Source organism: Sphingomonas sp. 37zxx (genome assembly GCF_000786205.1).
Lineage (GTDB): Bacteria > Pseudomonadota > Alphaproteobacteria > Sphingomonadales > Sphingomonadaceae > Sphingomonas.
The window spans coordinates 54,437-166,824 of record NZ_JROH01000008.1; the positions used below are offsets into that span (position 1 = coordinate 54,437).

A 112,388-nucleotide genomic window follows, 5' to 3' on the forward strand; every position below is an offset into this window, starting at 1 on the left:
CGTTACCTTCATCCGCTCGGTGGGGGTGGTGGGGTTGATATACCAATCGGTAACGATCACGCCGCCGTTCGAATCGGTCTGCAACAGCGGCATGAAGCTCAGCGTGTCGAGGCTCGCACGCCACAAATAGCTGTTCACGCCGATCGTGGTGATCTGCGATGCGGCGAGCTCGCGCGGACGGTCGCCGCCGCCACCGCAGCCGGCCAGCGCTAGGGCGAGCGGAAAAACAAGAGCCAGACGGCGATACATCGGCGGATTCCTCAAGGGACAGGGACGCTACGAACTGCCTCTATAGATGCTGTGGCGAACCTCGCAAGCAGCGCCCGGCGCGCGCCGCTGTGTGCGATTAGCCACAGGTCAGACAAAATGCGCCTGGGGCATGGAACGGCAAGCCTGAGTCATGGTATTGCAATGGTCTTGATACAAAGGTTGGGCATGTCGGTTCGTCGTGGGATAAGTGGAGTTGCAGCGGTGGCGGTAATCGTCGCCGGCTTCGCGCTTGCGCCCGCGATCGGCGCTCCCGGTGAGCAGGAAGTTCGGCAGCTCCGCAAGGCACCGTCCTTTGCTCGTTCGGGCATCGGCTCCTTTACGCCTGCCTCGGCCGATCCCCGGCTCGCCGCCGCGCTTGCCCGCACCGGCCTGTCGGCCACCGGCTTCCGCTTCACCCCGTCCGAAGCGCATGCCAAGCGCAAGGAAGTCACCGTTGCGGTGCGCGCGCGTACTATCCGCGACGATGGCGGCATGGCACGCGGGATTGCGGTGCCTACCCGCACCTCGGTCAGTTTGCAGCCCATCGCTTATAATCTGGGCATGTCGGTCGGCTGGCGGCGGTTCGCGGTATCGGGCGATGTGTCGCGGCTCGACACCGCGGCGCTGCCCGGTGGTCGCGACTCGGTCGATGTCGGGGTAAGCTACACCGGACGTCGCCTCAGTGGCCGAGTTGCTGCCAACGCCGCCAAGCCGACGATCGACCAGCCAACCTTGGTCGCCGAAGCCCCCAGCTATTCGGTCGATGTCGGCACGTCCTATTCGTTGACGCGCAACCTCGATGTCACCGCCGGTGTCCGTTACCGCACTGAAAGCGATCGGTTGCGCCTGCAACAGCTTCCCGACAACCGCCGCGATAGCCAGGCGGTATATGTGGGTACCGCCTTCCGCTTTTGACGGTTGCGAAACGGTTCGCAATAGGCCAGCTTTGCTCGCAAAGTCGGCTGGGTCCGGCAGGACAGGGGGCTGGATAGGATGATGCGGTTATCGACGATTCTCGGGCTGGCGGTGTCGCTCATCTGGTCCATCCCATCACTTGCCGATCCCACCGCGCAAATTCCGCTTCGCATATCACCGCAGCGTGAAACTACCCTCACCACCTGGGTGCCCGAAAAAGTACAGGGCGTGGTGCTGCTGTCGACCGGCCACGGGTCATCGCCCGAAAAATATGACGCGCTTGCCTCGGCCTGGAAGACCGCAGGCTTTGCGGTCGTCGCGCCGCTCCATGTCGATTCATTGCGCTATCCGGGCCGGGAAAAATTCACGATGCAGGCCAGTTTCGGCGAGCGGATCGCCGATCTCAAGGCCGCCAGCGCCTATGCCGCCGCCACCTGGCCAACATTGCCGGTGATTGCCGCCGGCCACAGCTTTGGCACCTTGTCGGCTTTGTGCCTGGGCGGCGGGCTGTCCTATATCGGCGACTTCCGCGACCCGACGATCAAGGCGGTGATCGGCTTTTCCTCGCCCGGTCGCCTGCCCGGCCTGATTCAGCCGCATGCCTATGCCAGCGACGCGCTGCCAATCCTGCTCATCACCGGCGATCGCGACATGGTGCCGGGTGTCGTCACCGATTGGCAGGATCATCTCATGCCGGTGCAGACGTCGCCCGCCGGCGATAAATATGCCATCAGCTATGCCGGGGCCGGGCATGAGCTGGTCGGCACCCCTGCCGACCCCAATTTCGCCGCCGCCGTCACTGCAAGCACCCGCTTTTTGCAAGCCTATGCGCTCGGCGATGCGCCGGCAAAGGCCTGGCTGCGCGGTGGTGACAGCCCCGGCACCTGGATCAGGCGCTGACCGGGCGGCTCCACGCATCAATCCCGGCCCAGCCATAGACGCGCAAGCCCCGCAACCGCCGCATCGCCGCCGCGTCGATCCCGCCCATCACCACCGCCGCGCCGGCAACACTGCGTAGCAACAGCCCCAGCCGAACCACACCAAGCCCCCGCGCACCGGGATGCGATCGTGTCGCAAACACTGGCGACACGAATACCGCATCGGCCCCGGCGCGCCGTGCCGCCACTGCCTCGGCAAGGTTATGCACCGCGCATGTCTTCATGCCCCGCCTAGGTTGCCGACCGCGCGGGTTATGCACCCCCATCTCGCCGCGCATCGCCACCCCGCCGGCGCGTAGCAGCACCAGCCGCCGCCGCCGCGCCACCGTCAGCACCCGCGCGAACAACGCCCGCCTTTGGGTCAATGGCGTTGCGTAATGGCGAAACACGATGCCGCTGCCGCGTGGCAGCCGTTCGAGCGCAGTCCATAAGGCGTCGCCCATTCGCTCATCGGTCATCAGCCACGCCGTTGGAACAGCCAGGGTGCCGAAAGGCGGGTGGGGCAGGGGGTGGCGGCGCTGCATCCCCCCGCCTATAGCCGCGACCATGACCCCAGACGAAGCCCGTATCGCGCTAGCTGCCGTCCAGGCGCGCATCGCCAAGGCCGCAAGCACCGCCACCCGCGAGCCCGCCGACGTAACGCTGATCGCGGTATCGAAAACGCACGACGCCGACGCGATCCGCCCGCTGATCGCCGCCGGCCAGCGCGCCTTCGGCGAAAACCGCGTGCAGGAGGCGCAGGGCAAATGGCCGGCGCTCCAGGCCGAAACCCCCGGCATCGCACTGCATCTGGTCGGGCAGCTTCAGTCGAACAAGGCCGATGAAGCGGTCGCGCTGTTCGATGCGATCCATTCGGTCGACCGCCCCTCGCTGGTGACCGCGCTTGCCAAGGCGATGGACAAGTCCGATCGCCGCCCCGCCTGCTTCGTCCAGGTGAATATCGGGGGCGAGCCGCAAAAGGGCGGCGTCGCCATCGCCGATCTGCCAGCGTTGCTCAACGCCGCGCGCGCTGCCGATCTGCCGCTGGCCGGGCTGATGGCGGTGCCCCCCTTCGACATCGAAGCCGCGCCTTTCTTCGCGCTGCTGGCCAAGCTCGCGCGCGACCACGGTCTGGTCGGCCTAAGCATGGGGATGTCGGGCGATTATGAAACCGCCGTCACGCTGGGGGCAACGCATGTCCGCGTCGGCAGCGCGCTATTTGGCCAGCGCGGCTGAACTATCAGCCCTTACGCCTTTTCAACGAACGGAATTTCCATGCGTTTCGATGCGATCCTCTTCGATTTTGACGGCGTGCTGCTCGAAAGCGAATATGCCGGCAACCGCCACCTCGCCGACTATCTGACCAATCTCGGCCATCCCACCACCCCTGCCGATGCGATGGCGAACTTCATGGGGCTGTCGGGCAAGGACTTCCTCGCCAGGGTCGAGGATTATATCGGCCGCACCATCCCCGATGATTTCCATGCCGCCCGCGCCGAAGAGGACGCCCGCGTCCTGCGCGAAGGATTGGCCGAAGTCGCCGGTGCCCGCGCTTTCCTGCGCTCGCTCCCCGCCGCCCTGCCGCGCGCGGTCGCCTCGTCGAGCTCGACGCACTGGATCCGCACCCATCTCGATCATCTCGGCGTCGCCGACATCTTCGGCGACCACCTTTATTCGGGCCGCGAACACGTATCGCGCGGCAAACCCGCCCCCGATCTATACCTCTACGCCGCCGCGCAGTTGGGCGTGCCGATCGATCGCTGCGTGATCCTGGAGGACTCCCCCGTCGGCGCAACCGGCGCGGTAGCTTCGGGCGCACACGTCATCGGCCTGCACGCCGGCGCCCATTGTCCGCCCGATCACGCCGAAACGCTGCGCGCGATCGGCGTGCATGACGTCGCAGGCGATTTCGCTGAAGTCGCGCGGCTGGTGGGCTAGTGGATTGATTTTGACATTCGCATCCCGCCTGCGGCACGCTCTCGCTGCGAATGTCAAAATCATAAAATCCACTAGAATCAAATAATTGCTAGTGGTCCTGGAGATCCTGACATTTGCTCCTGACTGAGCCGAAGGGGGTAGCAAATGTCAGTATCGGACCACTAGGATGCCGGTCGCCCGAACGCGCATCAGCCCGGTTGCGCCGCCGATCCCGCCAGCAACCCGCCATCGATATGGATTTCGCTGCCGGTGATATAGCTGGCTTCGTCCGATGCCAGCGTAACCGCAATCGCCGCGACTTCTTCGGGCAAGCCGAATCGTTTCAGCGGCGTGTCGGCTACCAGCGCGGCGAGGCGTGTCGCTCGATCCGGCCCGGTGCCAAGCATCGGCTCCCAGATCGGCGTCAGGATCGCGGCGGGGTGGATTGAGTTGCAGCGTATCTGCCAGCCCTGTTGCGCGCAGTAGAGAGCGACCGATTTGCTGTGATTGCGGATGGCTGCCTTGGACGAGGCATAGGCCGCCGCCCCTGGAACGCCGACCAGCCCGGAACGCGACGAAATATTGATGATCGATCCGGTACCGTGCGCCTTCATCGCGCCGATCGCATAGCGACAGCCCATGAATGTGCCGTCCAGATTGACGCGATGCACCGCTTGCCAATCGGCCAGACCCGCATGCTCGGGGTCATGCGCCACCGCGCCATGCTCGAAGCCGGTAACCCCGGCATTGTTCACCATCACGTCCAGCGCCGGGATGATGTCCGCCATCCGCCGCCAATCGGCTTCCTCGCGCACATCGAGCTTTTCGAACCGGCAGCCGATCGCGGTGGCGGCAGCCATCCCTGCATCCACGTCGAGGTCGGTGACGATCACGATCGCGCCTTCGTCATGGAAGCGCGCGGCGATGGCACGGCCGATCCCCTGAGCCGCGCCAGTGATGACGCACGTCTTATGTAACAGTCTTTGCATGATATTATCGAACACGAGTTCAGTCGGCGGATTACGCCGCGGGCGATGATGTGCCGCTGTCAGCGGGGACGCTGGATCATCTTGCCTACTCCTCGATACCCATCGGTAATTCGCTATCGCGCACCGGGCAAGCAGGCGCGTGTCAGCCTGCCCCCCACCCCCTCACAATTGATGCCCGGTCCGATCGCGCTTGGTCGCGAGGTACCGCGCATTATGCGCGTTCGCCGGCAGCGCATGCGGCACCCGCTCGACCACCTCGACTCCCGCTGCCTCAAGCGCCGCTACCTTGGCCGGATTGTTGGTCAGCAGCCGGATCCGGTCCTGCTTGAGCAGTGTCAGCATCCGCGCTGCCACCCCGAAATCGCGCGCATCGACGGCAAAGCCCAACCGCGTATTGGCATCGACGGTGTCGAACCCCTGATCCTGCAGCGCATAGGCGCGCAACTTGTTGACCAGCCCGATCCCGCGCCCCTCCTGCCGCAAATACAGCAGGATTCCCCAGCCGTCCGCCACCATCGCGGCCAGCGCCGCATCCAGTTGCGGCCCACAATCGCATTTCAGGCTGCCCAGCACATCGCCGGTCAGGCATTCGCTGTGCAGCCGCACCAGCGGCGGGCGGCCATCGGGCGCACCGATCAGCAGCGCGACATGCTCGCCCGCTGCCTCGGGGGTGCGGAAGGCGACGATCTCGGCATCCTCGGCATGCGCGATCGGCAGCCGCGCGCGCGTGGCGATGGCCAGCCGCCCGGCATCCTCATGCGCGTCGATGTCGGCGATCGACAGCGCCGGCTCGCCGCCCTCGATCACGAAGAACGCGGGCAATATCCCCGCGATCCGCGCCAGCCGCAGCGCCGCCGCCGCCGCATCGGCAACCGGCACCGGGATCGCGCGGAACGGTCCCTTCATCGGTGTCGCCAGGTCGAATTGCGGATCGGCAAGCGCGGTCGCCGCCGCAAAATCGAGCCACGGTGCCCGCGCGACCAGGACCGGGGCGTCGGGCACGGCGGCATCGCGCTGGTTCGCCAGCTTCAGCGTCGCCGCACGCCCCGCCGACAGCAATACACCCGCCTGCGCCCCGGCATCGAACGTCGCCAGCCGCACCGGATCGGCGCTCTCGATCGCCAGCAGCGTCAGCGCGCCGCCGGTCCCGGCGATCGTCACGGGCCAGCCGCGCCGCATCGCGTCGATCGCGCGCGCCGTTGCTTGCGGATCGCTCAAAACGCGAACTCGGTGACGATCGGCACATGGTCCGACGGCTTCTCCCAGCCGCGGCAATCCTCGCCCACCGCATGCGCCACCGCGCGCGCGGCGACATCGCGCGATGCCCACATATGGTCCAGCCGCCGCCCGCGATCCGATGCCGCCCAATCCTTGGCGCGATAGCTCCACCAGGTGAACAGCCGCTCGGGGGCAGGAACGAAATGCCGCCCCAGATCGACCCAGTCATTCGCGGCCTGTAATCGCCCCAGCGCCTCGATCTCGATCGGGGTATGGCTCACCACGTCGAGCAATTGCTTGTGGCTCCACACATCGCTTTCGAGCGGCGCGATGTTGAAATCGCCCACCAGCAAGGTCGGCGTTCCCGCCAGTCCTTCGGACCAGCGGGTCATCCGTTCGAGAAAATCGAGCTTCTGGCCAAATTTGGGGTTCATCTCGCGATCGGGCACGTCGCCGCCCGCCGGCACATAGACATTCTCGATCCGCAGCCCGTTGGGCAGCCGCACGCCGATATGCCGCGCCTCGCCATTGGCCTGCCAATCGAAGCGGTCATCCTCGACCAGCGGGATTTTGCTCAGGATCGCGACACCGTGATGCATCCGCTGGCCGTGGACGACGATATGCTCATATCCCAGCGTGCGCAGCGGCGCGTGCGGGAAATCGCCGTCGATCACCTTGGTTTCCTGCAAGCACAGGATGTCGGGGGCGGCGTCGCGCAGATATTGCTCGACGATCGCCATGCGAAATCGCACCGAATTGATATTCCACGAAGCGATCTTGAGCGTGTCGGTCATGCGCAGCGATGTAGCGGCGCTGCGGCGCTACCGCCAGACATGTCCTGACCGATGAACAGCCGCCCGTCGCACGGCCCGGAAACCGAAAGGCCCCCGCTCCGGGGGCATGGAGCGAGGGCCAACCAGCGTTCGTCACGCAAGGCAAAGCTGGGTCCGATCCAGGCAACAGGGGGGAAAATCCCGGAAAGTCCCGTGCTTTGCCCTTGCAGCTTTAGGGTCAGCCGCCTTGCCCCAGGATGAACAAAGTGTCAGCTTCGCCGTGCGCCCTTGCGTGGATCGTTGAAACGGAACGTTCCATCGGAAACCGGCACGTTGAAGCGCTGGTTCGACAACCGGATCGTCGTGCGGTTGTTCTGCGAATCCAGCGCGACCCAGCCTTGCAGCATCAGCCCCGAGGGTGCCGATGGCTGGCGCGAGAAGATCAGCGTGATCCTGCCATATTCGGGGCGCTTGGGATCATAGGCCTCGACACTCAGCACCGATGGATCATTGCCCGGCACGACCTTGGCATATTTGGCGATGTCGCGGCTGGGGTCGATCAGCACGCCCAGCGGCGAATCGCCGATCGGCCAGCGCGATCGCTGCCCCACCGAATAATCGAGGAACCAGATCGCCTTGCCATCGCCGACGATCAGGATTGGCACGCCCTTTTCATATTGAAAGCGGATCTTGCCGGGCTTTTTCAGCGTCAGCGTGCCCGCCAGCACCTTGCCGTTGCGATCGGTCTGGGTGAAATCTGCGGTCATGCTTTCGGTGGCGCGCAGATGCGCCTGTACCGCGGCAAGATCGCGCGAAGGGGCCTGCTGCGCCACGACGGCGACAGGGGCGACGATCGCCGCGGCAAGCGCGGCATAGGGGGCGAGTGCGATCATGGGGCTCCAAAGCATGCAAACGGGGTAGAGGTTCCGCGATGAAGGCGGGGTGAACTGTTCAGGGCAGCGTGAGCGTGGCGGTTTCATCGCGGCGGATGTGCAGGTCGCACTGCCCGATTACGTCCATACCGATCAGCACATCGTGGTCGAAGCTTGCCAACAGCTCGAACGCCAGTAGCCCTTCTTCGAGCACATAGAGCCGCTGCGGATCGGACGATAGGCGCTGGTCGCCAGAATCGCCGGTCGGGAAGCCGATCCGCGCATTCACCTCGGCCGCCACGATGATGCCATTTGCGGTTCCCACACGACGCCGCCCCCGACGCTGCAACCCCAGCGTATCGATCACTCGCGGGTGAAAGGCCGAGCCGGTGGCTCCGGTGTCGAGCAGGCCGACGGTGTGCAACGTCAGAAACGGATTAGGATCATCGGGCGCGCTCAAGATCACCACCGGCAGCAGCAATTGTCGCCGACTATGCCGCCATTCAATGGATGGCATGGGCGTATATGCCGAACTCCACGGGTTCGTCGGTGACTTTCTGGATCGAATATATCCGGTCCTCAAAGCGAGCAGCACCCGCCAAGCCGGCTGCGCTGGCGGTGTCGAAGAACCCGATGACCTCGCCATCGCGCATCAGTGCGAAACGATCGCGTTGAGTGAGGAGATACTGCCCGAGCATCCGCTCGAACCGATCGAAATTAATCTCGATCTCACGCTGCTGACGTTCTTTGTCCAAGGCCGTTCTCCCAAGCGTGCGAATGCCTACCCGATCTTTGGTCGAAAGGGAATCGCTCACGCCAGCGGCCGTCCCTCCTCGTCCATCTGCACTTCGCGGCGGCCGACATGGTCGGGCTTCGATACCAGCCCGTCCTTTTCCATCCGCTCGATCAGCCGAGCCGCCGAATTATAGCCGACGCGCAACTGGCGTTGAAGCCACGAGGTCGATGCCTTCTGGCTCTGTGCGACCAGCGCGATCGCATTGCGATACATCTGGTCTTCGGGGCTGTCGCCGCCTTCGGGTGCGCCGTCCATGCTGAAGCCGGCATCGTCGTCGGGCTCATTGGTCACCGCGTCGATATAATCGGGCTCGCCCTGCGCGCGCCAGAAATCGGCGACCGCCTGCACCTCGTCGTCGCTCACGAACGGGCCATGCACGCGGCTGATCTGCTTGCCATAGGGCATGTACAGCATGTCGCCCTTGCCCAGCAGTTGCTCGGCACCCTGTTCGCCCAAAATGGTGCGCGAATCGATTTTTGACGTCACGTGGAAGCTGATCCGCGTCGGCAGGTTCGCCTTGATCACGCCGGTGATGACGTCGACCGAGGGGCGCTGCGTCGCCATGATCAGGTGGATGCCCGCCGCGCGCGCCTTTTGCGCCAGCCGCTGAATCAGGAATTCCACCTCCTTGCCGGCGGTCATCATCAGGTCGGCCAACTCGTCGACGATGATCACGATCTGCGGCAGCACCGACAGGTCGAGCGTTTCTTCCTCGTGCACCGGGCGACCATTATCGTCGTAGCCCACCTGCACCTTGCGGCCCAGTTTCTGCCCCTTGGCTTTGGCCGCGCGCACCTTTTCGTTGAAGCTCGCCAGGCTGCGGACGTTGATGCTCGCCATCATGCGATAGCGATCCTCCATCTGCTCGACCGCCCATTTGAGCGCGCGCACCGCCTTGGGCGGATCGGTGACGACGTCGGCGAGCAGATGCGGGATGCCCTTGTACATGCTCAATTCGAGCATCTTGGGATCGATCATGATCAGCCGGCACTGATCGGGGGTCAGCCGATACAGCAACGACAGGATCATGCAGTTGAGCCCCACCGACTTGCCCGAACCAGTGGTGCCCGCGACCAGCAGATGCGGCATCGGCGCGAGATCGGCGATCACCGCATCGCCCGAAATATTCTTGCCCAGCACGATCGGCAGCGTCGCCGATTGGTCGGCAAAGCCCTGGCTGCCCACCAGTTCGTGCAAATTCACCGGCTCGCGCCGCGCATTGGGCAGCTCGATGCCGATCACCGTCCGCCCCGGAATCGTCGCGACGCGCGCCGAAATCGCCGACATGTTGCGCGCGATGTCGTCGGCGAGCTGGATCACCCGGCTCGCCTTGATGCCGGCGGCAGGCTCTAGTTCGTACATCGTCACCACCGGCCCCGGCCGCACCCCGACGATCGCGCCCTTGACGTGGAAATCGTCGAGCACGCTTTCGAGCAGTCGCGCATTGCGCTCGAGCGATGCCTTGTCGATCGTGTTCTTGGCCCCCACCGGCGCTGGGGTAAGCAAGTCGAGCGGCGGCAGCTTGTAATGATCGCGCAGGTCCAGGCTGGTCTGCGGCTTGGGCTTGGCGGGCGGCGGGGCGAGGCTCGGCTCGGCGATCACCGGCGCTGGGCGGTTGTCGGGGGTCACCGGCTTGCGCGGTGCCGATGGCATCCGCTTTTCGATCAGCGCTTCGTGATCGGCCAGGACAAAGGGTGCCGAATCACGGTCGTCCTCGTCGATCGCGTCGCCCACCAGCTCGGTCCGCGCGCGGCGCGGCAGCCAGTTGCGGTCGACCCACTGGATCGTCAGCCCGCGCCCCCACAGCACCGCACCCGCAATTCCGGCGATCACGCCGGCGCCGCGCCCGGTCCATAGTTCGGCGACTGGATTGCCGATGAAGTCGATCGCCCAATTGGCCGCCGCCGCGATCCCCATCGCAAAAATGCCGCCATAGCCCGCAGGCAGCGCCAGCACCGAACCGCCCGCAACAAAGGCAAGCGCGGTGCCCATCAGCACGGTGCCGATCGTGCAATCGCGCAGCATCGCCTTCCAATCGCCCACCGGCCGGTCGCGCCACAGCCGTAGCGCGAGCACGACGCCCAGCGGCAACAGCATCACTGCAGGCACCCCAAACAGCGATAGCAACAAGTCGGCGGCATAGGCCCCCGGCGTCCCCAGCCAATTCTCTGCAGGCCCGCCTGCTGCGGTGTTGAACCCCGGGTCGCTCGGGCGATAGGTCGCCAGCGACACCGTCAGCGCGATCACCAGCAGCAGCAGCGCGGCGGCGGCCAGCATCGCGCCCGATCGCATCGCACCCGCCCGCATGGTGTCGCGCCAGAGCCTGGGCTGCGCACGGCTCGCCATCGAAACTTCCCCTGATTCGGTTGCGGCGTCGATCACAGCCGGAACGTACCGGGAATCATCGCGCGAAAGCCGGGTGGGCGTCAAGGTTGCTGGGCGGGGGTAAGTGGTTTCCCGCAGAGGCCGCAGAGGAGAAAGGTCATAAGCCGCAAAGCGGCTATAAGCATCCGCGTACAATGGCGTGCCCCCGCAACAGCGCGCACTCCACAACCTCAGCGCCCTCAGCGCCTCTGCGCGAAATTCAAACCTTCACGCCGCTCGCCCCAACGTGTACCGCGCCCGGCCCGCTCCCAACCCCGGACGAATCATGCCCCCTGCCTCCCCGTCCGCCATCGGCATCGATTTCGGCACCACCAACAGCGTCGTCGCGGTCGCGCGCGATACGCAAAACGCCGATCTGGTCGCGCTCGGATCGCCCACAGGCCAGGATGCGGTGTTCCGCTCGGCGCTATGCTTCTGGCAGGACGACGACGCCCCCGGCGGCATCGCGGCAGAGGCTGGCCCCTGGGCGATCGCCGAATATCTCGAATACCCGCAGGACAGCCGCTTCCTGCAATCGTTCAAATCGGTGGCCGCCAGCACCAGCTTCGAACATGCCAGCGTGTTCGACCGTCGCTATCGCTTCGAAGAACTGGGCCGCCTGTTCCTTGATCGCCTCGCCGCGCGCGCGAACGGCGCATTGGACGGCGGCAACCGCCGGATCGTCATTGGCCGCCCGGTCGAATATGCTGGCGCCCGCCCCGACGAGGCGCTCGCGCGCACCCGCTACGCGGCGATGTTCGCCGCGCTCGGCGCCGATTTGCACTATGTCTATGAACCCGTTGGCGCAGCGTTCAGCTATGCCGCGCGGATCGACGAGCCGGCCACGATCCTGGTCGCCGATTTCGGCGGCGGCACCAGCGACTTTTCGGTGGTGCGGATCGAGCGTCCCGGTGCCGCGCGCCGCTGCGTGCCGCTGGGCCATGCCGGCGTCGGCATTGCAGGCGATCGCTTCGACGCGCGGCTGATCGACCGGCTCGTGCTGCCGCTGCTGGGCAAGGGCGGCACCTATCGCTCGTTCGACAAGGTGCTCGACATCCCCGGCGGCTATTTCGCCGACTTCGCCGATTGGTCGCGGCTCGCACTGATGCGCAACCGCCGCACGCTCGCCGAACTCGAAAAGCTCCGGCGCAACTCCACCGATCCCGCCGCGATCGGGCGGATGATCGCGGTGATCGAGGCCGAACAGGGCTATCGCCTCTACGACGCGGTCGGCCGTGCCAAGCGCGACTTGTCGGCGGCGGACACCGCGCGCTTCGCGTTCGAAGGCGGCGGCGTCGCGATCGAGACCGAGGTCACCCGCGACCAGTTCGAAGCCTGGATCGCGCCCGACATCGCGCGGATCGACGACGCGGTCACCCGCGCGCTCACCGCTTCGGCCACCGAACCCGCCGCGATCGACCGGGTATTCCTCACCGGCGGCACCTCGCTCACCCCGCGCATCCGCCGCCTGTTCACCGACCGCTTCGGCGACGATCGGATCGCCACCGGCGGCGAACTCACCTCGATCGCGCACGGCCTGGCGCTGATCGGCGCGCAGGACGACGTCGCCGCCTGGGCCGCGTAATCCGCGCCCCGGTCACCCCGCCACCCGCCCTCCCCGCCCACCACGTCATCCCCGCGAAGGCGGGGATCCAGAGCCGCGTCTCCCAACGCCCCTGGATTCCCGCCTACGCGGGAATGACGAAGGAGTAGGCCCGCACGTTTCGAACTCCCGGCCCGTTCATTGCGAGCGAACTCAAGAAACCGTCCCGACCGCGCCGATACCCCCCAAGGTCCATTCCCAACCCGCCGCACACCGCCTACATCAGCGGCATGAGCGATGTCCTGATCCTCGGCGCCGGCCTTGTCGGCAGTGCGCTGGCTACCGCCCTCGGTTCGCATGGCGTCACCGCCACCGTGATCGACCCCGCCGACCCCGCAACCATCCTGGCCGCCGATTATGACGGCCGCGCCACCGCGATCGCCAGCGCCAGCCACCGGATGCTCGATGCGATCGGAGTCGGCGCGCGGCTGGCGGGCAAGGGCTGCCCGATCGCCTCGATCCGCGTCAGCGACGGCCTCGAACCCGGCGCGCTCGATTTCGTCCCCGACGCCGGTGATGGCGCGCTGGGCGTCATGTACGAAAACCGCCATTTGCGCGCCGCGCTCCACGGCACTGCCGCCGAAACCCCCGGCGTCGATGTCCGGATGAACACGCGCGCGGTGCATGTCGAACGCCACGATGCCGGCGTCACCGCCACGCTCGACGATGGCAGCACCGTCACCGCGCAATTGCTGATCGCCGCCGAAGGGCGCAACTCGCCGACGCGCGAGGCCGCGGGCATCCGCATGGCCAAATGGCGCTACCAGCATGTCGCGATGATCGCGACCTTCGGCCATGAGTACCCCAACGACAATTGCGCCTATGAAATCTTCTACCCTGCCGGTCCCTTTGCGATCCTGCCGCTGGGCGACGACGAGCATGGCCACCGCTCGGCCCTGGTGTGGACCGTCCACGAAAACGACGCCCCCGGCATGCTCAAGCTCTCCGACCGCGCCTGGCTGCACGAAGCTGAAAAGGCGATGGGCGGCTTCCTCGGCAAGCTCGGTCCGCTGTCGAAGCGCACCAGTTACCCGCTGGGCTTCCACCACGCCGCGACGATCACGTCGAACCGCCTCGCCCTGGTTGGCGACGCGGCGCACGGCATCCACCCGATCGCCGGTCAGGGCCTGAACCTTGGCTTTCGCGACGTCGCCACGCTGGTCGAGGTGCTGGTCGAGGGCAAGCGCCTGGGCCTCGACCTTGGCGACGCGCAGATCCTCGCCCGCTACGAACGCTGGCGCGGGCTCGACACCTTCCTCGTCGCGCTCGCCACCGACGGGCTGACCCGCCTGTTCGGCATCCCCGGCAAAAGCGCCTCCGCCGTCCGCCGCTTCGGCATCTCGGCGGTCAATGCGATCCCCCCGCTCAAAAACCGCTTCATGGCCGAAGCGCGCGGCGAAAGCGGCGATTTGCCGAAGCTGTTGCAGGGAATGTCGGTCTAGCCCAGCCAAGGGCGGGCAGCGGTCACACCGGCGCGACGTCTACCGACACGTCCATCGCCTGCGCGCCCGAACCCAGCACCACGCCGTCGATCGGCGCGATGTCACCATAATCGCGCCCGATCGCGACGATCACATGATCCTCGGCCATCCAGATGCCATTGGTCGGATCGACCCCGATCCAGCCATGATCGGGGCCGCACCACAGCAAAACCCAGGCATGGGTGGCATCGGCCCCCACCAACCGCTCCTCGCCCGGCGGCGGCAGCGTGCGCAGATAGCCCGATGCATAAGCGGCGGGCAGGCCGGCGGCGCGCAGGCCGCAAATCATGATCTGCGCGAAATCCTGGCACACCCCGTGCCGGTTGGCGAAGGCTTGCGCGGGCGGGGTATCGACCAACGTCGCTTCGGGATCAAAGGCGAATTCGCGCTGGATCCGCTGCGCCAGCGCAATCGCCGCGTCCAGCCCGCCCCGATCGGGATCAAGCTCCTGCGCGCACCAATTGGCGATGCCATCGTCGATCGGGATTCGCGGGCTGGGAAACAGATAGGCGGCGGGCGACAGCGCCGACAGATCGCGGCTGGCGCGCGCCATCGCCCCGATGTCGCGCAGGCTGGGATCGCCGGCACCGGGCACCGGGATCAGCCGTTCGACCACGACATTGGCGATGCTTTCGATCGTCAGCACCTCGACCGGGCTTTCGATTACCAGCCGCACGACATTGGCCAGCCCCGCCTGCGCCCGCGCCGGCTTGGTCCGCCCGCCCGGCAGGATCGTCAGCTTGTAACGTTCGATCCGCTGCCCCGGCCATTCGATCGGCTGCAGCCGCAGATTACATCGCGCGAACGCTACCGGCTCGTCATAGTCGAACCGGGTGACATGGCGGATGGCATAGCGCATCATCGGGCGGGGCGTCCGCACAGGTTCAGATCGCGTACCATTGCCTCGTTGGTGCTGAGAGACAGAATATTCACGCCAGCGTAAGCCCCGCGCCGCGCAACGGTTCCGCGCCTTGCAGGAAATATCGCCGCGCCACTGCTTCGGCCAGAATATACAGCTCGGCCTCGACCGTTTCCAACGTCGCCGAATCGAGCGTCGCCGCGCTTTGCGTCGATACCATCGCGCTCAGCCGCGTCGCCGCCAGTTGCTGCGGCTCGCCCAGGCCATCGTCGCTCAGCACCGGCAGCGCCGCCAGATGCGCGCCGATCGCCGCCACCTGAAACGCCAGCCCGCGCGGATTGCCCGGATCGAGCGCCACCAGGTCGATCGCCGGCACCCGCGCAATCCCGGTCAGATAGCGCTGGCGATAGCTGATCTGGCTGTCGGCCAGGTCGAGCAATGTCGACAGGTCATCGGCGGTCGACGCATCGATCCCGAAGGCCACCAGGTTCCGCACCGTCTTTATCGCGCGCTCGACCCGGCGGCCCAGATCGTGGAATCGCCACGCATCGGTTCGCCCCATATGCTCGGCCGAAAGCCCGGCCAGCGCGGCATAGCGGCGTTGCAGCGACCCTGCCCGGTCGAGGATGCCGCCGCGCGTCGGGTGCGGCGCATCGAGCAGCCGGATCATGTCGGCGGACAGCCGGTCGCGCGACACCCGGCCCAGGCCGCGCGCCTGGCGGTTGGTGGCGCGCACCGAATACCAGCCTTCCTCCACCCCCTCCATCGCCGCCAGCGCGAACGCGGTCAGCTCCTGCCGCTTCAGGCTGGGCGGCGCGGGCGCGGCCCCGCTTTCGACGATCAGCCGCACCAGCCGCTCGACCGTCGGCGCCGCCAGCGCCGCCCCGGTATCGGCGCTGATCGAATTGCCCAGCAACACGCGGATGACGCCAAGCAGCGCCTCGCCGCGCTCGAGATAGCGGCCCAGCCAAAAGAGATTGTCGGCCACCCGGCTGGGCAGCGTCCCCGGATTGCGCCGCAGATGCTGGGAATCGACCGCCGGCAGCAGCGACGTCGGCTTGACCGGTTGCGGGCCGTGCACCACCACATCGGCGGACCACAGCCCCTCGCCCATCGCGGTCGCGCGGACATCGCCCAGCCGCCCCAGCCGCGCAAAGCCGCCGGGCAACACCGTCCAGCCCCCCTGGCCGTTGCGCGCCGCGAACACCCGCAGCGCAAAGGGCCGCGCCGCCAGTGCATCGTCGATCACCACCGGCATCGTCGACAGATGCACCACTTCCTGCCCGACATAATCCTGCGGCCGCAGCGCCATGTCGGCCAGCAACGCCGCGCGCTCGGCGGGGTTGAGCTCGGCCCCCACCACCGCGTTGCAATCGGGCAGCACCCGCGTCGGCACGCCGAACGCCGATGCGATGATCATCTGGTCGATCGAGCCGGCAACCTGCGCCGCCTCGCGCGGCTGGCCGCACCACCAGGTCGCGATATTGGGCAGTTTGAGCGCATCGCCGGTCAATTGCGTGCAAAGCGCGGGCAGGAACGCCGCCAGCGCCGGGGCTTCGAGCACGCCTGCACCCGGCGCATTGGCGATCACGACATTGCCCGCCGCCATCGCGTCGATCAGCCCCGGTATCCCGATCGCCGAGGTCGAATCGAACGCCAGCGGATCGAGCAGGCGTGGATCGGTTCGCCGCCAGATCGCGTCGATCCGCTTCAGCCCGGCGATGGTGCGGACATATAATTTGTCCTCGAGCACCGTCAGATCGGCCCCTTCGACCAGCAGAAACCCAAGATAACGCGCCAGATGCGCCTGTTCGGCATAGCTTTGGTTCAACCGCCCCGGCGTCAGCAGCCCGATTCGCGGCTCGACGCGGTGGCATGCCTCGGCCAGCCCCTCGCGCAATTGCGCGAAAAACGGCGCATGCCGCTCGACATGCAGCCGCGATTGCAGCCCCCCCAAGGTGCGCGAAATCGCCAGCCGGTTTTCCAGCGCATAGCCAGCGCCCACCGGCGCACGAAGCTGGTCGCCCAGCACTCGCCATTCGCCGCATGGCCCCCGGCACAGATCGACCGCGACGAAATGCAGGTGATGGCCCCCCGGCGGATCGAGCGCCATCATCGGGCGCAGGAACCACGGGCTGCCGGTCACGACGCTGGCGGGCAAATGCCCCTCGGACACCAGCCGACCGGGGCCATAAATATCGCCGACGATCGTCTCGAACAATTCGGCGCGCTGGATCACCCCGGCCTCGATCCCGCGCCATTCCTCGGCCTCGATCATCAGTGGGATCGGCGACAGCGGCCAGGCGCGCTCCTCGCTTTCGCCGGCGATGCGAAAGCCGGTGCCGATGTCATCGGCCTGGCGCTGTGCCCGCTCGCGCGCATGTTCGAGCGAGTCGCCGGTCACCCCGGCCAATTCCTCGAACGCGGTGCGCCATGCATCGGCGGCAGCACCGGTCGCGCCGCACAGCATGTCGCCGCGCGGCTGGTCGCTGCAATAATCCTTGATCCAACGATCGGCGATCATGCCGGCGTCGAACAAGCTGGTCGCGCGCGTCGCCATCACCGAACTTCCCGTTACCCGCGGCAGCGAGACCACAAGTCCCGTGGCGACGCAACCAATTGCCTCAGCGCATCAGCAGCAGCGCGGCGTCGATCCCGGCCCGGTGCCGTATCGCCGCTCGATCCGGTTGCGGTGGAACTCGGCCAGCGTCATCACCGGCTCGCCCGGATGCAGCGCGGCGCGATGCGCGACATAGCCGTCATAATCGGGCACCCCCACCATCAACCGCGCGGTCTTGGCCGCGACCCGCCAGCCCTCAAGCAACCGCGACATCGCCGACCTCCAGCACCGTAGGCCGATCGCTCGCCAGCGCCTTGCGGCATGCAGCGATGCCATAGGCGACGATCGCCAGCACCGCAGTCATGAACAGCGCGCAAAGTCCGGCGTCGATCCGGTCGTTGAAGATGATCCGCCCCATCTCGGCCATCGACTTGGCCGGGGCCAGCACCTCGCCGCGCGCCGCCGCGTCGGAAAAGATCTGTGCATGCGCCAGGAATCCGATGCGCGGATCGGCGTCGAACATCTTCTGCCACCCGGCGGTCAGCGTGCAGATCAGCAGCCAGCTCGTCGGCACGATCGTCACCCAGGCAAAGCGCTGCCGCTTCATCTTGAACAGGATCACCGTTGCCAATGTCAGCGCGATCGCCGCGAGCATTTGGTTCGAAATCCCGAACAGCGGCCACAGCGTGTTGATCCCCCCCAGCGGATCGGTCACCCCCTGATAGAGAAAGTAACCCCAGGCGCTCACCGCCAGCGCGGTCGCCAGCAGATTGGGCACCAGCGCCTTGGTCTCCTTCATCACCGGCACCACCGACCCCAGCAGATCCTGGATCATGAACCGCGCCACCCGCGTTCCCGCGTCGACCGTGGTGAGGATGAACAGCGCCTCGAACAGGATCGCGAAATGATACCAGAACGCCATCAGCGCCTGGCCGCCGATCACCTGGCTCAATATCTGCGCCATCCCCACCGCCAGCGTCGGCGCACCGCCCGCACGTGACAGGATCGTCCCTTCGCCCACATCGCGCGCGATCCCGTCGAGTGCTTCCGGCGTCACGACGAAGCCCCATTCGGCGATCACGCGCGCCGCCTCGGCGCTGGTGGTGCCGATCAGCGCGGCGGGCGCGTTCATCGCGAAATACACCGCCGGGTCGAGCACGCACGCCGCGATCAGCGCCATCACCGCGACAAAGCTCTCGGTCAGCATCGCGCCGTATCCGATGAAGCGAAGGTCGCCCTCGCTCTCGATCATCTTCGGCGTCGTCCCGCTCGAAATCAGCGCGTGGAACCCCGATACCGCGCCGCATGCGATGGTGATGAACAGAAAGGGAAAGATCGTCCCCGCAAACGCCGGTCCGGTGCCGTCGACGAAGCGCGTCACCGCGGGCATCTGCAATTCGGGCCGGACGATCAATATGCCCAGCGCCAGCCCCGCGATCACCCCGATCTTCAGGAAGGTCGACAGATAATCGCGCGGCGCCAGCAACAGCCACACCGGCACCACCGACGCGATAAAGCCATAAGCCATCAGCAACAGCGCCAGCGTCGGCCCGCTAAAGGTGAACCACGGGGCCAGCGTCGCCGATCGCGCCACCGGCTCGCCCCCGACGATCGCCAGCATCAGCAGGACGAAGCCGATGGCCGACATCTCGCCGATCCGCCCCGGCCGCACGAACCGGCCGTAAATTCCCATCAACAGGGCGATCGGGATCGTCGCGAACACGGTGAAGGTGCCCCACGGGCTGCCCTCCAGCGCCTTGACCACCACCAGCGCCAGCACCGCGAGCAGGATCACCATGATCATCAGCACCGCGACCAGCGCGATCGTGCCCGGCACCCGCCCCATTTCGGATCGCACCATATCGCCAAGCGACCGCGCATCGCGCCGCGTCGAAAAGGTCAGGATCAGGAAATCCTGCACCGCGCCGGCAAACACCACCCCGGTGAGCAGCCACAAGGTGCCCGGCAAATACCCCATCTGCGCCGCCAGCACCGGCCCCACCAGCGGCCCCGCGCCGGCGATCGCCGCGAAATGATGGCCGAACAGCACGTTGCGGTTGGTCGGCACGTAATCGAGCCCGTCATTGCGCCGCACCGCCGGGGTCGATCGCGCCCGATCGATCCCCAGCACCCGCCGCTCGATGAACAGCCCATAAAATCGATATGCGATCGCATAGGTGCACAAAGCCGCGACCACCAGCCACAGCGCATTGATCGGCTCGCCGCGCATCAACGCGGTAAACCCCAGCGCTCCCGCGCCCGCCAGTGCCACCGCCACCCAACCGATCAACGCCGGACCGCGCGGCAGGAAGGGGGGCTGTGCGGCGGCAGCGGCCATGCGAAATCCTCCGGTTGCGCGGCGCAGCGCCGATCGCTTTCCCCGTTGATGCCACCACCCGAACCGCGACGCATCTCCTAAATCCTCCCCGGCACGGGGGGTCAGGAACGCCGCACCAACCCCGCTCGTCCCGGGGGCGAACTCAGCCCCGGCCGTCGGCGGTCTCCAGTTCGCTGTGGCTGGGGATGAAATCGATCAGATTGCCGATGTTGACGCGCTTTTCGCGCAGCCGTGGATCGCGCATCGAATCGAGGAAGTCGGCATGCTGCGGATGGCTGTTCTGGAACACCGCCTTTGCCTGATATTCCTCGGGGCTGAACGTGCCCCAATTGGTCACGCGGCCGAAATAGATGCCGGTCACGTCCAGCCGGTTCGCCAGGTCGACCGCATCGGGCATCTCGCGGTAATTTTCGGTCTGCACGGTGTAGCAAAGGTGGAATTGCTCGACCTGCCCATCGCGCAGCAGTTCGGCGGCGAAGTCGAGATTGTCGAGCATCACCTCCCACCGCGCGCCGCGCCGCAGCAGCTCGTGCGTCGGCTTGGTCGATGCATCGATGCTGATCTGCAGGCTCTGCACCCGGTTATGCAGCGCGGGAAAACGCTCCCATTCGCGGCGCGTCAACAGCATCCCGTTGGTCATCATGATGAAGCGCAGGTCGGGATATTCGTCGGCGGTCAATCGCTCCATCAGCCGGCGGAAGTTCTTCGATGCGAACGGATCGCCCGAACCGGTGATGAACACCGTCTTGGCATCCTTGAGCATCGGCAGAATACTGCGCTCCTGCAACCGATCGAAACGTTCGCGCAGCACCGAATCCGCCGCGAATTTCTCGACGCGGCAGCTTGGGCACGAAAGATTGCAGGTGCGATCATAGGCCAGATTGACCTTTTCGGGGCCGATCGCGAGCCGGGTGAGCTTTTCCTCGACCACCGCGCGCCATTGCGGCGACTTGTCGGCGACAGCCGCGCGCGTGGGCAACTGGTTGGTCTGGATCGCGGGGCAGGCGGTCTTGTTGCAATGGCGATAGCTGCCGTCATGGATACTCGCGCGGATCCGCTCGGCATTCTCCGAATTCCACACTTCCTGCCAATTATCGGCGGCGCTCATATTCCCCACCGACAGGCCCAGCCAACTCGCGCAACATAGATGCGTACCGCTCTCCAGCACGTCGATCTCGTGAAACGGGCGCATACAGAATTTGTCGGAGAGATCGAATTTCGGATTTTCAGGCGCGAGCAGCGACTGGAGGTGAAACACCAGCCCCTGCACCAGGGGCGATTCGCTGTTGGCGCTCGAGATATTGGTCAGCAGGTTCAATGCGCCGGCGGGGTCACCCTCGATCGCCTGTCGCATCGCCAGTAATGCCGCGAAGGCGACCCGAATGATCGGCTGCGGCGACTGGAGCAGGGCAAGATTGGCCTGCATCGCATCGGGCAGCGCGGTGATCTGGGCAAGGAACTGCGGAAACGCTTGCCAGATTTCGGGATGGTCTACCCCGTCGCACAAGTCCTTGATCAACAGACCGAGCATCTGTTCGGCGATGTCATAGCTGTCGTGGACGGCGGCGGGTGCCGAATCCGAATAGGTCGATTCGCTGCTTGATATATCCATTACCGCTTCCTGCTTGCCCGTTTTACCTTCTTTATAGGCCGTTCAACTACCCTTTGCGGATGCTGCCAGCAGAAGGCATCCGAATGCGAGGTCGGGCGCGGCGATCAGCGCCCGTTGTTCTGCAACAAGATTTAGCAGGGATCGCAGTCCGCCCCACACCCCCACCCAATCCCCTAGCGCCCGCCCCCCCGCTGCCCTACACCACCCCCATGTCGATCGGTCTCGCCATCCTCCTGTCGGCGCTCGCGATGACGGTTATCGTCGGCGTGCGCTATCTCCTTGCCAGCGGCATGTTCGCGCTGCTCACCCGTGCGACCCGGCCCGGCCTCTATGCCGGGCTCGATCAGCAGATCGGGCGTGAGATCAAATGGTCGATGATGTCGGCGGCGATCTATGGCGTTCCGGCCGGTGTCATCGCCTGGGGCTGGGACAATCACGGCTGGACGCAGATTTACAGCGATGTCGGCGCATACCCCTTATGGTATCTGCCGGTTTCGGTGTTCGCCTATCTCTTCCTGCACGATACATGGTTCTATTGGACGCATCGCTGGATGCACATTCCCAAATGGTTTCGCATCGCGCATGCCGTCCATCACGCCAGCCGCCCGCCCACCGCCTGGGCGGCAATGGCGTTCCACCCGGTCGAAGCGCTCACCGGCGCGGTCATCATTCCGCTGCTGGTCTTCGTGATTCCGATCCACACTGTCGCACTATGCATTGTTCTTACCGTGATGACCGTTATGGGGGTGACCAACCACATGGGGTGGGAAGTTTTTCCTAGGTTCATCGTGCAAGGGCCAATGGGACGATGGCTGATCACCGCCAGCCATCACCAGCGGCATCATGAACGATATGGGTGCAACTATGGACTATATTTCCGTTTCTGGGATCGGGTCTGCGGCACCGACAAGGGGCTTGGCGATTTCGCCGCGCTTTCGGCCTCGCGCGCTTCGCGTGCTGGCGCTGCCGCTGGCGGCGAGCATGCTGGGCGGCGCGATGCCGGTGTCGCAGCTGAAGGTTGACGTCGGCGAGCTTCGCAATGCGCGCGGCGTTCTGCAAATCTGCCTAACCGCCGATCCCGATAATTTCCCCAATTGCATCGACGATGCCCGCGCGGTTTCGCGCGTGGTGCCCGCCGCCGATCACGGGGCGGTGTTCGACGGGCTTCCGCACGGCAATTATGCGATTGCGGTGTTCCACGACGAAAACAGCAACCGCAAGCTCGATACCTTCGCCGGCATCCCGCGCGAAGGCTTCGGCTTTTCGCGCAATCCGCGCATCGGCTTTGGCCCGCCGCGCTTTTCGGCGGCGCGCTTCGCTTTTGCCAGTGATGCCGGGATACAACAAGTACGGCTTCGATACATGCTTTGACGCACTGCGGCGGAACCAATAACTGAACGGCTGCGTTTAGCCGTCTTATTCCCCCGGAGTGCTTTCCCTTGAAAACCAAGCTTTTGCTGCTTGCCGGTTTCGGCTTGTCGTTCGTTGCCGTTCCCGCGCTGGCGCAGGAGGCCGGCCCGCCGGCCCCGGCTCCCGTGCCCACGCAGCAGCCGGCAATGGGTGATCCGCGCGCCGATTTCGTCATCGCCGGTGCCGGCATCGGCATCCTGCCCAATTATGAAGGGTCGAACGATTATGGCGTGTCGCCGGTCCCCGCCGCGATCGGCCAGGTCGACGGCTTCCGCTTCGTCTTCCTCGGCAATCGCCTCAGCGTCGATCTGATCCGCGATGGCTTTGGCCCCACCGTCGACCTTCAGGCCGGCCCGATCGCGGTCATCGGCTTCAACCGCAACAGCGCCGATGCGATCGACGACCCGCAGGTGGCATTGCTCGACGAACGCAACACCGCGATCGAGCTTGGCGGCTATGTCGGCATCGGCAAGACCGGGGTGATCACCAGCGACTATGACCGGCTGTCGGCGACGATTTCCTATCGCTATGACGTTGCCGGCGCGCATGACAGCGGCATCCTCACCCCCACGCTCGCCTACACCACCCCGCTCAGCACCAAGGCGATTGCCGGGCTGTTCCTGTCGGCCGAGCGGGTGGAGCAAGGCTATGGCGACGCCTATTTCAGCGTGTCGGCCGCCGAATCGCTACGCAGTGGCTTGCCGGTGTACGACGCCGATGGCGGGTGGAAGAATTATACCATTGGCCTGGCGGGTGCCTATTCGCTCACCGGCGACCTCACCGGCGGGCTGCAACTGGTCGCGGGCGGCACTTATCGCCGGCTGCTCAATGATTTCAGCGCCAGCCCGGTCACCGCGATCGCGGGTTCGCCGCACCAATGGCTCGGCACCGTCGGGCTTGCCTATTCCTTCTGAACTGCTGCGCGCTTGTGGCCAGGGGTGATCGCGCCTAGATGTGTCTGGTCCCCGGGGGAGCGCCGATCCGCGCTTGAGAGGAAGGCTGGAGCCTTCGACCCGCTGAACCTGATCCGGTTAACACCGGCGTAGGGAGGGAGCGGCGCTTCTTCCCAAAGCCCCGTGCTCTCCCACAGATTTTGGAGAGCATCATGGCCGACGTCCCCGCGCGCACTGAACTGAAGGTTACCACCGGCCCGATCCGGGGCAGCCGCAAAATCCATGTCGGCCCGCTGGGCGTTGCGATGCGCGAGATCGTGCTCGATCCGAGCTGCGACGAACCGCCCTTGCGCGTCTATGACCCTTCCGGCCCCTATACCGACGTCAATGCCCGGATCGACATCATGGCGGGCCTGCCCGAACTCCGCCGCGACTGGATCGTCGCTCGCGGCGATGTCGAGCAGGTCACCCAGCGCGAAGTCCGCCCCGAAGATAATGGCCAGCTCGGCCCCGATCGCTCGGGCGGCGTCCAGCCCTTCCCCAATGTCCGCAAGCAAGTGCTGCGCGCAAAGCCCGGCGCTAACGTCAGCCAGATGCACTATGCCCGCCGCGGCATCATCACGCCCGAGATGGAATATGTCGCCACCCGCGAAAATCTGGGGCGCGAACAGGTCATCGGCCATATTCGCGACGGCTATGATTTCGGCGCGTCGATCCCCGATTACGTCACCCCCGAATTCGTTCGCGATGAAGTGGCGAGGGGCCGCGCGATCATCCCCAACAACATCAACCACCCCGAATCCGAACCGATGGCGATCGGCCGCAATTTCCTGGTCAAGATCAACGCCAATATCGGCAACAGCGCGGTGGCAAGCGACGTCGCCAAGGAAGTCGACAAGCTCGTCTGGTCGATCCGTTGGGGTGCCGACACCGTCATGGACCTGTCGACCGGCCGCAACATCCACGACACCCGCGAATGGATCCTGCGCAATTCGCCCGTGCCGATCGGCACCGTGCCGATCTACCAGGCGCTCGAGAAAGTCGGCGGCATCGCCGAGGATCTCAACTGGGACATTTTCCGCGACACGCTGATCGAACAGGCTGAACAGGGCGTCGATTATTTCACCATCCACGCCGGCGTCCGCCTGCCCTATATCCCGATGACTGCCAGGCGCGTTACCGGCATCGTCAGCCGCGGCGGATCGATCATGGCCAAATGGTGCCTCGCGCATCATCAGGAAAGCTTCCTCTACACCCGGTTCGAGGAAATCTGCGAGATCATGAAGGCGTATGACGTTGCCTTCTCATTGGGTGACGGCCTGCGCCCCGGCAGCATCGCCGACGCCAATGACGAAGCGCAGTTCGCCGAACTCCACACGCTTGGCGAACTCACCAAGATCGCGTGGAACCACGACATCCAGGTGATGATCGAGGGGCCGGGCCATGTGCCGATGCACAAGATCAAGGCCAATATGGACAAGCAGCTAGAGGCATGCGGCGAAGCCCCCTTCTACACATTGGGGCCGCTAACCACCGACATCGCGCCGGGCTATGACCATATCACCAGCGGCATCGGCGCGGCGATGATCGGCTGGTTCGGCTGCGCGATGCTGTGTTACGTCACCCCCAAGGAGCATCTGGGCCTGCCCGACCGCGACGACGTCAAGGTCGGCGTCGTCACCTACAAGCTCGCCGCCCACGCCGCCGATCTCGCCAAGGGCCACCCCGCCGCCAAGATGCGCGACGATGCGCTGAGCCGCGCCCGCTTCGAATTCCGCTGGCGCGACCAGTTCAACCTGTCGCTCGACCCCGACACGGCGGAGCAATATCACGACCAGACGCTGCCGGCCGAAGGGGCCAAGACCGCGCATTTCTGCTCGATGTGCGGCCCCAAATTCTGCAGCATGAAGATCACCGCAGAAGTCCGCGAATTCGCCGCCAAGCAAAACCAAAGCGCCGACAGCTTCCTGGCGGCATCCTCTTCTTCCCCCCTCCCGCTGGCGGGAGGGGCCGGGGGAGGGCCTGTAGCCACCCCCATCACGCCGTCAGAAGCCGAAGCCGGCATGGCCACGATGAGCGACATCTTCAAACAAACCGGCAGCGAACTCTACATCGGCGCAGCCGGGAGGGAGCGGGATTAGTCCGTCGCAGCAACGTGGCTATTCCGTAGGGCGAGAGGGTTGTCCGTCTGGCGGCAACCCGGCCGAAGTAAATAGGTTGTCGGTGCCTTCGGGCACTGGCAATTCCCAAGTACTCACGACGTCCATTCCAACGAGACGTGCGAACGCAGCCAGCCCTCGATCGTCCGAGTAGAGGCGCTTAGCGGCAGCCACCCTCGCTACCGCAATTATCTGGCGGTCGTATTTGACTTTCTGCCACGGCTGCCCTGACCCGCCGCGCTTGTCGCCGCTCTCCAATGCCTCCTGTGTCATCAGAGCAACCTCGATGGCAGCGCGCACATCGAACGGGCACAGCCGAACCCTTGCCTGCCCCTGCAATTGCTCTAGCACCGCCGGGCCTCCCTTGCCTGCGCGTACGAGCAATTCTGCAAGAACAGGTGTCGGCACAATCAGAGTATCAGCGGCAGACATTCCTGCTATCAAACCAACCACCCGTTCACGGGCATTGGTCACAGGTTCGCCGGTATCGGGGTCGTCTGGGGCGCGCGCGTCAGGATTGATCAGCAACGCAAGCGCTGAGCTATCCAAAGCGAGGATCATTGATCCTCACTTTCGTCATGGCGAAGTGCCATAATATCGCGCGGAGCGCTTTCTAGCATCAGGCCGTTGTCGGGGACCGAACGTACGCGCGATAACGTATCTGCGATCGAGCGCTCATCCAACAACTCGAACCGTTCAACTCGAAAGTCGAGCATTCGCCAAACGCCATCTGGCTGCCGCTCAAATCGCCCGTTGCCGTGTAATTTCACCAATGGGCCATAGAGTAGCTTCGCCAAGTCGCGAGCTATATCCCTCTTCATGCTCAGGTTTACGTGAAAGGTATCGCCGTCCTGCAAAGTGGCATGCGCGGTGCTGTCGCGACCACCGACGGCAACCACTTGGCCCTCCACCGTAGTATCTTCCCGGAAGGGCGGGAATGAAAGCGGCTTGGCGCGATCACGCCCCGCAAAAGGAATAATCACTCTACCCGATATGGTTTCTGTCAGAGATCCCACTGCATTGTCGTTCGCGAGCAGAGTCTCCAACGCCTGCTTGGCTGCCATCGCATCCTTTGGCGCAGACCCTATGCGAACGTTGTTAAGGCGGTTTTCAACTTTGGGCGCGTCTACTGCATCAACCTTGTGGACTAGCTTCGCACTTCCCTCATCGACCCGAACGAAATGGGTATGCTCGGGATGCCCCAGCATTTTAGCTAAGGCGGTTAGATATTCCGCAAGCCGCGCCATGGGCAATGTGTCGGGTGTAAATGCGTCGATCTGGAAGACATACTCAATCGAATTCACGGATGCCTCCCTCTCTTGCTGAAGCCGCAGGATACGGCCTGATGCAGAGTACACAGCCAGATTCTAAGCGAAAAGGATTAACTGAGGTATCGACGCAAATGCCCCCCACCTCCTCAATAATGATACCGGCACTGCGCCACTTCCAACGCCTGCCCGTCACCCTTACCCGTAACCCGATACACCAGCCGATCCTCGCGGGTGATCCGGCGCGACCACCAACCGGCTAGATTGCCGCCCAGCGGTTCGGGCTTGCCGGTCCCGCGAAAGGGATCGCGCATGCATTCCTTTAGCAATGCGTTGATCCGCTCCAACCCGCGCCGATCGTCGCCCTGCCATTCGAGATACTGGTCCCAGGCGCGCGACGAAAACACCAGCTTCACGGCGCGATCAGGTCGCGCTCGCTGCCCTTGCCCGCGTCGAGTTCGGCGATCGATTCGATCAGTGCGCGCGCGTTCGCGGGCGATTGCAGCAGGTACAATGTTTCCTCGATCGACGCCCATTCGCTCGCCGAGATCATCACCACGCCCTCACCGCGCTGGCGCGTGATCGCCACCGGGGCCTTGTCGGCGACGACGCGATCGACCACCGCCTTCATATTGGCGCGCGCTTCGGAGATGCTCAGGCTTTCCATACCAACAATGTACGCTGTCGCGTACAAAGCACAATCCCCCGCCGCCATGCCCGAGCGCCCCCCTCGTCACCCCGGACTTGATCCGGGGTCCACGCGATCCGCGCCCCTCGGGCAGGACGGCAGCGGTAACCGGCTTGGCCGGATGCCGGGTCGCGCCCGGCATGACGAAACCCGCGCACCCCCTTGATGGATGCCCCGCCGCCACACCCGCCGCCAATTCCATCCAACACGCGCCCGCCCGCGCTGTCCTACAGCCCCCGATTCATGCTTGCCTCGCGCCATGCCAAAAGCTCGCCGCCCCATTCCGCCCGCGCCGCCATCGCCGCCCGCCGCCGATGCCGCGAACGCCATGCCCGATTTCGATCCGGTCCCGTTGCGCGAACGAAGCGACGGCTGGTCCCCCGATCGCCAGATCGACTTCATCGAAGCGCTCGCCGCCACCGGCTGCGTCACCCAGGCCGCCGAATCGGTGGGGATGAACCGGGTCGCCGCCTATCGGCTGCGCGGCGATCCCAGGGCGGCCAGCTTTCGCGCGGCTTGGGGCTGGGCGCTCGAACACGCCGTCGCGCAGCTTTCGGACGCGGTGACGTCGCGCGCGATCCACGGCGTCGCGCGCCCGGTCTTTTATCAGGGGCAACAGGTCGGCGAGCGGCGTTATTATGACGAGCGGCTGGCGATGTTCCTGCTGCGCTATCGCGATCCGATGCGCTACGGCGCGTGGATCGACAAGGTGAAGTCCGTCAGTCGGCACCCCGAGGCGGCGACCCTGGGGTTCCTCGATTCGATGATCGCGCTCAGCGACGATGCGCATGCCGAGGCGTTCGGCGATCCGCCCGCGGGCCGGCGTCCGATGTCGCCGGGTGCCCGCTGCGTCATGCCCGACACTCCCGAAGAGGCGCATGAAAAGCTGGTCGCCGAAAACGACCGGATTCGCCAGGACCGGGGCAAGGAGGCGACGCGCGCCGACGACGCCGAATCCGACCTTGCCGAGCTGCGTGCGGCGGTCGCCACGGGCAGGGCGGCAACCGGCGAAACGGGCGGGGAAGGGGCGAATCCAGGGGGTACGTAGTGTAGCTTTTGTAGCTTTCCGCGCCGCCAACGCCGCCCCCGAGCCCTCAACCGCCAAGCCTTAGCCCCCGGAGCCTCAGCCCCCGAACCTCACCCCTTGGCGTCGAGCCCCACCGGCTTGCCCTTGGTCGACGGATTCGATGCGTTTTGCTTGGGTGGCTTTTCGGCCTTGGGCTTGCGCGTCTCGCGGCTGGTCTTTTTCTGGCCCTTGGCCATGATCGGTTCCTGAAGAGGCGGGAGGCCCCGGCGCGATATTACGCTGGTTCGCGACGCCCCGCCAGCTTAGCGTTTGCGGACGAATTCGGCACGCAGGACCAGCCCCTTGATCCCGTCGAACTTGCAGTCGATTTCCTGCGCGTCGCCGGTCAGCCGGATCGATTTGATCAGCGTCCCACGCTTCAATGTCTGGCCTGCACCCTTGACGGTCAGATCCTTGATCAGCGTCACCTGGTCGCCATCGGCAAGGATATTGCCCACCGAATCGCGCACCTCGACCGCGCCGTCATCGCCCGCCGCAGCAGAGGCAACCGCCCCCGCCGCAATCCATTCGCCGCTGACTTCGTCATAGACATAGTCGCCACTGTCGCTCACGCGCTCACCTCGACACCCTTCCAGAACGCCAGCCGCCCCTTGATCTCTGCCGCCTTCGCCTTTGGCTCGGGGTAATACCAAACCGCATCGCGATTCTCGGCCCCGTCGACCACCAGCGTGTGATACTGCGCGGTCCCCTTCCACGGGCAGTTGCTCGTCGTCGCGCTTGCTTTCAGCAGCGCGGGATCGACCGAATCGGCGGGGAAATAATGATTGCCCTCGACCACTACGGTATCGTCGCTCGACGCGATCACTTTGCCCCTCCAGCGTGCCTGTACCATCGTGTTGCTCCTCATTGGCCCCAGGGCGGCGGCGGTGCCGCGACGGGGCGGGTCAGGTCGAACGCCACCCGGAAATGCCGGTCGGCGCGCCGCAGCCCATAAGCGAAGATGGTGTCGCTCGCTTCGACTTCCCACACATTGGTGGTCGATGCCGTCCGCCCCGTCGCGGTGAACAGCGCGATTGAGGTGGCATCGACGGGGAAGGACTGAAAGGTGGCAGTGCCCGGCCCTGCGGTGTCGCCGCCATATTGGGTCACCGAATCCTCGCTGCCATCGGCATGGCGATGGTCATGTTTCAGCCGCAGCCCGCCCGGCGTCCGGCTGATCACCCAGGTCCGCGATCGGTCGTCACCGACATGGAAAGGAATGCGAATGGTATCCCCCGAACAATCGCGAACCTGCATCACCAGCGGCTTGTCGGCAAAGCCGGCATCGGCGGGATCATCGGTCGTCACCCGCCCGGCAAACGCCTTGCCACACAAAGCCTGCAACCGCCCGAAGAACGTCCCCTGCGCATCCTGCGCCGGCCGCGCCGCACATCCTGTCAGCAGCATCGTCGCTGCCATGCCGATCGCCAATCTGTTCATCGCCAACCCCTATCGTCTTCGCCCGTGCAGACAACCCGCCGCTGCGTTATGCTGCCTCGATGGACGCCACCCAAGTTCCGCCTGCGCCGACGATCGGCTTCGACCAGTTTCTAGCCGTCGACATCCGCGTCGGCACGATCCTGGCCGCCGAAGTATTTGCCAAGGCCCGCAAGCCAGCCTTCATCCTCACGATCGATTTCGGCCCGGCGATCGGCATCAAACGCTCGTCGGCGCAGATCACCGATCATTATACGCCAGAGGCATTGGTCGGCACCCAGGTCGCCGCAGTGGTCAATTTCTCGCCGCGCCAGATCGGCCCGATGATGTCCGAAGTGCTGACGCTTGGCTTTCCCGATGCCGACGGGCGGGTGGTGCTGGTCCGTCCCGATCAGCCGGTGCCCGACGGCAACCGGTTGTTCTGAAGCCAGCGGGGCGGCCCGCAGCGCCGCCGGGTTCAGGTGCCGGCCGCAGCCACCGGCAACGATGCGGGGCCGGTCGGCTCGGCGCGCACCGCCGTCACCAGATAGTCGAGCGACACGTCGTCGCTCAGCACAAAGCCGCGTGCCGCGCTGAACGACAGGCCGCGCGTATCGGTCACCATCAGCCCCGCCGCCGCCAGCAGCGCGGTCAGCTCTTCGGGGGTCAGGAACTTGTTCCAGTCATGCGTCCCGCGCGGGATCATGCCAAACCCCTCTGCCACCGATACCATCGCCACCCGCGACAAGGCGGTGCGGTTGGGCGTCGACAGCACCAGCAGCCCGTCATCGGCCAGCGCATCGGCCAAGCCGCGAACGAAGCCGGCGGGGTCGGCGACATGCTCGATCACTTCCATCGAACACACCAGGTCAAATCGCTCGCCCGCCAACAAATCGAGTTCGCCCGCCAGATAGCGTATGTCCAATCCGGCGCTGGCAGCATGCGCCGCCGCCGCGCCGATATTTTCGGGCGCTGCATCCACCCCGGTCACTGCCGCACCCAGCCGCGCCAGCGGTTCGGCCAACAGCCCCGCGCCACAGCCAACATCAAGCGCGCTTCGCCCCCGCAGCGGCTGATAGTCGTTGGGCTCACATCCCCAATGCGCGTCGATCGCCGTGCGGATATGCCGCAATCGTACCGGATTCAGCCGGTGCAACATCGCCGATGTGCCCTTGGGGTTCCACCAGTCGGCGGCGAGCGTGCCGAAATGCGCGGCTTCGGCGGGGTCGATCGTGATTGCCTTTGTCATTCGGCTTTCCTAACAGTCCGCGCCATTGCTCCCAAGAGGGTCTGAAGGCGGCATGGCGCGCATCGTAATGAAATTTGGCGGCACTTCGATGGCAGGCATCGAACGTATCCGCACGGTTGCCGCGCTGGTAAAGCGCGAATGGGATGCCGGGCACGAGGTCGCGGTGGTCGTTTCGGCAATGGCGGGCGACACCGATCGCCTGGTCGGCTTTTGCCGCGAGGCATCGGCGCTGTATGATCCGCGCGAATATGACGTGGTGGTGTCGAGCGGCGAACAGGTGACGTCGGGCTTGCTGGCGATCGCGTTGCAGGCGGCGGGGGTGCCGGCACGCAGCTGGCTCGGCTGGCAATTGCCGATCCACACGTCGGACGCCCACGCCTCGGCACGGATCGGCGAGATCGAAACCGATGCGCTCAACGCCAGCCTTGCCGCGCGGATCGTCGCGGTGGTGCCCGGATTTCAGGGTGTGTCCGATGCCAATCGGGTGACGACGCTGGGGCGCGGCGGGTCTGATACCTCGGCAGTGGCGATGGCGGCGGCGATGAAGGCCGATCGCTGCGACATCTACACCGACGTCGATGGCGTCTATACCACCGATCCGCGCATCGTGCCGCGCGCGCGCAAACTGCAAAAAGTGACGTATGAGGAAATGCTCGAACTCGCGAGCGTCGGGGCAAAGGTGCTCCAGACGCGCTCGGTCGGGCTGGCGATGAAGGAGGGGGTGCGGGTGCAGGTGCTTTCTTCCTTCGTCGGCGAAGACGGGGCACCCCGCCCCGGCACGATGATCGTGGGCGAAGAGGAGATCGACGATATGGAACGCCAGCTCATCACCGGAGTAGCGCACGACAAGAACGAAGCGAAGGTAACGCTGGCCGAAGTCCCCGACCGGCCGGGTGCGGTCGCGGCGATCTTTGGCCCACTGGCTGCTGCCGGCATCAATGTCGACATGATCGTCCAGAATGTCGCGCATTCGACCGGCTCGACCGATGTTACCTTCACGGTGCCCAAGGCCGACCTTGCCCGCGCGCTCGACACGCTCGACAAGGAGCGCGCGACGATCGGCTATGCCAAGCTGATCCACGATCCGCGCGTCGCCAAGATTTCGGTGGTCGGCGTCGGCATGCGAAGCCATGCCGGTGTCGCCGCGACGATGTTTGAAACGCTGGGAGCGCGCGGCATCAACATTCTCGCGATCGCCACCAGCGAGATCAAGGTGAGCGTGCTGGTCGAAGAGGATTATACCGAACTTGCGGTACGGGTACTGCACACCGCCTATGGCCTCGACGCGCCCGAAGTCGCGGCGGCGTAATTATCCCCCTCCCGCTTGCGGGAGGGGCCAGGGGAGGGCATGTCATAGGCCATGACAGACACCGTAATCGAACAGACCCTCCCCTCCGCAACCACCGGAACGACTACCGGTCAGGACCGCCTCACCCGCCGCATGGCGCGCGGCGTCGAATTTCTCGGCTCCGAAGTCGCGATCATGTGCGGCGCGATGTCGTGGGTGAGCGAGCGCAACCTTGTCGCCGCGATGTCGAACGCCGGCGGCTTCGGCGTGGTCGCTTGCGGCGCGATGACTCCCGAACTGCTCGACCGCGAGATCGCCGCCACCGGCAATCTCACCGACAAGCCGTTCGGCGTGAACCTCATCACGATGCACCCGCAATTGTTCGAGCTGATCGACGTCTGCGCGCGCCACGGCGTCACGCATATCGTGCTGGCTGGCGGCCTGCCGCCCAAGGGCAGCCTGGAGGCGATCAAGGCGACCGGCGCCAAGGTCATCGCGTTCGCGCCTGCGCTGAGCCTTGCCAAGAAGCTGATCAAATCGGGGGTCGATGCGCTGGTGATCGAGGGGATGGAGGCCGGCGGCCATATCGGTCCGGTCTCGACCAGCGTGCTGGCGCAGGAAATGCTGCCCGAGATCGCCGATCAGGTGCCGGTGTTCGTCGCCGGCGGCATCGGTCGCGGGGAGGCGATTGCGGGCTATCTCGACATGGGCGCGGCGGGCGTCCAGCTCGGCACCCGTTTCGTCTGCGCCACCGAATCGATCGCGCACCCCAATTTCAAGCAGGCGTTCCTGCGCGCATCGGCCCGCGACGCGGTCGCGACCGTCCAGGTCGATCCGCGCCTGCCGGTGATTCCGGTGCGTGCGCTCAAAAATGCCGGATCGGACCTGTTCATCGCCAAGCAGCGCGAAGTCGCCGCCACGCTGGATTCACTCACCGACAAGGTGGCGATGGCCGAGGCGCAGCTCCAAATCGAGCATTATTGGGCGGGCGCGCTTCGCCGCGCGGTGGTCGATGGCGATATCGAGCATGGTAGCCTGATGGCGGGCCAGTCGGTCGGCATGGTGACCAAGGAGGAGCCGGTTGCCGAGATTATCGCGTCGTTGATGGCGCAGGCAGCACAGGCGCTGGAAAAACGCGCCGCTTGACCCTCGATCCGCAGCGATTGGCGGCGGGGAGCGGCATTCTGGTGCGCGCCCGGCCATGGTTCGCCGCGCGCTAAGGCAACGCAATCATCCCGAACGGCTTGGCGCTGGCTGGCGCAATCTGATAGCGGTAGCCCATGTCCGTTTCGGCCGCCGCCTCCGCCCGCGAAATTCTTGTCCGTCTGCACGATGTGATGGCGGCGCGGAGCGCGGCTCAGGCTAAGCTCAACGCGGTGGTCAATATCATCGGCGAGGCGCTCGATAGCGAGGTCTGCTCGATCTATTTGCTGCGCGAAGGCGTGCTCGAACTCTTCGCCACGCGCGGCCTGGCGCAGGAAGCGGTGCATGTCACCAAGCTGGCGCTGGGCGAGGGCCTGGTGGGCACGATCGCGGGCAATGTCGAGACGCTGAACCTCGACGAGGCGGCCAGCCATCCCGATTTCGCCTATCGTCCCGAGACCGGCGAGGAGAAGTTCCACAGCTTTGCCGGCGTGCCGATCATCCGCCGCGAACGCGCGGTGGGGGTGCTGGCGGTGCAGCATGCCGATCCGCGCCGCTATGCCGATATCGAGATCGAGGCGCTGCAGACCGTCGCGATGGTGCTGTCCGAACTGATCGCCAATGCCGGGCTGATCGATCCCGCCGGCGGCACGACGCTTCGCCCGCAATCGACCGCGCCGGTGCGCGTGCCCGGCTTCAAGCTGGTCGACGGGATGGCGGCGGGTGCGGCGGTGTTTCACCAGCCACGGATCACGATCGAGCACACGGTGGCGGAGGATACCGAAGCCGAACGCCACCGCGTCTATGGCGCGTTCGACAAGATGCGCGACCAGATCGAGCGCATGTCCAACCAGGCCGATTTCGGCGTCGGCGGCGAGCATGACGAGGTGCTCGAGACCTATAAGATGTTCGCCTATGACGAGGGCTGGGCACGCCGGATCAACGAAGCGATCGACAGCGGCCTGACCGCCGAGGCGGCGATCGAACGGGTGCAGCAACGCACGCGGATGCGGATGCGCGAGATCGGCGACCCGCTGCTGCGCGATCGGATGCATGACCTTGAGGATCTGTCGAACCGATTGCTGCGAATCGTCTCGGGGCAATTGGGGACTGCGGCACAAATGGGGCTGCGGCAGGATTCGATCCTGATCGCGCGCAACCTCGGCCCTGCCGAACTGCTCGAATATGACCGTCGGCGGCTGAAGGGCGTGGTGCTCGAGGAAGGCTCGCTCACCGCGCATGTGACGATCGTCGCGCGCGCGATGGGAATTCCGGTGCTGGGGCGCGTCCGCGACGTCAAGCGGCTGATCGCCGAGGGCGACCGGCTGCTGCTCGATGTGCCTGCCGAAGCGCTGGTGGTGCGCCCGTCGCTGGCGATGGAAGAGGCGTTCGACGCCAAGCTGGCGATCAGCCAGAAGCGCCGCGCCGCCTTCACTGCGATGCGCGGCGAACCGCCGGTGACCAGGGACGGCCAGCGGATCACGCTGATGGTCAATGCCGGGTTGCGCGACGACGCCGCCGCGCTCGACCTGACCGGCGCCGACGGCATCGGCCTGTTCCGCACCGAATTCCAGTTCCTGGTATCGGCGACACTGCCGCAGCGTGAGCGCCAGCAGCGGCTGTATCGCGACGTGCTCGACGTCGCGGGTGATCGCCCGGTGGTGTTCCGCACGGTCGATATCGGTGGCGACAAGGCGCTGCCCTATCTCGATCACGGCGACGGCTATGTCGAGGAGAACCCGGCGATGGGCTGGCGTGCGCTACGCCTCGCGCTCGAACGCGACGGGCTGATGAAGGCGCAGGCGCGCGCGCTGCTCGAGGCGGGCGCGGGCAAGACGCTCAACGTGATGTTCCCGATGGTGTCCGAACCCTGGGAATTCGATGCCGCCAAGGCGATCTTCGAAAAGCAGCGCGATTGGCTGGTCGCGCGCGGGCGCAAGCTGCCGACCGATATCCGCTATGGCGCGATGCTCGAAGTGCCGGCGCTTGCCGAGGTGCTCGATCTGCTGCTGCCCAAGATCGATTTCCTGTCGATCGGCACCAACGACCTGACGCAGTTCCTGTTTGCCGCCGATCGCGCGCACCCCAAGCTGGCGCTGCGCTATGACTGGCTCAGTACGCCGATCCTGCGCTTTCTGCGCCGGGTGATCGAGCCATGCCGTGCCGCCGGGGTGCCGGTGGCGGTGTGCGGCGAAATGGGCGGGCGGCCACTGGAGGCGATGGCGCTGCTCGGCATCGGCATCGAGCGGCTGTCGATCACGCCGGCGGCGGTGGGGCCGGTCAAGGCGATGATCCGCTCGCTCGATCTGGCGGCGCTGCGACCGGTGCTGGCGAGCGCGCTTTCTGCACCGCCTGCCGATCTGCGCGCGATGCTGGAAGCCTGGGCGAACGCATCAGGCGTCGAACTGGCCTGAAAAACATACAAAAGATACGTCTCCCCCCTCGTTGACACCCTATGGCTCGTGCTAGAGACGCTGCATTGCGGGAGCCATCGGGGTCGCAACCCTTCCGCCGGAGAAATTGATGACTGACGAGGCCGAAGGCGCCATCCGCCCGCCAATCCCGACCACCGTCGGTGAGGGGCTGCGTCTCGCGCGTGAAGCCCAGGGGTTGGCGCTTTCAGACATCGCTCAGCGCACCCGAATCCCGCTGCGTCATCTCGAAGCGATCGAGGCATCCAATTATATTTCGCTGCCGTCGATCACCTATGCGATGGGCTTTACCCGCGCCTATGCCCGCATGATCGGCGCCGATGAAGTCGAGATCGCGCGCGATCTGCGCATCGAGATTGCCGACACCTGGGAAGCGGTGCCGCGGCACGAGCCCTATGATTTGACCGATCCAGCGCGCGTGCCGCCACGTGGCCTGGCGCTGGCCGGGGTGGCGGTGGCGGTGCTGCTGCTGATCGGTGTTGCACTGTGGTATGGCACCGGCTTGTTCCGAACCGAGGAAGCGCCGCCTGCGGAGATGGTCGTCGCAACCGCGCCGGTCCCGCCGCCGGCCTCTATCGAAACGGTGCAACCGACAGGCGCTGGGCAGGTGACGCTCACCGCCAGCGACGAAGTATGGGTGCGTGTCTATGACGCCAACGACAAGACGCTGCTGATGAAAACGCTTCAGCCTGGCGAGCGCTATGACGTGCCGATGGCGGCAGAAGGGCCGATGATCAATGTCGGTCGCCCCGACCAATTGACGGTGACGATTGATGGCAGTGCGGTGCCGCCGCTGGGCGATGGTCGTCGTGCGATTAAGGACGTGGCGCTTAGTGCAGAGGCGCTCCGCGCGCGTTCATCGGCCACGACGCCCGATGCTTAACGCTGGTGATAGGGTGCAGCGTGTAGCTACGCTGCTTTCGATCACGACACCGGGGGGTGAACGATGCGCCTGACGATTACGATGATGTTGGCAGCGACGATGTTGACCGTGGCACCGCCGGTGCTGGCGCAGACGACGGCTGGCGTCGAAGGGCGCATCGACCGGCTGGAGCGCGAAATGCGCGCGGTGCAGCGCAAGGTGTTTCCCGGCGGTGCCGGCCAGACGCTTGAACCGCAGATCGCCGCGCCGGTGACGCCGCAATCCTTGCCCGGCACGCCAGCCACCAGCGCGGTCGCCGATCTCAACGCGCGCGTGAACGCGCTCGAGGCGCAACTGGCGACCATGACCGGCCAGATCGAACAGGGCGAATACCGTCTTCGCCAGATGGAGCAGGCGGTAGAGGCGTATCGTAAGACCAATGATGCGCGGATCGCGGCGCTGGAGAGCGGCGGGGTGGTGACCCCGGCACCGGCATCTGCACCCGGTGCTGCTGCGGCTGGTGATACTCGTCCGGCGGCTTCGGGCAGCCGCCCTGCCGTGTCCGAAGCCGCGACCGCGCCGTCGCGCGATCCGGCCCGCGCGCAGTTGGTGAGTGCAGTGGCCCGCCCGGCTACCGGCGATGCCGCCGAGGATAGCTATACCTATGGCTTTCGCTTGTGGCAGGCCAAGCTGTATCCCGAAGCGCAGGCCGAACTGAAGAAATTCGTCGCTGCCCACCCCAATCATCGGCGCGCCAGCTTCGCGCAGAACCTGTTGGGGCGAGCCTATCTCGACGAAGGCAAGCCAAGCCTTGCCTCGATCGCCTTTTATGAAAACTACAAGAAGATGCCCGATGGCGAGCGGGCGCCCGATAGCCTGTTCTATCTGGGACAGGCGCTGGTGGCGCTGAAAAAGCCTGCCGATGCGTGCAAGGTCTATGGCGAACTGACCGATGTCTATAGCGATCGGATGGCGGCGAGCATGGTCGCCGACGTGGCAAGGGCGCGCACCGCTGCCAAATGCGGCTGACACGCTGACGCCCGATGCCGGGGCGGTCGCGCGGTTTCGCGGCGATCTGGCTCGGTTGGTAGAGATTGACGACGTGCGGTTGCTGGTGGCGGTGTCGGGCGGTCCCGACAGCGTGGCGCTGCTGTTGCTGGCCCATGCGGTGTTGGTCGATCGTTGCTACGCCGCGACGGTCGACCACGGAATCCGCAGCGCATCGGCGGACGAGGCTGCCTTTGTTGCGCGATTATGCGCCGATCGCGGCATCCGGCACGATATCCTGACCGGCCCGCTACCCGCGCGCGTCGGCCGCACCGCCAATCTATCAGCCCGCGCGCGAGCGCTGCGCTATGGGCTGCTCGAGCGGCACATGACCTGCATTGGTGCCGATCGGCTCGCGACCGGACATCACGCCGATGACCAGCGCGAAACCCTGGTGATGCGCCTTAACCGCGGGTCGGGGGTTGCCGGGCTGGCTGGGATTCGCGCAAGCGGCGGCAGGATCGTTCGGCCATTGTTGTCCTGGCGGCGTGACGACCTGGCGGCCATTGTCCATGGTTGCAGGATCGCCGCGGTCGACGATCCGAGTAATGTCGATCATCGCTATGACCGCGCGCGGCTGCGAAAGGCATTGCGCGACGATACGCTGCTCGATGTCGCCGGGCTGGTATCCAGCGCTGGCGCGCTCGCCGACGCCGATGACGCGCTCGGCTGGACCGCACGCCAATTGTTCGAAAGCGATTGCAGCCGCGACGGGCAGAGCATCGGTTTCGACATCGGCAACACCCCCTTTGAACTGCGTCGCCGAGTCGTCGAACGTTGCCTGCGCGCGATCGATTCGGGCATCGAAATTCGGGGCGAAGCACTGGTCCGGTTCGTGCGCCTGCTCGAATCGGGTCGCCCAGCGATGCTAGGTGTGGTCAAGGGCAGCGTGGTCGATCGCGGCAATGCCGGTATTCATTGGCTTTTTACCCTCGCTCCGGTGCGGCGCGGCGGTTGACCCTGTCCCTTGGTCCATTCGATGACACTGATCGGCGCTGTTCCATTGCCATTAACCCGCGTTCGCCTATCTTGATATCCAAGGAAAGGTATCTCGCCACATGAACGATAACGACAAGCAGCAAGGCCCGGAGAACGGCGGCGGCAATCCTTGGATGCGCAGCCTGATGGTCTGGGTCGGCATATTGCTGGCACTCGCGCTTTTCGTGACGCTGTTCGAAGGCCGCAGCAGCCAGTCGGCCGGCAACACGATCGCTTATTCGGCATTTCTGGACAAGGTCGAGGAAGGTTCGGTGCGCGAGGTCAATGTTGCGCCCAACGTCGTCACCGGTGTGCTGAGCAACGCAGAGCGGTTTCGCACGAATACGCCGAACGATCCGCAACTGATCGAGCGCCTGCGCACGCGCGGCGTGACGATCAATGCTCGGCCTGAAGAAGGGCCGAACATCTGGATGGTGCTATTGTATCAATCGCTGCCGTTCCTGCTGTTCCTTGGCATCGCCTTCTTCGTGCTTCGCCAGATGCAGAAGAATTCGGGTGCGGGTGGCGCAATGGGCTTCGGCAAGTCGAAGGCGAAGCTACTGACCCAGAAGGAAGGCAAGGTCACCTTTGCCGACGTGGCGGGCATCGACGAAGCGCGCGAGGAGCTTGAGGAGATCGTCGAGTTCCTGAAGGACCCGACCAAGTTCGCGCGTCTGGGCGGCAAGATCCCCAAGGGTGCGCTGCTGGTGGGTTCGCCGGGTACCGGCAAGACGCTGCTCGCTCGCGCGATTGCGGGCGAGGCGGGCGTGCCGTTCTTCACCATTTCGGGTTCGGATTTTGTCGAGATGTTCGTCGGCGTCGGCGCGAGCCGCGTGCGCGACATGTTCGAGCAGGCCAAGAAGTCGGCACCGTGCATCGTCTTCATCGACGAAATCGACGCCGTCGGTCGCCACCGTGGCGCGGGGCTGGGCAATGGCAATGACGAGCGCGAACAGACGCTCAACCAGCTGCTGGTCGAAATGGACGGCTTCGAGGCGAACGAAGGCATCATCATCATCGCCGCGACCAACCGTCCCGACGTGCTCGATCCCGCCTTGCTGCGGCCGGGTCGCTTCGATCGCCAGGTCGTGGTGCCGCGCCCCGACATCGATGGTCGGGTGAAGATCCTCGAAGTGCATATGAAGAAGGTGCCGCTGGCCCCCGATGTCGATGCACGGACGATCGCGCGTGGCACGCCGGGCTTTTCGGGTGCCGATCTTGCTAATCTGGTGAACGAGGCCGCGCTGACCGCCGCGCGCAAGGGCAAGCGGCTGGTGGCGATGCTCGAGTTCGAGGAAGCCAAGGACAAGGTAATGATGGGTGCCGAGCGGCGCTCGATGGTGATGACCGACGACGAAAAGCGGATGACCGCCTATCACGAGGCGGGCCACGCCGTGGTCGCGCTGCATGAGGCTGCATCGGATCCGATCCACAAGGCGACGATCATCCCGCGCGGTCGGGCGCTGGGCATGGTGATGCGCCTGCCCGAGCGCGATTCGTACAGCTATCACCGCGACAAGATGTACGCCAATTTGTCGGTCTCGATGGGCGGCCGCGTCGCCGAGGAAATCATCTTCGGCTATGACAAGGTTTCGTCGGGGGCGTCGGGCGACATTCAATATGCGACCAAGCTGGCGCGTGACATGGTCACGAAGTGGGGCATGTCCGACAAGATCGGCCCGCTGATGTATTCGGAGGGCGAGGAGGAAGTGTTCCTCGGCTATTCGCGCCAGAACAATGTGTCGATGTCGAACGAAACCGCGCAGCTGATCGACAAGGAGATCAAGTCGATCGTCGAGGGCGGCTATGACAAGGCTAAGCAGCTACTGACCGAGCATGTCGACCAGCTCCACCTCGTTGCCGGCGCGCTGCTCGAATACGAAACCCTGTCGGGTGACGAGATCAAGCGGATCATGGCGGGCGAGGATATTGATCGCGATGAACCGGGAGCGAAGAACAGCTCAGTCGCGGTCGCGGGAACGTCTATTCCCAAGACTCGGCGTCCAAAGGGGCCGTTCGGAACCCCGCAGCCAGCTTAATTCACTTGGCATTCAGCTGATAATTGACAATCCTCGTCGGGTAACCGGCGGGGATTTTCATATGCGCGCTTTCGGACTGATGTTGGCTCTGGCCCTGATGGCCGCTCCGGCGAATGTACACGCGATGACTGTCGAGGAGTTCCTCGCCAAGGTAAAGGCGCTCAAGGCCAAGGGGCTGTTTGCGATCGGGTCGCGCGATATCGGCATGCTCAAGACCGAAATGAAAGCCATCGGAACCGCCTATCGGGCCGATATCGACGGAGCCCGCAAGGCCGGTCGAACACCCGACAGTTGTCCGCCCCCGAGCAAGGGCGGCTCCGCGCCGACGCTGGGTGGCAAGGCGTTTTTCTCCGATCTCCAAGCGATCCCACCGGCGCAGGCGCGCACGACCAGCATGAAGGATGCCTTCTACGCGATCATGCGCAAACGCTTCCCCTGCTGAATCAGCCGACCAGCCCAAGCCCCAGGATCGACGAGCGGCGTTTCACTTGTATACAGCGCTTCGCGAGTGCCCAGATACCCGCAGCGGAGACGATGATGGCGACCGATCCCGACCAGACCGACTGGACCGCGCGCATGCGAACGCTTGGGCTGCGCGCGCGCCTAGCCGCGCGGATACTTGCTGCATCGCCCAGTGCGGCACGGTCCGCCGCGCTTCGATCCGCCGCCGCCGCAATCCGTGCGGCTGCGGGTGTGATCCTCGACGCCAATGCCACCGACATGGCGCGCGCCCAGGCCAATGGGCTGGCCCCGGCGCTGCTCGACCGGCTGCGGCTCGACCCTGCCCGGCTCGAAGCGACCGCCGCCGGGGTCGAAGCGGTGGCGGCGCTCGATGATCCGGTGGGCACGCTGGTCGATCGGCGGGAGCGGCCCAATGGACTGGTGCTCGAGCGGGTGCGGGTGCCGATCGGGGTGATCGGGATCATCTTTGAAAGCCGGCCCAATGTCACCGCCGATGCCGGGGCCTTGTGCGTGATGGCGGGCAATGCCGCGATCCTGCGCGGTGGGTCCGAAGCGATCGAGACCAACCGCGCGCTGCATGCGGCCTTTGTTGCAGGGCTGGGCGCTGCCGGGATCACGCCCGATGCGGTGCAGTTGATCGGCGACACCGATCGCGCCGCTGTGGGTGCGATGCTCGCCGCCGATGGCCAGATCGACCTGGTGGTGCCGCGCGGGGGCAAGAGCCTGGTCGCGCGCGTCCAGGCCGAGGCGCGCGTGCCAGTGCTCGCGCATCTCGACGGGATCAACCACAGCTATATCGACGCTGCCGCCGATCCGGCGATGGCCAAGGCGATCGCGCTCAACGCCAAGATGCGGCGCACCGGCATTTGCGGTGCGACCGAAACGCTATTGATCGACCGCGCCTTTGCTGCGCCCGGCCCGATATTGGCGGCGCTTGCCGATGTCGGCTGCGAGCTGCGCGGTGACGCCGAAGCGTGCGCGATCGAGCCTCGTGTCTTGTCCGCCGATGATGAGGATTGGGACACCGAATATCTCGATGCGATCCTCGCGGTGCGGATCGTCGACGGGGTTGACGCCGCGATCGCGCATATCGCGGCGCATGGATCGCACCATACCGACGCGATCGTCACCGCCGATGCCGCAGTCGCCGAGCGTTTCCTGGCGCAGGTCGATTCGGCGATCGTGATGTGGAACGCCTCGACCCAGTTCGCCGATGGCGGCGAATTCGGGCTGGGTGCCGAGATCGGCATCGCCACCGGCCGTCTGCACGCGCGCGGCCCGGTCGCACTGGAAGGGCTGACGACGTATAAATGGGTGGTGCGCGGCACCGGCCAGGTGCGTCCTTGATGCCGGGCGGTAGCAGGCGTAGGTTTAGGGAATGAACAAGCCGGTCACGATCACGACGCAGATCGATGCGGAAACGCACGCGATGGTGCGGCGGGTGTCCGAAGCACTGGGGCGAAGCGAGGCCGAGTTCATCGCGGGCGCCGTCGAGCGCGCGGCGCAGAGCCAGTCGGACTATCTGGCATTCATCCAGGTCGGCATCGACGCCGCCGACCGGGGCGACACGATCAGCCAGGACGATATGGAACACTGGTTCGAGGGACGGATAGCGCAACGCGCGGCGGGATGAAGGTTCGATGGACGTGCCCGGCGCAAGGCGATTTCGACCGGATCGACAGCTTCTATGCCGAAACCGCGCCCGACATGGCCGATCGCGTTGGTAGAGACGCGGTTCGCGCCGGCCGCTTTCTCGCGGATTATCCCAATGCCGGTGAAGTGGTGGAAAAAGACGTCCGCAAATGGTCGATCTCGGGGAGCCCGTATCTTTTGCTGTATCGCGTCACCGACGAGGCGGTTGAAGTCTTGCGGGTCCGGCACCGCCGGGAAGATTGGCGTACCCCATTCGAATGACCCGAATCGGTCTCATGGGCGGGTCGTTCAATCCGGCGCATCGCGGGCATCGGCGGATCGCGTTGCAGGCGATCCGGGCGCTCGCGCTCGACGAGGTCTGGTGGATCGTGTCGCCGGGCAATCCGCTCAAGGATGCGGCCACCGATATGGCCCCGTTCGCCGCCAGGGTCGCGTCGGCCCAGGCGATGGCGCGGCGGGCAACGATCCGCGTCAGCACGATCGAACGGCGGCTGAAGACGCGCTACACCGTCGATCTGATCGCGAAATTGCCGCAACTCTACCCCAAAAAGCGTTTCATCTGGATTATGGGCGGCGACAATCTGGCGGGATTCCACCAATGGAGGCGCTGGCGCGATATCGCGCGTGAGGTTCCGATTGCGGTAATCGCGCGTCCGGGATATGAAGGGGATGCCCGCGCCAGTCCAGCGATGGGCTGGCTGCGGCGCTCGGTGCGGCCCGCACGCCAGGCGAAGCAATGGGACGAGTGGAGATTGCCGGCCTTGGTGCTGCTGCGCTTCCGCCCCGATCAAACTTCGGCGACCCGCATTCGCGCCGCTGACCCCGCCTGGCATCGCCGTTTCAGCAACGAACGGCGACCCAGCCATTTCACTGCACGTCTCTAGGAGCTACATTGGCCACTTCCACCCCCGCGCTGCGATCATCGGACCCTAACGAAGCCGAAGCGCTGCACGCGATGATCCTTGCCTCGCTCGATGCCGATCAGGCCGAGGAGACGGTGTCGATCCCCCTGGCGGGCAAATCGAGCATCGCCGATTTCATGGTCATCGCCTCGGGCCGGTCGACCCGGCAGGTCGCGTCGATGGCGCAAAAGCTGGCCGAAAAGATCAAGGCCGAGTTCGGCTATCGCGCGCGTGTTGAGGGTCTTGCGACCGCCGATTGGGTGCTGATCGACGCAGGCGACGTCATCGTCCACCTGTTCCGCCCCGAAGTCCGCAGCTTCTACAATCTTGAGCGGATGTGGGCGTTCGGCGACGCGCCGCCGCTGCCGACGACCGACCAGGCCGCCTGAACCGCCGCCCGCGCGCCCGGTGCTGCTTCACATCGTCGCGCGCGGACGCATCGGCCGCGGTGCCGAGGCCGAGCTGGTCGATCGCTATCTGAAGCGTGTTGGCTGGCCGACGCGGATCACCGAATTGCCCGATCGCGGCGGCAAGCTGCCCGCGATCGAGCCCGGCACCCGGATCGTGATGCTCGACGAAAAGGGCGACCAGCCCGGATCGGTCGATTTCGCCAACCGGTTGTCGGGGTGGCGCGACACTGGGGTGCGCGAGACCCGGTTCCTGATCGGCGCTGCCGATGGCTTCGATGATTCGATGCGCTCGCAGGCCGACTGGCTGATCGCGTTCGGACGGATGACCTGGCCGCATCTGATGGCGCGCGGGATGCTGGCCGAGCAATTATGGCGTGCGACCAGCATCCTGGCCAACCACCCCTATCATCGCCAAGGCTGAAGCGATGCGCGCATTGGGCATTGCGATCTGCGCTGCGCTGTTGCTGTTGCCGACGACGATGGCGGCGCAGGAGGCGACGCTTGCCCAGCAGCGCGAGCGATTGCGCGCCGCCAGCGAGGCCTCACGCGCTGCCGAGCGGCGATCGGGCCAGCTGGATCGTCAGGCGGAGGCGGCGAATGACGCGGCGACGCGCGCCGCCGCCGATCGTGCGGCGGTCGCGGCCCGCGCCCAGGCAGCCGAGGCGGACATTGCCGCTGCGCGCGCGCGGATCGCGATCATCGACGGGCTGGTGGCAAGGCAGCAGCGCCGGCTCGATGCGCAGCGTGCGCCGATGACCCGATTGGTCGCGGCGGTGCAGTCCTTTGCCCGGCGGCCCCCCGCGCTAGGGTTGCTGCAGCCCGGATCGACTCGCGACGCGGTGCATGTGCGCGCGGTGCTTGCCACGATCGTGCCGGTGGTACGTGCTCGCAGCGCCGGGGTGCGCGCCGAGATCGCGCGCGCCGCCACGCTGCGCGACCGCGCCGCCGCTGCTGAAGCCGGGCTGCGCGACGGCCGCGTCCGGCTGGAGCGCGAACGGCTGGCGCTGCTCGAGCTCGAAGCCGCCAGCCGGATTCGATCGCGCGACCTGGGGCGAAGCGCGCTGGTCGAATCGGATCGCGCGCTGGCGATGGGCGAGGAAGCGCGCGACATCGTCGATCAGATGGCACGGATCGACGCCGCCGACGCGATCGAGGCGCGGCTGCTGGCGCTGCCGGGGCCATTGCCGCGCCCCGATGCGACCGAGCCGTCGCCGGCTGCCTCGGGGTTGCCGCCCTATCGCCTGCCGGTGTGGGGGCGGGTGGTGACCGGGCTTGGCGAAGTGTCGGCTTCGGGAGTTCGCTCGCGGGGGCTGACGTTGACGACCGCCAAGGGCGCGGCGGTGGTAGCGCCCGCGCCGGGGAGGGTCGCCTTTGCGCGGCCGTTTCCGGGCTATGGCAGCGTGGTGATCCTCGATCACGGCAATGGCTGGACCAGCCTGGTATCGAACCTCGGCGCGACCGCCGTGCGGCGCGGACAGGCGGTGCGGCAGGGCGCGGTGCTGGGCAAGGCCCCGGGCGGCGACCAGCCGGCGGTGACGGTCGAGTTGCGCCGACGCGGTCGCCCGGTCGACATGGTGCCGCTGCTCGATTGACCGCGCTTTCAGCGTTGGTTCATCGCGGCGCGCTTATCTGCGATCGCCTTTGCTTGGCACGTGACTTGCGGCTATCCTGTCATTCGAAGCAATCGTGCTTTCTAAAGGACAGCGTTTTTTATGTCCCGTCCGCTTCTTCAGGTTACCGCCGCGGTTTCGGCGCTGGCGCTCGTGCCGCTGGCCACCGGCGCGATGGCGCAGGTCGACACCAACAGCTATCGCGAGCTCGACGTCTTCATGGACGTCTATAACCAGGTGAAATCGCAATATGTCGACACCGTCGACAACAAGGTGCTGGTGAAGGGCGCGATCCAGGGGATGCTGGCGGCGCTCGATCCGCATAGCTCCTATGTCGACGCGCTCGATTTTGAAAATCTGCGGATCCAGACCGAGGGCAATTACGGCGGTCTCGGCCTGACGGTGACGCAGGAAGACGGCGCGGTGAAGGTGATCGCGCCGACCGAGGATACGCCGGCGTTTCGCGCGGGGATCAAGTCGGGTGATTACATCACCCATATCAACGGGCAACTGATCTTTGGCGAGGCGCTCGACAAGGCGATCGAGGGGATGCGCGGCGAGCCGGGCACCAAGGTGACGCTGACGATCGTGCGACCGGGCCGCGACAAGCCGCTCGAACTGACGATGGCGCGCGAAATCATCATTCAAAAGCCGGTGAAGTGGGAGGTGAAGGACGGGATCGGAATCGTCAACATCAACACCTTCTCGGCCTCGACCGGAGCCGACACTCGCGCGGCGATCGTGGCGATCGAAAAGTCGCTTGGACGCCGGCCCACCGGCTATATCGTCGATCTTCGATCGAACGGCGGCGGGCTGCTGAACCAGGCGATCGAGGTTTCGGATGCGTTCCTGGAACGCGGCGAGATCGTGTCGCAGCGCGGGCGTGCGCGCACCGATATCGAGCGTTATTATGCCCGGCCGGGTGATTTGACCAAGGGCGCGCCGATCATCGTGCTGGTCGATGCCGGCACCGCTTCGGCGTCGGAAATCGTCGCGGGCGCCTTGCAGGACCATCACCGTGCGATCGTCATGGGTGAGCGGACGTTCGGCAAGGGATCGGTGCAGACGCTGTTGCAGTTGGGCGAATCGAACGCGCTGCGGCTGACCACCGCGCGTTATTATACGCCTTCGGGCAAGTCGGTGCAGGAAGGCGGGATCGAGCCCGACCTGATCGTGCCGCAATTGAGCGACCCCGATTACAAGACCCGCCCGGTGTTTCGCGAGGCCGATCTTCGCCGCCATCTGATCAACGAGGCCAAGGTCGACAACAAGGCGCTGGAGGAGGACGACAAGACCGATCCGCGCTTTGCCGCCACTGCCGAGCAACTCGAGAAGCAGGGGGTCAAGGACTTCCAGTTGCAATATGCGCTCAAGACGATCGGCCGGCTGGCTCCCGCGCCGCAGGTGGCGCAGGCGCGGCCCGCGGGTAAGCGCTGACACCCACCGGGCAGGACCGACCGATGAACGCATTCCGCCTTGCCCGCGCGCTGGCGCTGGCGCTGCCCGCCGTGCTGATGGCGGGGGCGCTTGGATCGCAATATATCGGCGGGCTGTATCCGTGTGAGATGTGCCATTGGCAGCGTTGGCCGCATTATGCCGCGATTCTGTTGGCGGCATGTGCCTATGTCGCGCCCGGCATCGCTGCCAGGCGAATGCTGGTGGTGCTGGCGGCGCTGGGCATTGCAACCAGCGGCGCGATCGGGGTGTTTCACGCCGGCGTCGAATATGGCTGGTGGGAGGGGATCACCGCCTGCACCGCGCGCGTGGCCCCCGGCGACGGCGACTTTCTGAAAGCGTTGCTGAAAGCGCCGATCATCCGCTGTGACGTGGCGCAATGGACGCTTGGCGGTATCTCGCTCGCTGGCTTTAATGCCATCTTTTCGCTGGGGGGTGCCGTCGCCATCTTGGCGCTGTTGACCAGGAGACGATAGTGATGACCAAGCGGTGGCGGCCGGGTGACCGGCGCGAACAGGTGCAGACGATGATCCGCGTCGATCAGGCGGGCGAATATGGTGCCACCCGCATCTATGCCGGGCAATTGGCGATCATGGGCGACCATGTTCCCGCCGCGCGCGCGATTGCGGGCATGGCGGCGCAGGAGGACGAGCATTGCGCCTATTTCAACAAGCTGATCGTCGAGCGGGGGGTGCGTCCGACCCTCTTGCAGCCCTTTTGGGACAGCGCGGGCTATGCACTGGGCGTCGTGACCGCCGCGATCGGCCCAGAAGCGGCGATGGCATGCACCGTCGCGGTAGAGACCGAGATTGACGAACATTATCGCCAGCAGCTCGAAAAAATCGGCATCGACGACGCCGAACTGCGCGCCAAGGTCTCGCAGTTCCGTGACGAGGAGATCGAGCACAAGGAAGCCGCGCTCGCCGCAGGTGCCGAGCTCGCGCCCGCTTACCCGTTGATGACCGCCATTATCCGCGCGGGTTGTCGGGTAGCAATCGCCGCATCCAAGCGAATTTGAGGCGATTTCCAGGCGCTATGCGCTATGAGGGGCAAAAGGAGCGAGAGTGATGGCACAGTGGATGATCCTGGCAGCAGCGGCTGCTCTTCCCGCGATTTCCGCCCCGGCGATGGCGCAGGTGCAGAATGGTACGTTGGTGATTTTCGGCAATGACCGTTGCCCCACCAACGCCGATGGCGAGGAAATCGTCGTTTGCGTCCGCAAGGGCGAGGCCGAGCGCTTCCGCATCCCGCAGGAACTACGCGAGCTCGAAATCACGCCCGAAAACCGCGCCTGGGCCGTGCGATCCGAAGATACGCTGCGTGCCGGGGATTCGGGCATCGGCAGTTGTTCGGCGGTGGGCATCGGCGGGATGATCGGCTGTGCCGGGCAGGCGGCCGATACCAACCGTGCGGTCCGCCGCGAGCGCCGCCAGGCCGAACAGGCGATCCCCCTTCCCTAAAGCGGGTATCGCCGTTCGCGTACCGATCACGGTTACCGCTCGACAGTCGCAGTCGGCGAACATATAAAGAACGGATGGCGCAACTCGACACTCGCGAAAAGCTAGCCATTCTTGCCGATGCGGCAAAATATGATGCGTCCTGCTCATCCTCTGGCACCAGCAAGCGTAAATCTTCGGGCGGTAAGGGGCTGGGGTCGACCGAAGGTTCGGGCATCTGCCATGCCTATGCCCCAGATGGACGCTGCATCAGCCTGCTCAAGATTCTGCTGACCAATAGCTGTATCTTCGACTGCCATTATTGCATCAATCGCAAGAGTTCGAACGTCCGCCGCGCGCGTTTTACCGCGCAGGAAGTCGTTGCGCTGACCCTCAGCTTTTATCGCCGCAATTATATCGAGGGTCTGTTCCTGTCGTCGGGGATCATTCGATCGTCGAACTATACGATGGAGCAATTGGTCGAGGTCGCGCGATCGCTTCGCGAGGATCATGATTTCCGCGGCTATATCCACCTCAAGACGATCCCCGATGCCGATCCCGAACTGGTGCATCAGGCGGGGCTCCATGCCGATCGCGTGTCGATCAACGTCGAACTGCCAACCGTCGGCGGCCTCACCCGGCTTGCGCCCGAGAAGTCCGCCACGCGGATCGAGGATGCGATGGGCGAAATGAAGACCGCGATCATCGATACCGCCGATGCCAGGAAGCGCTATAAATCGGCGCCGCGCTTCGCGCCGGCAGGGCAATCGACTCAGATGATCGTCGGGGCCGATGCCGCGACCGATGGCGATATCGTCGGCAAGGCGGCGTCGCTCTATGGCCGCTTCGGCCTGCGCCGCGTTTATTATTCGGCGTTCAGCCCGATCCCCGATGCCAGCGCGGTACTGCCGCTGCAGCGCCCGCCTTTGATGCGCGAGCATCGGCTGTACCAGTCGGACTGGCTGATGCGATTTTATGACTATCGCCCCGATGAAGTGGCCGCCGCCGCCGATGATGCGACGGGGATGTTGCCGCTCGACATTGATCCCAAGCTTGCCTGGGCGCTGAAATTTCGCGATCGCTTCCCGGTCGACGTCAACCGTGCCCCGCGCGAGGATTTGCTGCGAGTGCCGGGGCTGGGGGTGAAGGCGGTGAACTCGATCCTGTCGGCGCGGCGCTGGCGGCGGCTCGCGCTTGAGGATGTCGCTCGGTTGACGGTGTCGATCGCCAAGATCCGCCCGTTCCTGATCGCCGATGGCTGGCGACCGGTGGCGCTGTCCGATCGCGCCGATTTGCGGCCGTTGGTGGCACCCAAGCGCGAGACCCAGCTCGAACTATTTGCCGCATGACCAAGGGCAACGCGCCAGATCGCCGGGCAAGCGCCCGCCGGTGATGCGGGTCGCCACCCTGGCCCAGCCCGATGATTTCGACGGCTGGCGCGACGCCGCGCGCGTGCTGGTGGCGGGGAACTTCCCGGCGTCGCAAGTGGTGTGGCAAGTAGGACCGCAGGCGACCGACCTGTTTGGCGGCACGGCGTTGCCTGCCCCCGACCAGGGCGCACCCGGTTTTCGCGTGTCGCGCGCCTTTGTCGATCTGGCGCACAGCGTGGTGCTGCACGCCGATCCCGAACGGTTCGCGCTGCTGTATACGATGCTCACCCGGCTGATCGAGCAGCCCGGACTGATCGACGATCGCGCCGATCGGCTGCGCCGCCGGCTCGACGAGATGGCCAAGGCGGTGCGCCGTGACATTCACAAGATGCGCGCCTTTGTCCGCTTCCGCGAATTGCCCGACGACGACGGCACAGCGCGCTTCGTCGCGCGGTTCGAACCCGAGCATCATATCGTTCGCCACAATGCCCGGTTCTTCGTCGATCGCTTCAACTCGATGCGGTGGTCGATCCTTACGCCTGAATTGTCGCTGCACTGGGATTGCGAAACGCTGACCGAGGGGCCGCCTGCGACCAGGGAAGATGCCCCCGATGGCGACCCGATCGAGGCTGTGTGGAAGACCTATTATGCGTCGATCTTCAATCCCGCGCGGCTCAAGGTGGGCGCGATGCTGCGCGAAATGCCGCGCAAATACTGGAAAAACATGCCCGAAACCGCGCTGGTGAGCGAACTGATCGCCGGGGCGCGGGCGCGGGAGAGTGGTATGATCGACACCGCACGCACCGCGACCGGCGGCAATATCGAGGGAGCCTGGGCGGCACTGCGCGACGAGGCGGCGGGCTGCACCCGCTGCCCGCTCTACAAGCCCGCGACACAGACGGTGTTCGGCGAAGGGCCGGTCGATGCCGAATTGATGTTCGTGGGCGAACAGCCGGGCGACCAGGAGGATCTGGCGGGTCGCCCGTTCGTCGGCCCGGCGGGGCAGGTGTTCGATCAGGCGCTGGCTGAGGCCGGGATCGACCGCGCGCGCGTGTACGTCACCAACGCGGTCAAGCATTTCAAGTTCGAGCCGCGCGGCAAGCGGCGCATCCATGCCAAGCCTGGGGTGGGCGAGATCGACGCCTGCCGCTGGTGGGTCGAGCAGGAACGGATGCTGGTGACGCCGCGGCTGACGGTGGCGCTGGGCGCGACCGCCGCACGCTCGCTGCTTGGGCGAACGGTGACGATCGAGCGCGAACGCGGGCGGCCGATCGAGCTCGCGGACGGCGGTGAGGGGTGGATCACCGTCCACCCCAGCTATTTGCTGCGTATCACTGATCCCGCGCAAGCGGCGGAGGAATCGGCCCGCTTTGTCGAAGACCTGAAGGCCGCCGCCGCCCGCCTCGGCTGGTAAGGGATTATCCCTGCGCCAGTGGATCAGGCCCCAACCACCCATCGGCGAGGTCCATCGAATCGATCGCGGCCATGTCGTCGGGATCGAGCATTCCCTCGGTGGCGCCGAAATTGTCGCGCATATGCGCTTCGTCCGAAGCCTTGGGGATCACCGCCAGCCCGTGCTGGATATGCCAGCGCAGGATCACCTGTGCGGGGCTGCGGCCGTGTTTCTGTGCAATCTTGGCGATTACAGGGCTGTTGATCGTCGTTCCCTGGCCGAGCGGGCTCCAGCTCTGCGTGACGATTCCGTGCTGCTGGTGGAACGCACGTGCCTCGCGCTGCTGAAAATCGGGGTGAAGCTCGATCTGGTTGACCGCGGGCATCACCCCGGTCGCGGCAACGATCGCCTCGATATGCTCGGGCAGGAAGTTCGACACGCCGATCGATTTGACCTTGCCCGCGTCGCGCAGCCGCACCAGCCCCTTCCAGGCCTCGACGAACTTGCCCTGGCCGGGTGCGGGCCAGTGGATAAGGTACAGATCGACACTGTCGCGGCCCAGCAGCGCAAGGCTCTGGTCGAGCGCGCCCTCGGCATCCTCGTGCATGTTCGCCCATAATTTCGTGGTGACGAACACATCGCCGATGCTCGCGAGGGCTTCGCCGACGCCGCGTTCGTTTTCATACAGCGCAGCGGTGTCGACCAGCTTATAGCCGATATCGATCGCCGATCGCACGACTTGTGCGGCGATCGCCTGCGGCACCTTGTAGGTGCCGAAGCCGAGTTGGGGAATGGCGCGGCCGTCGTTCAGCTCGAGCATGCAAAGCCTCATGATTTGCGAGTTGGCTGCTACAACCCGCGGCGTGCGGCTTGGTTTCGCGCGATGGCGGCGAAGCGTTCGGCGCGGTCGGGCGCACGCTGCGCCACCATCGTGCGATAACTCGCGACGGTTTCAGGCGAAGCGCGTTCGGGCGAACCCGAATCAAAGGGCGGGGCCGGGTCATATTCGAGCGAAAGCTGGACGAAGCGGGCATGCTCCTCGCCGCGGATCGCCGCCATCAGCGCCAGGGCGAAATCAATGCCTGCGGTCACCCCGCCGCCGGTCACGCGATTGCCGTCGAACACCACCCGCTCGGCCACCGGGATCGCACCGAACAGCGCCAGATGCTCGCGCGTCGCCCAGTGGCACGCGGCGCGGCGGCCATCGAGCAGCCCCGCTGCCGCCAGCAGCAGCGATCCGGTGCACACGCTGGTGACCCAGCTTGCTTCGGTACCGACGCTGGCGATCCAGTCGAGCGTTGCCGAATCCTCCATCGCCGCGGTGGTACCGAAGCCGCCGGGCACGCAGATGATGTCGGCGCGCGGCACATCAGCGAAGGTGGCGGTGGGGTGCAGCGAAAAGCCGCTGTCGGTGGCCACCGGACCGCGCGTCGCCGCGACCAAGTCGATCGTCGCATTGCCCAGCCGCGACAGCACTTGCGCCGGGCCGGTCAGGTCGAGCTGGGTGACGTCGTTATACAGCAGGAAGGCGATATGGATTGGGCTGAGCTGGTCCATGCGGTCCTTCGTCCGATTTCGGTTTAAAGTGTATCGTATAGGCGATACACTGTGCGTAACTAGCGAAAGGTTTGCGGTCATGGGCATTCTCGATTTCCTCAAGAAGCAGCTTGTCGACGTCATCGATTGGGTGGAGCAGCCCGGCGACCTGGCGATCCGCTATCCGATGCAGGATCGCGAGATCCAGAACGGTGCCGCGCTGACGGTGCGCGAGGGGCAGGTCGCGTTCTTCTATAACGAAGGGCAGATGGCCGATGCCTTTGGCCCTGGCATGCACACGATCGAAACGTCGAACCTGCCGCTGCTGACCGCGCTGCAGAATTGGGACAAGGGCTTCAAGTCGCCGTTCAAGGCCGATGTGCTGTTCTTCACGCAAAAGGAGCAGGCGGGGCATAAATGGGGAACGTCGCAACCGGTGACGGTACGTGACAAGGAGTTCGGCCCGCTGCGCATCCGCGCGTTTGGCGGCTATAGCTTCCGCATCGAACAGCCGCCGGTGTTCCAGGCCAAGCTGATGGGCACGCTCGAGCGGATGGGGGTCGAGGATGTCGAGCAGCAATTGCGCAGCGCGATCGCGACACAGCTTGCGACGTCGTTGGGGCGCAGCGAATTCGGTTTCGTCGACATGGCGGCCGATCAGGCGGCGATGTCTGATCGATTGAAGGAAATGGTGCAGCCGGCGTTCACCCAATGGGGGCTGTCGTGCCAGACCTTCTTTATCGAGAGCGTGTCGCTGCCCGAGGAAGTGCAGAAATATCTCGACAAGGCATCGTCGATGCGGGTGGTCGGTGACCTCGACCGTTTCGTGAAGTTCCAGAGCGGCGATGCGATCGAGAAGGCGGCGAATCAGGAAGGCGGGATCGCCGGCATGGGCGTCGGTGCGGGTGCGGGCATGGCGATGGGTCAGGCGATGGCGGGCGCGCTCGGCGGTGCCGGTGGCGGTGCTGCCCCAGCGGCAGCGAGCGAGGATGCCTATGGCCAGATCGAAAAGCTGCACAAGCTGCTGACGATCGGCGCGATCACCCAGGCCGATTTCGATGCCAAGAAGACCGAATTGCTGGGGCGGATCCGGTAGCCTGCTCCCCTCCCTGCAAGGGAGGGGTAGGGGGTGGGTTTGGTCCGGGCGGTACGGCCGCCCGGCACCCCGCCTATCCGTAGCGTGAGCAATCCACCCACCCCCGGCCCCTCCCTTGCAGGGAGGGGAGCGAGTTCGTCCATGCTGACCATCGATTGTCCCAATTGCGGTGCCCCGGTCACGTTCCGCTCGGCGGGGCTGCCCGATCGTGTGTGCGACCATTGCCGGTCGATGCTGGTGCGTAGTGATTCAGGCGTAGCGATTGCCGGGGTACAGGCGGCGTTGCCGTTCGATGTCAGCCCGTTGCAGATCGGCACGCGCGGCCGCTTCGATGGCAAGCCGTTCGAGATTGTTGGCCGCGTGCGCTGGTCGTGGACCGATGGATCGTGGAACGAATGGCTGTGCCTGTTCGGCGACACCGGCTTTGGCTGGCTGGGTGAGGCGATGGGGCAGTTCATGATGACCTTCGAACGCCCGGTGCCCCGGGTCCAGTCGCCGGTGCTGAGAGCGATCCAGCGCGGTGCCGATGCGCCGATCGGCGATCGGATCAAGCTCGACGACGACATGCTCACCATTGCCGATGCCCGCGAGGTGGAATGCATCGCAGCCGAGGGTGAGCTGCCCTTCACCGCGCCGCCGGGATGGCGGATTTACTCGGTCGATTTCCGCACCGTTTCGGGCCGCCTGGCGAATATGCAGCGCGATGGCGACACGGTGCATTTCTATGACGGGCGCTATGTGACGCTTGCCGAGTTGCAGCCGACAGGGTTGCGCGCGATTGATGGTTGGGCGATTCCGGCGAATGGCTGACGCCGCCCCGCCCGCCCGCGCCGCCAAGGCGCTGAGCTGTCCGTCGTGCGGCGGTACGCTCGCGGTGCGCGCCGCGGGCTATACCGTGACGATCGCGTGCCAATATTGTTCGAGCATCCTCGACGTGTCGCAGCCAGACGTGAAGCTGGTCACGCAATATCGCGAAGCAGTGGCGCGGCTGGAGATACCGCTGGGCACGCGCGGCACGCTGCGCGGCATTGAATGGGAAGCGATCGGCTATCTGGCGCGGAGCGAGCGCGGCCAATATGGCTGGGAGGAATATCTCCTCTTCAACCCCTATCACGGCTATCGCTGGCTGATCGCCAATCGCGGCGGCTGGAGCTTTGGCGAGCAATTGACGGTGGTGCCCGGCCATGACGGCGGCATCATGCTGGGGGGGCAGCGCTATCAGCCCTTCTTCGCCGATGGCACCGCACAAGTGGATTATGTCGTCGGCGAATTTTACTGGCGGGTGAAGCGCGGCGAGACGGTGCGCACCGATGATTGGGTCCGCCCGGGCTTCATGCTGTCGCGCGAGGCCGACGACCGCGAAGTGAGCTGGTCGCTGTCCGAATTGCTCGATCCACAGGAAATGAAGGCGTTCGGGGTCACCGCCAACCCCCATCCTTCACCGCCGCTGCCGCACCAGCCTTCGCCGCATATCGGCTTTCTGAAGCAGGGGCTGTTCGTCGCCTTGGCCGCGATCATGCTGTTGCTGGGGGTGGCGATCTTCAGCGGCGGCGGGGGAATCGTGTTCACCGGCGCCGCACCGATCGCCGCCGATGGCAGCGAGCAGGAAGCAACGCTTGGCCCCTTCACGCTGCCCAACGCGCGCCAGGGGGTGAAGATCGAGACCAGCGTGCCGGCGCTGTCGAACGGCTGGGTCGATATCAATTATGCGCTGGTCAATCGCTTCGACCAGAAAGCCTATACCGCGTCGAAGGCGGCCGAGGCCTATTCGGGGCGCGATAGCGACGGCAGTTGGAGCGAGGGATCGCGAAGCACCGGCGCGAGCTTTGCCGCAGTGCCGGCGGGCAAGTATGACCTGATCGTGTCGTATCGCGGCAATGTGTGGGTCGATCCCACGGCACCGTTGAACAGCGGATCGAACCCTGGCGATTTCTTCAGCGGCGGCGGGGCGACGGTTCAGCCCGATGCCCCCGACTGGCGACGCGGCGGCAATTTTCAGCCGCAACTCGACATCAGCGTGCGAACCACCCGGTTCCAGGGCGGGGTATTGCTGTTGGGGTTGATCCTGATCGCGATACCGCTGTTATTCGCCGCGCTGCGCCACGCCGCGTTCGAAACCGCGCGCAAGGGCGAAAGCGATTTCGCCCCCGTGCTGAGCGATGAGGAAGACTGATGCGGAGCGGCACCTTATTCTATGGCCTGTGGTGCGCCGGGATCGCGGCGGCATTCCTGTTCGCGACCAATTATGCCTGGTCGCCCTTTGCCGATGCCAGCCGCCCGGTGCAGGGCACGCGCACCGGCGGTGGTGGCGGCATCATCTTCATTCCCACGCATAAATAAGGGACACGACACATGGTCACGACAATCCCCGTCCTGCTCAACACGTTGCTCTATGCCGGCATTGGCATGCTGGTTTTCGGGGTTGGCTTCTGGGTGCTCGACAAGCTGACGCCGGGCCAATTGTGGAACGAGATTCACGACCAGCGCAATATCGGCGTCGCGATCGTGACGGCGGCGATGGCGCTCGGCCTGGCGCTGATCATCGCTGCGGCAATTCATGGCTGATGTGGACCCCGCCTCGCCGCGCACCAAGCTGACGGCACCGGCGGGGGCATTATTGGTCTCGGCCTTTGTCGTCGCGACTTGCGGGCTGATCTACGAACTGCTGGCATCGACGATCGCCAGCTATCTGCTGGGCGACAGCGTTACCCAATTTTCGACCGTCATCGGCAGCTATTTGTTCGCGATGGGAATCGGTAGCTGGTGCTCACGCTATGTGAAGCGCGGCGAGTTGCGGCTGTTCGTTCGCGTCGAATTGCTGATCGCGATCATCGGCGGCTGTTCGGCGGCGGCGTTGTTCCTGCTGTTCCCGCTGATCGATCATTTCCGCATCACCCTCTATGGCATCGTGCTGGCGATCGGATTTCTGGTCGGGCTAGAGATCCCGTTGCTGATCCGAATCCTCAAGGATTTCGACTTTCGCGAAGTCGTCTCCAGCGTCCTGACCTTCGATTATGTCGGCGCGCTGTTCGCGTCGTTGCTTTTCCCGCTGGTGCTGATGCCGCATCTGGGGATGATCCGCACCGGTTTCCTGTTCGGCTTCGCCAATGCAGCGGTCGCGCTTGCGGTGCTGTTCGCGCTGCCACGCGCGAGCGGGTTGCGCGGGGAAAAGATCGCGGCGGTGGTGATTCTGGCGGCGCTGGCGGCGGGGTTCTTCGCGTCTGACCGGTTGCAACGGATGGGCGAGGTTGCGGGCTATGGCGAACCGATCATCTACGCCAAGTCGAGCCGGTTCCAGCGAATCGTGCTCACCCGCCGCGACGACGATCTTCGGCTGTACCTCAACGGCAATCTGCAATTCTCGTCGCGCGACGAATATCGCTATCACGAGGCGCTGGTGCATCCCGCGCTCGGGCGTGTCAGCAATCCGCGCAACGTGCTGATCCTAGGCGGCGGCGATGGCCTCGCGGCGCGTGAGGTGTTTCGCTATCCCAGTGTCGAGAAGGTGACGTTGGTCGATCTCGACGGCGCGATGACCGGGCTGTTTCGCCAAACCGGCACGCTGGCGCGGATGAACCAGGGGTCACTGTCCGATCCGCGCATGACCGTGATCAACGACGACGGCTTTCGCTGGGTGCGGGAGGCGACCGATCGCTATGACGCGATCATCGTCGATTTCCCCGATCCGGTCGATTATTCGGTGGGCAAGCTCTATACTGAAAGCTTCTATAACCAGGTCCGCCGGCTGCTTGCTCCCGGCGCGATGATGGTGGTGCAAAGCACCTCGCCGCTGATCGCACCCGATGCTTATTGGACCGTAGCAACGACGCTAGAGGCGGCGGGTTTCGTGACGCGCGGCTATCACGCCTATGTGCCGAGCTTCGGCGAATGGGGTTTCCTGCTCGCCGCCAACCGTCCGATCCCGGTCGAGGCGAATTTTCCGAAGGGTCGCTTCCTGACCGCCGAGGTCGAGCGGCAGCTTTACCAATTTCCGCCCGACATGGCGCGCCGCCCTACGCAAGTGAACCGGCTCGACAACCAGGTGCTGGTGCGCGAGTTCGATCGCGCGTGGAGCCGCTATGAAGGCTGATCGGCGCACTTTTCTGGGGGTAGGCGCGGGTGCGGTCGCAGCGGCGGGGGCAGGCGCTGCCTATGCGTTTCGCGAGCCAGCATTGCCGCAGGGGGCGCTGCTGGGGGCCGATCTCGAACGCGGGCATCGGCTGCGTAAAGGCGGCTTTCCTGCGCCGACGATGTTCGACGATGCAGGCATCGTCATCGCCGGCGGCGGGGTTGCCGGGCTGGCGGCGGGATGGGTGCTCAACGAGGCAGGCTATCGCGATTTCCGGCTGCTCGAGCTGGAGGACGTCGCGGGCGGCAATGCGCGGTCGGGACGCAATGCGGTGTCGGCCTATCCGCTCGGCGCGCATTATCTGCCGATCGCCAATGTCGAGGCACGCGCGCTGCATAAGCTGTTGACCCGGCTGGGGATCATCACTGGCGAGCAGGACGGATTGCCGGTCTATGACCCGCAGCAGCTTTGCGCCGATCTGCAGGAGCGGTTGTTCTGGCGCGGGCGCTGGCATGAGGGGCTGGTGCCCACCACCGGGCTGACGGCTGAGGATCAACGCCAGCTTGTGGGCTTCGGTGCCGAAATGGCGGCGTTCTCGGCGGCGACGGGCAGCGACGGGCGCCCCGCTTTCGCAACGCCGATCGCGTATAGTTCGGGGGACGCGCAGTGGCGATCGCTCGACCGGATCGGCTTCGGGCAATGGCTCGACGAGCGCGGCTACACGTCGCCGGTGCTGCGCGCGCATGTCCGCTATGCGACGCGCGACGATTACGGGACTGAGCCCGAGGATGTGTCCGCCTGGGCGGGCATCCATTATTTCGCGGGACGGCGCGGCCATGCGGCGGGTGATGCCGGGGATAATGTGCTGACCTGGCCGGGGGGCAATGGGCGGCTGACCCAGGCGATGGCGGCGGCGTTCCCGGACAACATCGCGACCGGGCGGATCGTCCATGCGATCGAGCGGCAGGGCGACGGCGCGTTCCATGTCGATCATTTCGACGTCGGTGAGGGCGTCACCTACCGCACGCGGGCGGCAGCGGTGATCGCCGCGATGCCGTTGTTCGTCGCCAAACGAATTTGCGCCGAACTGCCCGATACGGCTGCGTGCAGCTATGCCCCGTGGCTGGTCGCCAACATCACCGTGTCGCGGCTGCCCGGCGGCGCGGGCGTGCCGCTCGCCTGGGACAATGTGTCGACCACCAGCGAATCGCTGGGCTATGTCGTCGCCACCCACCAGTCGCGCGCGCTGGGCGCCGAAAGCGTGCTGAGCTGGTATCTGCCGCTGTCGAACATGACGCCCGCCAATGGCCGCCGGCTGCTGCTCGAACGGCCAGCCGATGAATGGAAGCGGATCGTGCGCGACGATTTGCTGGCGATGCATCCCGACATGGCCGATGCGATCACCGGGATCGAATTATGGCGCTGGGGGCATGCGATGGCGCGTCCGGTGCCGGGCTATGTCTGGGGCGCGGCAAAGACGTTCGCGCCCGAGCCGCCGCTCTACCTTGCGCATAGCGACCTGTCGGGGCTGTCGATCTTCGAGGAAGCGCACTATCACGGCACCCGCGCTGCCGAGGCTGCGATGGCGCGGATTGGCCACGCGCATGAGGCGTTGACATGATCCCCCCCTATGACGGCCGCCACCTGATCGCCGACCTGCATGATTGCAGTCGGCTAGACGATCTGACGCTGGTCGAAGCGGCACTGCGGGATGGGGCGGCGGCGGCGGGAGCGACGGTGCTCGACGTGCGGCTGCATGCGTTCGGGCCGGGGCAGGGGGTGACCGGGGTGGCGCTGCTCGCCGAATCGCACATCTCGATCCATAGCTGGCCCGAGCATGGCTATGCCGCGATCGACATTTTCCTGTGCGGGCGGCGCTGCGATCCGCAGGCAGCGCTGGCGGTGATCGTCGCGGCGCTGCGTGGGCGGGTGGCGAGCGAGACGGTGATTGCGCGGGGCTTTGGGGTTGTACCTGCGCTGGATGGTGTTGCGTAGCCGCTGAGCTTGTCGAAGCGGCGTATCGAAGCAGCCGTCCGCTTGGGGCAATGTCCTTCGATACGGGTCTTCGCCTTCGCTCAGCCCCTACTCAGGACGAACGGTCATCCACGCCTCTCGCCCGCCAGCGCGGCATTCGCCTCGCGCAGCCGCGCGGCGGTGTAGGGCTTTTCGATGATCGCGACATAGCGGTCGTCGGCATAGCGCTCGACCAGTGCCGGGTCGGGGCCGTCGGAGGCGATCAGGATTGCCAGGCAACGATGCTGCGCGCGCAATTCAGCGACCAGCGCTTCGGCAAGCTCGGCATCGATGACGACAAAGGCATAGTCGCCGCGCGCCGCGCGCACCTTGCCCAGCGCCTCGCCGGCGGTCGCTGCGCCTTCGGACGGGACGCCTGAACTCGCCAGCGCCTCGACCGCAAGCCCGCGTACCTGATCGTCGCCCTCGACGACCAGCACGCGCTCGCTTCGCCCCCGATCCAGCACATCGCGAACGGTGCGCGCGAGCGTTTCGAAGCTGAACGGCTTGCCGATCATCTCGACACCGGGATCGAGCCGCCCGCCATGCACGATCGCGTTGCGGGTATAGCCCGAGGTGTAGAGCACGCGCAGGTCATGCTGGATCGCCTGCGCCGCCTCGGCGACTTCGCGCCCCGACATGCCGGGCATCACTACGTCGGTGAAGAGCAGGTCGACGGGCACGTCCTGGCGTTCGAGCAGTCGGATCGCCGAGGGGCCGTCATGCGCCTCGAGCACGCGATAGCCCAGTTCGCGCAGGCATTCGACGGTATAGGCGCGGACGTCGTCATCGTCCTCGCAAACCAGCACCGTCTCGCGCCGGACGCTGGGCTCCAGCCCGGTTGCAGGGGCAGGTTCGGGTTCGATCGTCACGTCGCGCAGCAGGCGGGGCAGATACAGCTTGATCGTCGTGCCTTCCCCCACCTCCGAATAAATCTTCACATGGCCGCCCGATTGCTTGACGAAGCCATAGACCATCGAAAGCCCGAGGCCGGTGCCCTTGCCGACTTCCTTGGTGGTGAAGAAGGGTTCGAACGCGCGCTGCACCTGGTCGGGCGCCATGCCGCAGCCGGTGTCGGTGACGCACACCATGACATAGCTGCCCGGCGCTACTTCGGCATGTTGCGCCGAATAGGGTTCGTCGAGATTGGCGTTGGCGGTTTCGATCGTCAGCTTGCCGCCATCAGGCATCGCATCGCGCGCGTTGACCGCCAGGTTGAGGATCGCGCTCTCAAGCTGGTGCGGGTCGGCCTCGGTACGCCACAGGCCAGGGGTAGTGACCGTTTCCAGCGCGACAGTCTCGCCAAGCGCGCGATTAAGCAGATCGGCCATCGACGTAATCAGCCGATCGACGTCGATCGGCTTTGGCACCAATGGCTGGCGGCGCGAGAAGGCGAGCAGGCGCTGGGTAAGCGCGGCGGCGCGCTCGGCCCCCTTCATCGCCCCGTCTAGCGCGCGGGTGGCGCGCGGATCGTTGATCCCGGCGGCGGCGATGGCACGCTGGGTGATCCCGATATTCCCGGTGACGATCGTCAGCAAATTGTTGAAATCATGTGCGATGCCGCCGGTGAGCTGGCCGACCGCCTCCATCTTTTGTGCCTGGCGAAGCGCCTCCTGCGCTAGCATCAGCTCCTCGGTGCGCGCCTGCACCCGTGCTTCTAGCGTTTCGTTGAAGTGGCGCAGCTGGTCGCGGGCGACCTTCAGCTCGTGGATGTCGGTGCAGGTGCCGAACCAGCGGGTGATCCGCCCGTCGCCGTCGCGCATGCACTGTGCCCGGCCCAATACCCAGCGATAGTCGCCGCTGTGATGGCGCAGGCGGTATTCGATCTCATAAGGTTCGCCGGTATCCAGGCTGTGCCGCCAGCGCTCACTGGCAATCGGCTGATCATCGGGGTGGAAGATCGCCTGCCAGCCATCGCCATCGGTCGATCCGCGTGGCACGCCGGTATATTCATACCAGCGGGCATTGTAATAATCGTGAAAGCCGTCGGGCTGGGTGGTCCAGATCATCTGGTCGATCGAATTGGCGATTGCCTCCATCCGTGTTTCGCTGGCTGCCAGGGCGGCCTCGATTCGGCGGCGATCGGTGAGCTCGCGCTGTGCGGCATGATAGAGCTGGGCATTGTCGATCGCGATTGCAGCCTGCCCGGCCAGGCTGACGATCAGCCGTTCCTCTTCGTCGCCGAATCGGGCAGGTTCGGGATGCCCGAGCAGGATGCCGCCCAACACCGCCCCCGATCGCCCGACCACCGGGACGGCAAGATAGCTTCGCACCGGCAGATGCCCGCTGGGCAATCCGTGGTGCGGCGAATTATGGCCATAGCGCGGATCGACCAGGACATCGTCAGACCGCACTACCTGATTGGCGAAGGTGGGCGCGAAAATCGCGGTCGCGCGCGGATGGCCCAGCCCCTCGAAATCCTCGCGGCGCGCGCCTGACAGCGTATAGAGCCCAAGGCTGCCGCTGCTTTCATCGATCAGATTGTGGAAATAGGCGGCATAGCAAGCGCCGGTCAGTGCCACGCTCGAATCGGTAACCTGCTGGACGATGCGTTCGCTGTCGAAATCGGCAAACAGCCCGGCCCCGGTCCGGCTAAGCACGTCGAGAATGGCCAGGTTGCCGGTCTTGGGCTGAGGCGGTTGAGGCAATAAAAATACTCTGCTCGCATTCGCCGGCGTGGGGCCGACGTTCATCGGGTTGGCGGAGCGGGTGGGATTCGAACCCACGATGGGCTTTTGACCCATACTCACTTTCCAGGCGAGCGCCTTCGACCACTCGGCCACCGCTCCGCATACCCTTGGTGCAGAGGAGGCCGACTACGCTAACATTGCGGTAGTCGCAAGGTTCCCGCAACCGCTATCCCATTGTGTATCCGCCGCGGGCCGTGCCACGCTGGCGCCATGTTGATCACCGCCCCCGTTTTGGCGCTGCTGCTCGCCTCGCTAGCGCCGCAGATCGCGCCTGTGTCACCCCCACCTCCGCCGATGCTGCCAAGCGATCCGCTGCCGACCGATTGGCGACCGATACCGGCGGATGAATTGCTGGTGATGACGCTGGCCGATGGCCGTGTGGTGGTGATCCGGCTGGCTTCGCGGCTTGCGCCGGCACATGTCGCCAATATCCGCACCCTGGCGAAGGCCGGGTGGTGGGATGGCGAAAGCATCTATCGCGTGCAGGAAAACTGGGTCGCGCAATGGGGCGATCCGACCGAGAAAAAGCCTTTGCCCGCAGGCATTGTCGAATCGCCCGCGCCTGAATTCGAAATCCCGGCGTTCGACGCAGCACAGCGGATGGCGCGGGCCGACGGCTATTCGACCGCATCGGGCTTCACCGCCGATGGCTGGCCGATCGCGACCGACGGCAAGGCGGCGTGGCTGACGCATTGCTATGGATCGGTCGGGGTCGCGCGCGACGCCCTGCCCAACACCGGCAGCGGCGCGGAATTATTTACCCCGATCGGCCAGTCGGCACGCCGGCTCGATCGCAATTATACGGCTGTCGGGCGGATCATCGAGGGGATGCAGCATCTGTCGTCGCTCAAGCGAAGCGATGCGCCGCTGGGGGTTTATGCCGATCCGGCAGAGCGGACGCCGATCCTGTCGGTGCGGCTGGCGAGCGATCTGCCGGAGGGCGAGCGGCCGAGCTTCGCTTATCGCGCGGCGGATAATGTAAGGTTCGCAGCGTATCTTCGGTTGCGCGAAGTCCCGGCGGCTCCAACCGTGGCGGTGGGGGCCGCGGTTTGCGATCTGCCGCCACAAGTGCGGCGGGTTCCCTGACCGCTGTTGGCGGCAGAGACCGGCGGCAAAACGAGCCTTAGCGGCCCACCCAATCAGCGACTTCGCCCGCGACCTGATTGGCTGCCTGGTTGAGCGCGACCCCGGCATTGGCCGCGTCGATCGCGGTCACCGGCACGCGCGCTTCGAAACGGCGCTTTTCGAATGCGCCGGCATCTTTGCGCAACAACGCGCCGTCAAAGGTGACGATCGCTTCGCTGGTGGCGGCATCGAAGCCGAAATTCCGCAACTCGCCCGACAATTGCGCGCCAGGGTCGATGTTCGACTGCCGGCCTGACAGCACGACATGGCCAGTGCGGCTGGTCAGCGTATCCGACAATAGTCGCGCGAACAGCCGGGCGGGCGGCTCGACCCATAGCGCGTCCTTCACATAGGTGATCGACGTGTCGGTCGACCGCACCGGCACCCGAGCGACCGCAAGCTCCTGCGGCGTCGAGGGTACCATGATCGTGATCGTGGGGGCGTTGCCCGACGAACGGTTTTGCCCGACCGGCACCGCCGCCGCGCTGGTGAGGGTGAGCAGCGAGGGTGGTGGCTCTGCCCCGAAGCGGATACAGGCCGATAGCGGCAGCGCGGCGAGCAGGATGATGAGCTTCTTCATGGCCGATGCCTCACGGAATGCGTCACTTGGGTTCATAATCGGGCAGCTTGGGCGAACCGACGAGTGAGCCGGCACCACCACGGTTCACCTTCTCGGCAACCTCGGACAGCGCCTCGGTCATCTGGCGAAGATCGGCGACCAACTGCCCGACTTCGGGAACGGTCTGCTTGGAGAAGGCCTGAAGCCCCGGGCGCGCATCGCCGATCGCCGCGTCGAGCGTTTCGGCGCTTTTCTGGGCGGCGAGGATCGTCTTGTTCAAGTTCGCCATGACCGGGCGAAGGTCATCGTCGAGCACCGTATTGGTGGTGGCGGCAAGCTGGCCGATCTGTTCGGCGGCAATGCCGGCACGGCGGATCGCCATCTGGGTCTCGGCAAGCGTCGCGGCAATCTCTGGGCCACGATCGGCCAGCGCGCCCGACAGGCGATTGGTGTTCTCGAGGATGCCCGCGATCGATTGCTGATTGCGGTCGGACAGCAATTCGGTCAGCCGCTCGGTAAGGGTCGAGATACGCTCGAGCAGCATCGGCGCGGTATTGAGCAGTGCGCCAAGTCCGCCCTGTTTGGTCGGGATCATCGGCACGCCGAACGGGCAATCGGCCGACGCATTTTTGTTGGGGCATACCAGCGGCGGCGCACCCTTGACCGCACCATCAAGCGCGATCTGGCTGACTCCGGTGAAGCCGACGCCCTGGATCGTCGCAGTGGTGCCTTCGAGCACCGGCACATCGGCGTTCACCCGGATGCGCACTCGCACGAATTGCGGATCGGGCTTGAACAGCGCGATCTCGGTTACCTGGCCCGAGGGCACGCCCGAAAAGGCGACCGGCGACCCTTTGTTCACGCCATCGACCGCTTGTTTGAAAAAGATGTCATATTCTTTTTCATTGCCGCCGCTCAGCCGCGCCAGCCAGACGGTGAAGAGCGCCAGCATCAGCAGCAGGATCAGCACGACGGCACCGACAAGAACGTGATTCGATCGGGTTTCCATGCCTTACCTCATGCTCGCTGGCGGCTTGGCCCGCTCGGCGCTGTCGACCGCGGCGCGCCCGCGCGGTCCATTGAAATATTCCTGAATCCACGGGTGGTCCAGCGCCAGCAATTCGGGGATGGTGCCGACGGCGATCACCTTCTTATCCGCAAGCACCGCCACCCGGTCGCAAATCGCGTATAACGTATCGAGATCGTGGGTGATCAGAAACACGGTAAGCCCCAGCGTCCGCTGAAGCGATTTGGTGAGTTCGTCGAATGCGGCGGCGCCGATCGGATCGAGTCCGGCGGTCGGCTCATCGAGGAACAGCAATTCGGGGTCCAGCGCCAGCGCGCGGGCAAGCCCGGCGCGTTTTTTCATGCCGCCCGACAATTCCGCCGGATATTTGGGACCGGCATCGGCGGACAATCCCGCCATCACCACCTTGTACGCGGCGATTTCGCTGACCAGCACCGGATCGAGCCGGGGATAAAATTCCTTGATCGGCACCTGGACATTTTCAGACACGGTCAGCGTCGAGAACAGCGCACCGCCCTGGAACAACACGCCCCAACGCTTGCGGATCTCTGTCGCTTCAGTCTCTTCGCGATCGAGCGTGGTTTCGCCGAACACCTCGATCGCGCCTTCGACCGGATGCTGAAGCCCGATGATCGAGCGCATCAGCACCGATTTGCCGGTGCCCGACCCGCCAACCACGCCGATGATTTCCCCCCGCCGAACGTCGAGGTCGAGATTTTCATGCACGACCTGGTCGCCGAACGCATTTTTCAGCCCGCGCACGCAGATGATGAAATCGTCGTCGCGTTCCTGCGCCAGCGGCTGGTCCTGCGCGATCATATCCAGCCGACCCAGGTGAAGAACACCGCGAAAAAGGCGTCGAGGACGATGACAAGGAAGATCGCCTGCACGACCGCGCTGGTGGTGCGAAGCCCGACCTGTTCGGCATCGCTTTCGACCAGCATGCCCTGATAACAGCCCGACATCGCGATGATCGCGCCAAACACCGGAGCCTTGACCAGTCCGACATAGAGATCGGTGATCGGCACGACTTCGCGGATACGCTGGATGAAGGTGATCGGCGGGATGTCGAGGGTGGCCCAGCTCAGCAGCCCGCCGCCGATGATCGCCACGACCGACGCATAGAAGCCGAGCAGCGGCATCAGCAGCACCGCGGCGAGCACGCGCGGCACCACCAATGCTTCCATCGGCGACACGCCGATTGTCCGCATCGCATCGATTTCCTCGGTCAGTTTCATCGTGCCGAGTTGCGCGGCAAATGCCGAACCCGACCGGCCAGCGACCATGATCGCGGTCATCAACACGCCGAGCTCGCGAAGCGTGAGGCGACCGATCAGGTTGATCGTGAACACCTCTGCTCCGAACTGGCGGAGCTGGACCGCTCCTTGCTGGGCGATCACGATGCCGATCAGGAAGCTCATCAAGCCGACAATGCCGAGCGCCGAGACGCCGACCACTTCGAATCGGTGGACGACGGCATTGAAGCGGAAACGGCGCGGATGGCGGATGACATTGCCAAAGGCGAGCACGGTCGCGCCCATGAAGCCGAGCAAGCCCCACATGCTGCGGCCCGCCTGAACGGTGGCATCGCCGATGTCGGCAAGCGCGCGCATCGCGACATTATCGGGCTTTGCCGAGCTGCTTAACGGCTGGTCGGCGGCAACGACCTGCTCCATCAGCTTGGTGCCGGCTTCGCTAAGCCCGACAATCTCAGCACCGCGATCACGGGCGAAGCGATGCACAATCCACGCACCGACGGTGTCGATCCGATCGACATCGGTGAGGTCAATCCGTTGGACGCCGCCATCGACCTGTTCGAGTCGGTCGGGCAAATCCCCCAGCCGCGCGAGCGACAAGTCGCCCTGCATGCGGATGGTGTCGCCATCGGCGCCGTCGCGGGCAAAGTCGGCCATGCGCTTCATCGCCTGTCTCCATCGTCGATTTGAGATGGAACGGCAAGGATATAGGGGGCATGGCCCGATACATGGAACGGCTGGCAATTTACGACATGGACAAAACGGTCACGCGGCGCGCGACCTGGACCCGGTTCCTGATCGCGGCGGCGGCGCGGCATGCGCCGTGGCGGTTGGTGTTGCTGCCCGTCGCCGGTTTGGCGGCGCTGGGCCATCCGCTGAAGCTGATCGACCGTGCCGGATTGAAGCGGGTGACCCAGCGGCTGATGCTGGGACGGCGCGTTACGGCGCGCGACATGGCCCGGCTGGTCGCTGCGTTTGGCGAGGCGACAGATCGCGATGATGTGCTGGTGGCGGCGCGCGCCCGGATCGCCGCCGATCGCGCCGCGGGGTATCGGCTGGTACTGGCGACCGCATCCTATCGTTATTATGCCGAGGTGATCGCCGCCCGGCTTGGCTTCGACGCGGTGATCGCGACCGAGGTTCGCCGCGATGATGCGGGCGATGTGCTGAGCGGGGTGGCGGGCGACAATTGCTATGGCCCCGCCAAGCTGGCTATGATCGAGGCGTGGATGGCGCGCGAGGGGATTGCGCGCGATCAGGCCCAAATCCGGTTCTACAGCGATCATGTTTCTGATGCGCCGGCGTTGCGCTGGGCCGATGAGGCCTTTGCGGTGAACGCGCACCCGCCACTGGCAGCGCTGGCGGCGCGCGAGGGCTGGGCAATTCTCGACTGGCGGTGAGGGCGTGTGGGGCGGCTCATAGCCAGCCATCGATCGCATGGATTGCCAGCCCGACGATCCCGCCGACCAACGTGCCGTTGATCCGAATATATTGCAGGTCGCGGCCAACCGCGTTTTCCAGTCGACCGGTGATCGTCGCTGCATCCCATCCGCGCACGGTATCGCTAACCAGCCGGACGATCGCGTCGCCATAGTCCGATGCGGCACCCACGGCAGCGCGGCGGGCGAAGCGGTTGATCGTTGCCGCGAGCGCCGGATCGGATTGCAACGTGGTGCCCAGCTGGCGCAGGCCATCGCCCAGCCGCCCGGCCATCATCGCATCGGGATCGCGCGCAAGCTGCAACAGCCCGGCGCGCATCGTTTCCCACACGCCCTGCCACCAACTGCCAAGCGCCGGGTTTGCGAGCATTTCATCCTTGAACCGCGCGACCTTTGCCTGGGTCTCGGGGTCGTGCTGCAAATCATGCGCGAGCTGCGCCAGTCCTTCCTCGGCTTTGGCACGCAAGGGGTGATCGGGGTCGTCGGCCATCGCATGGACCAGCGTTTCCAGCCCGTCGATGATCTTGTTCGCCAGCGTTTCGTCGAGGCCCGTCCAGCGAAGGACCGCGCCCGCACGCTCCTGCACCATCGCACGGATCAGATGCTCGTTTGATTCGAGGATTCGCGCGGCCCAGCGGATGCTGCCGTCCATCAGCGGGCCGTGGCGGCCATCGGCGATCGCTGCGGCCAGCGCCTGTCCGAGCAGCGGGGCGACGTCGAGCCGGCGAAGCTGTCCCGACAGCGCCCCGCGAACCATCCCGCCCAAGCGATCCTGATCGAGCGATTCGAGCATGTTGGCAGCCAACCGCGCCGCGCCATAGCGCATCCGCCCGCCTGCCGCGCCAGTGTTTCCTTGCGTCAGCCATCGCCCCGCCGCGCCCGCGACATCGATTCCGCGCATCCGCTGTGCGACGACCCGCGGGATGAGGAAATTGTCCTTGAGGAACACCGCGAGCGTGTCGCCGATCCGGTTCTTGTTGCGCGGGACGATCGCGGTATGCGGGATCGGCAGCCCGAGCGGATGGCGGAATAGCGCAGTAACCGCGAACCAATCCGCCAATCCGCCGACCATCGCCGCCTCGGCGAATGACTGAATATAGCCCCAGGCGGGATGGCCGCTGACATTATACCGGGCAACCAGGAAAAGCCCCGCCATCGCCACCAGCAAACCGGTGGCGACGCGCCGCATCCGCACCAGGGCGGGCGGCGGGGTGTCGCCCGATCGGATGCTGGATGCGCGCAGACTCATCAGGGCCTTAATCCCCCAGCCGGGGGAAGGTTCACTCGGCTGGCTGGGTGCCGACGTCACCCTGGCCCGGGCGATACGGGATCCGCCCGCCCGGCGTGTGATCTAGCATCGGCCCGACGGGGTCGCCGTCGCCCGGACGATAGGTCAGCAGCCGCTTCGACAGGCGCGGGCCGACCCAGCGTTCGATCCCCACCGCCAGGCTGAAGGTGGCGGGAACGATGACCAGCGTCAAAATTGTGGAGACGATAAGGCCGCCGATCACGGTGATGCCCATTGGGGCACGCCATGATCCATCGCCCGACAGCGACAGCGCGGTCGGCAACATGCCGAAGACCATGGCGACGGTGGTCATCACGATCGGCTGCGCGCGCTTATGCCCGGCGTCGACGATCGCGGTGAACTTGTCGACGCCCTGTTCCATTTCCTCGAGCGCGAAATCGATCAGCAGGATCGAATTCTTGGCGACGATCCCCAGCAGCATCAACAGCCCGATATAGACCGGCATCGAAATCGGGTTGCCCGTGATCCACAGCGCGAGCAAGCCGCCCAGCGGTGCCAGCAGCAGCGATCCCATGTTCACAAAGGGCGGCATGATCCGCTTGTAGAGCAACACCAGCACCGCAAAGACCAACAGGATTCCTGAAATGACGGCGATGATGAAGTTGTTGATCATCTCGCCCTGCCATTTGGCCTGGCCCAGCGTCAGACGGTTCACGCCGATCGGCAGGTTCTTCATGGTCGGCAAGGCATCGATGGCCTTCATCGCTTCACCCGAAACGACACCTGGGGCAAGATCGGCACCGATCATCAGGCGGCGCTGTTGGTTGATCCGATCGATACGGGTGGGGCCGGCCCCGAAGCCGATATCGGCGACGACGCGCAGCGGCACCGATCCGCCCGCGTTGGTGGGCACTGGCAGATTCTCGATCGTCGACAGCTTCTCGCGTGCGTCCTCGCTCAGCGCGACGCGGATCGGAATCTGCCGATCGTTGAGCGAGAATCGCGCACTGTTCTGGTCGATGTCGCCAAGTGTTGCGATCCGGATCGCGCTGGACAGCGCCTGTGTCGTCACCCCCAGGCTGGCGGCAAGGTCGAGGCGCGGGCGAATGGTTATTTCCGGCCGTTTCATGTCGCCTGATACGCGCGGCGCAACCACCATCGGCAGCGTCGTCATTTCAGCCATGATCTTGTTGGCGGTGTCGTTCAGCACCACCGGGTCTTCGCCGCCCAGCGTAATCGACAAGTCCCGCCCGCCCGATCCCCAGCCCATTTGCGAGCGGAAGGCGACCCGCGCGTCGGGAATCTTGTTGAATTCGGGGGCGAGGCTGCGTTCGAACTCGACGCTGGTCATCTTCTTGTCTTCGGCCAGCATCGCGGTGACGCGGCCATTGCCGACAAAGGCGCGGGCATAGGTGTCGGTCACCACCGGCTGCGCCGCCAATATGTCCTTCACGCGATCCACCACCGCCTGGGTTTGCGCCAGCGTGGTGCCAGGGACCATTTCGATCGTCGCGGTTGAGTTATCCTGGTCCTGGGTCGGCTGGAACGTCTGCGGCAGCACCATAAGTAGCGCAGCAGTCGCCACCATCGCCACCGCACCAAGCCCCATCACCCACAGGCGATGGTCGAGCAATGGAGCCACGACGAAGCGATTGAAGCGGCCCTTTGCCGCCACCTGCCCGGCCCGATCATGGTTCAGTGACCAGCGGAGCAAACCGACATAGCGGTCCATCGCCCAGCCTTCGCCATGTTCGGCGTGGCCCTTTGCCTTCAAGAAATAAGCGGCAAGCATTGGCGTGATGAGGCGTGCGACCGCGAGGCTGACGAGTACCGCTGCTACAACGGTAAGGCCGAAATTCTTGAAGAACTGACCCGAAATGCCGGGCATCATGCCCACCGGCAGGAATACCGCGACGATCGCCATCGTCGTCGCCAGCACCGCCATGCCGATTTCATCGGCGGCATCGATCGATGCCTGATAGGCCGATTTGCCCATCCGCATGTGCCGCACGATATTCTCGATCTCGACGATCGCATCGTCGACCAGCACGCCCGCGACCAGGCTGAGCGCCAGCAGCGTCATCTGGTTGAGGGTGAACCCCATCAGGTCCATGAACCAGAAGGCGGGAATTGCCGAGAGCGGGATCGCCAGCGACGAAATGATCGTTGCGCGCCAATCGCGCAGGAAGAAGAATACGACGATAACCGCCAGAACCGCGCCTTCAATCATCGCGGTAATCGCGGTTTCGTACTGCGCCTCGACATATTTGACGTTGTTGAACAGCAGTTCGAACTGTACCTTGGGGTTGCGTTCGTTGAGTGCCTTCAACTTTTCCTGCGCGCCGTGAAAGACCGCGACGTCGGATTCGCCCTTGGCGCGCTTGATGTCGAAGGCGACGACCTGCCCGCCATTATATTCCGCGTTCGAGCGGCGCTCGGCGATGCTGTCGCGCACTTGCGCGATGTCGGACAGGCGGACGCTGCGGCCAGCGACCGGGATTTGGGTCTGGCCCAGATCATAGGCGGTCTGAGCGTCGCCGATCACGCGGACCGACTGTTCGGAGCCAGCGATTTCGGCGCGGCCGCCGGCGGCGTTGAGGTTCACCTGGCGAAGCGCCTGGTTCACTTGGGAAGCGGTGAGCCCCATTGATTGCAGGCGGGTAGGATCAAGAACGACCCGAATTTCGCGATTGACGCCACCGATACGATCCACCGCCGACAGGCCGGGGACCGAGAGCAATTCCTTGGCGACGGTGTTGTCGACATACCAGCTTAGCTGTTCGATCGTCATGTCGGGCGCGATCGCGGTGAAGCTGGCCATATCATTGTCGGTGGTGTTGGCGCGGAACACCTGCGGCTCAAGAATACCTTCGGGCAAATCGCCGCGGATCTGGTTCACCGCCTCGCGCACATCCTGCACCGCGCGATCGATCGGGGTGCCGATATTGAGCTGGATGACCGTCTGCGACTGGCCTTCGGTGACACTCGATTCGATTTGGTCGATGCCCTGCAGGCTGCGTACCGCCGCCTCGACCCGCTGCGTCACCTGGGTTTCGAGCTCGGTCGGGGCTGCGCCCGGCTGGCTGATGACGACGATTGCGACCGGGAAGTCGATATCGGGGTCTTGATTCACGTCCATCCGCATGAAGCTGACGATCCCCGCCAGCGTCAGCGCTACGAACAGGACGAGCGATGGCACCGGGTTGCGAATCGACCAGGCCGAGATGTTGCGGAAGTTCATGACAGATTGTCGCCTATCGCTGGAGCGTGGTCAGTTCGGGGTTCACCTTCTGCCCCGGCGTCAGGAACCCGCCGGCCGACAATACCACCCGCTCATTGCCTTCTAGTCCCTGCATAATCGAAACGCCGCGATCCGAAACCTCGCCAATCGTCACCGACCGGCGCGTCGTTTCTTGCTTATCGTTCAGCACATAGACGTAATTGCCCTGGTTGTCGCTCATGACCGCCGATTCGGGCAGCAAGGGTGCCACCGATCCGCCGGCGGTAATGTTGGCGCTGGCAAAGCCGCCGGGCCGCAGTGCGCGGTTGAACGGCAGGGCGATGCGCGCGATACCTTGGCGGGTCTGCGGATCGATCACCGGCGACACCTGCCACACTTCACCCTTGATCGTCAGATCGGTGCCGACGGGGGTGACGTCGGCGGGAACGCCGATTCTAATGCGCGCCAGATCGTTCTCGCTCATCTGCGCGCGCATTTCCATCTCGCCGTTCATCGCGATGCGAAACAACACTGCCTGGCCGCCGCTGACGATCTGGCCAGGTTCGACCGCACGATCGAGGACCAGGCCGGCAGCCGGCGCCCGAATGTCGAGCCGCTGGTTCCGCGCCCGCGCCTCGGCCAACTGCGCTTCCGCGACACTGACGCGCGCGCGCGCGGCATCGCGCGTGGCGGTGCGGCGATCGACATCAGCCTTCGACACAAAACCGCGCTCGACCAACTGTGCTGCGCGATCGAGTTCGGTCTGCGCGATCCGCGCATCGGCGCGGGCAACCTCGACGCCTGCGGCAAGCGACTGCGCGGTCTGGGTCTGAACCGACCGATCGACCGTGGCCAGTATCTGGCCGGCGCGAACCATGTCGCCGGGTTCGACCAGCACGCGGGTGACCACTCCGCCCTCACCGACGACACCGATCGGCATTTCGCGCCGTGCCGCCAGTGTTCCGGTACCCGACAAGATCGTCTGGATCGTCTGCCGACCGGGAACCGCGACCGTCACCGTTGGAATCTGCCCACTGCCACCGGCGGGAGCGGCCTTGTCGGCGGCGGCATCGCCAGAGCGACCCACGAAAAACCAAGCCGCCGCCGCAATGGCGATCGCCAAAACGATGGCGGCGATAACCCAGCCCCGACGCCTGGGCCCGACGACCTCGCCGGGCAGCAATCGCCCGTCACTCTCGATCGTCGAACTTTCGTACTGCATGCATCCACCCCTTGGCACTCGTTGCCGACCGATTCCGTCGTGGAATCAGCTGGCCACCTTGCGCTGTATTACAGAAATAACTCACCGGTCTCAAGCTACCGATTTCGTTGCGGCGAATTGCCTGTTATCGAAAGATTTCGCAAGTGAATGCCGTGTGCGCCACGGCTTCGTGACCATCACCCGCTGTTCGATCGTTGTTTCGAGGCGGAACCTATTTGTTCAGCTAAGGTTGGCCAGCGATAGGGCATCAGCTTGTCGCAGACACCACCAGATTGGAGACGAAAGTTGCGAACCATGATCCTCAGCGCTGCACTTCTGGGCGCGGCGTACGTGCCCACCGCTGCGCAGGCGCAGCTTACTGCCCCTATGCCCGTCCATGCGGTCCCCGCCGACGTTACGCTGCTCGACGTGGTTGCCGAGGGGCGCACGATTCGCGTGCCCGATCTGGCGATGATCGGTGCTGGCGTGGTGACTCAGGCTCCGACCGCCAGTGAGGCGATGACTGCAAATGCGGCGGCGATGGCGCAGGTGCTCGCTGCGGTGAAGCGCGCGGGCGTGGCTGATCGCGATGTCCAGACCGCATCGATGACGCTGAGCCCGCAATATCGCTATGGCGAGAACCAGCCGCCGATCCTTACCGGCTATCAAGCATCCAACCGGGTCAACATCCGCTTTCGCGACATTGCCAAGAGCGGGGCGATCCTAGACGCGCTGGTGAAAGCGGGGGCCAATCAGATCGATGGCCCTAATTTGACGCTGGCCGAGCCCGACGCCGCGATGGACGAGGCGCGCACCGACGCGGTGAAGCGGGCGCGGGCGCGGGCCGAGCTATATGCAAGGGCAGCCGGACTGCGGGTGGATCGGATCGTATCGATCAGCGAAAGCGATCGGATGGCAGAGCCGATGCCGGTGATGATGCAGAGCGCGCGGATGGAATCAGATGCGCGGACCAAGATCGCGCCTGGCGAGCAGGCGGTGGAAATATCGCTGAACGTTCGTTTCGCGCTTCGCTGAGCGGGTAACGAAAAAGGGCCGCCCCGCCGGGGCGGCCCTTTCCTGCAACAGCACCGCCGAATTAGCGAACGCGGCCGCGGCGGACCAGGTTGACGATCGCCAGCAGAATGATCGCACCGACCAGCGACGTCAGGAACGTCGTCATAGTGATGCCTTCATTGATCGAACCGTTGTTGAAGATCAGGCCGGCGATGAACGCGCCGACGATGCCGACGACGATGTTCAACAGCACACCCTGCTGCGCGTCGGTGCGCATCACCAGGCTTGCAAGCCAGCCGACGACGCCGCCGACGATAAGCCATATGATAAAGCCGATCATCTCAAATTCCCTCCGTTATCGCCTGGAAATAAGCCAGACGGACCGGGGGTAGAGACGAGCGACATCAAATAATGTTCCGGCTACGTTTTGACAGCGTCAGCGGAACTTTTTCACGACTTGCATTTGGCCGCTGGGGCCATTGGTTTCGAGCTACACAGCGATCCGACGGCTCAGAATTTGGTCTGACGTTCGTACAGCGAGCGATAATGCTGAATCCGTGTCACCCGAAGCCCCGGCATCCCCGACCGATCGATCGCCCGTTGCCAGCTCGCAAATTCCTCGACCGTCAGGTTGTAGCGTTCGCAAACCTCATCGACCGTCAACAGGCCGCCGTTCACCGCAGCCACAACCTCGGCCTTGCGGCGCACGACCCAGCGCGTGGTGCTGGGCGGCGGCAGCGTATCGAGCGTCAGCGGCTCACCGAGCGGTCCAATAACCTTTGCCGGCCTGATTTTTTGGTTTTCAATCATACTCAACCTCGATCGGGGCGGGGAGCCGCCGTCAACATCGCCACTAGGTACATCAAGCTTTTGAAGATCGACTGAAATCCCAAGGTAAATTTTGTCTTCATCTCCTGAAATCATGCGCCAACGCCGTTGCCGTAGCGGTGTTGAACGCTCCTTCGACCGGCACCGAGGTGGTGCCCGTCTTAGGTTGCAGCACTAATCGGGCCTGCAATCTGGCCGTGACGCTGCCCGCCTGCCGCCCGGTCGCCGCCGCCAGCAGCACCGCCAGGCCGCTGGGCAAGGGTGTGGCGATGACGGCCCGGTCGAACCGCGTGAAGCTCAGATCCATGACGATAACCCGATCATGCGACTTGGCTAGCGGCTATTGTTGAAGTTCAGGTAAAGGCGCGTTTTGCATCGACGAACCGCACACCTTATGTGACGGACCGATGATCGAAGCCGATTTCCAGCTTGGCGATACGCCAAATCGCACGCCGCGCATCGTCGTTGCCATGTCAGGCGGCGTCGACAGCTCGGTGGTTGCCGCCCTTGCCGCGCGATCGGGGGCCGAAACGATCGGCGTCACGCTGCAGTTGTACGATCATGGCGAGGCGGTGGGGCGCGCGGGCAGTTGCTGCGCCGGGCGCGACATTCGTGATGCCCGCGCCGTGTGCGACCGGCTGGGGATCGCGCATTATGTGTTCGACCATGAATCGTCGTTTCGCGAACAGGTGATCGACGATTTCGCCGACAGCTATCTGGCCGGGCGCACCCCGATCCCCTGCGTAAAGTGCAACATGGGGCCGAAATTCACCGACCTGTTCAAGATGGCGCGCGACCTGGGGGCCGATGCGCTGGCGACCGGCCATTATGTCCAGCGGGTGATTGGCGAGGGCGGCCCCGAACTCCACCGCGCGGTCGATCCGGCGCGCGACCAGAGTTATTTCCTGTTCGCCACCACCAGCGCGCAGCTGGATTTCCTGCGCTTTCCGCTGGGCGGTCTGCCCAAGGCGGCGGTGCGCGAGATGGCCGCCGAAATGGGGCTGGGGGTGGCGGGCAAGCCCGACAGCCAGGACATCTGCTTCGTCCCCGATGGCGATTATGCGTCGCTGGTCCGCAAGCTGCGGCCGCAGGCGGCGGCGGTGGGCGAGATCGTCCATCTCGACGGGCGGGTGTTGGGTGAGCATCGCGGGCTGGTCAACTATACCGTCGGCCAGCGGCGCGGGCTCGAGATCGGCGGGCTCACCGAACCGCTGTATGTCGTCCGGCTCGACCCCGAGACCAAGCGCGTGCTGGTGGGGCCGCGCGCTGCGCTGGCGGTGGCGGCGGCGCGGATCGAGGGGATGAACTGGCTGGGCGGCGACCATCGCGGGCCGCTGACCGCAAAGGTGCGGTCGATGGCCAAGCCGGTTCCAGCACGGCTCGAAGGCGACCAGGTGGTGTTCGATGCCCCCGAATATGGCGTCGCGCCGGGGCAGGCGGCGGTGTTCTATGCCGGCGAGCGCGTCCTCGGTGGCGGATGGATCGCCGAGACCGAGGGGGCCGGCATCGCCGCTGCAGCGTGAAGCGCGGACACGTTTCGTTCTTTTTCCCGTAAAGACCGTGATATGCTTCGGCTGCCGATACATTCGTCGGCATTGCAAGGAGTAAGCCATGTCGTTGACAGACTTGTGCATCTTCCTTGGCGTGTTGTTCGCCTTTGCGACCCTCATCCTGAAGGTCGTCGAAGTGGCACGCGACAAGTAGCACGACGGGCGGGGGGCGTATGACAGTGCGTCCCCCAAACGAATGAACCCCGACCGTGACAGCGGCCGGGGTTCGTATGCAAGGCAAGCCTTGTCGTTGACCAGCAAAACTTAGGCAATATTGGCGAAAAAAGCAAGAACGCGCGTCATAGGAAGAAACTCCCCTCGATCACCGTGACGCAGGTGCCGCGCAGGATCACGCGCGCGCCGTCGACTTCGCAGTCGATCCGGCCGCCGCGCTGGCTGGCCTGGAGCGCGGTGAAACGGTTGCGCTTCAGGCGCTTGGCCCAATAGGGAGCGATCACCGCATGTGCGCCGCCGGTGACGGGGTCTTCGTCGATGCCGGCGGCAGGCGCGAAGACCCGGCTGACCACATCGGCCGTATCGCCGGGGGCGGTGACGATGTTGAGCGTGTCGCCGATCGCCGCGAGCGCTGTGAAATCGGGCTGAACCGCCAGCACCGCGGCTTCATCCGCCAGCACGATGACGCCATAGCCATTGGGGTGCCACAAGCTATCGACCGGGCGACTGACGCCGAGCGCCTTGACCATCGGCGTCATGTCGACGCTTTCGGGCGGATAGGCGGGCAGCGCCATGGCGAGGCCGTGATCATCCTCGCGCACTTCGAGCACACCCGCCTTGCGAGTCAAGAAGCGCACCCATTCGCGGTGGAAATCGGTGTGGTTCAGCACATAATGCCCCGACGCCAGCGTGGCGTGGCCGCACAGCGCGACCTCCACTGTCGGGGTGAACCAGCGCAGCAGATAATCGGCCTGTTCGTTGCGGTCGGGCACCAGGAAGGCGGTTTCGCTGAGATTATTCTCGGCGGCGATCGCCTGGAGCACCGGATCGTCGAGCCAGGCATCGAGCAAAATCACCGCCGCCTGGTTGCCGGCAAAGGGGCGGGTGGCAAAGGCGTCGATCTGGGCGAAAGGCAGTTTCACATGCGTTTCCCGAACCAATGGGGGGTGACGTCGGCCTCGACCAACGGATTGTCGGTATCGACATGCCCCTGCGGATCGAGATGGATCAACACCTCGACCTTGGGGTGGCTGTGCCGCAGCGCGCGCTCGACATTTTCGACGATGTTGTGCGCGGCGGCGACGGTGAGCGCGGGATCGACCTCCATGTGGAATTGCGCGAATTCATGCGCGCCCGATCGGCGGGTGCGGAAATCGTGAATCCCCATCAGCCCGGGCTGGCGCGCGGCGACTTCGATGAAAGCGGCGCGCTGGGCCTCTGGCCATTCCTTGTCCATCAACTGGTCGATCGCGTTCGACGATGCCTTGAACGCCCCCCAGCCGAGCCACAGCGCGATCGCGATGCCGAACACCGGATCGGCCCAGGTGACGCCGGCGAACTGATCGAGCGCGAGCGCCCCGATGACGGCGGCGTTGAGCAGCACGTCGGATTGATAATGCATGTTGTCGGCCATGATCGCGACCGATCCGGTGCGGTGGATCACGCGGCGCTGATACAGCAACAACAGCGCGGTGGCGGCGATCGCGATGACCGATACGCCGATGCCGAATTCGGCGTCGGCGGTGCGCTGCGGCGACTGTAGCGCCAGGATCGCGCGCCAGCCGATCGCCAGCGCCGATGCGGTGATGAGCGCCACCTGGAACAGTGCCGCCAGCGCCTCTGCCTTGCCATGGCCGAAGCGATGATCGTGGTCGGCGGGTTCGCCGGCGAGCTTGACGCCGTACAATGTTACCAGGCTGGCGAGCAGATCGAGCCCGGTATCGGCCAGGCTGCCGAGCATCGCGACCGAGCCGGTGTGCCAGGCGGCGAACGCTTTGAGCGCGAGGAGGAACATCGCCATGGCGACGCTCGCCAGTGCGGCGCGCATCGCCAGCGGAATGAAGCGGCGGCGCTCCTCGATCGTCATGGGTACAGCATGCCTTCGCTCCAGCCGTCGCCCGAGCGCTGGAACAGGTGGCGTTCGTGCAGCCGGTGGGCGCGATCGTTCCACAATTCGATCCGCGCAGGCACGACGCGATAGCCGCCCCAGAATGGCGGGCGCGGCACGTCGGTGCCGTCGAAGCGTGCCTTCACTTCCTCGAACCGTGCTTCGAAGGTGGCGCGATCGGCGAGCGGGCGCGACTGGTCGCTGGCCCAGGCACCGAGCTGTGAATCGCGACTGCGGCTGGCGAAATAGGCGTCCGATTCGGCATCGCTCACCCATTCGACATGCCCCTCGACCCGAACCTGGCGACGAAGGCTTTTCCAGTGAAAGAGCAAGGCGGCGGTGGCGTTTTCCTTGAGCTCGCCGGCCTTTCGGCTGCCGCGATTGGTGTAGAAGACGAAGCCGCGATCATCATGCCCCTTGAGCAGCACCATCCGCACCGAGGGGCGACCGGCGGCATCGGCGGTGGCGAGCGCCATCGCGGTCGGGTCGTTTGGTTCGCTGGCGCGTGCCTCGTCCAGCCAGGTGCTGAAGGTGGCGATCGGGGAGGCGGCGGTGGCCGTATTCATGGGTGATTCGCCCTCGGAAAGCTACAAAAGCTACAGTACGTACCCCCTGGGTTGCCCATTTCCGCGGTCGGCGCATGGCGGCGGCGCAAGCAAGGGCGGGCGGGAGCGCGTTGATGCGGCATATCACCCTTTAGCGCAACGAGCCCGCTGTAGGACAGCCCCGGCGATAGGGCGGTATCGCCCATGCAACAACGATCGAGCGGAGGGTTTGCGAATCCGCCATGCTTCGCCCATTTAAGGCAGCGACCAACAGACGGGAAAATACGTGGCCGATCCTTATGCAGCCCTGGGCGTTTCGCGCGGTGCGAGCGCCGATGAAATCAAGAAGGCGTATCGCACGCTAGCAAAGCAACTGCATCCCGACCGCAACAAGGACAATCCCGCCGCCACCGAACGCTTCGGCAAGGTGACGCAGGCCTATGACCTGCTGACCGACAAGGACAAGCGCGCGCGCTTCGATCGCGGCGAGATCGATGGTGACGGCAATCCGACGTCGCCGTTCGGCGCGGGGCCGTTCGGCCAGGGCAATGGCGGCGGCGGGTTTCGGCCCGATTTCGGCGGCGGCAGCGATGGCGATATCGGCGATATATTCGAAGGACTGTTCGGCGGGCGCACCGGCGGCGGCGGGGGCGGGGGCGGTTTTTCGGGCGGATTCGGTCGGCGGCCGCCGCCGGCCAAGGGGGCGAATGCGGCCTATCGGCTGGCGGTGCCCTTTGCCGATGCGGCGACGCTGGCACCGCAGCGCATCACGCTGGGCGACGGCAAGACGATCGACCTGAAGCTGCCCGCCGGGGTCGAAAACGGCACCCAGATGCGGCTGGCGGGCAAGGGCCAGCCGGGGGCGGGCAGTGCCGGCGATGCGATCGTGACGATCGAGGTGCAGCCGCACCGATTCTTTACCCGCGATGGCGACGACATACGGCTCGATCTGCCGGTGAGCCTGGCCGAGGCGGTGCTGGGCGGGCCGGTGCGCGTGCCCACCCCCGATGGCGCGGTGATGCTGACGGTGCCCAAGGGTTCGACATCGGGCAAGACGCTGCGGATCAAGGGGCGCGGATTCCACAAGAAGACCGGCGGGCGCGGCGACGAACTGGTGACGCTGATGATCGACCTGCCCGCCGACGATGCAGCGCTCGCCGCGTTCGTCGAGGAATGGGAGGGTCGCGACAAGGGCGATCCGCGCGCGCGGCTGGGGGTTTGAGATTTGGGGACAGGCCCTCACCCTGTCGCGCCTGCGCCGGAAGGGTGAGGGCCTGTCGCGGTGACTGAGGTTCCCCCGCCGCAATATACCCCCGAAGCCCGCGCCAAAAGCGGGGTGCGGCACCGGCTCGAATCGCTGGGCATCCATCAGCGTTTCATCGAAGTGACCAAGCGCGTCGCGATGGGCACGTTCGACGATGGTTTCATGCATGCGGGCAATCTTGCCTATCTGTCGCTGCTGACGCTGTTTCCTTTTTTCATCGTCGCGGCGTCGATCGCGCAGCTATTCGGCCGCACCGGCGATGGGGTGCAGGCGCTCGATGCCTTTTTGCGAACCGTGCCGCCCGATGTCGCGCGATTGCTGCAACAGCCGATCACCGATGTGCTCGCCGCGCGCGCGGGATCGCTGGTGTGGTTCGGTGTGATCGTCGGGCTGTGGACCACGGCGAGCTTTGTCGAAACGGTGCGGCTGATCCTGCGCCGCGCTTACGGCGTCACCATGTCGCGCCCCTTTTGGGAATATCGGCTGGGATCGGTGGGGCTGATCCTGGCATCGGTGATCCTGGTGATGCTGGCATTCAGCTCGCAGGTGATCCTGACGGGTGCCGAAACCTTTATCGCGCAGTTGCTGCCCTTTGCATCCGATGCCGCGCGGATCGTGTCGCTCAGCAAGATCGCGCCGGCGATCGCGCTGTTCGGGGCGCTGTACATGCTGTTCTATTCCCTGACGCCCGCGCAGTGGCGCTGGTCGAAATGTCCCAAATGGCCCGGCCCGTTGCTGGTGGCGATCTGGTGGAACGCCACCACCGCGCTGCTCCCGCCGACGCTGGGGTTGCTGGGCAATTACGACCGCACTTATGGCAGCCTGGCGGGGGTGATGATCGCGCTGATCTTCTTCTTCATCATCGGGCTTGGACTGGTGATCGGGGCCGAGCTGAATGCCGCACTGGCGGAAGTGCCCGAAACCGGGCTAGAGGACGCGCCAAACGACGAGGAGGCGGTCGCGCCGTGACTGGATTGATGCAGGGTAAACGCGGGCTCATCATGGGGCTCGCCAATGAACGGTCACTGGCTTGGGGCATTGCCAAGCAGCTTGCCGAAGCCGGGGCGGAGCTTGCCTTCAGCTATCAGGGCGAGGCGCTGGCCAAGCGGGTGAAGCCGCTGGCGGCGCAATTGGGATCGGATTTCCTGTTCGATTGCGACGTGTCGGACATGGCCGCGCTCGATCGCGCGTTCGAAACGCTCAAGGAACGCTGGGACACGATCGACTTCGTCGTCCACGCGATCGGCTTTTCGGACAAGAACGAGCTGCGCGGTGCCTATTACGACACCAGCCTCGACAATTTCCTGATGACGATGAACATCAGCGTCTATTCCTTCACCGCGATCGCGCAGCGCGCGCAGGCGATGATGCCCAATGGCGGATCGCTGGTGACATTGACCTATTACGGCTCGGAAAAGGTCGTGCCGCATTATAATGTCATGGGGGTGGCCAAGGCCGCGCTCGACATGTCGGTGAAGTACCTCGCGATGGACCTGGGGCCGCGCAACATCCGCGTAAACGCGATCTCGGCGGGGCCGATCCGCACGCTGGCGGCAAGCGGGATCGGCGATTTCCGCTATATCCTCAAATGGAACGAGCTGAACGCGCCGCTTCGCCGCAACGTGACGATCGAGGATGTCGGCGGCGCGGGGCTGTATCTGTGCAGCGACCTGGCGAGCGGCGTGACCGGCGAGATCCACCATGTCGATGCCGGTTACAACGTGATCGGGATGAAGGCCGAGGACGCACCGGATATCGCGTTGGCTTGAGCGGGGCACAGGCGATGCCAAGCTATGGCTTTATCCAGAGGTAGTGATCGCCTATACCAACGGCTTCGACGCTCGAACCCAGCGATGGCTCATCGCGCAGTGGCCGCGCGGCGAGAGGAGATCGTGAGCGCGTGGCATGAGCATTTCGGTACAGGCGACCAAAGTTGAGTTCGACGACGACCAGATGTGGGTGCATCTGAGCGACGGACGGACCCTGGGCGTACCGCTTGCCTGGTATCCGCGGCTGCTGAATGCGCTGCCTGCCGACCGCGCCAAGGCCTGGATCAGCCCCAGCGGGTTGCATTGGGACGAGATCGACGAGGATATTTCGATCGCCGGGTTGCTCGCCGGGCGGGGGGACATGGATCAGGCGCCGCGTTACGCCGCATGAGCTACAATAGTTTCGGCCGGGTATTCCGGTTCACCACCTGGGGCGAATCACACGGCCCCGCGATCGGCGCGGTCGTTGATGGCTGCCCGCCGGGGATCGCGCTCAGCGAAGCCGATCTCCAGCCCTTCCTCGACAAGCGCCGGCCGGGGACGTCGCGCTTCACGACGCAGCGGCAGGAGCCCGATGCGGTGCGTATCCTGTCGGGGGTGTTCGAAGGGCGCAGCACCGGCACGCCGATCAGCCTGATGATCGAGAATGTCGACCAGCGATCGAAGGATTATTCGGAGGTCGCCAAGGCGTATCGCCCCGGCCATGCCGATTATGCCTATGACGCCAAATACGGCTTTCGCGACCATCGCGGCGGCGGGCGATCTTCCGCGCGCGAGACCGCGATGCGGGTGGCGGCGGGCGCAGTGGCGCGGCTGGTGATCCCAGAGGTGACGATCACCGCCTGGGTCGAGGCGATCGGCGGCGACGCGATCGATCCGGCGCGGTTCGACGCCGGCGAGATCGGCCGCAACCCGTTCTTCTGCCCCGATCCCGAGGCGGCCAAGCGCTGGGAGCGGCTGGTCGACGAGGCGCGCAAGGCGGGATCGTCGCTGGGCGCGGTGATCGCGTGCGAGGCGACGGGGGTGCCCGCGGGCTGGGGCGCGCCGCTCTATGCCAAGCTCGACAGCGAATTGGCGAGCGGCATCATGTCGATCAACGCGGTGAAGGGCGTTGAGATCGGCGACGGTTTTGCCGCGGCGGCGCTGCGCGGCGAGGACAATGCCGATGCGATGCGCCCCGGCGCCGGTGCGCCGACCTTCCTTGCGAACCACGCGGGCGGGATTGCGGGGGGCATAGCGACCGGCCAGCCGATCCGCGTGCGTGCGGCGTTCAAGCCGACCAGTTCGATCCTCACCCCGGTCGAGACGATCGACCGCGAGGGCAACGCCGCCGAGATCGCGACGCGCGGGCGGCATGACCCGTGCGTCGGCATTCGCGGGGTGCCGGTAGTCGAGGCGATGGTCGCGTTAGTGCTCGCGGATCAAAAATTGTTGCATCGGGCTCAGTGCGGCTGAAGTGATGCCCTGGTCATCGCAAGACTGAGCTAAATCAAAGACGAACTGAATTTCGACGTGCGACCAAAGCCCGATCGCGCCGTTCTATGCTCACCGTTTTCAACCACGGAGAGCAACAATGCGTACCAAGATCCTAGCAAGCATGATGATCCTTTGCGGTTCGACCGCAGCAATTGCCCAAACCACGCCAATGCAGACTGCCCCAATGCAGACTGCGCCCGGCCAGACGATGGAAGGCAGTACGGTGGATCAGGCGATGGAGCGCCAGACCACCCCGACCGATCCGACGATGCCCGATTCGATGCCCGACACGACGACCGATTCGACGATGCCGACCGATCCTACGAGCCTCGACAATTCGCCATCGACCGATGCGGAAACCCCCGGCGAAACACCGACCACCACGCCGCCCCAGGGTTGAGCGTAATAACTATGGAAAGGCCCGGTGGTTCGCCGGGCCTTTTTTTTGGCTGATCGTCGGGCCTATGCTGTTGGTGCAGCGGCGATGGGCACAAAGCTGGCAAGAAGCGGAACTGTCATCTTTGCGCGCTACCTTTACATTCATGCACTTCGATCTGCTCCAGTCGATCGGCCTGGCCGGCGATGCCGCCACCCCCAATGACGACCGTGCCGGATGCGGCGACACCCTGGCCTGGATGATCGACGGGGCAACCGATCTGGGACCGCCGGGGCTACTTGGTGAGCGCGGCGGCGCGGCGTGGCTGGCGAGCGTGGCCGATGCGGCGTTTGCCGCGGTGGCACCGGGATCGGTTGCGCGGGTGTGTAGCGATGTGTTCGCGGTGATCGAGCGGCGCTATCGCAGCGAGCATCGCCGCGAACCCGAAGGCGCGTGGGAATTGCCGAGCGGATCGATGCTGGCGGCGTCGATCGTCGGCGATCAGCTCGATTGCGGCTGGATCGGCGATTGCGCGGGATTGCTTCGGCATGGCGACACGGTGCGCTGGATCGGCGCGGCCCCCGACCGATCGGGCGAGCGCGCGCAGGCGGCGGCGCTGGGCGTCGGTATCGGCGCGGCCAAGCAGCGCGCGCCGTTGGTCACCGCCGATCGCCGCGCGGCGCGGGGCCGGCCCGGTCGGCGGGTGCTGGGCGTCGATGCCGGGCGATCGCAGACGGTGCTGACCAGCGCGCGCCTGCCGCTGGCGCGCGGCGACATGGCGTTGCTGATGAGCGACGGGTTTTCGGCGCTGGTCGATGCTTATGGTGCTTATGACGGCGAGGGGCTGATGGCGGCGGTCGAGGCGCGCGGGCTGGCGGCGCTGGCGTGCGAATTGCGCGGGATCGAGGCCGAGGATGCTGCGTGCGTGCGCTTTCCGCGCTTCAAGCGATGTGACGATGCGACGGCGCTGTGGGTGCGGGTGGGGTGAGGCAGTGATTGCACGCAAAGGCGCGAAGCCACGAAGAAGATAGAGGGTCGCGCCGCGGCGCAGAGTGCGCGGAGGTAGGGAAGCGATCCTGGGCTATCGACGCTATGGTATGCTCGACAGCGGCTTCTCTCTCTCCGCGTTCTCTGCGCCTCTGCGCGAAAAATCTCTGCGCCTTCGCGTGAAAACCTTTTAGCAACGACCCATCTGCCGCAACGCTTGCAGCAAGAGCGACCGCTCTTATCACCACACCGGCAGGTTACTCCGCCGCAAGCAGCCCCTCGGCGCTGCCGAGATCGACCGATACCAGCCGCGATACCCCGCGTTCGACCATCGTGACGCCGAACAACCGGTGCATACGGCTCATCGTCGCGGCATTATGGGTGACGATCAGATAGCGGGTGTCGGTTTCGCGAGTCATCACCTCGAGCAAGTCGCAGAAGCGATCGATATTGGCATCGTCGAGCGGGGCGTCGACTTCGTCGAGGACGCAGATCGGCGCGGGATTGGTGAGGAACAGCCCGAAGATCAGCGCGACGGCGGTGAGCGCCTGTTCGCCGCCCGACAGCAGCGTGAGCGATTGCAGCTTCTTGCCCGGCGGCTGCGCCATGATCTCCAGCCCGGCTTCGAGCGGATCGTCCGAATCGATGAGTTCGAGATGCGCCTCGCCGCCGTCGAACAGCGTGGCGAACAGCCGGCGGAAATGGCCGTCGACCGCCTCGAACGCCGCGAGCAGCCGCTGCCGTCCCTCGCGGTTGAGCGTGCCGATCGAGCCGCGCAGCCGCGCGACGGCTTCGCCGAGTTCGGCGCGCTGGCGGGCGTTATTGGCGCTTTCGGTTTCGAGCTCGGCGAGTTCGCTGTCGGCGATCAGATTGACCGCGCCGATCCGCTCGCGTTCGGCGACCAGCCGGTCGTGCGCGGCGGCTTCGTCGGCGGGGGTGCCGACGCTGGCCGAGGCGAAGCCTGCGCGCTCGGGGAGCAAGGGCGGCGGGCATTCGAAGCGCTCGCCCGAGACGCGGCCGAGTTCGACGCGGCGCAATTGCTGGTTTTCGGCGCGGGCGGCAGCGCCGGCGCGGCGTTCGCGCGCTTCGCTCAGGGCTTCGGCGGCGTGGCGTGCGGTATCTTCGGTAAGGCGGAGCGCGGCTTCGGCGGCGCGTTCGGCGGTGGCGAGGGTTTCTGCCTGCGCGCGCGTGGTCACGGCGGCGATGGTGGCCTCGTCGATCGCCAGCGCGAGCGCGACGGGTTTGTCGGCGAGCGTTGCCGTTTCCTGTGCAAGGTCGGCGGCGCGCTTGTCGAGGTCGGCGATCCGGCGTGCGGCTTCGCCCGCGCGGGCGCGCCAGCCTTTGGCTTCGGCGGTAGCGACGGCTTGGCGTTCGCGGTCCTGCGTCAGCGCGCGGTCTAGCGTGGCGCGTTCGGCGCGAGCGTTCGCGGCGGCGGCGCGGCGTGATTCGGCTTCGCCCGATAGTTTCGCGACGGCTTCGCGGGTGGCGGTGCCATCGGGGAGCGCGGTGATCGCCTGGGCGGCATGGGTTGCCTCGCCCTGGGCCTCGTGGAGATCGGCTTCGACTCGCTGGCCGCGCGAATCGAGATCAGCGCGCTGTGCGTCGAGGCGTTCGAGCTGGCCCGCGGCGCGATCCTCGGCGCGCGCCATTTCGCGTTCGGTGCGGTCGGACTGGTCGAGCACGCGGCGAGCATCGGCGGCGGCGCGGCGCGATTCGGCGATGACCGCCTCGATCCGCGCGAGTTCGCTATCGGCGCTGTCGACCGCGCGGAGGGCGGCGGGGCGCAGCGCCGCGATCGCGCGCAGCCGGCTGATCCTCTCGAGCCGTTCGGCAGCCGCTGCACCGCCGCTTTTGGCGACATAGCCGTCCCAGCGGCGAAGTACGCCGCTCAAGGTCACCAGCCGCTGGCCGACCGCGAGCTGCTGGCCGCTGTCGGTGTCGGCGACGAGGATCTGCGCGAGGCGGCGCGAGAGGGCTGGGGGTGCTTCGACATGCGCGGCGAGCGGCGTCGTGCCCTGCGGGGGCGGCGGATCGGCGGCGTCGATGTCGGCCCCGGCCCACCAGCGTTCGGCGGTGGCGTCTAGCCCGGCTTCGAGATCGTCGCCGAGCGCGGCGGCGAGCGCGCGTTCATAGCCCGGTGCAGGAGCCACCGAATCTAGCAGGCGCACGCGCCCGGTGGGGCGGGTCGCCTTGGCGAGCGCGGCGGATTCGCTGTCGAGCGCGGCTAGTTCGGCATGCGCCGATGCCCGAGCCGATTGCGCGCGGCCGCGGGTGTCGATCGCGCCGCGTTCCTCTGCATCGGCCTGCGCCAGCGCGGCGCGCGCGGCTTCGGCGTGACGGGCGGCCTGGGCGCGGGCATCGGCGGCGCGGGTGCGCTCGGCATGGAGCGGGGCGGCGTCGCCGAGCGCCTGTGCCTCGGCGGCGATGCGCGCGCGGTCGCGGGTGGCGCGATCGAGGCGGGCGCGGGCGGCGGCGAGCGCGGCTTGGGCGACGCGAACCTCGGCTGCTTCTTGCGCCTGCGCCGAAAGTGCCTGGGCGAGCGCGACTTCGGCATCGCGCGCTTGGCGTTCGGCTTGCGCGAGCGTGGTGTCGAGCGTGGGGATTCGTTCCGCCGTCTCGGCAATCCGCGCATCGAGCGTTTCGCGTTCGGCGGCGAGGCGCGCGATCGCTTCGGCGGCGTCGCTGGCGAGCGTGCCTTCGCGGGTGCGGTCGCCGGTCAGCCGCTGCGCGCTGGCGCGCAATTCAGCCAGCCGCTGGGCGATCGTGGCCTGTTCGGTGCGCAGCGTGTCGAGCCGGTGGCCGGCCCCGGTGGCGGCATCGCGCGCGGTTTGTGCGGCGGTGCGCGCTTCGCCGAGCGTCGTGGTGGCGGCGGTCTGATAGGCGGCGGCGGCGCGCTGTGCCTCGGCGCGGTCGATGACCAGCGTTTCGGCCTCGGCAGCTTCGCGCTTGGCGAGATCGGCGGCGGCGGCGGCGTCGCGCCAGCGCGCGAAGATCATCCGCCCCTCGGCAGTACGGATTTGCTCCGACAGCGCGCGATAACGCTGCGCCTGGCGCGCCTGGCGTTTGAGTGCGGCGGCGCGCGCGTCCTGATCGGCGATCAGTTCGTCGAGGCGAAGCAGATTGGCCTCGGTCGCGCGCAGCCGTTGCTCGGCATCCTTGCGGCGGACGTGGAGTCCGGCAATCCCTGCGGCTTCCTCGAGCATCGCGCGCCGCTCGGCGGGGCGCGCGGCGATGATCGCGCCGATCCGCCCCTGGCTGACCAGAGCGGGCGAATGTGCGCCGGTCGCCGAATCGGCGAATAACAGGCCGACATCCCTGGCGCGGACGTCGCGGCCGTTGATCCGATAAGCCGAGCCTGCGCCGCGTTCGATCCGGCGGACGACTTCGACCTCGTCATCCTCGCCCACCCCTTGCGCATGCAGCGCGACTTCGGCGAAGTCGCGGGCGGGGCGGGTGGCGGTGCCCGCGAAGATGACGTCCTCCATTCCGGCACCGCGCAGCGACCGCGCCGAGCTTTCGCCCATCGCCCAGCGAAGCGCCTCAAGCAGGTTCGACTTGCCGCAGCCATTGGGGCCGACGATGCCGGTAAGGCCGGGTTCGATCCGCAGGTCGGAGGGATCGACGAAGCTTTTGAAGCCGGTCAGGCGGAGGCGGGTGATCCGCATTCAGGCTTGCTCACGCGGGCCATAGCGCACCGTCATTCCCGCCTGCACGGGAATGACGGAGCGAGGGGGGCTGAAGGAAGACCCACCCAATCGCGATTACGCCCCCGCGTTCTTCAGTGCCGCTTCGACCTGTTGCCAGCTTACGGCATTTTCGACCCGCTCGCCGTTGATGAAGAAGCTGGGGGTACCCTGAACTTCGGTGGCCGACTCGGTGGTCTTTACCAATTTGTCGACCAATGCGGTGTCGGCGAGGCAGGTCTTGGCCTGCGCTTCCGAAATGCCGCGCTGCTTGACGAAATCGACATAGCCAGCCGCTTGCGCGATCGCGCCGATCTGGTCCTGCGGCGGCAGCGACTGCATTTGCTGCTGCACGGCGGGCGAGATGTTCTGCAACCGGTCGAGCGTTGCCGACTGGTCAGCGTACATCTGTTCGAGCATCGGGAAGAAGGGCGCGGTGCCGCCGCAGCGGCCAAGCACCGCCGAGGCGAGATCGGGCGCGCCGTGGATCAGGAAGTCGCGGAATTCGAACGAAACCTTGCCGCTTTCGACGAGCTTGGTCAGCGGATCGAAGCCGTCGCGCGCGAAGGCGGCGCAGGCGGGGCAGGTGCGCGAGCCATATTCGACCAGCTTCACCGCCGCATCGGGATTGCCCATGCGATAGCCGCCCTCAGGGGTTTCGCTCACGGTTTCGGTCCAATTCTGGCCGGCAGGGGCGGGTGCGGCGGCAACCGGCGCGGCAGGCGCGCTGGTGTTCGATCCGCTGTCAGCGCCGTTGCACGCGGCGAGCAGGGCCAAGGAGGCGAGCGTGAGAATGGGGGTGAGGGTGTTACGCATGGAAAACGGGTCTCCTGAAAAGAATGTCAGCGGGCACCGGCGGCGAGCAGGCGCGGTTTGAGGCTTGCCCAATCGTTGCCGGGCACCAAAGTGCCGTTGACTTCGAAGCTGGGGGTGCCCTGAATCTTGGCGAACGCCGCCTCGGCCATCGCGATCAATTTGGTGCGATCGGCGGTGGCGGCAAGGCAGGCTTGCGGCTGGGTCTTTAGGCGCGGGCGGACCAGCGCGGTCAGCCCGGTCGCATCGGCTAGACCGAGCAGTTGCGTGGCCTCGGGCGTGTTGGGCGCGGGGCGATAGGCCTGGGCCTTGGCCAGCATCGCATCCTGCCCGGCGAAGACGGCGTTATGCGAGGCGACGAAATTGGCGGGGCCGGTGCAGCGCACCAGCATCGCCGCCGACAGATCGAGCCCGTCGCGCACCGCATGGCGCAGCTCGACGCTGACGCTGCCGCGCCGGACCATGCCGTCGAGCAATTCGGGCTTCGATTCGGCGACGAACGCCGCGCAATGCGGACAGGTGTAGCTGAGATATTCGACCAGCTTCACCTTCGCGGCGGGGTTGCCGATGACATAGGCCCCGTCGGTGGTCTGGCGGATGGCGGTGCGCCAGTCGCGCTGGCTCTGGGCCTGGCTCGAGCCGGTAAGCAGTGCGCCAAACAGCAGCGCAAGGACGATCAGATAGGGGCGCATCAGCTTATTTTTCCCAATATGGGGATCGAGCGGGGTTCAGCGAGGCCCGATGCCAGCGCCTCGAGCACCGCCTTTAACTCAGGATCGGCGATGTCGCGCAGCGAATCGCCGAGATCGGCTGGGACCGGGGCGCGCGGCGGGCGCGCGACGGGACGGGTGGGGCGGCGGATTTCGCCCTGGCGGAACACCAATTTGGCGACGGCGGCATAGCCGAAAAAGCGGTTTACGCGCTCGATGATCTCGGGCGCGATATGCTGCATCATCGTGGCGTGCGCCCCGCCGACGGTGAGCGTCAGCACCCCCTCGGCGCGCTTGCCGTGGGGAAAGCGGATCGATTCGGGGGCCGAAACGCGGGCATAGCGATCGCCGACGATTTCGTGCCAGCGGCTGACCACGGCGGACTGGACGAAACCGAATCGCTTGAACGCGGCACCGCCCACCTGTGGCAGCAGATCGGCGACCGGCCGCGCGCGGTTTGAGCGCGGCGGCGGCTGGATCGGTTGCCTCGTGCTCGAGGTGGTACGCGGTGTCTTCGCCATCGCGAATGTCCATGCCATAGGCCGGGCGTGTCCGCCAAGGTTCCTTTGTCCCCGCCGCAGCGCCTGCCCGCCGTCGCGCGCGATCTGCTCGATTGGTATGACGCCAATGCCCGGTCGCTGCCGTGGCGCGCCCCGCCGGGAACGCTCGCGCCCGATCCCTATCGGGTGTGGCTGTCCGAAGTGATGCTGCAACAGACGCAGGTCGCGACGGTGCGGCCCTATTTCGAACGCTGGACCGCGCGCTGGCCGACCTTTGCCGCGCTGGCGGCGGCGCAGGATGCCGAGGTGATGGCGGCATGGGCGGGGCTTGGCTATTATGCGCGGGCACGTAATCTGCTTGCCGGGGCGCGGGTGATCGCCGCCGAACATGGCGGCGAATTGCCCGATACCGAGGCGGTGTTGCGGACGATCCCCGGCATCGGCGACTATACCGCCGCCGCCATCGCGGCGATCGCGTTCGGGCGGCGGGCGGTGGTGGTCGATGCCAATGTCGAGCGCGTGGTCGCGCGATTGTTTGCGATCCAAACCCCGCTGCCCGCCGCCAAGCCGCTGATCCGCGCCGCCGCCGATCGCGTGACACCCGATGCGCGCGCGGGCGATTTCGCGCAGGCGATGATGGATTTGGGATCGGGGATTTGCACCACGCGAAGTCCGCGCTGTCTGCTATGCCCGATCCGCGCACATTGCGAGGGCTTTGACGAGGGCGCGCCCGAGCTATTGCCGGTGAAGGCGGCAAAGCGCGCGCGCCCGGTGCGGCATGGGACGATGTTCTGGCTGGAATGTGATGGGCAGGTGTTGCTGCGCCGCCGCCCCGCCAAGGGGTTGCTCGGCGGGATGCTGGCATTGCCCACCGGACCCTGGGCCGAATCGCCGCCGGGGCTGACCGATGCGCCCGCCGACATCGACTGGCGGCTGCATGACGATAGCGTCGCGCATGGCTTCACGCATTTCGAACTGATCTGCGCGCTTGCCAGCGGGACGTGGCGTCGTCATCCCGACACATTAGAGGGCGAATGGTGGCCGGTTGACGGTCTCGATTCGGCGGGACTGCCGACGGTTTTCAAAAAGGCGGCCGAGGCGATGCGGAGGATATGCGGATGACGAACGTGAAGCGCGCGATGTTGGTTTCGGTCGCGATGGCGCTGGTGGCGTGCAGCGCGGTCGACGGCGCGCCGCCGGTACAGGCACAGCGCCAGCCGGCCCCTGCACAAGCAGCGCCGCCCGCTGCACCGGCGATGCCGGCAACCAGCGCGCTTGCCGAGAATTATGTCAGCGAAAAGAAGGTGCCGGGCATCGTGCTGGCGATCGGTGCGGGCGACATGCCGACCAGCTTTATCTCGCGCGGCAGGATCGCGGTGGCTGCCGATGCGGCGGCGACCAATGCCGACACATTGTGGCGCGTCTATTCGATGACCAAGCCGATCACCGGCATGGCAGCGATGATGCTGATCGAGGACGGCAAGCTCAAGCTCGACCAGCCGATCAGCGATTTCTTCCCCGGTTTCAAGACGATGACGGTGCTGACCGATCCGGCCAACAGCCTGGCCAGCCGACCCGCGACGACGCCGATCACGGTGCGCCAGTTGCTGACGCACACCGCCGGGCTTGGCTATTCGATCAGCACCAAGGGGCCATTGCTGAAGGAATATGAGCGGCTGGGCCTGGTGCCCTTTGCCGCCAACCGCCAGCTCGAAGCGGCGGTGAAGCCGTTGCGGCCGACCAGCTTGCGCGAATTCGCCGAGCGCACCGCCACGCTGCCGCTGATCGCCGAACCGGGGACGGTGTGGAGCTATTCGATGAGCCTCGACGTGCTGGGCGCGGTGATCGAGGCGGCGTCGGGGGTGCCGTTCGATCGCTTCGTCGCGACGCGCATTTTCCAGCCGCTGGGGATGAATTCGAGCTATTTCACCGTCCCTGCCAGCCAAGTCGGGCGGCTGGCCGATAATTATATCTGGGCGGGCGACAATCTGATCCCGGGCGATCCGGCGACGGCTTCGGTGTTCCTCGACCAGCCATCGTTCGCCTATGGCGGCGCGGGGCTGGTGATGTCGGCGCGCGACTATGACCGTTTCCTGCACATGCTGCAGAATTACGGCGAGCTTGACGGCAAAAGGCTGATGCGGCGCGAAACCGCGATGCTGGCGATGTCGAACCTGCTGCCCAAGGGTGTGACCTATAAAGGCGGCGGCGGAGAGGCCAATGGCTATGGTGCGGGCGGTGTGGTGACACTGGCCGATACCCCCGGCGGTGGCCCGGCGGCGGGCACCTATGGCTGGAGCGGTGCTGCCGGCACCCATGGCTGGGTCGACCCCAAGAACGGCGTGCGCGGCACGGTGATGGTCAATTATTTTCCGTCGGAGCGCTGGCCGCTTCGGACCGACGCGGTGCGCGCGGTCTACACCGATCTGGCGGCCAGTCGCGCTCGCCCATGAACCCACCTGGTTTTACCGGCGCGACGATCGATCGCGCCGACCAGCTTCGGAACGATCGCGAGGGACTGGCAGCGGCGATGCGCGATTGGCGCGCGCGGCTGCTGGTGCTCGACGGGCTGAACCCGGTGGTTGCCGACGGGCGGCTGGTGTGGACCACGCTTGCCGATGCAGCGCCGGGGGCCGAGCTGGTGCTGTTGGGGCTGATCGAGGGCAAGCCGCATTTCGCGGCCGTTACGCCCGATGCGCCGCCCAGCGGCCAGCGCCCGCCACAGCTTTTCGGGCTGCTGGCGACGCTGCCGCGCGATGAGATGGCGCTGTATGCCGCCGCGCGCAGCCTGGTCGACTGGCATGTCCGCCATCGCTGCTGCGCGGTGTGCGGCACCGCTACTACGGCGATCAAGGGCGGCTGGGCGCGCGCGTGCGGCGAATGCGGGGCACAGCATTTCCCGCGCACCGACCCGGTGGTGATCATGCTCACCGAATGTCGCGGCCGCGTGTTGCTGGCGCGCGGGCCGGGCTGGCCACAGGGGCGCTATTCGGCGCTGGCAGGCTTTGTCGAGCCGGGCGAATCGATCGAGGAAGCGGTGGCGCGCGAAACGCTGGAGGAAGCCGGGGTCCGGGTGCGCGACGTGCGCTATGTCGCCAGCCAGCCCTGGCCGTTTCCGTCGTCGCTGATGATCGCCTGCACCGCGATGGCCGATGACGACACACTGGCGCTCGATCCGACCGAGCTTGAGGATGCGTTCTGGGCGACTCGCGACGAAGTGGTCGCGGCGATGGCGGGGGCGGGGGCGGGGGCGGGGGCGGAAGGCGCGCGGTTTCTGGCACCGCCGCGTTATGCGATCGCGCATACGTTGATGGAGGCTTGGCTGGAGGATGGTTCGCGCAGAGGCGCTGAGGGCGCTGAGGAGGGGGGAGCTTAGCCCTCAGCGAAGCTGGGGTCTCGCGAATGCGAGCGCAGGACTTGCGGCACTGGACCCCAGCTTTCGCTGGGGTGACGATATTAGGCGGATCGCTTGTCTAATCCTCGGCGTCCTCTGCGCCTCTGCGCGAACAACGCTTCATCGCGCCCCGCGCCCTACCCCCGCGCCCTTGCCTGCGGATACGAGCCCAGCACGCGCAGCCATTTCGAGTGGAAGCCCAGTTCCTCGAGCGCGCGATCGACATTGGCGTCGCCGGGTCGCCCTTCGATATCGGCATAGAATTCGGTCGCGGCGAAGCTGCCGCCGCGCTGATAGCTTTCGAGCTTGGTCATGTTGACGCCGTTGGTCGCGAAGCCGCCCATCGCTTTGTACAGCGCGGCGGGGACGTTCTTCACCTCGAAGATCAAGGTCGTCATGATCGGGCCGTCGGCGACGATCGGTTTCGATCCGCGCGCCAGCACGACGAAGCGGGTCATGTTGTGATCGGCATCGGCAATGTCTTCGGCCAGGATGTGCAGGCCATATAGCGCCGCCGCCGCCGCCGGGGCGAGCGCGGCGATGGCGGGATCGCCGAGTTCGGCGACCATCGCCGCCGCACCGGCAGTATCGGGATAGGCGGCCTGGGTGATGTCATGCGCGCGCAGCCAGTGGCGGCACTGGCCCAGTGCCTGTGGATGGCTCATCGCCTGGCGCACCTGATCGCGCGAGCCGACCCCCATCAGCGTGTGGCGAATCGCCAGGAAATGTTCGCCGGTGATCACCAGCCCCGATTCGGGCAGCAGGAAATGAATATCGGCGACTCGGCCATGCAGCGAATTTTCGATCGGGATGATCGCGCAATCGGCGCGCCCCTCGCGCACCGCATCGATCGCGTCGGCAAAGTCGAAACAAGGCAGCGGCAATCCATCGGGAAATGCTTCGCGTGCAGCGACATGGCTGTTGGCCCCCGGCGCGCCCTGAAACGCGACGGTGCGCATTGGGTCGGCGGCGGCGGCGGCGGTCATGGCATCGACCAGCGGGCGGGCGGGGGCGGCAAAGCTATCCATTGTGCGCCCGCGCCTATCGGTCGGCTCGCCGATGGGCAAGCGCGGCTTGCCGTGCAGGGAAAGCCAATCTAAAGGACAACCCTTCCTTCTCCTATGACGAGTTTTCGGTAGCGCAATGGACAATCGTACCAACACGATCGCCGGCTGGGCACTGGCCGGTTGTACCGCAGCACTTGGCCTGACGATCGCGAGCGGCATGGTCTTTCACGGCGGACGGCCCGACACGATGGGCTATCCGATCGAAGGCGTCGTCGAGGAAGGTGCCACCGCCGCTGCGGCGGTGCCGATCGCGACGCTGCTTGCCAGCGCCGATATTGCCGCGGGCGAAAAGTCGTTTTCGAAATGCGCGTCGTGCCATTCGATCAACCAGGGCGGCGCGGCCGGTATCGGCCCCAATCTATACGGCGTGGTCGGCCAGCCGCATGGCGGCAAGCCCGGTTTCGCTTATTCGGACGTGCTGAAGGGCATCGCGGGCAACTGGACCTTCGATGCGATGAACGAATGGCTGCTTTCCCCGCGCAAATACGCGCCCGGCACCAAGATGAGCTTTGCCGGCCTGTCGAACGACCAGGAGCGGGCGAACGTGATCGCGTATCTGAACGCGCAAGGGTCGAACCTGCCGCTGCCGGCGGCTCCTGCCGCCGGTGCCGAAGCTGGTACGGGTGAAGCAGCGACCGGCGATCAGGCCGATGCCGCCGCCAATGTTGCCGATTCGGCACCGACCGCGGACATGGCGAACCGCGCGACGCCGGCCCCTGGCGCGCCTTCGCAAGATCCAGCGGCGGCTGAAGAGGCTGCCAAGGTCAAGTAACTGGGTCCAGCCCTCTCCCCGGCGGGGAGAGGGTGACCGGGCGAACCAAAGGGCGGGACCGGCCACGGCGGGCGCTGCGTTACTGCCCCTCTCCCAACCCTCTCCCCGATGGGGGAGAGGGCTTTGCAGGATTAGCCTTCGGCGTCTTTCGCCGCCCAGAAATCCTGCACTACCTGCCAGCCTTCTTCAGCGGTTTCGACGAAGGTGATCAGGTCGAGGTCGCGTTCGGAAATCACGCCTTCCTCGCACAGCGCCTCGAAGCTGACGACCCGCTCCCAGAATTCGCGGCCATAGAACAGCACCGGCATCCGCTCGATCTTGCCGGTCTGGATCAATGTCAGCAGTTCGAACGATTCGTCGAACGTGCCGAAGCCGCCGGGGAACACCGCCACCGCGCGCGCGCGCAGCAGGAAGTGCATCTTGCGCAGCGCGAAATAGTGGAACTGCATCGACAATGACGGGGTGACATAGGCGTTGGGGGCCTGTTCGTGCGGCAGCACGATGTTCAGCCCGACCGATTCGGCCCCGACATCGGCAGCGCCGCGATTCGCCGCCTCCATGATCGATGGGCCGCCGCCCGAACATACGACGAAATGGCGATTGCCTTCTTCATCGCGGGGAAAGCCGCTGGCCAGCCGCGCCAGTTCGCGCGCGACGTCGTAATATTTCGATTTGTCGACCAGCCGCTGCGCGATCGCGCGCGCCTTGTCGTCCACCGCCGCCTCGAGCATCGCCCGCGCCTTTTCGGGCTCGGGGATACGCGCCGAGCCGTACATCACCAGCATCGAGGCGATTTTTGCCTCGTCGAGCAGCAAGGTCGGCTTGAGCAATTCGAGCTGGAAGCGGATCGGGCGCAAATCTTCGCGGAGCAGGAAATCCAGGTCCTGGAACGCGAGCTGATAGGCGGGATGCTCGGTCTGCGGGGTGTGGCTGCTGCCGGTACGGACGGTTTGCGCGTCTTCGTCCGCGCGGCGGAACATGCGCGATGGCACTCGTGTTTCTGTCATCGCGAGGCTTTAGGGTATCGGATGCGGGTGCCGCAACCGATACCGAACGCGATTACATCACCTCGAGCAGCGACTTGATCGGCACCGAGGCGAAGGCGACCGACGAATCGGCGACGCCATAGGGGATGAACAGATTGTCGCCATGCTTCAGCGCGCCGCACGAATAGACGACGTTGGGGACATAGCCTTCGCGATCCTGATCGGCCGCCGCCAGGATCGGGCGTGAGGTGCGGCCGATCACCATCGAGGGATCATCCTTGTCGAGCAGCACCGCGCCGATCGAATATTTGCGCATCGCGCCGACGCCGTGGGTGAGCAGCAGCCAGCCTTCATCGATTTCGATCGGTGGACCGCAATTGCCGATCTGGACGAACTCCCAGGGATATTGCGGCTTGAGCAGCAATTCGCCCTCACCCCAATTGGTGAGCGTATCCGATTTGATGAGGAACAGGTTTTCGCCGTCCTGCCGGCCGATCATCATATATTCGCCGCCGACCTTGCGCGGGAACAGCCCCATGCCCTTGTTGCGGGCGGCGCTGCCGGTCATCGGCACCAGATCGAAGCTGCGGAAATCGCGGGTACGAAGCAGCTCGGACTGAATCACCGAGCCGTTATAGGCGGTGTAGGTGCCGATCCATTCGACGCTGCCGTCGTCATGGGTGAAATTGACCAGCCGCATGTCTTCAAGGCCGTTCGACTGCGCCTTGGTGATCGGGAATATCACCGTGCCCGACAGCGTCGAATCGCGATGGCGGAACACCGTCACCTCGCCCTCGGGCATCGACTGTTCGTCGCCATGCGTGTCGGCGGCGGTGGCGAAGGGGGGTTCGGGAGCAAGGCTGAAGTCATTGTCGGCGGTGATGATCCCCTCGCGAAAGGCGACCGAGGAGATATGCCCCTCTCCCACCGCGCGCAGCGACATCAGGATTCGAATCGATCCCTCGGGCATGCCGGTCTGGTCGTAATGCGGCACCGCGCTTGGGTTCATCAGTGCGGCGGCGGCATAGCTATATTCGTGGCAGAAATAGGCACCGATCAGCTGGCGCTTTTCATCGGAGATGTTCGCGCCGTCTAGCCCGAGCAGCGCCTCGATCTCGTCATAGCGGGTCATGAAGACGCGGCGGGTCTGCCAATGGCGCGCCTCGAAATCCTTGAGCACCGCACGCAATTGTGCGCGCGCCTCGCCGGGCGACATGTCGAGCACTTCGCGCACCAGCCGTTCGGTCCGGCTGGGAGCCGATCCGTTCGACTGCCAGGCGATATGGAACGGACGTACCACCACGCGCGAGGGATCGGCATGGAGCCGAAGCTCGTGGTTAAACAAATCGAGCAATTCCCGCCCCCCCTGAAGGCCGAACGCCGCTTACATCATGCTACGGCGCGGGGCGGGTCTGCCATGAATGCGGCTGCATTTGAAAGGGAGGAAATCGCACAATTGGCCAATTGGAGTGCCAAAATCGACTCGGCGCCCTGATTTCGGTTGAGTCCGTTGGGCTGAAGCCCGTCGAAACAGCCGCCATCCTGGCTGGTGGCCAGCGGCAGATCGAGGTCGTTGGCCCCGAGATACCAGCGATATGCCTTCATCGCCTCGGTGATCCAGCGACGATCGCCGGTCGCGCGGAACGTTGCCGAACAGGCATCGACCGTCGCCTGCGCTTCGAGCGGCTGCTGATCGAAAGGCAGCGGATCGGCATAGGGACGACCGAAGCTTTCGGTGCCGATCGCGCGGAAGCGACCGCTGGGCGACGTCTGGCGCTCGACGATCCAGGCGAGGGTTGCGATGCCGCACTGGATGAATTCGGGACGACCAAGCGCATGACCCGCGCGGATCAGCGCTTCGGGCAGCCGGGCATTGTCATAGGCCAGCACGATTTCGAACCACTGCCATTCGGGGCGGCGCGCGACATTGCACAGCGCGATCAATTGCTCGCCGAAGCGATTGAGGATCGAGGTGGCAAGGCCATGTCCCGGATGCGCCTCGACCATTGCCGCTGCGCCCAGCATCGCGAACGCCTGCGCGCGCGGGCTGCCGAGGTCGAAGGCGATGCTTGCGGTCTGATCGAACAGCGCGCGTGCCCAGTCGCGATGCTTTTGCGCGCGCGCCTCGCTGGCGGTGACGCCGAGCGCCCAAAGCGCGCGACCGTTCGAATCCTCCGACCCCTGATCCTCGGACCAGGTGCGGTCGAAATTCATGAAGTTGCGGAAGCGGCGCGTGTCGGGATTCCAGGCGAATTGGACGAACGAGCCATAGACCGCCATCCATTTGTCGCGCTGTTCATCGGTTAGCGGATCGATCCGGCACATCAGGATCAGCGCGCGGGCATTATCGTCGATGCAATAGCCGTGACGGCGATCGGGCATCGAATAGATCGAATGCTGAAGCATGCCGGTGGCGTCGCTCATCCGCTCGACCGCCGACAGATCGGGGGCGAGGGTGACATATTCCGCCGCCATGCCTGGCAGCCGGCGCGGGCGAGCGGCGATGACGGCTTCGAGCTCGACCATCGCGGCTTCGGCCAGGCGCGGCCAGATCATCGTGCGGCCGCGCGCATAGGCCCGTGCCGATAGGCGATTGCGCTGCTCCTCGTCGGTCAGCAGACCGCCGATTTCGCGCGCAAAGGCTCCGGTATCGCGGAAATCGACCAGGATGCCGTGATGATCGGCCAGGATTTCGGTCGCGTGGACATAAGGGGTCGACACCACTGGTTTGCCGACGCCGACGGCGTAGGAAAGCGTGCCCGAGGTGATCTGCGCCGGATTGTGATAGGGCGTGGCATAGATGTCGGCGGCCTGGAGATAATCGAGCAATTCGTCCTGCTCGACAAAGGCGTCGATGAATTCGACATGGTCCTGCATGCCGAGCGCCGCGACCAGGGTGGCCAGGCTTTCGCGATACCGCTCACCCTCATGCGCCACCAGATTGGGATGAGTCGCGCCGAGCACGACATAATGCGCGTCGGGGCAGCGATCGACGATCGCGGGCATCGCCTCGATCACCGTTTCGATCCCCTTGTTGGGGGCGAGCAGGCCGAAGGTGAAGATCACCTCCCGCCCCTCCCAGCCGAAGCGCGCCTTCATGCTGTCTGGATCGACCAGCGGACGATCGGGAACGCCATGCGGGATCATCGCGATCGCGCGCGGCGCGGCACCATAGACCCGCAACAGGATTTCGCGGCCACGCTCGGCCATCACGATCACCTTGCTGCACCGGCGAAGAATCGCCTCCATCACCCGGCGCTCATCGGCGCTTGGGCGTTCGAGGATGGTGTGCAGCGTGACGATGACGGGCAGCGAGATACGGTCGAGCAGCGCGAGCAGGTGATCGCCCGCCGAACCGCCGTAAATGCCATATTCGTGCTGCACCCACACCGCCTTGGCACCGCTTGCCTCGATCGCGCGGGCGGTATCGACATAGGCACCCAGTTCGTGCTGCGGGATGCTGCGGGTTACTTCGGGGGGGTAGGCATAGCGTCCGGGATGATCGTCCATCGCATAGACATCGACGGTGATGTCGGGAAACTGATCGACCAACGCCTGATAGGTGTGCGTGGTATAGGTCGCCAGCCCGCATTTGCGCGGCAGGAAATTGCCGATCAGCGCGAGATGATCGACTCTGGCCGATGCGACGTCGCTAGAAGCCGACATCCGTTTCCCTTCCGTCAATGTTAAAGAGCGGCATTTCAGCCGTTTACGATCTCCTGAACGTCTTGACTGCCATATGGTTGCAATATTGCGGCGGCGCAGCATGGTTACTGTGCCGGTCGGTCACCTTAGCCGATCAGCCGCGACCGCGATAGCCGGGCACGTCCTGCGCCGGAATCCACACATCCTGCGGCGGCGTGCCCGATTGCCAGAACACATCGATCGGAATGCCGCCGCGCGGATACCAATAGCCGCCGATCCGCAGCCATTTCGGGTCCATCTCGCGGAACAGCCGGTCGCCGATGCCGACGGTGCAATCCTCGTGGAACGCGGCATGGTTGCGGAAGCTGCCCAGGAACAATTTCAGCGATTTGGATTCGACGATCGTGTTGCCGGGAACATAATCGATCACCAGATGCGCAAAGTCGGGCTGCGCGGTGACCGGGCAGAGCGAGGTGAATTCGGGCGATACGAACCGCACGCAATAGGCAAGGCCCGGGCGTGGGTTTGGAACATAGTCGAGCGTCGCCGTTTCGGGCGAGGTGGGAAGGGCGCTGGCCTGGCCAAGGAATTTCGGGGTCATGGCATGCGATGTAGGATGGGGCCGGCGCACATGGAAGCATTTGAATGACGATCCTGATTCCGGTGCTGGGCGATCAATTGTCGGACTCGCTGTCGTCGCTGCGCGATGTCGATCGCAGCCAGGCGGTGATCCTGATGATGGAGGTGATCGACGAGGCGACCTATGTCCGCCATCACCAGCGCAAGATCGCGCTGTTGTTTTCGGCGATGCGGCATCATGCGGAGCGGCTGCGCACAGCCGGCTGGACGGTCGAGTATATCCGCCTGGACGATCCGCAGAATGAGGGCGGCTTTTCCGCCGAGGTGGCGCGCGCGGTCGAGCGGCATTCGCCCGACCGGATCATCGTCACCGAAGCCGGCGAATGGCGGGTGCGCGCGATGTTCGAATCGTGGGAAGACCGATTCGACTGCGCGGTCGAGATCCGCGCCGACGACCGCTTCGTCGCGACTCATGCCGAGTTCGAGGAATGGGCGGCGGACAAGAAGCAGCTTCGCATGGAGTTTTTCTACCGCGTGATGCGGCGCAAGACCGGGCTGTTGCTCGACGCCGAGGGCAAGCCCGAGGGCGGGCAGTGGAATTACGACGCCGAAAACCGCAAGCCCGCCAAAAAGGGCGTCCGCCCGCCGCGCCCGCTGTCGTTCGCGCCCGACGCCATCACCCGCGAGGTGCTGGCGCTGGTGGCGGCGCGCTTTGGCGATCATATCGGCCATCTCGACGGGTTCGATTTCGCGGTGACGCCCGAGGACGCGCTGGCGCAGCGCGAGCAATTCCTCACCCACGCGCTGCCGAGTTTCGGCGACTATCAGGATGCGATGGTCACCGGCGAGCCGTTCCTGTGGCATGCGGTGCTGTCGCCCTATCTGAATTGCGGGTTGCTCGATCCGATCGATCTGTGCCGCCAGGTCGAGGCGCGGTATCATGCGGGGCAAGTGCCGCTGAACGCAGCCGAGGGTTTCATCCGCCAGGTGATCGGCTGGCGCGAATATGTTCGCGGCCTGTATTGGCGCGAGGGGCCGGCCTATACCGAGCGCAATTTCCTGAACGCGGTGCGCGACCTGCCGGCTTTCTATTGGACCGGGCAGACCGACATGCATTGCCTGGCCCAGGCGATCGGCGAGACGATCGACCATGCCTATGCCCATCATATTCAGCGGCTGATGATCACCGGCAATTTCGCGCTGCTGATCGGGGCCGATCCGGCGCAGGTGCAGCGCTGGTATCTCGAAGTCTATGCCGACGCTTATGAATGGGTCGAGGCACCCAATGTGCTGGGGATGAGCCAGTTCGGTGACGGCGGGCTGCTGGCGTCGAAGCCCTATGCTTCGTCAGGCGCGTATATCCAGCGCATGTCCGATTATTGCGGGCACTGCCGGTACGACGTGAAGCAACGGGTGGGCGAGGATGCGTGCCCGTTCAACGCGCTGTATTGGGATTTCCTGGCGCGCAATCGCGGCAAGCTGGGGGATAATCAGCGGCTGGGGATGCCGTATCGCAACTGGGACCGGATGGATGCCGAAACACAGGATGCGTTGCGGCAGCAGGCGGCGGGGTTTCTGGATCGGTTGTGAGCTTCCTGCCTTTCGGGAAGCTGGGCGGTAGCGGGTGTTGCCCCCGATCGGGGATGCTCTAGAGTTGGATGAGAGAACCCGCAGGAGAGACGTTATGGAATCGCTGGTGACCACCGAATGGCTTGCGAACGAACTGGGCGCGAGCGACTTGCGGGTGGTCGATGCCACCTGGCTCATGGCCGAGCCCGGCGCACGCGACGCGGCGGCCGATTATGAGCAGGGCCATATCCCCGGTGCGGTGTTCATGGACCTGGGCGAGCTTCGCGATACGTCGAGTAACCTGCCGATGATGATGCCGCCGGCGGAAAAATTCGCCAGCCGGATGCAGTCGCTGGGGTTGGGCGATGGCAGCCGGATCGTGCTGTACGACGATTCGCCGCTAAAGACCGCGGCGCGGGCATGGTTCATGCTCAAGGCGTTCGGCGCGCATGATGTCGCGATCCTCGATGGCGGGCTGGCCAAGTGGAAGGCCGAAGGGCGTGATTTGGTGAGCGGCAAGGAGAGCCTTCGCCATCGCCACTTCACCGTGTGGGAGGATCGCAAGGACATTCGCGACCTCGAACAGATGAAGGCCAATGTCGACAGCGGTGCCGAACAGGTGGTCGACGCCCGATCGGCGGCACGCTTCACCGGCGAAGAGCCCGATCCGCGCCCGGCAACGCATGCGGGGCATATTCCGGGCAGCCGCAACCTGCCGATCGGCACGATCCTGAACGAAGACGGCACCTATAAGAGCAAGGAAGCGATCCAATTGGCGTTCGAGGGCGCTGGCATTGATCCCGCCAAGCCGGTCGTTACCACTTGCGGATCGGGAGTTACCGCTTCGGTGCTGGCGTTCGGACTGCATCTGATCGGGGCCAAGGCGGCGCTGTATGACGGTAGCTGGTCCGAATGGGGTGCCGATCGCACCACGCCAAAGGCGATGGGCGCGGCGTGAATCGAGACGAACCCGGCGAAATCGAGCATGAAACCCGCGTCGTCCAGGCTGGCCGACGCGCCGAATGGACCCAGGGGATCGTCAATCCGCCGGTGTGGCGCGCATCGACGATCCTGTATGATTCGGTCGCCGATCTGCGTGCGGCGGGCAAGCGCAACGACCGGCACCAGTTATTCTATGGCCGGCGCGGCACGCCCACCCAGTGGAGCCTGGCCGATGCACTGACCGAGCTGGAGCCGGGGGCAGAGGGCACGTTGCTGTTCCCATCGGGCGTCGCGGCGATTGCCAGCGTGTTGCTGGCGGTGCTGTCGCCGGGCGATGAATTGTTGCTGCCCGACAGCAGCTATGACCCGACGCGCAGCCTGGGCGGCGGGCTGCTGGCGCGGATGGGGATCACCACGCGATTTTATGATCCGATGATCGGCGCAGGCATTGCCGAGATGATCGGCGAGCGCACCCGCGCGATCTTCATGGAAAGCCCCGGCAGCCTGACGTTCGAGGTGCAGGACGTGCCAGCGATCGTCGCCGCGGCGCGCGCGCGCGGGATCGTGACGTTGCTCGACAATACATGGGCGACGCCGTTGCTGTTTCCGGCGATTGCGCGCGGGGTGGATTACACGATCCTTGCCTGCACCAAATATATCGTCGGCCATTCGGACGTGATGCTGGGATCGGTGACCGCCGGCCCCGGTCGCTATGAGGCGCTTCGCGCCGCGACCTATCAATTGGGGCAATGCGTCAGCCCCGACGATGCCTGGCTCGGCAGCCGCGGCTTGCGGACGATGGCGCTGCGGCTGAAGGCGCAGGGCGCGGCGGCGCTGCAGATCGCGCAGTGGCTGAAGGCGCAGCCAGACGTCGCGCGGGTGCTGCACCCGGCCTTGCCCGATTGCCCCGGCCACGACGTGTTCGTGCGTGATTTCGCGGGTGGATCGGGGTTGTTCAGCTTCATGCTCGAGGGCGGCGACGAGGCTGCGCGTGCGGCGTTGATCGACGGCCTGGCGCATTTCGGCATCGGCTATAGCTGGGGCGGGTTCGAAAGCCTGGCGCTGCCGGTCGATCCGCAACATCATCGAAGCGCAACCCGGTGGCAGGCGCAAGGACCGCTGGTGCGGTTGCAGATCGGGCTGGAAGCCGCCGACGACCTGATCGCCGATCTCGATGCCGGGCTGGCGCGCTTTCGCGCCGCGCGATGAACGTCGTTACCGACTGGCTGGCGGCGAATGGTTTTGCCGTGCCGACCCAGCCGCAACTGATCGAAGCGGCGATTGCCGGCGCGTTGACGATCGCGGCATTGGCGCTGGGCTGGCTCGCCTCGCGCACGATCGGGCCACGGCTGGCGCAGATCGCCGCCGATCGTGCAGGGTTCAAGGACGGGCCGTTCCACCCGCGCATCTGTGAGGTTGTCCGGCATCTGACCGCCGCGCTGCTGCTGGCGATCATCCTGGGGGTGCGAAGCTGGCAGGCGCTGGCGACTCTGCCAATCGGTTTTGCGCTTAGCGTGGCGGCGGCGCTGGCGAGCGTGGCGCTGTTGCGGGGGGCCAATCTGTCGCGCTGGGTATCGTGGGGGATCGCGGTGTTCGTGTTTACGGCACTGTTCAGCCATGCGGTCGGCGGTTTCACCCCGATCACTACGGTGCTGGGGCGAATCGGGCTGGAGGTCGGCACCAAGCGGGTGACCTTGCTCTCGGTGGTGACGCTGGTGATCGGATCGGTCGCGATCTTTGCCATCGCGCGGCTGGCCAATCGCGTGATCGGCCATGCGATCGGGCAGGCGGGGGGCTTTGATCCGGCGCAAAAGCTGTTGTTCCAAAAGCTTTCGGGCATCGCCGTGATCGTCGTCGCCTTCTTCATCGGCGTCGACATGCTCGGCATCGACCTTACGACCTTTGCGGTGTTTGGCGGCGCGTTCGGCCTGGCGATCGGCTTTGGCCTGCAAAAGACGATCGGCAATCTGATCGCCGGGATCATCCTGCTGATGGACCGATCGATCAAGCCCGGCGATGTCATCGTCATCGGCGGCGCGGTGGGGCAGGTGAACAAGATCGGCGTGCGCGCGGTGAGCATCATCACCCGTGACGGCAAGGAGCATCTGATCCCCAACGAGAATCTGATGACTCAGGAGGTCGAGAACTGGTCGTTTTCCGATCGCAACGTGCGGGTGCGTATCTCGGTCGGCGTTTCGTACAACAGCGATCTGAAACTGGCGCAGGAACTGATGCTGCGCGCCGCCAATGAAAGCCCGCGCGTGCTGAAAAGCCCCAAGCCCAATGTCTGGCTGAAGGGGTTTGGCGACAGCGCGGTCGATCACGAGATCCTGGCCTGGGTCAGCGATCCCGAAAGCGGCATCGGCAATGTCCGGTCGGACGTGCTCAACCGCTTGTGGTGGCTGTTCAAGGAACATGGCATCGAAATCCCGTTCCCGCAGCGTGACGTGACGATCCGCAACTGGCCTGCTGCTGCCCTCGTCGAGGTGCCTGGCGCGTGAGGACCGCCCCGATGGCGGTGTTGCAGCCGCCGCCAACGGCTCTACATCCGGAATCGTGAGCGAACCCCCCGTCATCGCGCGTGTTGCCAAGGGTGTGTCGGCGTTGCCCGCCGCGCAATGGGATGCCTGTGCCGGCACCGGCAACCCCTTTGTCAGCCACGCATTCCTGTCGATCCTTGAGGAATCGGGGTCGGTCGGCGGGCGTTCGGGGTGGCAGGCGCTGCCGATCCTGATCGACGGTGCCGATGGCGCGCTGGCCGGCGCGGTGCCAGCTTATGCCAAGGCACATAGCCAGGGCGAATATGTGTTCGACCATAGCTGGGCCGATGCCTGGGAGCGGTCGGGCGGGCGCTATTATCCCAAGCTCCAGATCGCCGCCCCTTTCACCCCGGTGCCCGGCCCCCGGCTGTTGCTGCGCGATCCGGCGCAGGCCCCCGCGCTGATCGCGGCGGTCGAATCGGTGGTCGATCAGAACGGGCTGTCCTCGGCGCACGCAACCTTTATCGACCAGGCCGAAGTCGCACATTTCGCCGCGGCGGGATGGTTGATCCGCGAGGGGACGCAGTTTCACTGGTCGAACAATGGCTATGCCAGCTTCGACGATTTCCTGGGTGCGCTTGCCAGCCGCAAGCGCAAGGGTGTGCGCAAGGAACGCGCCGCCGCGGTCGAGGGGCTGACGATCCGGCACCTGACCGGGGCCGAGATCACCGAGGCTTATTGGGACGCCTTCTGGATATTCTATCAGGACACCGGCGCGCGCAAATGGGGCCAGCCCTATCTGACGCGGCGGTTCTTTTCGCTGATGGGCGAGCGTATGGCCGATCGGGTGCTGATGATCGTCGCCGAACGCGATGGCCAGCCGATCGCCGCGGCGCTCAACCTGATCGGCGACGATGCGCTATATGGCCGCTATTGGGGCTGCACGCAGGACGTGCCGTTCCTGCATTTCGAACTATGCTATTATCAGGCGATCGACGTCGCGATCGCGCGCGGGCTGGCGCGGGTCGAGGCCGGCGCGCAGGGCGAACATAAGCTGGTGCGCGGCTATAGCCCGGTCACCACCTGGTCGGCGCATTACCTGCCCGACCCCGGCTTCAGGCGGGCGGTGGCCGATTTCCTGGCGCGCGAGCGGCAGGCGGTGGCGCAGGAGCAGGCGTTCCTGGGGGAAATGACGCCTTTTCGAAAGAGCGACGGCGGCGGTTGATCCGCTCGAAAAATTCGGGTCCGAGCGGGCCTAGATCCTGCATCAGCAAGCGCGGCGGGCGGCGATCCTCGATCCGGAACAGCGCGCTGCTGCCATCGCGCCACAGCGGCACCAGCCCGGCTTCGAGCCGGCGGTCATAGGCGGGCGGCTCGACCATCCAGATATAGTCGAACGCGCCGCGCGGGAAGCGGGCCAGGGCGACCGCGATCGGGCGCCAGTATTCGCGCGGGCATCGAACGTCGGTGACGATTTGCGAGGGGTCATGGTTGAAGCCGCGCCCGGCGGCATAGTTGACGGTGAGCAATTGCGCCCCCGCCATCGACCATTGGTCGTTCGAAAAGGCGAATTTGCGCGTCAGCGCCATCGCCGGGATGTGCTCGAGCCGTGACATGGTCCATTCGTCGCGGCAGGTTTCGCCAACGAAGCTCACCAGCCGCGCACCGACCGGCAATTTGTCGAGTGCCGCCAATTGGCGGTCATAGCTTTGGTCATATTGCCAGAAGCTCAGCGTGGTCGCGGCAATCCGCCCGGCAAAAAAGGTCAGCCCGATCGCGGCGACGATCGATGCGCGCCGGATCGACAGCCCCGCCTTTGGCCGCAGCGCCAGTAGCGCGATGCCCAGCAGGAAGGGGGCAAGCCGCATATCGGCATAGGCCGATCCGAACACGATTCGGGGCAGCAACAGATACACCGCCAGCAGGCACAGCGCCGAGAGTGTCAGGTTGCGCGAATATTCGATGTTGGGATCATGCACGCCTTTGAGCAGCAGCAGGAAACATGCCGCCAGCGTGCCCATGTCGAGCAGGATCCAGCGGTCGCGAAAGATCATCAGCGCCCAGCGTGCTTTTACCCGCCAGTTGAACCAATCGGCAGTCTGGCCGGTGACATCGTCGCCGCTTCGCCATACCAGCATCAGGATCGCTGGCGGCACCAGCACGATGCAATGCAGTCCGGCAAAGACCGCCGCTGTGAACCAGTTGCGTCCGCGATCATGCTGGCGGATTAGCTCGGCCGAAAAGGCCAGCACGCCAAGCAGCCCCCAGCCAAAAGTATGCGTCACCCACAGGATCAGGCCGATCGGCACGAACAGGATCGCGCGCAGCCGGATATGCCCCAGCCGCGCCAGGCGAAGCCATAGCGCAAAGGCGTTGAGCGAAAGCGCCATCGCCAGCGCGAAATTTACGAAGCCGAAATGGAAGGGGAAGCTGTAGACGATCGGCAGCGCGAACAATGCCGTCGCCGGGACTCGCCCATGCACTTCGCGCGCGATCCATAGCAGGCCGATCGCGGTGAGCACCGGGATCGAGATCACGATCAGCTTCACCGCAAGCTCGAGGCCAAGCAGCGGTTCGAGCGGGACGATCAGCAGGTCGATGCCCAGATTGCCGATCAGCCGCCATTCGAAATTATACCAGTCGCCAAGCCAGGGAGCCTGATGCATCGACTGCTGCACCCGCCAGCGGCCCATATGGCCGGGCAGGTCGACCAACGGTGCGACATCGGGCAACAGCAGCGGGATCGCCGCGATGAATGCCATCGCCGCCACGAACCACCGCGTCTGCCACCAAAAAAGTCGCTGCTCGCCCCCCGACGGCATTACCGGTCGCGCCGGCCCAGCAGGCGCAGGCGTAGGGCCTGTAGTTTGATGAAGCCTGCCGCGTCGCGCTGGTCATAGGCGCCGGCGTCGTCTTCGAAGGTCACGACCTTTTCCGAATAGAGCGAATCGGGCGATTGGCGGCCGATGACATGGACGCCGCCCTTGTAGAGCTTCAGCCGGACCATGCCGTTCACCTTTTTCTGGCTGAGGTCGATCGCGGCCTGGAGCATTTCGCGCTCGGGGCTGAACCAGAAGCCGTTGTAGATCAGCTCGGCATAGCGCGGCATCAGCTCGTCCTTGAGGTGCGCCGCGCCGCGATCGAGCGTCAATTGCTCGATCGCGCGATGTGCGGCGTGCAGGATCGTGCCGCCCGGCGTCTCGTACATCCCGCGCGACTTCATGCCGACGAAGCGGTTTTCGACCAGGTCGAGCCGGCCGATGCCGTGGGTGCGGCCCAGATCGTTGAGCGCCGCCAGCAGCACCGCCGGGGTCATCGAACGACCGTCGATCGCGATCGGATCGCCATGTTCGAATTCGATTTCGATGACTTGGGGGCGGTCGGGCGCATCCTCGGGATCGACGGTGCGCGAAAAGACATAGCCTGGGACTTCGGCCCAGGGGTCTTCGAGGACCAGCCCCTCGGACGAGGTGTGGAGCAGATTGGCGTCGGTCGAGAAGGGGGCCTCGCCGCGCTTGTCCTTGGGCACCGGAATCTGATGCTGTTCGGCATAGGCGATCAGCGCGGTGCGGCTGGTCAAATCCCATTCGCGCCACGGCGCGATCACCTTGATGTCGGGCGCGAGCGCGTAATAGCCGAGTTCGAAGCGGACCTGGTCATTGCCCTTGCCGGTCGCGCCGTGGCTGACCGCATCGGCCTCGACCATCCGCGCGATCTCGATCTGGCGCTTGGCGATCAGCGGGCGCGCGATCGAGGTGCCGAGCAGGTATAGCCCCTCGTACAACGCATTGGCGCGCATCATCGGGAAGACATAGTCGCCGACGAATTCCTCGCGCAGATCGTCGATGAAGATATGCTCGGGCTTGACCCCCATCATCTCGGCCTTGGCGCGCGCCGGCTCTAGCTCTTCGCCCTGGCCAAGATCCGCGGTGAAGGTGACGACTTCGCAATTATAGGTCTGCTGGAGCCATTTGAGGATGACGCTGGTGTCGAGCCCGCCCGAATAGGCAAGGACGACGCGGTTGACGGGGTCGGTCATGGGCAGGCTCCGGGGATGGGGTAGTTGCGCGAGCGTCTAGGCGAATGCGGCGGCGAACGAAAGTGCCAGGCCCTTGGCGGCGCACCGCTTCCCTTCCTAACAGGCAGGGGAGCAGTGCGCCTCGATCCGACTTCCTAAAAGGAGTTCACCGTTCGCTGAGATAATAGCGGTCCATCGCCGCCATCGCATCGTTGAGTTCATACACGATCGGCTGGCCGGTGGGGATTTCCAGGCTGGTAATCTCGTCGTCCGAAATGCCCGACAGATGCTTGACCAGCGCGCGCAGCGAATTGCCGTGCGCCGAGATGACGACTCGCTTGCCCGCCTTCAGCTCAGGCACGATCCGCGATTCCCAATAGGGCAGTACGCGCGCGATCGTGTCTTTCAGGCTTTCGGTGGCGGGGATGGCGATGCCGGCATAGCGGCGGTCGGTGGCAAGGTCATATTCGCTGCCCGGCTCGATCGGCGGCGGCGGCACGTCGAAACTGCGGCGCCAGATATGGACCTGTTCGTCGCCGTGCTTGGCCGCAGTCTCGGCCTTGTTCAGCCCGGTCAGCCCGCCATAATGCCGCTCGTTGAGGTGCCAGTCCTTTTCGACCGGCAGCCACAGCCGCCCCATCTGCTCTAGCGCCAAATTAAGCGTGCGGATTGCGCGGCTCTGGACCGAGGTGAAGCACAAGTCGAAGTCAAAGCCCTTGTCGGCCAGCAATCGTCCGGCTGCCTTTGCCTCTTCGACGCCCTTGTCGGTCAGGTCGACGTCCCACCA

112 protein-coding genes, 1 tRNA gene and 1 riboswitch (2 of these 114 running past the window's edge) are annotated in these 112,388 nt (G+C 65.5%); of the genes, 61 read left to right on the plus strand and 52 right to left on the minus strand.

Features of this window, described 5'->3' with window-relative positions:
- A protein-coding gene (locus QU44_RS04930) for a DUF3576 domain-containing protein (RefSeq protein WP_033920595.1) crosses the window boundary here: on the minus strand, positions 1-249 show its 5' portion. 177 nt of this gene lie to the left of the window's left edge; only the first 249 of its 426 coding nucleotides appear in the window; its start codon is at positions 247-249; the stop codon falls past the left edge of the window.
- A gap of 222 nt (positions 250-471) precedes the next feature.
- Between QU44_RS04930 and QU44_RS04935 the strand changes: the two genes are divergently transcribed.
- Both QU44_RS04935 and QU44_RS04940 read left to right on the plus strand, forming a co-directional pair.
- Entirely contained in the window at positions 472-1,164 is a 693-nt protein-coding gene (locus tag QU44_RS04935; protein ID WP_231621616.1) for a hypothetical protein, read from the plus strand.
- Between the two features lie 78 nt (positions 1,165-1,242).
- Positions 1,243-2,064 (plus strand): alpha/beta hydrolase family protein, encoded by an 822-nt coding sequence (locus QU44_RS04940; RefSeq protein WP_033920597.1) that lies wholly within the window; start codon positions 1,243-1,245, stop codon positions 2,062-2,064.
- Here QU44_RS04940 and QU44_RS04945 read toward each other — a convergent pair.
- The gene (locus tag QU44_RS04945) at positions 2,054-2,560 is read right to left on the minus strand and encodes a thiamine phosphate synthase (protein WP_231621617.1); all 507 of its coding nucleotides are present in this window, start codon (positions 2,558-2,560) and stop codon (positions 2,054-2,056) included. The genes QU44_RS04940 and QU44_RS04945 overlap by 11 nt on opposite strands.
- An 88-nt stretch (positions 2,561-2,648) precedes the next feature.
- Here QU44_RS04945 and QU44_RS04950 point away from each other — a divergent pair, with 88 nt between their 5' ends.
- Positions 2,649-3,317 carry a YggS family pyridoxal phosphate-dependent enzyme gene (locus tag QU44_RS04950; protein ID WP_033920598.1) on the plus strand — a complete coding sequence of 223 codons (669 nt, stop codon included), beginning with the start codon at positions 2,649-2,651 and terminating at the stop codon, positions 3,315-3,317.
- 39 nt (positions 3,318-3,356) lie between these two features.
- Positions 3,357-4,019, plus strand: coding sequence for an HAD family hydrolase (locus QU44_RS04955; protein WP_033920600.1), 663 nt, complete (start codon positions 3,357-3,359; stop codon positions 4,017-4,019).
- A 188-nt stretch (positions 4,020-4,207) separates the two neighbouring features.
- Here QU44_RS04955 and QU44_RS04960 read toward each other — a convergent pair whose 3' ends face one another.
- The 7 genes from QU44_RS04960 to QU44_RS04990 form a co-directional block, all read right to left on the minus strand.
- Positions 4,208-4,987 carry an SDR family oxidoreductase gene (locus tag QU44_RS04960; protein WP_033920721.1) on the minus strand — a complete coding sequence of 260 codons (780 nt, stop codon included), beginning with the start codon at positions 4,985-4,987 and terminating at the stop codon, positions 4,208-4,210.
- Between the two features lie 162 nt (positions 4,988-5,149).
- Entirely contained in the window at positions 5,150-6,166 is a 1,017-nt protein-coding gene (gene ribA / locus QU44_RS04965) for a GTP cyclohydrolase II (protein WP_052134360.1), read from the minus strand.
- A 35-nt stretch (positions 6,167-6,201) separates the two neighbouring features.
- Positions 6,202-6,999, minus strand: coding sequence for an exodeoxyribonuclease III (xth, locus tag QU44_RS04970; protein ID WP_033920602.1), 798 nt, complete (start codon positions 6,997-6,999; stop codon positions 6,202-6,204).
- A gap of 248 nt (positions 7,000-7,247) precedes the next feature.
- The gene (locus QU44_RS04975) at positions 7,248-7,871 is read right to left on the minus strand and encodes a LolA family protein (protein ID WP_033920604.1); all 624 of its coding nucleotides are present in this window, start codon (positions 7,869-7,871) and stop codon (positions 7,248-7,250) included.
- A 58-nt stretch (positions 7,872-7,929) separates the two neighbouring features.
- Complete coding sequence (locus QU44_RS04980; RefSeq protein WP_197054245.1) at positions 7,930-8,367, minus strand: aspartyl protease family protein; 438 nt, start codon at positions 8,365-8,367, stop codon at positions 7,930-7,932.
- Entirely contained in the window at positions 8,354-8,665 is a 312-nt protein-coding gene (locus QU44_RS18460) for a hypothetical protein (RefSeq protein ID WP_197054246.1), read from the minus strand. The genes QU44_RS04980 and QU44_RS18460 overlap by 14 nt, the downstream gene beginning before the upstream one ends.
- Positions 8,662-10,992 carry an FtsK/SpoIIIE family DNA translocase gene (locus QU44_RS04990; protein ID WP_033920723.1) on the minus strand — a complete coding sequence of 777 codons (2,331 nt, stop codon included), beginning with the start codon at positions 10,990-10,992 and terminating at the stop codon, positions 8,662-8,664. Before QU44_RS04990 ends, QU44_RS18460 begins: the two co-directional genes overlap by 4 nt.
- 304 nt (positions 10,993-11,296) lie before the next feature.
- On the opposite strand from QU44_RS04990, the gene QU44_RS04995 reads away from it, so the two are divergent.
- Together QU44_RS04995 and QU44_RS05000 are read left to right on the plus strand one after the other, a co-directional pair.
- A complete protein-coding gene (locus QU44_RS04995; RefSeq protein ID WP_033920609.1) occupies positions 11,297-12,595 on the plus strand; it encodes an Hsp70 family protein in 1,299 nt (432 codons plus the stop codon).
- A gap of 248 nt (positions 12,596-12,843) precedes the next feature.
- Positions 12,844-14,055, plus strand: coding sequence for a UbiH/UbiF/VisC/COQ6 family ubiquinone biosynthesis hydroxylase (locus QU44_RS05000; RefSeq protein ID WP_033920611.1), 1,212 nt, complete (start codon positions 12,844-12,846; stop codon positions 14,053-14,055).
- Positions 14,056-14,077: 22 nt separating this feature from the next.
- On the opposite strand, the gene QU44_RS05005 is transcribed toward QU44_RS05000, so the two are convergent.
- The 5 genes from QU44_RS05005 to QU44_RS05025 all read right to left on the minus strand — a co-directional run bounded on the left by QU44_RS05005 (position 14,078) and on the right by QU44_RS05025 (position 21,463).
- Complete coding sequence (locus tag QU44_RS05005; protein ID WP_033920725.1) at positions 14,078-14,953, minus strand: transglutaminase family protein; 876 nt, start codon at positions 14,951-14,953, stop codon at positions 14,078-14,080.
- Positions 14,954-15,023: 70 nt separating this feature from the next.
- Positions 15,024-17,513, minus strand: coding sequence for a circularly permuted type 2 ATP-grasp protein (locus tag QU44_RS05010; protein WP_033920613.1), 2,490 nt, complete (start codon positions 17,511-17,513; stop codon positions 15,024-15,026).
- 72 nt (positions 17,514-17,585) lie between these two features.
- Complete coding sequence (locus tag QU44_RS05015) at positions 17,586-17,786, minus strand: YbdD/YjiX family protein (protein WP_052134343.1); 201 nt, start codon at positions 17,784-17,786, stop codon at positions 17,586-17,588.
- A complete protein-coding gene (locus QU44_RS05020) occupies positions 17,770-19,851 on the minus strand; it encodes a carbon starvation CstA family protein (protein WP_156140937.1) in 2,082 nt (693 codons plus the stop codon). Before QU44_RS05020 ends, QU44_RS05015 begins: the two co-directional genes overlap by 17 nt.
- Positions 19,852-19,993: 142 nt before the next feature.
- Entirely contained in the window at positions 19,994-21,463 is a 1,470-nt protein-coding gene (locus QU44_RS05025; RefSeq protein WP_033920615.1) for a radical SAM protein, read from the minus strand.
- A gap of 209 nt (positions 21,464-21,672) precedes the next feature.
- Here QU44_RS05025 and QU44_RS05030 point away from each other — a divergent pair, with 209 nt between their 5' ends.
- From QU44_RS05030 to thiC, 4 genes are all read left to right on the plus strand, one after another.
- Positions 21,673-22,485, plus strand: a complete 813-nt coding sequence (locus QU44_RS05030) for a sterol desaturase family protein (protein WP_052134344.1) — start codon at positions 21,673-21,675, stop codon at positions 22,483-22,485.
- Positions 22,460-22,834 (plus strand): DUF2141 domain-containing protein, encoded by a 375-nt coding sequence (locus QU44_RS05035; protein WP_231621618.1) that lies wholly within the window; start codon positions 22,460-22,462, stop codon positions 22,832-22,834. Before QU44_RS05030 ends, QU44_RS05035 begins: the two co-directional genes overlap by 26 nt.
- A gap of 68 nt (positions 22,835-22,902) precedes the next feature.
- The gene (locus tag QU44_RS05040) at positions 22,903-23,787 is read left to right on the plus strand and encodes a MipA/OmpV family protein (protein ID WP_231621619.1); all 885 of its coding nucleotides are present in this window, start codon (positions 22,903-22,905) and stop codon (positions 23,785-23,787) included.
- Positions 23,788-23,830: 43 nt separating this feature from the next.
- Positions 23,831-23,939: riboswitch (TPP riboswitch) on the plus strand.
- A gap of 39 nt (positions 23,940-23,978) precedes the next feature.
- A complete protein-coding gene (gene thiC, locus QU44_RS05045; protein WP_033920616.1) occupies positions 23,979-25,907 on the plus strand; it encodes a phosphomethylpyrimidine synthase ThiC in 1,929 nt (642 codons plus the stop codon).
- Positions 25,908-25,925: 18 nt separating this feature from the next.
- Here thiC and QU44_RS05050 read toward each other — a convergent pair whose 3' ends face one another.
- From QU44_RS05050 to QU44_RS05065, 4 genes are all read right to left on the minus strand, one after another.
- Positions 25,926-26,486, minus strand: coding sequence for a hypothetical protein (locus QU44_RS05050; protein ID WP_052134345.1), 561 nt, complete (start codon positions 26,484-26,486; stop codon positions 25,926-25,928).
- Complete coding sequence (locus QU44_RS05055; RefSeq protein WP_156140939.1) at positions 26,483-27,229, minus strand: hypothetical protein; 747 nt, start codon at positions 27,227-27,229, stop codon at positions 26,483-26,485. Before QU44_RS05055 ends, QU44_RS05050 begins: the two co-directional genes overlap by 4 nt.
- Positions 27,230-27,342: 113 nt before the next feature.
- Positions 27,343-27,609, minus strand: coding sequence for a Txe/YoeB family addiction module toxin (locus QU44_RS05060; RefSeq protein WP_033920617.1), 267 nt, complete (start codon positions 27,607-27,609; stop codon positions 27,343-27,345).
- The gene (locus QU44_RS05065) at positions 27,606-27,860 is read right to left on the minus strand and encodes a type II toxin-antitoxin system Phd/YefM family antitoxin (RefSeq protein WP_033920619.1); all 255 of its coding nucleotides are present in this window, start codon (positions 27,858-27,860) and stop codon (positions 27,606-27,608) included. Before QU44_RS05065 ends, QU44_RS05060 begins: the two co-directional genes overlap by 4 nt.
- A gap of 280 nt (positions 27,861-28,140) precedes the next feature.
- Here QU44_RS05065 and QU44_RS05070 point away from each other — a divergent pair, with 280 nt between their 5' ends.
- Positions 28,141-28,929 carry a hypothetical protein gene (locus QU44_RS05070; protein WP_052134347.1) on the plus strand — a complete coding sequence of 263 codons (789 nt, stop codon included), beginning with the start codon at positions 28,141-28,143 and terminating at the stop codon, positions 28,927-28,929.
- An 89-nt stretch (positions 28,930-29,018) separates the two neighbouring features.
- Here the strand turns inward: QU44_RS05070 and QU44_RS18850 are convergent, their stop codons facing one another.
- The 4 genes from QU44_RS18850 to QU44_RS05085 form a co-directional block, all read right to left on the minus strand.
- Positions 29,019-29,144 (minus strand): hypothetical protein, encoded by a 126-nt coding sequence (locus tag QU44_RS18850; protein WP_265548805.1) that lies wholly within the window; start codon positions 29,142-29,144, stop codon positions 29,019-29,021.
- A 66-nt stretch (positions 29,145-29,210) separates the two neighbouring features.
- Positions 29,211-29,519 (minus strand): alkylphosphonate utilization protein, encoded by a 309-nt coding sequence (locus QU44_RS05075; protein WP_033920621.1) that lies wholly within the window; start codon positions 29,517-29,519, stop codon positions 29,211-29,213.
- Positions 29,516-29,800, minus strand: a complete 285-nt coding sequence (locus QU44_RS05080) for a DUF427 domain-containing protein (protein ID WP_033920740.1) — start codon at positions 29,798-29,800, stop codon at positions 29,516-29,518. The genes QU44_RS05075 and QU44_RS05080 overlap by 4 nt, the downstream gene beginning before the upstream one ends.
- 11 nt (positions 29,801-29,811) lie before the next feature.
- Positions 29,812-30,387 (minus strand): hypothetical protein, encoded by a 576-nt coding sequence (locus QU44_RS05085; RefSeq protein ID WP_033920623.1) that lies wholly within the window; start codon positions 30,385-30,387, stop codon positions 29,812-29,814.
- A 59-nt stretch (positions 30,388-30,446) separates the two neighbouring features.
- Between QU44_RS05085 and QU44_RS05090 the strand changes: the two genes are divergently transcribed.
- On the plus strand, positions 30,447-30,809 hold the full coding sequence (locus QU44_RS05090; RefSeq protein ID WP_033920625.1) for a tRNA-binding protein: 363 nt from the start codon (positions 30,447-30,449) through the stop codon (positions 30,807-30,809).
- A 32-nt stretch (positions 30,810-30,841) separates the two neighbouring features.
- On the opposite strand, the gene ubiG is transcribed toward QU44_RS05090, so the two are convergent.
- On the minus strand, positions 30,842-31,612 hold the full coding sequence (ubiG, locus tag QU44_RS05095) for a bifunctional 2-polyprenyl-6-hydroxyphenol methylase/3-demethylubiquinol 3-O-methyltransferase UbiG (protein ID WP_052134348.1): 771 nt from the start codon (positions 31,610-31,612) through the stop codon (positions 30,842-30,844).
- Positions 31,613-31,664: 52 nt separating this feature from the next.
- Here ubiG and QU44_RS05100 point away from each other — a divergent pair, with 52 nt between their 5' ends.
- The 21 genes from QU44_RS05100 (at position 31,665) to QU44_RS05200 (ending at position 52,113) form a co-directional block, all read left to right on the plus strand.
- The gene (locus QU44_RS05100) at positions 31,665-32,921 is read left to right on the plus strand and encodes an aspartate kinase (RefSeq protein ID WP_033920626.1); all 1,257 of its coding nucleotides are present in this window, start codon (positions 31,665-31,667) and stop codon (positions 32,919-32,921) included.
- A gap of 132 nt (positions 32,922-33,053) precedes the next feature.
- Positions 33,054-34,046, plus strand: coding sequence for an NAD(P)H-dependent flavin oxidoreductase (locus QU44_RS05105; RefSeq protein ID WP_033920628.1), 993 nt, complete (start codon positions 33,054-33,056; stop codon positions 34,044-34,046).
- 134 nt (positions 34,047-34,180) lie between these two features.
- On the plus strand, positions 34,181-36,457 hold the full coding sequence (gene ptsP, locus QU44_RS05110) for a phosphoenolpyruvate--protein phosphotransferase (RefSeq protein WP_033920629.1): 2,277 nt from the start codon (positions 34,181-34,183) through the stop codon (positions 36,455-36,457).
- Positions 36,458-36,566: 109 nt separating this feature from the next.
- Positions 36,567-37,358 (plus strand): helix-turn-helix domain-containing protein, encoded by a 792-nt coding sequence (locus QU44_RS05115; protein ID WP_052134349.1) that lies wholly within the window; start codon positions 36,567-36,569, stop codon positions 37,356-37,358.
- Between the two features lie 63 nt (positions 37,359-37,421).
- Positions 37,422-38,366: a tetratricopeptide repeat protein gene (locus tag QU44_RS05120; protein WP_033920630.1), complete on the plus strand. Its 945-nt coding sequence runs from the start codon at positions 37,422-37,424 to the stop codon at positions 38,364-38,366.
- A complete protein-coding gene (gene tilS / locus QU44_RS05125) occupies positions 38,290-39,342 on the plus strand; it encodes a tRNA lysidine(34) synthetase TilS (RefSeq protein ID WP_081987867.1) in 1,053 nt (350 codons plus the stop codon). The genes QU44_RS05120 and tilS overlap by 77 nt, the downstream gene beginning before the upstream one ends.
- Positions 39,343-39,442: 100 nt before the next feature.
- Positions 39,443-41,401, plus strand: a complete 1,959-nt coding sequence (gene ftsH, locus QU44_RS05130; protein ID WP_033920631.1) for an ATP-dependent zinc metalloprotease FtsH — start codon at positions 39,443-39,445, stop codon at positions 41,399-41,401.
- Positions 41,402-41,462: 61 nt separating this feature from the next.
- Positions 41,463-41,843 carry a hypothetical protein gene (locus QU44_RS05135; protein ID WP_231621620.1) on the plus strand — a complete coding sequence of 127 codons (381 nt, stop codon included), beginning with the start codon at positions 41,463-41,465 and terminating at the stop codon, positions 41,841-41,843.
- A gap of 92 nt (positions 41,844-41,935) precedes the next feature.
- Positions 41,936-43,210, plus strand: a complete 1,275-nt coding sequence (locus QU44_RS05140) for a glutamate-5-semialdehyde dehydrogenase (RefSeq protein ID WP_197054247.1) — start codon at positions 41,936-41,938, stop codon at positions 43,208-43,210.
- 31 nt (positions 43,211-43,241) lie between these two features.
- Positions 43,242-43,496: a CopG family ribbon-helix-helix protein gene (locus QU44_RS05145; RefSeq protein ID WP_033920632.1), complete on the plus strand. Its 255-nt coding sequence runs from the start codon at positions 43,242-43,244 to the stop codon at positions 43,494-43,496.
- Positions 43,493-43,777: a type II toxin-antitoxin system RelE/ParE family toxin gene (locus QU44_RS05150; protein WP_033920634.1), complete on the plus strand. Its 285-nt coding sequence runs from the start codon at positions 43,493-43,495 to the stop codon at positions 43,775-43,777. The genes QU44_RS05145 and QU44_RS05150 overlap by 4 nt, the downstream gene beginning before the upstream one ends.
- On the plus strand, positions 43,774-44,400 hold the full coding sequence (locus QU44_RS05155) for a nicotinate-nucleotide adenylyltransferase (RefSeq protein WP_033920636.1): 627 nt from the start codon (positions 43,774-43,776) through the stop codon (positions 44,398-44,400). The genes QU44_RS05150 and QU44_RS05155 overlap by 4 nt, the downstream gene beginning before the upstream one ends.
- Positions 44,401-44,471: 71 nt before the next feature.
- Complete coding sequence (gene rsfS, locus QU44_RS05160) at positions 44,472-44,807, plus strand: ribosome silencing factor (protein WP_052134362.1); 336 nt, start codon at positions 44,472-44,474, stop codon at positions 44,805-44,807.
- Positions 44,808-44,826: 19 nt separating this feature from the next.
- Positions 44,827-45,249: a 23S rRNA (pseudouridine(1915)-N(3))-methyltransferase RlmH gene (locus tag QU44_RS05165; protein WP_033920638.1), complete on the plus strand. Its 423-nt coding sequence runs from the start codon at positions 44,827-44,829 to the stop codon at positions 45,247-45,249.
- 4 nt (positions 45,250-45,253) lie between these two features.
- Positions 45,254-46,420 carry a murein hydrolase activator EnvC family protein gene (locus tag QU44_RS05170; protein ID WP_033920639.1) on the plus strand — a complete coding sequence of 389 codons (1,167 nt, stop codon included), beginning with the start codon at positions 45,254-45,256 and terminating at the stop codon, positions 46,418-46,420.
- A gap of 120 nt (positions 46,421-46,540) precedes the next feature.
- Positions 46,541-47,875, plus strand: a complete 1,335-nt coding sequence (locus QU44_RS05175) for a S41 family peptidase (RefSeq protein WP_033920640.1) — start codon at positions 46,541-46,543, stop codon at positions 47,873-47,875.
- Positions 47,876-47,898: 23 nt separating this feature from the next.
- Positions 47,899-48,369: a disulfide bond formation protein B gene (locus QU44_RS05180; protein WP_033920641.1), complete on the plus strand. Its 471-nt coding sequence runs from the start codon at positions 47,899-47,901 to the stop codon at positions 48,367-48,369.
- Positions 48,370-48,371: 2 nt separating this feature from the next.
- Positions 48,372-48,911: a demethoxyubiquinone hydroxylase family protein gene (locus tag QU44_RS05185; RefSeq protein WP_033920642.1), complete on the plus strand. Its 540-nt coding sequence runs from the start codon at positions 48,372-48,374 to the stop codon at positions 48,909-48,911.
- Positions 48,912-48,960: 49 nt separating this feature from the next.
- Positions 48,961-49,353 (plus strand): hypothetical protein, encoded by a 393-nt coding sequence (locus QU44_RS05190; protein ID WP_033920643.1) that lies wholly within the window; start codon positions 48,961-48,963, stop codon positions 49,351-49,353.
- A 74-nt stretch (positions 49,354-49,427) separates the two neighbouring features.
- Positions 49,428-50,678, plus strand: coding sequence for a putative DNA modification/repair radical SAM protein (locus QU44_RS05195; protein ID WP_033920644.1), 1,251 nt, complete (start codon positions 49,428-49,430; stop codon positions 50,676-50,678).
- Positions 50,679-50,721: 43 nt separating this feature from the next.
- Positions 50,722-52,113, plus strand: a complete 1,392-nt coding sequence (locus QU44_RS05200) for a UdgX family uracil-DNA binding protein (RefSeq protein WP_033920645.1) — start codon at positions 50,722-50,724, stop codon at positions 52,111-52,113.
- 4 nt (positions 52,114-52,117) lie between these two features.
- On the opposite strand, the gene QU44_RS05205 is transcribed toward QU44_RS05200, so the two are convergent.
- Positions 52,118-52,912, minus strand: coding sequence for an aldo/keto reductase (locus QU44_RS05205; RefSeq protein WP_033920647.1), 795 nt, complete (start codon positions 52,910-52,912; stop codon positions 52,118-52,120).
- 29 nt (positions 52,913-52,941) lie between these two features.
- The gene (locus QU44_RS05210; RefSeq protein WP_033920649.1) at positions 52,942-53,649 is read right to left on the minus strand and encodes a DJ-1/PfpI family protein; all 708 of its coding nucleotides are present in this window, start codon (positions 53,647-53,649) and stop codon (positions 52,942-52,944) included.
- A gap of 79 nt (positions 53,650-53,728) precedes the next feature.
- On the opposite strand from QU44_RS05210, the gene QU44_RS05215 reads away from it, so the two are divergent.
- The 8 genes from QU44_RS05215 (at position 53,729) to speD (ending at position 60,788) form a co-directional block, all read left to right on the plus strand.
- Positions 53,729-54,724: an SPFH domain-containing protein gene (locus QU44_RS05215; RefSeq protein ID WP_033920651.1), complete on the plus strand. Its 996-nt coding sequence runs from the start codon at positions 53,729-53,731 to the stop codon at positions 54,722-54,724.
- 141 nt (positions 54,725-54,865) lie between these two features.
- On the plus strand, positions 54,866-55,534 hold the full coding sequence (locus tag QU44_RS05220; RefSeq protein WP_033920652.1) for a DUF4178 domain-containing protein: 669 nt from the start codon (positions 54,866-54,868) through the stop codon (positions 55,532-55,534).
- Positions 55,527-56,897: a DUF4178 domain-containing protein gene (locus QU44_RS05225; protein WP_033920654.1), complete on the plus strand. Its 1,371-nt coding sequence runs from the start codon at positions 55,527-55,529 to the stop codon at positions 56,895-56,897. Before QU44_RS05220 ends, QU44_RS05225 begins: the two co-directional genes overlap by 8 nt.
- On the plus strand, positions 56,897-57,064 hold the full coding sequence (locus tag QU44_RS18125) for a hypothetical protein (protein WP_156140943.1): 168 nt from the start codon (positions 56,897-56,899) through the stop codon (positions 57,062-57,064). The genes QU44_RS05225 and QU44_RS18125 overlap by 1 nt, the downstream gene beginning before the upstream one ends.
- A gap of 12 nt (positions 57,065-57,076) precedes the next feature.
- Complete coding sequence (locus QU44_RS05230) at positions 57,077-57,289, plus strand: DUF350 domain-containing protein (protein ID WP_033920655.1); 213 nt, start codon at positions 57,077-57,079, stop codon at positions 57,287-57,289.
- Complete coding sequence (locus QU44_RS05235) at positions 57,282-58,814, plus strand: polyamine aminopropyltransferase (RefSeq protein WP_033920656.1); 1,533 nt, start codon at positions 57,282-57,284, stop codon at positions 58,812-58,814. The genes QU44_RS05230 and QU44_RS05235 overlap by 8 nt, the downstream gene beginning before the upstream one ends.
- On the plus strand, positions 58,804-60,414 hold the full coding sequence (locus QU44_RS05240) for an FAD-dependent oxidoreductase (protein ID WP_033920658.1): 1,611 nt from the start codon (positions 58,804-58,806) through the stop codon (positions 60,412-60,414). Before QU44_RS05235 ends, QU44_RS05240 begins: the two co-directional genes overlap by 11 nt.
- Positions 60,411-60,788 carry an adenosylmethionine decarboxylase gene (gene speD, locus QU44_RS05245; RefSeq protein ID WP_033920660.1) on the plus strand — a complete coding sequence of 126 codons (378 nt, stop codon included), beginning with the start codon at positions 60,411-60,413 and terminating at the stop codon, positions 60,786-60,788. The genes QU44_RS05240 and speD overlap by 4 nt, the downstream gene beginning before the upstream one ends.
- Positions 60,789-60,892: 104 nt before the next feature.
- Here speD and QU44_RS18130 read toward each other — a convergent pair whose 3' ends face one another.
- Together QU44_RS18130 and QU44_RS05255 are read right to left on the minus strand one after the other, a co-directional pair.
- Positions 60,893-63,454: a response regulator gene (locus QU44_RS18130; RefSeq protein ID WP_052134352.1), complete on the minus strand. Its 2,562-nt coding sequence runs from the start codon at positions 63,452-63,454 to the stop codon at positions 60,893-60,895.
- 50 nt (positions 63,455-63,504) lie between these two features.
- Positions 63,505-63,595, minus strand: a tRNA-Ser gene (locus tag QU44_RS05255).
- Between the two features lie 111 nt (positions 63,596-63,706).
- On the opposite strand from QU44_RS05255, the gene QU44_RS05260 reads away from it, so the two are divergent.
- Positions 63,707-64,582, plus strand: coding sequence for a peptidylprolyl isomerase (locus QU44_RS05260; protein WP_033920661.1), 876 nt, complete (start codon positions 63,707-63,709; stop codon positions 64,580-64,582).
- A gap of 37 nt (positions 64,583-64,619) precedes the next feature.
- Here QU44_RS05260 and QU44_RS05265 read toward each other — a convergent pair whose 3' ends face one another.
- From QU44_RS05265 to QU44_RS05280, 4 genes are read right to left on the minus strand one after another with little or no spacing between them, the layout of a single operon-like run.
- Positions 64,620-65,201, minus strand: a complete 582-nt coding sequence (locus tag QU44_RS05265) for an ABC-type transport auxiliary lipoprotein family protein (protein WP_033920662.1) — start codon at positions 65,199-65,201, stop codon at positions 64,620-64,622.
- A gap of 22 nt (positions 65,202-65,223) precedes the next feature.
- A complete protein-coding gene (locus QU44_RS05270; RefSeq protein WP_033920663.1) occupies positions 65,224-66,189 on the minus strand; it encodes an MlaD family protein in 966 nt (321 codons plus the stop codon).
- A gap of 3 nt (positions 66,190-66,192) precedes the next feature.
- Positions 66,193-67,026, minus strand: a complete 834-nt coding sequence (locus tag QU44_RS05275; protein WP_052134353.1) for an ABC transporter ATP-binding protein — start codon at positions 67,024-67,026, stop codon at positions 66,193-66,195.
- Entirely contained in the window at positions 67,023-68,129 is a 1,107-nt protein-coding gene (locus tag QU44_RS05280; RefSeq protein ID WP_156140946.1) for an ABC transporter permease, read from the minus strand. The genes QU44_RS05275 and QU44_RS05280 overlap by 4 nt, the downstream gene beginning before the upstream one ends.
- Positions 68,130-68,179: 50 nt before the next feature.
- Between QU44_RS05280 and QU44_RS05285 the strand changes: the two genes are divergently transcribed.
- Positions 68,180-68,863: an HAD family hydrolase gene (locus QU44_RS05285; RefSeq protein ID WP_231621621.1), complete on the plus strand. Its 684-nt coding sequence runs from the start codon at positions 68,180-68,182 to the stop codon at positions 68,861-68,863.
- 16 nt (positions 68,864-68,879) lie between these two features.
- On the opposite strand, the gene QU44_RS05290 is transcribed toward QU44_RS05285, so the two are convergent.
- Genes QU44_RS05290 through QU44_RS05300 form a run of 3 tightly spaced genes read right to left on the minus strand, consistent with a single transcriptional unit; the run spans position 68,880 to position 74,593 of the window.
- A complete protein-coding gene (locus tag QU44_RS05290) occupies positions 68,880-70,151 on the minus strand; it encodes a DUF445 domain-containing protein (RefSeq protein WP_231621622.1) in 1,272 nt (423 codons plus the stop codon).
- Positions 70,152-70,182: 31 nt separating this feature from the next.
- Entirely contained in the window at positions 70,183-73,392 is a 3,210-nt protein-coding gene (locus tag QU44_RS05295) for an efflux RND transporter permease subunit (RefSeq protein WP_033920664.1), read from the minus strand.
- Between the two features lie 13 nt (positions 73,393-73,405).
- Positions 73,406-74,593 carry an efflux RND transporter periplasmic adaptor subunit gene (locus QU44_RS05300; RefSeq protein ID WP_033920665.1) on the minus strand — a complete coding sequence of 396 codons (1,188 nt, stop codon included), beginning with the start codon at positions 74,591-74,593 and terminating at the stop codon, positions 73,406-73,408.
- Positions 74,594-74,887: 294 nt separating this feature from the next.
- On the opposite strand from QU44_RS05300, the gene QU44_RS05305 reads away from it, so the two are divergent.
- Positions 74,888-75,607, plus strand: coding sequence for an SIMPL domain-containing protein (locus QU44_RS05305; protein ID WP_033920666.1), 720 nt, complete (start codon positions 74,888-74,890; stop codon positions 75,605-75,607).
- A 61-nt stretch (positions 75,608-75,668) separates the two neighbouring features.
- Here QU44_RS05305 and QU44_RS05310 read toward each other — a convergent pair whose 3' ends face one another.
- From QU44_RS05310 to QU44_RS05320, 3 genes are all read right to left on the minus strand, one after another.
- Positions 75,669-75,923 carry a GlsB/YeaQ/YmgE family stress response membrane protein gene (locus tag QU44_RS05310; RefSeq protein WP_033920758.1) on the minus strand — a complete coding sequence of 85 codons (255 nt, stop codon included), beginning with the start codon at positions 75,921-75,923 and terminating at the stop codon, positions 75,669-75,671.
- A 173-nt stretch (positions 75,924-76,096) separates the two neighbouring features.
- Positions 76,097-76,396, minus strand: a complete 300-nt coding sequence (sciP, locus tag QU44_RS05315) for a CtrA inhibitor SciP (RefSeq protein ID WP_033920667.1) — start codon at positions 76,394-76,396, stop codon at positions 76,097-76,099.
- A 97-nt stretch (positions 76,397-76,493) separates the two neighbouring features.
- Positions 76,494-76,721 carry a hypothetical protein gene (locus QU44_RS05320; protein WP_033920668.1) on the minus strand — a complete coding sequence of 76 codons (228 nt, stop codon included), beginning with the start codon at positions 76,719-76,721 and terminating at the stop codon, positions 76,494-76,496.
- A 100-nt stretch (positions 76,722-76,821) separates the two neighbouring features.
- On the opposite strand from QU44_RS05320, the gene mnmA reads away from it, so the two are divergent.
- On the plus strand, positions 76,822-77,937 hold the full coding sequence (gene mnmA, locus QU44_RS05325) for a tRNA 2-thiouridine(34) synthase MnmA (RefSeq protein WP_033920669.1): 1,116 nt from the start codon (positions 76,822-76,824) through the stop codon (positions 77,935-77,937).
- A gap of 326 nt (positions 77,938-78,263) precedes the next feature.
- Here mnmA and QU44_RS05330 read toward each other — a convergent pair whose 3' ends face one another.
- Genes QU44_RS05330 through pdxH form a run of 3 tightly spaced genes read right to left on the minus strand, consistent with a single transcriptional unit; the run spans position 78,264 to position 80,592 of the window.
- The gene (locus QU44_RS05330; protein WP_033920670.1) at positions 78,264-79,061 is read right to left on the minus strand and encodes a PhzF family phenazine biosynthesis protein; all 798 of its coding nucleotides are present in this window, start codon (positions 79,059-79,061) and stop codon (positions 78,264-78,266) included.
- Entirely contained in the window at positions 79,058-80,005 is a 948-nt protein-coding gene (locus QU44_RS05335) for a cation diffusion facilitator family transporter (RefSeq protein ID WP_033920671.1), read from the minus strand. Before QU44_RS05335 ends, QU44_RS05330 begins: the two co-directional genes overlap by 4 nt.
- Positions 80,002-80,592, minus strand: a complete 591-nt coding sequence (pdxH, locus tag QU44_RS05340) for a pyridoxamine 5'-phosphate oxidase (protein ID WP_033920672.1) — start codon at positions 80,590-80,592, stop codon at positions 80,002-80,004. The genes QU44_RS05335 and pdxH overlap by 4 nt, the downstream gene beginning before the upstream one ends.
- A gap of 265 nt (positions 80,593-80,857) precedes the next feature.
- Here pdxH and QU44_RS05345 point away from each other — a divergent pair, with 265 nt between their 5' ends.
- The 7 genes from QU44_RS05345 (at position 80,858) to QU44_RS05375 (ending at position 86,444) form a co-directional block, all read left to right on the plus strand.
- Positions 80,858-81,793 (plus strand): DnaJ C-terminal domain-containing protein, encoded by a 936-nt coding sequence (locus QU44_RS05345; RefSeq protein ID WP_033920673.1) that lies wholly within the window; start codon positions 80,858-80,860, stop codon positions 81,791-81,793.
- 60 nt (positions 81,794-81,853) lie between these two features.
- Positions 81,854-82,804: a YhjD/YihY/BrkB family envelope integrity protein gene (locus QU44_RS05350; RefSeq protein WP_033920674.1), complete on the plus strand. Its 951-nt coding sequence runs from the start codon at positions 81,854-81,856 to the stop codon at positions 82,802-82,804.
- The gene (gene fabI / locus QU44_RS05355) at positions 82,801-83,604 is read left to right on the plus strand and encodes an enoyl-ACP reductase FabI (protein ID WP_033920675.1); all 804 of its coding nucleotides are present in this window, start codon (positions 82,801-82,803) and stop codon (positions 83,602-83,604) included. Before QU44_RS05350 ends, fabI begins: the two co-directional genes overlap by 4 nt.
- A gap of 136 nt (positions 83,605-83,740) precedes the next feature.
- Positions 83,741-83,995 (plus strand): DUF2442 domain-containing protein, encoded by a 255-nt coding sequence (locus QU44_RS05360; RefSeq protein WP_197054248.1) that lies wholly within the window; start codon positions 83,741-83,743, stop codon positions 83,993-83,995.
- Entirely contained in the window at positions 83,992-85,059 is a 1,068-nt protein-coding gene (gene aroC / locus QU44_RS05365; protein WP_033920676.1) for a chorismate synthase, read from the plus strand. The genes QU44_RS05360 and aroC overlap by 4 nt, the downstream gene beginning before the upstream one ends.
- Positions 85,060-85,264: 205 nt before the next feature.
- Positions 85,265-85,480: a hypothetical protein gene (locus QU44_RS05370; RefSeq protein WP_033920677.1), complete on the plus strand. Its 216-nt coding sequence runs from the start codon at positions 85,265-85,267 to the stop codon at positions 85,478-85,480.
- Positions 85,481-85,622: 142 nt separating this feature from the next.
- Positions 85,623-86,444, plus strand: a complete 822-nt coding sequence (locus QU44_RS05375) for a hypothetical protein (RefSeq protein WP_033920761.1) — start codon at positions 85,623-85,625, stop codon at positions 86,442-86,444.
- Positions 86,445-86,700: 256 nt separating this feature from the next.
- On the opposite strand, the gene smc is transcribed toward QU44_RS05375, so the two are convergent.
- The 4 genes from smc to QU44_RS05395 form a co-directional block, all read right to left on the minus strand.
- Positions 86,701-90,108 carry a chromosome segregation protein SMC gene (smc, locus tag QU44_RS05380; protein ID WP_033920678.1) on the minus strand — a complete coding sequence of 1,136 codons (3,408 nt, stop codon included), beginning with the start codon at positions 90,106-90,108 and terminating at the stop codon, positions 86,701-86,703.
- A 96-nt stretch (positions 90,109-90,204) separates the two neighbouring features.
- Positions 90,205-90,942: a DsbA family protein gene (locus QU44_RS05385; RefSeq protein WP_033920679.1), complete on the minus strand. Its 738-nt coding sequence runs from the start codon at positions 90,940-90,942 to the stop codon at positions 90,205-90,207.
- 26 nt (positions 90,943-90,968) lie between these two features.
- Positions 90,969-91,631, minus strand: coding sequence for a DsbA family protein (locus QU44_RS05390; RefSeq protein WP_052134354.1), 663 nt, complete (start codon positions 91,629-91,631; stop codon positions 90,969-90,971).
- The gene (locus QU44_RS05395; RefSeq protein WP_156140948.1) at positions 91,631-92,170 is read right to left on the minus strand and encodes a DUF721 domain-containing protein; all 540 of its coding nucleotides are present in this window, start codon (positions 92,168-92,170) and stop codon (positions 91,631-91,633) included. The genes QU44_RS05390 and QU44_RS05395 overlap by 1 nt, the downstream gene beginning before the upstream one ends.
- A gap of 27 nt (positions 92,171-92,197) precedes the next feature.
- Here QU44_RS05395 and mutY point away from each other — a divergent pair, with 27 nt between their 5' ends.
- The 3 genes from mutY to nudC are packed head-to-tail and all read left to right on the plus strand — an operon-like array spanning position 92,198 to position 95,525.
- Positions 92,198-93,271 carry an A/G-specific adenine glycosylase gene (gene mutY, locus QU44_RS05400; protein ID WP_231621623.1) on the plus strand — a complete coding sequence of 358 codons (1,074 nt, stop codon included), beginning with the start codon at positions 92,198-92,200 and terminating at the stop codon, positions 93,269-93,271.
- Positions 93,268-94,602 (plus strand): serine hydrolase domain-containing protein, encoded by a 1,335-nt coding sequence (locus QU44_RS05405; RefSeq protein WP_231621624.1) that lies wholly within the window; start codon positions 93,268-93,270, stop codon positions 94,600-94,602. The genes mutY and QU44_RS05405 overlap by 4 nt, the downstream gene beginning before the upstream one ends.
- The gene (nudC, locus tag QU44_RS05410) at positions 94,599-95,525 is read left to right on the plus strand and encodes an NAD(+) diphosphatase (protein WP_033920681.1); all 927 of its coding nucleotides are present in this window, start codon (positions 94,599-94,601) and stop codon (positions 95,523-95,525) included. Before QU44_RS05405 ends, nudC begins: the two co-directional genes overlap by 4 nt.
- Before the next feature lie 155 nt (positions 95,526-95,680).
- On the opposite strand, the gene QU44_RS05415 is transcribed toward nudC, so the two are convergent.
- Positions 95,681-96,571 carry a prephenate dehydratase gene (locus tag QU44_RS05415; RefSeq protein WP_033920682.1) on the minus strand — a complete coding sequence of 297 codons (891 nt, stop codon included), beginning with the start codon at positions 96,569-96,571 and terminating at the stop codon, positions 95,681-95,683.
- Positions 96,572-96,686: 115 nt separating this feature from the next.
- On the opposite strand from QU44_RS05415, the gene QU44_RS05420 reads away from it, so the two are divergent.
- The gene (locus QU44_RS05420) at positions 96,687-97,382 is read left to right on the plus strand and encodes a c-type cytochrome (RefSeq protein WP_033920683.1); all 696 of its coding nucleotides are present in this window, start codon (positions 96,687-96,689) and stop codon (positions 97,380-97,382) included.
- Positions 97,383-97,513: 131 nt separating this feature from the next.
- Here QU44_RS05420 and QU44_RS05425 read toward each other — a convergent pair whose 3' ends face one another.
- The 4 genes from QU44_RS05425 to queF form a co-directional block, all read right to left on the minus strand.
- Positions 97,514-98,389 (minus strand): LOG family protein, encoded by an 876-nt coding sequence (locus QU44_RS05425; RefSeq protein ID WP_033920684.1) that lies wholly within the window; start codon positions 98,387-98,389, stop codon positions 97,514-97,516.
- Between the two features lie 52 nt (positions 98,390-98,441).
- Positions 98,442-99,722 carry a glycoside hydrolase family 130 protein gene (locus QU44_RS05430; protein WP_033920685.1) on the minus strand — a complete coding sequence of 427 codons (1,281 nt, stop codon included), beginning with the start codon at positions 99,720-99,722 and terminating at the stop codon, positions 98,442-98,444.
- 35 nt (positions 99,723-99,757) lie between these two features.
- Complete coding sequence (locus QU44_RS05435) at positions 99,758-102,034, minus strand: glycosyltransferase family 4 protein (RefSeq protein WP_033920686.1); 2,277 nt, start codon at positions 102,032-102,034, stop codon at positions 99,758-99,760.
- Between the two features lie 133 nt (positions 102,035-102,167).
- Positions 102,168-102,614 carry a preQ(1) synthase gene (gene queF / locus QU44_RS05440; protein WP_033920687.1) on the minus strand — a complete coding sequence of 149 codons (447 nt, stop codon included), beginning with the start codon at positions 102,612-102,614 and terminating at the stop codon, positions 102,168-102,170.
- 44 nt (positions 102,615-102,658) lie between these two features.
- On the opposite strand from queF, the gene QU44_RS05445 reads away from it, so the two are divergent.
- The 5 genes from QU44_RS05445 (at position 102,659) to QU44_RS05465 (ending at position 108,808) form a co-directional block, all read left to right on the plus strand.
- Positions 102,659-104,182 (plus strand): cryptochrome/photolyase family protein, encoded by a 1,524-nt coding sequence (locus tag QU44_RS05445; protein ID WP_033920688.1) that lies wholly within the window; start codon positions 102,659-102,661, stop codon positions 104,180-104,182.
- 94 nt (positions 104,183-104,276) lie between these two features.
- On the plus strand, positions 104,277-105,119 hold the full coding sequence (gene sseA, locus QU44_RS05450; protein WP_033920689.1) for a 3-mercaptopyruvate sulfurtransferase: 843 nt from the start codon (positions 104,277-104,279) through the stop codon (positions 105,117-105,119).
- On the plus strand, positions 105,074-106,312 hold the full coding sequence (gene metC / locus QU44_RS05455; RefSeq protein ID WP_081987871.1) for a cystathionine beta-lyase: 1,239 nt from the start codon (positions 105,074-105,076) through the stop codon (positions 106,310-106,312). Before sseA ends, metC begins: the two co-directional genes overlap by 46 nt.
- Positions 106,309-107,604, plus strand: coding sequence for a mechanosensitive ion channel family protein (locus QU44_RS05460; protein WP_033920690.1), 1,296 nt, complete (start codon positions 106,309-106,311; stop codon positions 107,602-107,604). Before metC ends, QU44_RS05460 begins: the two co-directional genes overlap by 4 nt.
- Before the next feature lie 55 nt (positions 107,605-107,659).
- Positions 107,660-108,808 (plus strand): GNAT family N-acetyltransferase, encoded by a 1,149-nt coding sequence (locus tag QU44_RS05465; protein ID WP_033920691.1) that lies wholly within the window; start codon positions 107,660-107,662, stop codon positions 108,806-108,808.
- On the opposite strand, the gene QU44_RS05470 is transcribed toward QU44_RS05465, so the two are convergent.
- The 3 genes from QU44_RS05470 to gpmA form a co-directional block, all read right to left on the minus strand.
- The gene (locus QU44_RS05470; RefSeq protein ID WP_231621625.1) at positions 108,699-110,345 is read right to left on the minus strand and encodes a hypothetical protein; all 1,647 of its coding nucleotides are present in this window, start codon (positions 110,343-110,345) and stop codon (positions 108,699-108,701) included. The two genes, QU44_RS05465 and QU44_RS05470, sit on opposite strands and share 110 nt — an antisense overlap.
- A gap of 59 nt (positions 110,346-110,404) precedes the next feature.
- Entirely contained in the window at positions 110,405-111,622 is a 1,218-nt protein-coding gene (locus QU44_RS05475) for an argininosuccinate synthase (protein ID WP_033920692.1), read from the minus strand.
- Positions 111,623-111,767: 145 nt separating this feature from the next.
- Positions 111,768-112,388, minus strand: partial view of a 2,3-diphosphoglycerate-dependent phosphoglycerate mutase gene (gene gpmA / locus QU44_RS05480; RefSeq protein WP_033920693.1) — the 3' portion only. Its footprint extends 66 nt past the window's final position; the window shows 621 of its 687 coding nt (coding positions 67-687); its start codon lies off the right edge, out of view; it ends in the stop codon at positions 111,768-111,770.

Bases quoted from the DNA above. Each gene is read 5' to 3' on its own strand.
- QU44_RS04940 (WP_033920597.1), top strand. From the start codon at position 1,243: ATGATGCGGTTATCGACGATTCTCGGGCTGGCGGTGTCGCTCATCTGG.
- QU44_RS04945 (WP_231621617.1), bottom strand. From the start codon at position 2,560: ATGACCGATGAGCGAATGGGCGACGCCTTATGGACTGCGCTCGAACGG.
- QU44_RS04950 (WP_033920598.1), top strand. From the start codon at position 2,649: ATGACCCCAGACGAAGCCCGTATCGCGCTAGCTGCCGTCCAGGCGCGC.
- QU44_RS04955 (WP_033920600.1), top strand. From the start codon at position 3,357: ATGCGTTTCGATGCGATCCTCTTCGATTTTGACGGCGTGCTGCTCGAA.
- QU44_RS04960 (WP_033920721.1), bottom strand. From the start codon at position 4,987: ATGCAAAGACTGTTACATAAGACGTGCGTCATCACTGGCGCGGCTCAG.
- ribA (WP_052134360.1), bottom strand. From the start codon at position 6,166: ATGCGGCGCGGCTGGCCCGTGACGATCGCCGGGACCGGCGGCGCGCTG.
- xth (WP_033920602.1), bottom strand. From the start codon at position 6,999: ATGACCGACACGCTCAAGATCGCTTCGTGGAATATCAATTCGGTGCGA.
- QU44_RS04975 (WP_033920604.1), bottom strand. From the start codon at position 7,871: ATGATCGCACTCGCCCCCTATGCCGCGCTTGCCGCGGCGATCGTCGCC.
- QU44_RS04980 (WP_197054245.1), bottom strand. From the start codon at position 8,367: ATGCCATCCATTGAATGGCGGCATAGTCGGCGACAATTGCTGCTGCCG.
- QU44_RS04990 (WP_033920723.1), bottom strand. From the start codon at position 10,992: ATGGCGAGCCGTGCGCAGCCCAGGCTCTGGCGCGACACCATGCGGGCG.
- QU44_RS04995 (WP_033920609.1), top strand. From the start codon at position 11,297: ATGCCCCCTGCCTCCCCGTCCGCCATCGGCATCGATTTCGGCACCACC.
- QU44_RS05000 (WP_033920611.1), top strand. From the start codon at position 12,844: ATGAGCGATGTCCTGATCCTCGGCGCCGGCCTTGTCGGCAGTGCGCTG.
- QU44_RS05005 (WP_033920725.1), bottom strand. From the start codon at position 14,953: ATGCGCTATGCCATCCGCCATGTCACCCGGTTCGACTATGACGAGCCG.
- QU44_RS05010 (WP_033920613.1), bottom strand. From the start codon at position 17,513: ATGGCGACGCGCGCGACCAGCTTGTTCGACGCCGGCATGATCGCCGAT.
- QU44_RS05015 (WP_052134343.1), bottom strand. From the start codon at position 17,786: ATGTCGCGGTTGCTTGAGGGCTGGCGGGTCGCGGCCAAGACCGCGCGG.
- QU44_RS05020 (WP_156140937.1), bottom strand. From the start codon at position 19,851: ATGGCCGCTGCCGCCGCACAGCCCCCCTTCCTGCCGCGCGGTCCGGCG.
- QU44_RS05025 (WP_033920615.1), bottom strand. From the start codon at position 21,463: ATGGATATATCAAGCAGCGAATCGACCTATTCGGATTCGGCACCCGCC.
- QU44_RS05030 (WP_052134344.1), top strand. From the start codon at position 21,673: ATGTCGATCGGTCTCGCCATCCTCCTGTCGGCGCTCGCGATGACGGTT.
- QU44_RS05035 (WP_231621618.1), top strand. From the start codon at position 22,460: ATGCCGGTGTCGCAGCTGAAGGTTGACGTCGGCGAGCTTCGCAATGCG.
- thiC (WP_033920616.1), top strand. From the start codon at position 23,979: ATGGCCGACGTCCCCGCGCGCACTGAACTGAAGGTTACCACCGGCCCG.
- QU44_RS05050 (WP_052134345.1), bottom strand. From the start codon at position 26,486: ATGATCCTCGCTTTGGATAGCTCAGCGCTTGCGTTGCTGATCAATCCT.
- QU44_RS05065 (WP_033920619.1), bottom strand. From the start codon at position 27,860: ATGGAAAGCCTGAGCATCTCCGAAGCGCGCGCCAATATGAAGGCGGTG.
- QU44_RS05070 (WP_052134347.1), top strand. From the start codon at position 28,141: ATGCCAAAAGCTCGCCGCCCCATTCCGCCCGCGCCGCCATCGCCGCCC.
- QU44_RS18850 (WP_265548805.1), bottom strand. From the start codon at position 29,144: ATGGCCAAGGGCCAGAAAAAGACCAGCCGCGAGACGCGCAAGCCCAAG.
- QU44_RS05080 (WP_033920740.1), bottom strand. From the start codon at position 29,800: ATGGTACAGGCACGCTGGAGGGGCAAAGTGATCGCGTCGAGCGACGAT.
- QU44_RS05085 (WP_033920623.1), bottom strand. From the start codon at position 30,387: ATGAACAGATTGGCGATCGGCATGGCAGCGACGATGCTGCTGACAGGA.
- QU44_RS05090 (WP_033920625.1), top strand. From the start codon at position 30,447: ATGGACGCCACCCAAGTTCCGCCTGCGCCGACGATCGGCTTCGACCAG.
- ubiG (WP_052134348.1), bottom strand. From the start codon at position 31,612: ATGACAAAGGCAATCACGATCGACCCCGCCGAAGCCGCGCATTTCGGC.
- QU44_RS05100 (WP_033920626.1), top strand. From the start codon at position 31,665: ATGGCGCGCATCGTAATGAAATTTGGCGGCACTTCGATGGCAGGCATC.
- QU44_RS05105 (WP_033920628.1), top strand. From the start codon at position 33,054: ATGGCGCGCGGCGTCGAATTTCTCGGCTCCGAAGTCGCGATCATGTGC.
- ptsP (WP_033920629.1), top strand. From the start codon at position 34,181: ATGTCCGTTTCGGCCGCCGCCTCCGCCCGCGAAATTCTTGTCCGTCTG.
- QU44_RS05115 (WP_052134349.1), top strand. From the start codon at position 36,567: ATGACTGACGAGGCCGAAGGCGCCATCCGCCCGCCAATCCCGACCACC.
- QU44_RS05120 (WP_033920630.1), top strand. From the start codon at position 37,422: ATGCGCCTGACGATTACGATGATGTTGGCAGCGACGATGTTGACCGTG.
- tilS (WP_081987867.1), top strand. From the start codon at position 38,290: ATGTCTATAGCGATCGGATGGCGGCGAGCATGGTCGCCGACGTGGCAA.
- ftsH (WP_033920631.1), top strand. From the start codon at position 39,443: ATGAACGATAACGACAAGCAGCAAGGCCCGGAGAACGGCGGCGGCAAT.
- QU44_RS05135 (WP_231621620.1), top strand. From the start codon at position 41,463: ATGCGCGCTTTCGGACTGATGTTGGCTCTGGCCCTGATGGCCGCTCCG.
- QU44_RS05140 (WP_197054247.1), top strand. From the start codon at position 41,936: ATGATGGCGACCGATCCCGACCAGACCGACTGGACCGCGCGCATGCGA.
- QU44_RS05145 (WP_033920632.1), top strand. From the start codon at position 43,242: ATGAACAAGCCGGTCACGATCACGACGCAGATCGATGCGGAAACGCAC.
- QU44_RS05150 (WP_033920634.1), top strand. From the start codon at position 43,493: ATGAAGGTTCGATGGACGTGCCCGGCGCAAGGCGATTTCGACCGGATC.
- QU44_RS05155 (WP_033920636.1), top strand. From the start codon at position 43,774: ATGACCCGAATCGGTCTCATGGGCGGGTCGTTCAATCCGGCGCATCGC.
- rsfS (WP_052134362.1), top strand. From the start codon at position 44,472: ATGATCCTTGCCTCGCTCGATGCCGATCAGGCCGAGGAGACGGTGTCG.
- QU44_RS05170 (WP_033920639.1), top strand. From the start codon at position 45,254: ATGCGCGCATTGGGCATTGCGATCTGCGCTGCGCTGTTGCTGTTGCCG.
- QU44_RS05175 (WP_033920640.1), top strand. From the start codon at position 46,541: ATGTCCCGTCCGCTTCTTCAGGTTACCGCCGCGGTTTCGGCGCTGGCG.
- QU44_RS05180 (WP_033920641.1), top strand. From the start codon at position 47,899: ATGAACGCATTCCGCCTTGCCCGCGCGCTGGCGCTGGCGCTGCCCGCC.
- QU44_RS05185 (WP_033920642.1), top strand. From the start codon at position 48,372: ATGACCAAGCGGTGGCGGCCGGGTGACCGGCGCGAACAGGTGCAGACG.
- QU44_RS05190 (WP_033920643.1), top strand. From the start codon at position 48,961: ATGGCACAGTGGATGATCCTGGCAGCAGCGGCTGCTCTTCCCGCGATT.
- QU44_RS05195 (WP_033920644.1), top strand. From the start codon at position 49,428: ATGGCGCAACTCGACACTCGCGAAAAGCTAGCCATTCTTGCCGATGCG.
- QU44_RS05200 (WP_033920645.1), top strand. From the start codon at position 50,722: ATGCGGGTCGCCACCCTGGCCCAGCCCGATGATTTCGACGGCTGGCGC.
- QU44_RS05205 (WP_033920647.1), bottom strand. From the start codon at position 52,912: ATGCTCGAGCTGAACGACGGCCGCGCCATTCCCCAACTCGGCTTCGGC.
- QU44_RS05210 (WP_033920649.1), bottom strand. From the start codon at position 53,649: ATGGACCAGCTCAGCCCAATCCATATCGCCTTCCTGCTGTATAACGAC.
- QU44_RS05215 (WP_033920651.1), top strand. From the start codon at position 53,729: ATGGGCATTCTCGATTTCCTCAAGAAGCAGCTTGTCGACGTCATCGAT.
- QU44_RS05220 (WP_033920652.1), top strand. From the start codon at position 54,866: ATGCTGACCATCGATTGTCCCAATTGCGGTGCCCCGGTCACGTTCCGC.
- QU44_RS05225 (WP_033920654.1), top strand. From the start codon at position 55,527: ATGGCTGACGCCGCCCCGCCCGCCCGCGCCGCCAAGGCGCTGAGCTGT.
- QU44_RS18125 (WP_156140943.1), top strand. From the start codon at position 56,897: ATGCGGAGCGGCACCTTATTCTATGGCCTGTGGTGCGCCGGGATCGCG.
- QU44_RS05230 (WP_033920655.1), top strand. From the start codon at position 57,077: ATGGTCACGACAATCCCCGTCCTGCTCAACACGTTGCTCTATGCCGGC.
- QU44_RS05235 (WP_033920656.1), top strand. From the start codon at position 57,282: ATGGCTGATGTGGACCCCGCCTCGCCGCGCACCAAGCTGACGGCACCG.
- QU44_RS05240 (WP_033920658.1), top strand. From the start codon at position 58,804: ATGAAGGCTGATCGGCGCACTTTTCTGGGGGTAGGCGCGGGTGCGGTC.
- speD (WP_033920660.1), top strand. From the start codon at position 60,411: ATGATCCCCCCCTATGACGGCCGCCACCTGATCGCCGACCTGCATGAT.
- QU44_RS05260 (WP_033920661.1), top strand. From the start codon at position 63,707: ATGTTGATCACCGCCCCCGTTTTGGCGCTGCTGCTCGCCTCGCTAGCG.
- QU44_RS05265 (WP_033920662.1), bottom strand. From the start codon at position 65,201: ATGAAGAAGCTCATCATCCTGCTCGCCGCGCTGCCGCTATCGGCCTGT.
- QU44_RS05270 (WP_033920663.1), bottom strand. From the start codon at position 66,189: ATGGAAACCCGATCGAATCACGTTCTTGTCGGTGCCGTCGTGCTGATC.
- QU44_RS05275 (WP_052134353.1), bottom strand. From the start codon at position 67,026: ATGATCGCGCAGGACCAGCCGCTGGCGCAGGAACGCGACGACGATTTC.
- QU44_RS05280 (WP_156140946.1), bottom strand. From the start codon at position 68,129: ATGAAGCGCATGGCCGACTTTGCCCGCGACGGCGCCGATGGCGACACC.
- QU44_RS05285 (WP_231621621.1), top strand. From the start codon at position 68,180: ATGGCCCGATACATGGAACGGCTGGCAATTTACGACATGGACAAAACG.
- QU44_RS05290 (WP_231621622.1), bottom strand. From the start codon at position 70,151: ATGAGTCTGCGCGCATCCAGCATCCGATCGGGCGACACCCCGCCGCCC.
- QU44_RS05295 (WP_033920664.1), bottom strand. From the start codon at position 73,392: ATGAACTTCCGCAACATCTCGGCCTGGTCGATTCGCAACCCGGTGCCA.
- QU44_RS05300 (WP_033920665.1), bottom strand. From the start codon at position 74,593: ATGCAGTACGAAAGTTCGACGATCGAGAGTGACGGGCGATTGCTGCCC.
- QU44_RS05305 (WP_033920666.1), top strand. From the start codon at position 74,888: ATGATCCTCAGCGCTGCACTTCTGGGCGCGGCGTACGTGCCCACCGCT.
- sciP (WP_033920667.1), bottom strand. From the start codon at position 76,396: ATGATTGAAAACCAAAAAATCAGGCCGGCAAAGGTTATTGGACCGCTC.
- QU44_RS05320 (WP_033920668.1), bottom strand. From the start codon at position 76,721: ATGGATCTGAGCTTCACGCGGTTCGACCGGGCCGTCATCGCCACACCC.
- mnmA (WP_033920669.1), top strand. From the start codon at position 76,822: ATGATCGAAGCCGATTTCCAGCTTGGCGATACGCCAAATCGCACGCCG.
- QU44_RS05335 (WP_033920671.1), bottom strand. From the start codon at position 80,005: ATGACGATCGAGGAGCGCCGCCGCTTCATTCCGCTGGCGATGCGCGCC.
- pdxH (WP_033920672.1), bottom strand. From the start codon at position 80,592: ATGAATACGGCCACCGCCGCCTCCCCGATCGCCACCTTCAGCACCTGG.
- QU44_RS05360 (WP_197054248.1), top strand. From the start codon at position 83,741: ATGAGCATTTCGGTACAGGCGACCAAAGTTGAGTTCGACGACGACCAG.
- aroC (WP_033920676.1), top strand. From the start codon at position 83,992: ATGAGCTACAATAGTTTCGGCCGGGTATTCCGGTTCACCACCTGGGGC.
- QU44_RS05370 (WP_033920677.1), top strand. From the start codon at position 85,265: ATGCAGACTGCGCCCGGCCAGACGATGGAAGGCAGTACGGTGGATCAG.
- QU44_RS05375 (WP_033920761.1), top strand. From the start codon at position 85,623: ATGCACTTCGATCTGCTCCAGTCGATCGGCCTGGCCGGCGATGCCGCC.
- smc (WP_033920678.1), bottom strand. From the start codon at position 90,108: ATGCGGATCACCCGCCTCCGCCTGACCGGCTTCAAAAGCTTCGTCGAT.
- QU44_RS05385 (WP_033920679.1), bottom strand. From the start codon at position 90,942: ATGCGTAACACCCTCACCCCCATTCTCACGCTCGCCTCCTTGGCCCTG.
- QU44_RS05390 (WP_052134354.1), bottom strand. From the start codon at position 91,631: ATGCGCCCCTATCTGATCGTCCTTGCGCTGCTGTTTGGCGCACTGCTT.
- QU44_RS05395 (WP_156140948.1), bottom strand. From the start codon at position 92,170: ATGGCGAAGACACCGCGTACCACCTCGAGCACGAGGCAACCGATCCAG.
- QU44_RS05405 (WP_231621624.1), top strand. From the start codon at position 93,268: ATGACGAACGTGAAGCGCGCGATGTTGGTTTCGGTCGCGATGGCGCTG.
- nudC (WP_033920681.1), top strand. From the start codon at position 94,599: ATGAACCCACCTGGTTTTACCGGCGCGACGATCGATCGCGCCGACCAG.
- QU44_RS05415 (WP_033920682.1), bottom strand. From the start codon at position 96,571: ATGGATAGCTTTGCCGCCCCCGCCCGCCCGCTGGTCGATGCCATGACC.
- QU44_RS05420 (WP_033920683.1), top strand. From the start codon at position 96,687: ATGGACAATCGTACCAACACGATCGCCGGCTGGGCACTGGCCGGTTGT.
- QU44_RS05425 (WP_033920684.1), bottom strand. From the start codon at position 98,389: ATGACAGAAACACGAGTGCCATCGCGCATGTTCCGCCGCGCGGACGAA.
- QU44_RS05435 (WP_033920686.1), bottom strand. From the start codon at position 102,034: ATGTCGGCTTCTAGCGACGTCGCATCGGCCAGAGTCGATCATCTCGCG.
- queF (WP_033920687.1), bottom strand. From the start codon at position 102,614: ATGACCCCGAAATTCCTTGGCCAGGCCAGCGCCCTTCCCACCTCGCCC.
- QU44_RS05445 (WP_033920688.1), top strand. From the start codon at position 102,659: ATGACGATCCTGATTCCGGTGCTGGGCGATCAATTGTCGGACTCGCTG.
- sseA (WP_033920689.1), top strand. From the start codon at position 104,277: ATGGAATCGCTGGTGACCACCGAATGGCTTGCGAACGAACTGGGCGCG.
- metC (WP_081987871.1), top strand. From the start codon at position 105,074: ATGGGGTGCCGATCGCACCACGCCAAAGGCGATGGGCGCGGCGTGAAT.
- QU44_RS05460 (WP_033920690.1), top strand. From the start codon at position 106,309: ATGAACGTCGTTACCGACTGGCTGGCGGCGAATGGTTTTGCCGTGCCG.
- QU44_RS05470 (WP_231621625.1), bottom strand. From the start codon at position 110,345: ATGGCATTCATCGCGGCGATCCCGCTGCTGTTGCCCGATGTCGCACCG.
- QU44_RS05475 (WP_033920692.1), bottom strand. From the start codon at position 111,622: ATGACCGACCCCGTCAACCGCGTCGTCCTTGCCTATTCGGGCGGGCTC.